The organism is Rhizobium sp. NLR8a (genome assembly GCF_019685235.1).
GTDB lineage: Bacteria > Pseudomonadota > Alphaproteobacteria > Rhizobiales > Rhizobiaceae > Rhizobium.
Map to the genome: position 1 here is coordinate 110,751 of NZ_JABDWI010000003.1, position 109,963 is coordinate 220,713.

Annotated in this window: 114 protein-coding genes, 9 pseudogenes and 1 riboswitch (2 of these 124 only partly in view); of the genes and pseudogenes, 66 read left to right on the forward strand and 57 right to left on the reverse strand. The window is 61.5% G+C overall.

The features are described 5' to 3' along the window. Positions 1-2,960: the 3' portion of an excinuclease ABC subunit UvrB gene (gene uvrB, locus HJC04_RS06280; protein ID WP_221145337.1), read on the forward strand. The gene continues 52 nt to the left of window position 1, outside the view; 2,960 of the gene's 3,012 nt are visible here — the last part of the coding sequence; the start codon falls outside the window, past its left edge; its stop codon occupies positions 2,958-2,960. Between the two features lie 308 nt (positions 2,961-3,268). On the opposite strand, the gene HJC04_RS06285 is transcribed toward uvrB, so the two are convergent. After that, complete coding sequence (locus tag HJC04_RS06285; protein ID WP_221145339.1) at positions 3,269-3,961, reverse strand: hypothetical protein; 693 nt, start codon at positions 3,959-3,961, stop codon at positions 3,269-3,271. 395 nt (positions 3,962-4,356) lie between these two features. Here HJC04_RS06285 and HJC04_RS06295 point away from each other — a divergent pair, with 395 nt between their 5' ends. The 4 genes from HJC04_RS06295 (at position 4,357) to dusA (ending at position 7,395) form a co-directional block, all read left to right on the forward strand. Then, on the forward strand, positions 4,357-4,743 hold the full coding sequence (locus HJC04_RS06295; RefSeq protein WP_221145341.1) for a GNAT family N-acetyltransferase: 387 nt from the start codon (positions 4,357-4,359) through the stop codon (positions 4,741-4,743). A 118-nt stretch (positions 4,744-4,861) separates the two neighbouring features. Further along, a complete protein-coding gene (locus tag HJC04_RS06300) occupies positions 4,862-5,329 on the forward strand; it encodes a DUF3828 domain-containing protein (protein ID WP_221145342.1) in 468 nt (155 codons plus the stop codon). A gap of 667 nt (positions 5,330-5,996) precedes the next feature. Next, positions 5,997-6,209, forward strand: a complete 213-nt coding sequence (locus HJC04_RS06305) for a cold-shock protein (protein ID WP_003540801.1) — start codon at positions 5,997-5,999, stop codon at positions 6,207-6,209. 184 nt (positions 6,210-6,393) lie between these two features. Further along, positions 6,394-7,395 carry a tRNA dihydrouridine(20/20a) synthase DusA gene (gene dusA / locus HJC04_RS06310; RefSeq protein ID WP_221145343.1) on the forward strand — a complete coding sequence of 334 codons (1,002 nt, stop codon included), beginning with the start codon at positions 6,394-6,396 and terminating at the stop codon, positions 7,393-7,395. A 135-nt stretch (positions 7,396-7,530) separates the two neighbouring features. Here the strand turns inward: dusA and HJC04_RS06315 are convergent, their stop codons facing one another. Beyond that, on the reverse strand, positions 7,531-8,487 hold the full coding sequence (locus HJC04_RS06315; RefSeq protein WP_221145344.1) for a S1C family serine protease: 957 nt from the start codon (positions 8,485-8,487) through the stop codon (positions 7,531-7,533). A gap of 544 nt (positions 8,488-9,031) precedes the next feature. On the opposite strand from HJC04_RS06315, the gene HJC04_RS06320 reads away from it, so the two are divergent. The 3 genes from HJC04_RS06320 (at position 9,032) to HJC04_RS06325 (ending at position 10,554) form a co-directional block, all read left to right on the forward strand. Further along, positions 9,032-9,868, forward strand: a complete 837-nt coding sequence (locus HJC04_RS06320) for an alpha/beta fold hydrolase (RefSeq protein WP_221145345.1) — start codon at positions 9,032-9,034, stop codon at positions 9,866-9,868. A gap of 47 nt (positions 9,869-9,915) precedes the next feature. Then, a complete protein-coding gene (locus tag HJC04_RS32210) occupies positions 9,916-10,149 on the forward strand; it encodes a hypothetical protein (protein ID WP_405047651.1) in 234 nt (77 codons plus the stop codon). Between the two features lie 189 nt (positions 10,150-10,338). Beyond that, positions 10,339-10,554 carry a hypothetical protein gene (locus tag HJC04_RS06325; protein WP_210630913.1) on the forward strand — a complete coding sequence of 72 codons (216 nt, stop codon included), beginning with the start codon at positions 10,339-10,341 and terminating at the stop codon, positions 10,552-10,554. 143 nt (positions 10,555-10,697) lie between these two features. Here HJC04_RS06325 and HJC04_RS06330 read toward each other — a convergent pair whose 3' ends face one another. Continuing rightward, positions 10,698-11,675, reverse strand: coding sequence for a hypothetical protein (locus HJC04_RS06330; RefSeq protein WP_221145346.1), 978 nt, complete (start codon positions 11,673-11,675; stop codon positions 10,698-10,700). A 386-nt stretch (positions 11,676-12,061) separates the two neighbouring features. Here HJC04_RS06330 and HJC04_RS06335 point away from each other — a divergent pair, with 386 nt between their 5' ends. Further along, positions 12,062-12,550, forward strand: coding sequence for a BA14K family protein (locus HJC04_RS06335; protein WP_210631606.1), 489 nt, complete (start codon positions 12,062-12,064; stop codon positions 12,548-12,550). Positions 12,551-12,689: 139 nt separating this feature from the next. Further along, positions 12,690-12,977: pseudogene (locus tag HJC04_RS06340) on the forward strand (GNAT family N-acetyltransferase); the annotation flags it as partial. A 13-nt stretch (positions 12,978-12,990) separates the two neighbouring features. Here the strand turns inward: HJC04_RS06340 and HJC04_RS06345 are convergent. After that, positions 12,991-13,512, reverse strand: a complete 522-nt coding sequence (locus tag HJC04_RS06345; RefSeq protein WP_210630910.1) for a helix-turn-helix domain-containing protein — start codon at positions 13,510-13,512, stop codon at positions 12,991-12,993. An 89-nt stretch (positions 13,513-13,601) separates the two neighbouring features. On the opposite strand from HJC04_RS06345, the gene HJC04_RS06350 reads away from it, so the two are divergent. Continuing rightward, positions 13,602-14,243, forward strand: a complete 642-nt coding sequence (locus tag HJC04_RS06350) for a dihydrofolate reductase family protein (protein ID WP_210630909.1) — start codon at positions 13,602-13,604, stop codon at positions 14,241-14,243. A gap of 116 nt (positions 14,244-14,359) precedes the next feature. Here HJC04_RS06350 and HJC04_RS06355 read toward each other — a convergent pair whose 3' ends face one another. The 3 genes from HJC04_RS06355 to HJC04_RS06365 form a co-directional block, all read right to left on the reverse strand. Next, positions 14,360-14,626, reverse strand: coding sequence for a hypothetical protein (locus tag HJC04_RS06355; protein ID WP_210631605.1), 267 nt, complete (start codon positions 14,624-14,626; stop codon positions 14,360-14,362). Positions 14,627-14,735: 109 nt separating this feature from the next. Beyond that, positions 14,736-16,181: an adenylate/guanylate cyclase domain-containing protein gene (locus HJC04_RS06360; RefSeq protein ID WP_221145348.1), complete on the reverse strand. Its 1,446-nt coding sequence runs from the start codon at positions 16,179-16,181 to the stop codon at positions 14,736-14,738. Between the two features lie 515 nt (positions 16,182-16,696). Further along, entirely contained in the window at positions 16,697-17,335 is a 639-nt protein-coding gene (locus HJC04_RS06365; protein ID WP_221145349.1) for a TetR family transcriptional regulator, read from the reverse strand. A 91-nt stretch (positions 17,336-17,426) separates the two neighbouring features. Between HJC04_RS06365 and HJC04_RS06370 the strand changes: the two genes are divergently transcribed. Further along, complete coding sequence (locus tag HJC04_RS06370) at positions 17,427-18,080, forward strand: O-methyltransferase (RefSeq protein ID WP_210630907.1); 654 nt, start codon at positions 17,427-17,429, stop codon at positions 18,078-18,080. 130 nt (positions 18,081-18,210) lie between these two features. Here the strand turns inward: HJC04_RS06370 and HJC04_RS06375 are convergent, their stop codons facing one another. Further along, complete coding sequence (locus HJC04_RS06375) at positions 18,211-19,086, reverse strand: bifunctional helix-turn-helix transcriptional regulator/GNAT family N-acetyltransferase (RefSeq protein WP_210630906.1); 876 nt, start codon at positions 19,084-19,086, stop codon at positions 18,211-18,213. Between the two features lie 178 nt (positions 19,087-19,264). Between HJC04_RS06375 and HJC04_RS06380 the strand changes: the two genes are divergently transcribed. From HJC04_RS06380 to HJC04_RS32070, 6 genes and pseudogenes are all read left to right on the forward strand, one after another. Further along, positions 19,265-20,053 carry a hypothetical protein gene (locus HJC04_RS06380; RefSeq protein ID WP_221145662.1) on the forward strand — a complete coding sequence of 263 codons (789 nt, stop codon included), beginning with the start codon at positions 19,265-19,267 and terminating at the stop codon, positions 20,051-20,053. A 173-nt stretch (positions 20,054-20,226) separates the two neighbouring features. Further along, a complete protein-coding gene (locus HJC04_RS06385) occupies positions 20,227-21,225 on the forward strand; it encodes a DUF808 domain-containing protein (RefSeq protein WP_221145350.1) in 999 nt (332 codons plus the stop codon). 512 nt (positions 21,226-21,737) lie between these two features. After that, complete coding sequence (locus HJC04_RS06390; RefSeq protein WP_210630903.1) at positions 21,738-21,911, forward strand: hypothetical protein; 174 nt, start codon at positions 21,738-21,740, stop codon at positions 21,909-21,911. Between the two features lie 367 nt (positions 21,912-22,278). After that, positions 22,279-22,499: pseudogene (locus HJC04_RS31620) on the forward strand (4-hydroxybenzoate octaprenyltransferase); the annotation flags it as partial. A 22-nt stretch (positions 22,500-22,521) separates the two neighbouring features. After that, a complete protein-coding gene (locus HJC04_RS06395) occupies positions 22,522-23,298 on the forward strand; it encodes a phosphodiester glycosidase family protein (protein WP_210630902.1) in 777 nt (258 codons plus the stop codon). A 6-nt stretch (positions 23,299-23,304) separates the two neighbouring features. Beyond that, a pseudogene (locus HJC04_RS32070) lies at positions 23,305-23,388 on the forward strand (GFA family protein); the annotation flags it as partial. Positions 23,389-23,427: 39 nt separating this feature from the next. On the opposite strand, the gene HJC04_RS06400 reads toward HJC04_RS32070, so the two are convergent. After that, on the reverse strand, positions 23,428-23,901 hold the full coding sequence (locus HJC04_RS06400) for a VOC family protein (RefSeq protein WP_210630901.1): 474 nt from the start codon (positions 23,899-23,901) through the stop codon (positions 23,428-23,430). 306 nt (positions 23,902-24,207) lie between these two features. Here HJC04_RS06400 and HJC04_RS06405 point away from each other — a divergent pair, with 306 nt between their 5' ends. Both HJC04_RS06405 and dapB read left to right on the forward strand, forming a co-directional pair. Further along, complete coding sequence (locus tag HJC04_RS06405; protein WP_210630900.1) at positions 24,208-24,423, forward strand: hypothetical protein; 216 nt, start codon at positions 24,208-24,210, stop codon at positions 24,421-24,423. 144 nt (positions 24,424-24,567) lie between these two features. After that, positions 24,568-25,371 carry a 4-hydroxy-tetrahydrodipicolinate reductase gene (dapB, locus tag HJC04_RS06410; protein ID WP_210630899.1) on the forward strand — a complete coding sequence of 268 codons (804 nt, stop codon included), beginning with the start codon at positions 24,568-24,570 and terminating at the stop codon, positions 25,369-25,371. Between the two features lie 140 nt (positions 25,372-25,511). On the opposite strand, the gene HJC04_RS06415 is transcribed toward dapB, so the two are convergent. The 3 genes from HJC04_RS06415 to HJC04_RS06420 all read right to left on the reverse strand — a co-directional run bounded on the left by HJC04_RS06415 (position 25,512) and on the right by HJC04_RS06420 (position 27,666). Then, the gene (locus HJC04_RS06415) at positions 25,512-26,021 is read right to left on the reverse strand and encodes a GNAT family N-acetyltransferase (RefSeq protein WP_221123861.1); all 510 of its coding nucleotides are present in this window, start codon (positions 26,019-26,021) and stop codon (positions 25,512-25,514) included. Positions 26,022-26,330: 309 nt separating this feature from the next. Beyond that, positions 26,331-26,660 carry a hypothetical protein gene (locus tag HJC04_RS31625; protein ID WP_311044461.1) on the reverse strand — a complete coding sequence of 110 codons (330 nt, stop codon included), beginning with the start codon at positions 26,658-26,660 and terminating at the stop codon, positions 26,331-26,333. Between the two features lie 184 nt (positions 26,661-26,844). Then, positions 26,845-27,666, reverse strand: coding sequence for an AraC family transcriptional regulator (locus tag HJC04_RS06420; RefSeq protein WP_221122696.1), 822 nt, complete (start codon positions 27,664-27,666; stop codon positions 26,845-26,847). A gap of 93 nt (positions 27,667-27,759) precedes the next feature. Here HJC04_RS06420 and HJC04_RS06425 point away from each other — a divergent pair, with 93 nt between their 5' ends. The 3 genes from HJC04_RS06425 (at position 27,760) to HJC04_RS06435 (ending at position 31,008) form a co-directional block, all read left to right on the forward strand. Then, entirely contained in the window at positions 27,760-28,674 is a 915-nt protein-coding gene (locus HJC04_RS06425) for a phytanoyl-CoA dioxygenase family protein (RefSeq protein WP_221145352.1), read from the forward strand. A 165-nt stretch (positions 28,675-28,839) separates the two neighbouring features. Further along, positions 28,840-30,243: a pyridoxal-dependent decarboxylase gene (locus HJC04_RS06430; protein ID WP_210630896.1), complete on the forward strand. Its 1,404-nt coding sequence runs from the start codon at positions 28,840-28,842 to the stop codon at positions 30,241-30,243. A 276-nt stretch (positions 30,244-30,519) separates the two neighbouring features. Continuing rightward, positions 30,520-31,008 (forward strand): hypothetical protein, encoded by a 489-nt coding sequence (locus tag HJC04_RS06435; protein WP_221145354.1) that lies wholly within the window; start codon positions 30,520-30,522, stop codon positions 31,006-31,008. Positions 31,009-31,244: 236 nt separating this feature from the next. Here the strand turns inward: HJC04_RS06435 and HJC04_RS06440 are convergent, their stop codons facing one another. Continuing rightward, positions 31,245-31,667, reverse strand: coding sequence for a TIGR02594 family protein (locus HJC04_RS06440; RefSeq protein ID WP_210630895.1), 423 nt, complete (start codon positions 31,665-31,667; stop codon positions 31,245-31,247). Positions 31,668-31,800: 133 nt separating this feature from the next. On the opposite strand from HJC04_RS06440, the gene HJC04_RS06445 reads away from it, so the two are divergent. Further along, positions 31,801-31,974 carry a hypothetical protein gene (locus tag HJC04_RS06445; protein WP_221122693.1) on the forward strand — a complete coding sequence of 58 codons (174 nt, stop codon included), beginning with the start codon at positions 31,801-31,803 and terminating at the stop codon, positions 31,972-31,974. A gap of 326 nt (positions 31,975-32,300) precedes the next feature. On the opposite strand, the pseudogene HJC04_RS06450 reads toward HJC04_RS06445, so the two are convergent. Next, positions 32,301-33,883: pseudogene (locus tag HJC04_RS06450) on the reverse strand (Na+/H+ antiporter). Between the two features lie 213 nt (positions 33,884-34,096). On the opposite strand from HJC04_RS06450, the gene HJC04_RS06455 reads away from it, so the two are divergent. The 3 genes and pseudogenes from HJC04_RS06455 (at position 34,097) to HJC04_RS31630 (ending at position 37,290) form a co-directional block, all read left to right on the forward strand. Next, positions 34,097-35,998, forward strand: a complete 1,902-nt coding sequence (locus tag HJC04_RS06455; protein ID WP_221145356.1) for a potassium transporter Kup — start codon at positions 34,097-34,099, stop codon at positions 35,996-35,998. Positions 35,999-36,120: 122 nt separating this feature from the next. Then, positions 36,121-36,896, forward strand: a pseudogene (locus HJC04_RS06460) (protocatechuate 3,4-dioxygenase). A 114-nt stretch (positions 36,897-37,010) separates the two neighbouring features. Then, positions 37,011-37,290, forward strand: a pseudogene (locus HJC04_RS31630) (nodulation protein). 51 nt (positions 37,291-37,341) lie between these two features. Here the strand turns inward: HJC04_RS31630 and HJC04_RS06465 are convergent. The 18 genes and pseudogenes from HJC04_RS06465 to HJC04_RS06550 all read right to left on the reverse strand — a co-directional run. Then, entirely contained in the window at positions 37,342-38,811 is a 1,470-nt protein-coding gene (locus HJC04_RS06465; RefSeq protein ID WP_221145358.1) for a right-handed parallel beta-helix repeat-containing protein, read from the reverse strand. Positions 38,812-39,197: 386 nt separating this feature from the next. Next, the gene (locus HJC04_RS06470; protein WP_221145360.1) at positions 39,198-40,688 is read right to left on the reverse strand and encodes a right-handed parallel beta-helix repeat-containing protein; all 1,491 of its coding nucleotides are present in this window, start codon (positions 40,686-40,688) and stop codon (positions 39,198-39,200) included. A 384-nt stretch (positions 40,689-41,072) separates the two neighbouring features. Continuing rightward, entirely contained in the window at positions 41,073-42,293 is a 1,221-nt protein-coding gene (locus tag HJC04_RS06475; RefSeq protein ID WP_221145362.1) for an ABC transporter permease, read from the reverse strand. 4 nt (positions 42,294-42,297) lie between these two features. Further along, positions 42,298-43,437: an ABC transporter permease gene (locus tag HJC04_RS06480; protein ID WP_221145371.1), complete on the reverse strand. Its 1,140-nt coding sequence runs from the start codon at positions 43,435-43,437 to the stop codon at positions 42,298-42,300. Beyond that, positions 43,434-44,138 (reverse strand): ABC transporter ATP-binding protein, encoded by a 705-nt coding sequence (locus tag HJC04_RS06485; RefSeq protein WP_210630887.1) that lies wholly within the window; start codon positions 44,136-44,138, stop codon positions 43,434-43,436. Before HJC04_RS06485 ends, HJC04_RS06480 begins: the two co-directional genes overlap by 4 nt. Before the next feature lie 56 nt (positions 44,139-44,194). Further along, positions 44,195-45,373: an efflux RND transporter periplasmic adaptor subunit gene (locus tag HJC04_RS06490; RefSeq protein ID WP_259668812.1), complete on the reverse strand. Its 1,179-nt coding sequence runs from the start codon at positions 45,371-45,373 to the stop codon at positions 44,195-44,197. 366 nt (positions 45,374-45,739) lie between these two features. Then, positions 45,740-46,747 (reverse strand): AraC family transcriptional regulator, encoded by a 1,008-nt coding sequence (locus HJC04_RS06495; RefSeq protein ID WP_221122688.1) that lies wholly within the window; start codon positions 46,745-46,747, stop codon positions 45,740-45,742. Positions 46,748-46,890: 143 nt separating this feature from the next. After that, the gene (locus tag HJC04_RS06500; protein ID WP_221145373.1) at positions 46,891-47,472 is read right to left on the reverse strand and encodes a dienelactone hydrolase family protein; all 582 of its coding nucleotides are present in this window, start codon (positions 47,470-47,472) and stop codon (positions 46,891-46,893) included. A 110-nt stretch (positions 47,473-47,582) separates the two neighbouring features. Beyond that, positions 47,583-47,948: a cytochrome C oxidase subunit IV family protein gene (locus HJC04_RS06505; protein ID WP_210630884.1), complete on the reverse strand. Its 366-nt coding sequence runs from the start codon at positions 47,946-47,948 to the stop codon at positions 47,583-47,585. Between the two features lie 24 nt (positions 47,949-47,972). Beyond that, positions 47,973-48,692, reverse strand: a complete 720-nt coding sequence (locus HJC04_RS06510; RefSeq protein ID WP_210630883.1) for a heme-copper oxidase subunit III family protein — start codon at positions 48,690-48,692, stop codon at positions 47,973-47,975. 23 nt (positions 48,693-48,715) lie between these two features. Beyond that, positions 48,716-49,429, reverse strand: coding sequence for a cytochrome c oxidase subunit 3 (locus tag HJC04_RS06515; protein ID WP_210630882.1), 714 nt, complete (start codon positions 49,427-49,429; stop codon positions 48,716-48,718). After that, positions 49,426-51,204: a cytochrome c oxidase subunit I gene (ctaD, locus tag HJC04_RS06520; RefSeq protein WP_210630881.1), complete on the reverse strand. Its 1,779-nt coding sequence runs from the start codon at positions 51,202-51,204 to the stop codon at positions 49,426-49,428. Before ctaD ends, HJC04_RS06515 begins: the two co-directional genes overlap by 4 nt. A gap of 51 nt (positions 51,205-51,255) precedes the next feature. Further along, positions 51,256-52,074: a cytochrome c oxidase subunit II gene (locus HJC04_RS06525; RefSeq protein WP_221145375.1), complete on the reverse strand. Its 819-nt coding sequence runs from the start codon at positions 52,072-52,074 to the stop codon at positions 51,256-51,258. Positions 52,075-52,217: 143 nt separating this feature from the next. Next, positions 52,218-52,607: a cytochrome c family protein gene (locus tag HJC04_RS06530; protein WP_221153477.1), complete on the reverse strand. Its 390-nt coding sequence runs from the start codon at positions 52,605-52,607 to the stop codon at positions 52,218-52,220. Between the two features lie 232 nt (positions 52,608-52,839). Further along, complete coding sequence (locus HJC04_RS06535) at positions 52,840-53,763, reverse strand: MYG1 family protein (RefSeq protein WP_221145378.1); 924 nt, start codon at positions 53,761-53,763, stop codon at positions 52,840-52,842. A gap of 155 nt (positions 53,764-53,918) precedes the next feature. Then, positions 53,919-54,482 carry a hypothetical protein gene (locus HJC04_RS06540; protein ID WP_221145381.1) on the reverse strand — a complete coding sequence of 188 codons (564 nt, stop codon included), beginning with the start codon at positions 54,480-54,482 and terminating at the stop codon, positions 53,919-53,921. Between the two features lie 105 nt (positions 54,483-54,587). Next, a complete protein-coding gene (blh, locus tag HJC04_RS06545) occupies positions 54,588-55,868 on the reverse strand; it encodes a bifunctional sulfur transferase/dioxygenase Blh (protein ID WP_210630876.1) in 1,281 nt (426 codons plus the stop codon). Between the two features lie 114 nt (positions 55,869-55,982). Then, positions 55,983-56,099, reverse strand: a pseudogene (locus HJC04_RS06550) (peroxiredoxin); the annotation flags it as partial. Between the two features lie 33 nt (positions 56,100-56,132). Between HJC04_RS06550 and HJC04_RS06555 the strand changes: the two are divergent. Continuing rightward, positions 56,133-56,567 (forward strand): 2'-5' RNA ligase family protein, encoded by a 435-nt coding sequence (locus tag HJC04_RS06555; RefSeq protein ID WP_221145383.1) that lies wholly within the window; start codon positions 56,133-56,135, stop codon positions 56,565-56,567. A gap of 161 nt (positions 56,568-56,728) precedes the next feature. Here the strand turns inward: HJC04_RS06555 and HJC04_RS31635 are convergent, their stop codons facing one another. Beyond that, positions 56,729-57,124, reverse strand: a complete 396-nt coding sequence (locus HJC04_RS31635) for a hypothetical protein (protein ID WP_247241721.1) — start codon at positions 57,122-57,124, stop codon at positions 56,729-56,731. Positions 57,125-57,442: 318 nt separating this feature from the next. Here HJC04_RS31635 and ftsZ point away from each other — a divergent pair, with 318 nt between their 5' ends. Further along, positions 57,443-58,465 (forward strand): cell division protein FtsZ, encoded by a 1,023-nt coding sequence (ftsZ, locus tag HJC04_RS06565; RefSeq protein WP_210630874.1) that lies wholly within the window; start codon positions 57,443-57,445, stop codon positions 58,463-58,465. Between the two features lie 188 nt (positions 58,466-58,653). After that, positions 58,654-59,067 carry a hypothetical protein gene (locus HJC04_RS06570; protein ID WP_259668814.1) on the forward strand — a complete coding sequence of 138 codons (414 nt, stop codon included), beginning with the start codon at positions 58,654-58,656 and terminating at the stop codon, positions 59,065-59,067. Between the two features lie 27 nt (positions 59,068-59,094). Here the strand turns inward: HJC04_RS06570 and HJC04_RS06575 are convergent, their stop codons facing one another. Continuing rightward, positions 59,095-59,919, reverse strand: a complete 825-nt coding sequence (locus tag HJC04_RS06575; RefSeq protein ID WP_210630873.1) for a helix-turn-helix transcriptional regulator — start codon at positions 59,917-59,919, stop codon at positions 59,095-59,097. Positions 59,920-60,009: 90 nt separating this feature from the next. Here HJC04_RS06575 and HJC04_RS06580 point away from each other — a divergent pair, with 90 nt between their 5' ends. Further along, the gene (locus tag HJC04_RS06580; protein ID WP_221122686.1) at positions 60,010-60,900 is read left to right on the forward strand and encodes an SDR family oxidoreductase; all 891 of its coding nucleotides are present in this window, start codon (positions 60,010-60,012) and stop codon (positions 60,898-60,900) included. Between the two features lie 281 nt (positions 60,901-61,181). On the opposite strand, the gene HJC04_RS06585 is transcribed toward HJC04_RS06580, so the two are convergent. Beyond that, entirely contained in the window at positions 61,182-61,391 is a 210-nt protein-coding gene (locus HJC04_RS06585; RefSeq protein ID WP_221122685.1) for a hypothetical protein, read from the reverse strand. Position 61,392: 1 nt separating this feature from the next. Further along, positions 61,393-61,593, reverse strand: a complete 201-nt coding sequence (locus HJC04_RS06590; protein ID WP_064803441.1) for a hypothetical protein — start codon at positions 61,591-61,593, stop codon at positions 61,393-61,395. On the opposite strand from HJC04_RS06590, the gene HJC04_RS06595 reads away from it, so the two are divergent. The 3 genes and pseudogenes from HJC04_RS06595 to HJC04_RS06605 all read left to right on the forward strand — a co-directional run. Next, positions 61,586-61,930: a hypothetical protein gene (locus HJC04_RS06595; RefSeq protein WP_221145387.1), complete on the forward strand. Its 345-nt coding sequence runs from the start codon at positions 61,586-61,588 to the stop codon at positions 61,928-61,930. The genes HJC04_RS06590 and HJC04_RS06595 overlap by 8 nt on opposite strands. A gap of 123 nt (positions 61,931-62,053) precedes the next feature. Continuing rightward, positions 62,054-62,227 carry a hypothetical protein gene (locus tag HJC04_RS06600; RefSeq protein ID WP_097593426.1) on the forward strand — a complete coding sequence of 58 codons (174 nt, stop codon included), beginning with the start codon at positions 62,054-62,056 and terminating at the stop codon, positions 62,225-62,227. Between the two features lie 30 nt (positions 62,228-62,257). Next, positions 62,258-62,854 (forward strand): annotated as a pseudogene (locus HJC04_RS06605) (hypothetical protein); the annotation flags it as partial. On the opposite strand, the gene HJC04_RS06610 reads toward HJC04_RS06605, so the two are convergent. Then, the gene (locus tag HJC04_RS06610; protein WP_221145389.1) at positions 62,851-63,816 is read right to left on the reverse strand and encodes an IS481 family transposase; all 966 of its coding nucleotides are present in this window, start codon (positions 63,814-63,816) and stop codon (positions 62,851-62,853) included. The pseudogene HJC04_RS06605 and the gene HJC04_RS06610 sit on opposite strands and share 4 nt — an antisense overlap. 168 nt (positions 63,817-63,984) lie before the next feature. Here HJC04_RS06610 and HJC04_RS06615 point away from each other — a divergent pair, with 168 nt between their 5' ends. Beyond that, complete coding sequence (locus tag HJC04_RS06615; protein ID WP_210631601.1) at positions 63,985-64,308, forward strand: hypothetical protein; 324 nt, start codon at positions 63,985-63,987, stop codon at positions 64,306-64,308. Positions 64,309-64,452: 144 nt separating this feature from the next. On the opposite strand, the gene HJC04_RS06620 is transcribed toward HJC04_RS06615, so the two are convergent. The 3 genes from HJC04_RS06620 to HJC04_RS06630 all read right to left on the reverse strand — a co-directional run bounded on the left by HJC04_RS06620 (position 64,453) and on the right by HJC04_RS06630 (position 66,172). Further along, positions 64,453-64,896, reverse strand: a complete 444-nt coding sequence (locus HJC04_RS06620; protein WP_210630868.1) for an SRPBCC family protein — start codon at positions 64,894-64,896, stop codon at positions 64,453-64,455. A 112-nt stretch (positions 64,897-65,008) separates the two neighbouring features. Beyond that, complete coding sequence (locus tag HJC04_RS06625) at positions 65,009-65,422, reverse strand: GFA family protein (protein WP_210630867.1); 414 nt, start codon at positions 65,420-65,422, stop codon at positions 65,009-65,011. A gap of 57 nt (positions 65,423-65,479) precedes the next feature. Beyond that, positions 65,480-66,172, reverse strand: coding sequence for a type 1 glutamine amidotransferase domain-containing protein (locus HJC04_RS06630; RefSeq protein WP_210630866.1), 693 nt, complete (start codon positions 66,170-66,172; stop codon positions 65,480-65,482). 268 nt (positions 66,173-66,440) lie between these two features. On the opposite strand from HJC04_RS06630, the gene HJC04_RS06635 reads away from it, so the two are divergent. From HJC04_RS06635 to HJC04_RS06695, 13 genes are all read left to right on the forward strand, one after another. Beyond that, complete coding sequence (locus HJC04_RS06635) at positions 66,441-67,442, forward strand: LacI family DNA-binding transcriptional regulator (RefSeq protein WP_210630865.1); 1,002 nt, start codon at positions 66,441-66,443, stop codon at positions 67,440-67,442. Between the two features lie 169 nt (positions 67,443-67,611). Beyond that, a complete protein-coding gene (locus HJC04_RS06640; RefSeq protein ID WP_221145391.1) occupies positions 67,612-68,646 on the forward strand; it encodes a sterol desaturase family protein in 1,035 nt (344 codons plus the stop codon). Further along, a complete protein-coding gene (locus HJC04_RS06645; protein WP_210630863.1) occupies positions 68,643-68,954 on the forward strand; it encodes a MocE family 2Fe-2S type ferredoxin in 312 nt (103 codons plus the stop codon). Before HJC04_RS06640 ends, HJC04_RS06645 begins: the two co-directional genes overlap by 4 nt. Positions 68,955-69,055: 101 nt before the next feature. Further along, a complete protein-coding gene (locus HJC04_RS06650) occupies positions 69,056-70,261 on the forward strand; it encodes an NAD(P)/FAD-dependent oxidoreductase (RefSeq protein WP_221122683.1) in 1,206 nt (401 codons plus the stop codon). Further along, a complete protein-coding gene (locus tag HJC04_RS06655; RefSeq protein WP_259668823.1) occupies positions 70,261-71,091 on the forward strand; it encodes a sugar phosphate isomerase/epimerase in 831 nt (276 codons plus the stop codon). The genes HJC04_RS06650 and HJC04_RS06655 overlap by 1 nt, the downstream gene beginning before the upstream one ends. A gap of 239 nt (positions 71,092-71,330) precedes the next feature. Next, on the forward strand, positions 71,331-72,974 hold the full coding sequence (locus HJC04_RS06660) for a bifunctional diguanylate cyclase/phosphodiesterase (RefSeq protein ID WP_210630860.1): 1,644 nt from the start codon (positions 71,331-71,333) through the stop codon (positions 72,972-72,974). Positions 72,975-73,046: 72 nt separating this feature from the next. Then, complete coding sequence (locus HJC04_RS06665; protein WP_210630859.1) at positions 73,047-73,556, forward strand: hypothetical protein; 510 nt, start codon at positions 73,047-73,049, stop codon at positions 73,554-73,556. Next, the gene (locus HJC04_RS06670) at positions 73,553-74,725 is read left to right on the forward strand and encodes a class I SAM-dependent methyltransferase (protein ID WP_210630858.1); all 1,173 of its coding nucleotides are present in this window, start codon (positions 73,553-73,555) and stop codon (positions 74,723-74,725) included. Before HJC04_RS06665 ends, HJC04_RS06670 begins: the two co-directional genes overlap by 4 nt. After that, positions 74,722-77,082 (forward strand): SpoIIE family protein phosphatase, encoded by a 2,361-nt coding sequence (locus HJC04_RS06675; protein ID WP_221122682.1) that lies wholly within the window; start codon positions 74,722-74,724, stop codon positions 77,080-77,082. Before HJC04_RS06670 ends, HJC04_RS06675 begins: the two co-directional genes overlap by 4 nt. A gap of 3 nt (positions 77,083-77,085) precedes the next feature. Further along, the gene (locus tag HJC04_RS06680; protein WP_210630856.1) at positions 77,086-77,646 is read left to right on the forward strand and encodes a slr1658 superfamily regulator; all 561 of its coding nucleotides are present in this window, start codon (positions 77,086-77,088) and stop codon (positions 77,644-77,646) included. Between the two features lie 7 nt (positions 77,647-77,653). Beyond that, entirely contained in the window at positions 77,654-77,992 is a 339-nt protein-coding gene (locus tag HJC04_RS06685) for a slr1659 superfamily regulator (RefSeq protein ID WP_210630855.1), read from the forward strand. 423 nt (positions 77,993-78,415) lie between these two features. After that, positions 78,416-79,354, forward strand: a complete 939-nt coding sequence (locus HJC04_RS06690) for a sialate O-acetylesterase (protein WP_210630854.1) — start codon at positions 78,416-78,418, stop codon at positions 79,352-79,354. 174 nt (positions 79,355-79,528) lie between these two features. Continuing rightward, positions 79,529-80,173, forward strand: coding sequence for a hypothetical protein (locus HJC04_RS06695; protein ID WP_210630853.1), 645 nt, complete (start codon positions 79,529-79,531; stop codon positions 80,171-80,173). Positions 80,174-80,503: 330 nt separating this feature from the next. Here HJC04_RS06695 and HJC04_RS06700 read toward each other — a convergent pair whose 3' ends face one another. Then, a complete protein-coding gene (locus HJC04_RS06700; RefSeq protein WP_221145395.1) occupies positions 80,504-81,472 on the reverse strand; it encodes a DMT family transporter in 969 nt (322 codons plus the stop codon). Positions 81,473-81,790: 318 nt separating this feature from the next. On the opposite strand from HJC04_RS06700, the gene HJC04_RS06705 reads away from it, so the two are divergent. Further along, positions 81,791-82,705, forward strand: coding sequence for a LysR family transcriptional regulator (locus HJC04_RS06705; protein ID WP_221145398.1), 915 nt, complete (start codon positions 81,791-81,793; stop codon positions 82,703-82,705). 95 nt (positions 82,706-82,800) lie between these two features. Here the strand turns inward: HJC04_RS06705 and HJC04_RS06710 are convergent, their stop codons facing one another. Next, positions 82,801-83,022, reverse strand: a complete 222-nt coding sequence (locus HJC04_RS06710) for a DUF2798 domain-containing protein (protein WP_210630850.1) — start codon at positions 83,020-83,022, stop codon at positions 82,801-82,803. 406 nt (positions 83,023-83,428) lie between these two features. On the opposite strand from HJC04_RS06710, the gene HJC04_RS06715 reads away from it, so the two are divergent. Both HJC04_RS06715 and HJC04_RS06720 read left to right on the forward strand, forming a co-directional pair. Next, entirely contained in the window at positions 83,429-83,839 is a 411-nt protein-coding gene (locus HJC04_RS06715) for an organic hydroperoxide resistance protein (protein ID WP_221145400.1), read from the forward strand. Between the two features lie 75 nt (positions 83,840-83,914). Next, a complete protein-coding gene (locus HJC04_RS06720) occupies positions 83,915-84,364 on the forward strand; it encodes a DUF6130 family protein (RefSeq protein WP_221145402.1) in 450 nt (149 codons plus the stop codon). Here the strand turns inward: HJC04_RS06720 and HJC04_RS31640 are convergent. Next, positions 84,364-84,474, reverse strand: a pseudogene (locus tag HJC04_RS31640) (dihydrofolate reductase); the annotation flags it as partial. The gene HJC04_RS06720 and the pseudogene HJC04_RS31640 overlap by 1 nt on opposite strands. Before the next feature lie 49 nt (positions 84,475-84,523). Here HJC04_RS31640 and HJC04_RS06725 point away from each other — a divergent pair. The 3 genes from HJC04_RS06725 to HJC04_RS06735 all read left to right on the forward strand — a co-directional run bounded on the left by HJC04_RS06725 (position 84,524) and on the right by HJC04_RS06735 (position 86,295). After that, on the forward strand, positions 84,524-85,126 hold the full coding sequence (locus HJC04_RS06725; RefSeq protein ID WP_210630847.1) for a hypothetical protein: 603 nt from the start codon (positions 84,524-84,526) through the stop codon (positions 85,124-85,126). A gap of 361 nt (positions 85,127-85,487) precedes the next feature. Further along, positions 85,488-85,754, forward strand: coding sequence for a DUF2277 domain-containing protein (locus tag HJC04_RS06730; protein ID WP_221122703.1), 267 nt, complete (start codon positions 85,488-85,490; stop codon positions 85,752-85,754). 154 nt (positions 85,755-85,908) lie between these two features. After that, positions 85,909-86,295, forward strand: coding sequence for a cupin domain-containing protein (locus HJC04_RS06735; protein WP_210630846.1), 387 nt, complete (start codon positions 85,909-85,911; stop codon positions 86,293-86,295). Between the two features lie 72 nt (positions 86,296-86,367). Here HJC04_RS06735 and HJC04_RS06740 read toward each other — a convergent pair whose 3' ends face one another. Beyond that, the gene (locus tag HJC04_RS06740; RefSeq protein WP_210631599.1) at positions 86,368-86,814 is read right to left on the reverse strand and encodes a DUF4168 domain-containing protein; all 447 of its coding nucleotides are present in this window, start codon (positions 86,812-86,814) and stop codon (positions 86,368-86,370) included. Here HJC04_RS06740 and HJC04_RS06745 point away from each other — a divergent pair. Continuing rightward, the gene (locus tag HJC04_RS06745; RefSeq protein ID WP_221102478.1) at positions 86,807-86,959 is read left to right on the forward strand and encodes a hypothetical protein; all 153 of its coding nucleotides are present in this window, start codon (positions 86,807-86,809) and stop codon (positions 86,957-86,959) included. The genes HJC04_RS06740 and HJC04_RS06745 overlap by 8 nt on opposite strands. Before the next feature lie 29 nt (positions 86,960-86,988). Here the strand turns inward: HJC04_RS06745 and HJC04_RS06750 are convergent, their stop codons facing one another. Continuing rightward, complete coding sequence (locus HJC04_RS06750; RefSeq protein ID WP_221145664.1) at positions 86,989-87,852, reverse strand: DMT family transporter; 864 nt, start codon at positions 87,850-87,852, stop codon at positions 86,989-86,991. A 181-nt stretch (positions 87,853-88,033) separates the two neighbouring features. Here HJC04_RS06750 and HJC04_RS06755 point away from each other — a divergent pair, with 181 nt between their 5' ends. Next, a complete protein-coding gene (locus tag HJC04_RS06755; protein WP_210630845.1) occupies positions 88,034-89,455 on the forward strand; it encodes a PLP-dependent aminotransferase family protein in 1,422 nt (473 codons plus the stop codon). 131 nt (positions 89,456-89,586) lie between these two features. On the opposite strand, the gene HJC04_RS06760 is transcribed toward HJC04_RS06755, so the two are convergent. From HJC04_RS06760 to HJC04_RS06775, 4 genes are all read right to left on the reverse strand, one after another. Then, positions 89,587-89,988: a PleD family two-component system response regulator gene (locus tag HJC04_RS06760; protein WP_210630844.1), complete on the reverse strand. Its 402-nt coding sequence runs from the start codon at positions 89,986-89,988 to the stop codon at positions 89,587-89,589. A gap of 10 nt (positions 89,989-89,998) precedes the next feature. Further along, on the reverse strand, positions 89,999-91,741 hold the full coding sequence (locus tag HJC04_RS06765; protein ID WP_221145665.1) for an ATP-binding protein: 1,743 nt from the start codon (positions 91,739-91,741) through the stop codon (positions 89,999-90,001). A gap of 167 nt (positions 91,742-91,908) precedes the next feature. Further along, positions 91,909-92,538, reverse strand: coding sequence for a PQQ-binding-like beta-propeller repeat protein (locus tag HJC04_RS06770; protein ID WP_210630843.1), 630 nt, complete (start codon positions 92,536-92,538; stop codon positions 91,909-91,911). Positions 92,539-92,565: 27 nt separating this feature from the next. Beyond that, on the reverse strand, positions 92,566-93,786 hold the full coding sequence (locus HJC04_RS06775; protein WP_221145413.1) for a helix-turn-helix domain-containing protein: 1,221 nt from the start codon (positions 93,784-93,786) through the stop codon (positions 92,566-92,568). Positions 93,787-93,901: 115 nt separating this feature from the next. On the opposite strand from HJC04_RS06775, the gene HJC04_RS06780 reads away from it, so the two are divergent. From HJC04_RS06780 to HJC04_RS06795, 4 genes are all read left to right on the forward strand, one after another. Next, positions 93,902-94,699, forward strand: coding sequence for a DUF899 family protein (locus HJC04_RS06780; RefSeq protein ID WP_221145415.1), 798 nt, complete (start codon positions 93,902-93,904; stop codon positions 94,697-94,699). 5 nt (positions 94,700-94,704) lie between these two features. After that, positions 94,705-95,040, forward strand: coding sequence for a hypothetical protein (locus HJC04_RS06785; protein WP_221145416.1), 336 nt, complete (start codon positions 94,705-94,707; stop codon positions 95,038-95,040). 145 nt (positions 95,041-95,185) lie between these two features. Beyond that, complete coding sequence (locus HJC04_RS06790) at positions 95,186-96,208, forward strand: LLM class flavin-dependent oxidoreductase (protein WP_210630839.1); 1,023 nt, start codon at positions 95,186-95,188, stop codon at positions 96,206-96,208. A 177-nt stretch (positions 96,209-96,385) separates the two neighbouring features. Then, positions 96,386-97,291, forward strand: a complete 906-nt coding sequence (locus tag HJC04_RS06795) for a LysR family transcriptional regulator (RefSeq protein WP_221145417.1) — start codon at positions 96,386-96,388, stop codon at positions 97,289-97,291. Between the two features lie 14 nt (positions 97,292-97,305). On the opposite strand, the gene HJC04_RS06800 is transcribed toward HJC04_RS06795, so the two are convergent. The 3 genes from HJC04_RS06800 to HJC04_RS06810 form a co-directional block, all read right to left on the reverse strand. Further along, positions 97,306-98,538 (reverse strand): MFS transporter, encoded by a 1,233-nt coding sequence (locus HJC04_RS06800; RefSeq protein WP_221145418.1) that lies wholly within the window; start codon positions 98,536-98,538, stop codon positions 97,306-97,308. Further along, positions 98,535-99,185, reverse strand: coding sequence for a helix-turn-helix transcriptional regulator (locus HJC04_RS06805; RefSeq protein ID WP_221145419.1), 651 nt, complete (start codon positions 99,183-99,185; stop codon positions 98,535-98,537). Before HJC04_RS06805 ends, HJC04_RS06800 begins: the two co-directional genes overlap by 4 nt. 186 nt (positions 99,186-99,371) lie before the next feature. Beyond that, positions 99,372-100,469, reverse strand: a complete 1,098-nt coding sequence (locus HJC04_RS06810) for an adenylate/guanylate cyclase domain-containing protein (protein WP_221145420.1) — start codon at positions 100,467-100,469, stop codon at positions 99,372-99,374. Positions 100,470-100,925: 456 nt separating this feature from the next. Here HJC04_RS06810 and HJC04_RS06815 point away from each other — a divergent pair, with 456 nt between their 5' ends. Beyond that, complete coding sequence (locus HJC04_RS06815) at positions 100,926-101,150, forward strand: hypothetical protein (protein WP_210630834.1); 225 nt, start codon at positions 100,926-100,928, stop codon at positions 101,148-101,150. 80 nt (positions 101,151-101,230) lie between these two features. Here the strand turns inward: HJC04_RS06815 and HJC04_RS06820 are convergent, their stop codons facing one another. Continuing rightward, positions 101,231-101,539 carry a GCG_CRPN prefix-to-repeats domain-containing protein gene (locus HJC04_RS06820; protein WP_221145421.1) on the reverse strand — a complete coding sequence of 103 codons (309 nt, stop codon included), beginning with the start codon at positions 101,537-101,539 and terminating at the stop codon, positions 101,231-101,233. A gap of 173 nt (positions 101,540-101,712) precedes the next feature. Further along, positions 101,713-102,159 carry an SRPBCC domain-containing protein gene (locus HJC04_RS06825; protein ID WP_210630832.1) on the reverse strand — a complete coding sequence of 149 codons (447 nt, stop codon included), beginning with the start codon at positions 102,157-102,159 and terminating at the stop codon, positions 101,713-101,715. A 463-nt stretch (positions 102,160-102,622) separates the two neighbouring features. Then, positions 102,623-102,765, forward strand: a riboswitch (FMN riboswitch). A gap of 79 nt (positions 102,766-102,844) precedes the next feature. Between HJC04_RS06825 and HJC04_RS06830 the strand changes: the two genes are divergently transcribed. Further along, complete coding sequence (locus HJC04_RS06830; RefSeq protein ID WP_210630831.1) at positions 102,845-103,279, forward strand: 6,7-dimethyl-8-ribityllumazine synthase; 435 nt, start codon at positions 102,845-102,847, stop codon at positions 103,277-103,279. A 300-nt stretch (positions 103,280-103,579) separates the two neighbouring features. Next, a complete protein-coding gene (locus HJC04_RS06835; RefSeq protein ID WP_210630830.1) occupies positions 103,580-104,269 on the forward strand; it encodes a VOC family protein in 690 nt (229 codons plus the stop codon). A 132-nt stretch (positions 104,270-104,401) separates the two neighbouring features. Here HJC04_RS06835 and HJC04_RS06840 read toward each other — a convergent pair whose 3' ends face one another. Beyond that, positions 104,402-105,178 (reverse strand): DUF1194 domain-containing protein, encoded by a 777-nt coding sequence (locus tag HJC04_RS06840; protein ID WP_221145422.1) that lies wholly within the window; start codon positions 105,176-105,178, stop codon positions 104,402-104,404. Positions 105,179-105,397: 219 nt separating this feature from the next. Next, positions 105,398-106,300, reverse strand: coding sequence for a LysR family transcriptional regulator (locus tag HJC04_RS06845; RefSeq protein WP_210630828.1), 903 nt, complete (start codon positions 106,298-106,300; stop codon positions 105,398-105,400). A gap of 186 nt (positions 106,301-106,486) precedes the next feature. Between HJC04_RS06845 and HJC04_RS06850 the strand changes: the two genes are divergently transcribed. Together HJC04_RS06850 and HJC04_RS06855 are read left to right on the forward strand one after the other, a co-directional pair. Further along, positions 106,487-107,212, forward strand: a complete 726-nt coding sequence (locus tag HJC04_RS06850; RefSeq protein ID WP_221145423.1) for an SDR family NAD(P)-dependent oxidoreductase — start codon at positions 106,487-106,489, stop codon at positions 107,210-107,212. Beyond that, the gene (locus HJC04_RS06855) at positions 107,206-107,694 is read left to right on the forward strand and encodes a RidA family protein (protein ID WP_221145424.1); all 489 of its coding nucleotides are present in this window, start codon (positions 107,206-107,208) and stop codon (positions 107,692-107,694) included. The genes HJC04_RS06850 and HJC04_RS06855 overlap by 7 nt, the downstream gene beginning before the upstream one ends. A 54-nt stretch (positions 107,695-107,748) precedes the next feature. Here the strand turns inward: HJC04_RS06855 and HJC04_RS06860 are convergent, their stop codons facing one another. Further along, positions 107,749-108,288, reverse strand: a complete 540-nt coding sequence (locus HJC04_RS06860; protein ID WP_210631596.1) for a Pycsar system effector family protein — start codon at positions 108,286-108,288, stop codon at positions 107,749-107,751. 130 nt (positions 108,289-108,418) lie between these two features. On the opposite strand from HJC04_RS06860, the gene HJC04_RS06865 reads away from it, so the two are divergent. Continuing rightward, positions 108,419-109,963, forward strand: partial view of a FecR domain-containing protein gene (locus HJC04_RS06865; protein WP_311044460.1) — the 5' end (the start) only. It continues 2,172 nt past the right edge of the window; 1,545 of the gene's 3,717 nt are visible here — the first part of the coding sequence; its start codon is at positions 108,419-108,421; its stop codon lies off the right edge, out of view.

The following is a 109,963-nucleotide window of genomic DNA, read 5'->3' on the forward strand; positions in this document are numbered from 1 at the left end:
CGCAGTCGTCCTTCGAGGGAGCCCCTCTCTCCGGCTCCGTCGCCGATTGGGTGAAACAGCTGGAGGCGGACGCCGAAGCGTCCGGCGTCGAAAGCCAGCGCGAAATCGCCTCGAAAGCCGGCAAGCACCGCAAGAAGGTGGAGAATGAGGCGCGCAAGCATTCGGAAGCCGTCAGCGTCAACAAGAACGCGACGGTGAGCAAGACTGCGCGCGGCGTCTCGATCGGTGGTTCCTCCGATCCGAAGACCCGCGCCGCCGCCGGCCTGAACCCGGTGGCGGGTCTCGACATTTCGCTCGAGGATGCCGGCAGCATCTCGCCTGGCGGCGTCACCGCCACTGTCGAGGCGCTGTCTAAGCTGATCGAGAGCGGCAATCCGCTGCACAAGAACGGCAAGATCTGGACGCCGCACCGCCCTGCCCGCCCGGACAAATCCGAGGGCGGCATCACCATCCGCATGGACTCCGAATACAGGCCGGCCGGCGACCAGCCGACGGCAATCCGCGATCTCGTCGAAGGCCTGCAGAGCGGCGAGCGTAGCCAGGTGCTGCTCGGCGTCACCGGCTCGGGCAAGACCTTCACCATGGCCAAGGTGATCGAGGAGACACAGCGCCCGGCTGTCATCCTGGCGCCGAACAAGACGCTGGCCGCCCAGCTCTATTCCGAGTTCAAGAACTTCTTCCCCGACAATGCGGTGGAATATTTCGTTTCCTACTACGATTATTACCAGCCGGAAGCCTATGTGCCGCGCTCCGACACCTATATCGAGAAGGAAAGCTCGATCAACGAGCAGATCGATCGCATGCGCCACTCGGCGACGCGCTCGCTGCTCGAACGCGACGACTGCATCATTGTCGCCTCGGTCTCCTGCATTTATGGTATTGGTTCGGTCGAGACCTATACCGCGATGACCTTCCAGATGAATGTCGGCGATCGGCTGGACCAGCGCCAGCTGCTGGCCGATCTCGTCGCCCAGCAATACAAGCGTCGCGACATGGATTTCACCCGCGGCAGTTTTCGCGTGCGCGGTGACACCATTGAGATCTTCCCCGCCCACTTGGAAGACGCGGCCTGGCGCATAAGCATGTTCGGCGACGAGATCGACGCCATCACCGAGTTCGACCCGCTGACCGGCCAGAAGACCGGCGACCTGAAATCGGTGAAGATCTACGCCAATTCGCACTATGTCACGCCGCGCCCGACGCTGAACGGCGCCATCAAGGCGATAAAGGAGGAACTGCGGCTGCGCCTCGCCGAGCTTGAAAAGGCCGGCCGCCTGCTGGAGGCCCAGCGCCTGGAGCAGCGCACCCGCTACGATATCGAGATGCTGGAAGCCACCGGCTCCTGCCAGGGCATCGAGAACTATTCGCGCTACCTCACCGGTCGCGATCCCGGCGATCCACCGCCGACGCTGTTCGAATACATCCCCGACAATGCCATCGTCTTCATCGACGAAAGCCATGTCACCGTGCCGCAGATCGGCGGCATGTATCGCGGCGACTTCCGCCGCAAGGCGACGCTGGCCGAATACGGCTTCCGCCTGCCTTCCTGCATGGACAACCGGCCGCTGCGCTTCGAGGAATGGGACGCCATGCGCCCCGACACGATCGCCGTTTCGGCCACCCCCGGCGCCTGGGAGATGGAACAGTCCGGCGGCGTCTTCGCCGAACAGGTCATCCGCCCCACAGGCCTGATCGATCCGCCGGTCGAGGTCCGCTCGGCGCGCACCCAGGTCGACGACGTGCTCGGCGAAATTCGCGAGACCGCGGCCAAGGGCTACCGCACGCTCTGCACCGTGCTGACCAAGCGGATGGCCGAGGACCTGACCGAATATCTGCACGAGCAGGGCGTGCGCGTGCGCTACATGCACTCCGACATCGACACGCTGGAGCGTATCGAGATCATCCGCGATCTCCGCCTCGGCGCTTTCGACGTGCTGGTCGGCATCAACCTTTTGCGCGAAGGCCTCGACATCCCCGAATGCGGCTTCGTCGCCATCCTCGACGCCGACAAGGAAGGCTTCCTGCGCTCCGAGACCTCGCTGATTCAGACCATTGGTCGTGCGGCGCGTAACGTCGACGGCAAGGTCATCCTCTATGCCGACAACGTCACCGGCTCCATGCAGCGCGCCATGGATGAAACCGCCCGCCGCCGCGAAAAGCAGATGGCCTATAACCTCGAAAACGGCATCACGCCGGAATCGGTCAAGGCGAAGATCTCCGACATCCTCGACAGCGTCTACGAACGCGACCATGTCCGCGCCGACATCTCGGGCGTCTCGGGCAAGGGCTTCGCCGACGGCGGCAACCTCGTCGGCAACAACCTCCAGGCCCATCTCAACGCGCTCGAAAAGAGCATGCGCGACGCCGCCGCCGACCTCGACTTCGAAAAAGCCGCCCGGCTCCGCGACGAAATCAAACGCCTCAAGGCCGTGGAACTCGCCGCGATGGACGACCCGATGGCGAGGGAAGAAGCCCGCAACCAGGAAGGCGGCAAAAGGAACGGAAAAGCCAACCGCGAGTCCCTTCTCCCCACCGGGGAGAAGGTGCCCGGCAGGGCGGATGAGGGGGCCACACCCTCCTACTTCTCCAAACCCACGCTCGACGACATGGGCCCCGGCACCGACACGGCCACCCCGCTGTTCCGCAAGCCCGACCTCGCCGAAATGGGCCGCCACGTCGCCACCCCCGCCGGCGATGGCAAGAGCCTCTTCCGCCGCAACACCCTCGACGAAATGACCGTCGGCCGCACGGAAAAACCGGTGACCGGCCATGTGCCTGACAAGCCCGACGTCGCCAAGGGCACGAAGCGGTTTTCACCGTTGCCGGAAGGTCAGCCGGAACGCGACGACAGTGTCAGGCCGGTAGTGCGCGGCCGGGTCGGCGCTGGGAGCTATGAGGAGCCAGGCGAGCAGAAGCGCAAGGGGCGCACGAAGGGGAAGACTGGGCGGCCAGGGCGGTAATGAATCCGACTCTTTTGGTGCAGTAAAGTACCGAGCCGGTCTCGAGCCCGCAAAACAAAGCCTTGCCTGAATGAGCATCGGCCTACAGCAATGGAATGATACGGAAAAATTCTCATCCTTATCGCGACGAATTTTTTTAACGGGGAACTTTCCCCCGGCGCTCCAAATAACGCGCTCGGGTATCGCATTACTCGAGGAAATATCTCTCTGATGCAAGACTATTGGGATGACGGAGGAGCAGTAGTCGCCCCTCGCCCGACCTGGAGAGAGCCAACTAGTCTACCCAAGTACCGCCTCCACCCTCACCTCTACACAATTCTCGCCTCCCCCTTCGCCAAGGCAAAATAAATCCGCTCTACCCGGCAGGCCGCACTCCTGGCGCTCGCCTCGTACCCCGCAGCCGGCCAGCCGTGGCGCGGGCTGCCGTCGGCTGATATCAGCCAGTACCAGCGCTCGTCGGAGCCGGTGAAATCGATCTTGAAGATCCGCCCCATGCAGGTTTCGCCGTCAAAGCCGATGAAATCGTCGCCCGGCTTTTCCTTCCAGGCGTGGCGCCATTTGCCCCTCGGTCTCTCGCCGCTGACGATCACCTCCCAGTCCTTCCAGCCGTTATAATTCGATCGCGCCGTCAGAGAGCCGTCATAGTGCTTCTGGTCGAACGTCATGCAGCCTTCCAGGAAAACAGCGACGGACTCGCAGACGGTTCTCCACCCATCGTCGTCGCGGGATGTCAGCCTGTAGGCGAGATCATCGGGCAGATTGCCCAGTGCCAGGGCGATGGCGAAGACCACGCCTTCCCTGGTCGCCGGTCGGCCGTTCGCCTTGATATCGAGATAGGTGCAGAGGAATTCGGCTACCTCGTCTGCGATCGCATCGATGACACCAGGCTGCCGGCGCTTGCCGATCTCATAGCCGCCGAAATCCCGGATCCGGCGCTGCGTCTGCCTGCGAAGGGCGTTGTTGAGGAATGACCGTAACAGCGTTCCGGCATCGTCTGGCATGCGTTGTCCTTCTCCTCGTGTCTTGCCGCATGGTTTCGTGAATGGCTCCCGCCCGAGCCGGTGAAATCAAAGCAATTCCGGACGCAAAACCGCCACGGCCTTTGCCTGACTTGCCCTAGATCAACGTCGGCTCCGGATCGTCCTCGACTTCCTCGATGATCTCGAGCCCGTCATTCCTGGGCGAGCCGGGGCATCGGCCGATCTTCCACATCGTCATCAGCTCGGTCGGGAAAGATCTCAGATGTTCTTATTATGTTCCGGAACAGTATCCGGTCAACAAAGCGTCAGTTGTGCGCGCTGGAATACGCTTCGCGTCCGGCAGATCGGTTGCGAAGCGGGCGAAATTGTCGGATAACAGCCCCGGCAACTGAAGCCATGAGCGAACGGGAGCAGCCATGCCAGACCTGCGCATCGACCCTTTTCCCCCGCCCGCCGAACTCACCAGCCTCTGGTCCGCAGCCTGGAACACGCCGGAAGCACCTGACTTCTCCCGCATCCTGCCTCGCAGCCTCGCTCACATTGGCGCCTATCACGATGACAGGCTCGTCGGCTTCGTCAATGTCGCCTGGGATGGCGGCATTCATGCCTTTATCCTCGATACCTGCGTTCACCCGGGCATGCGCCGGCAAGGCATTGCGACGCGGCTGGTCAAAGAAGCGACGACGATTGCCCGTGAGCGAGGCGCCGAATGGCTGCACGTCGATTTCGAACCGCACCTCACCTCCTTCTATCGCAACTGCGAATTCAGGCCGACAGAGGCAGGCCTCATCAAGCTGGCCTGACATGCCGCCCTCCTTCGGTCTGCAAGGCCGGCTGTCACGTCGCGGCATCTCAGAAAATGCCGCTCCACCTCAACGCTCGTTTCGGCTATGATTCTCTGCTCATCGGAGGAGAGCCTGCATGCGTCTGCCAACCGTCATCCTCGCCCTCGCCATCTCGGCGTTCGCGGCCCTGCCCGCCTTGGCGGAGACCTACAAGACGCCGAAGGCGCTGCTCAAGGCGCTTTACAGCTACGACACCGACAAGAGCGACGCCGAGGCGCCCTCGCCCTATTCGATCTTCTTTTCCGACCATCTGAACAAGCTTCTCCAGGCCGATCTCGACAACACGCCCGAGGGCGATGTCGGCGCGGTCGATTTCGATCCCGTCATTGCAGGCCAGGATGGCGAGGCAAGCAATGTCAGGATCGGGCAGCCGATCCTGTTGGACGACAAGGCCGAGGTGGAGGTGCAGTTCGACAACGGCAAGGAGGTAACGCTTTTCTACAGCCTGGTGCGCGAGCATGGCGGCTGGAAGGTCGATGACATCGCCGATCAGCAGGGCGACAATCCCTGGAGCCTGAGCGCATTGCTGGGGGATGCGCAGTAAAACCGCAGGCGTCAAAAGAGAGCCCTCATGGTGAGGGCCGTCTCCAACCACGAGGGCGGACGTGCAACTCCTTACCTGTATTCCACAAAGCCCCTATGCTGAATCGAACGCAATGGCGCCGGTGGCCGCCCCCGTCCTTCGAGGCTTCGCCCTGCGGGCTACGCACGTCAGGATGAGGGCCGGAGCAAAGACGGCGCCAAGAACACCGGAGGCAGGCTCTGCGATCCTCTTCACCTGAGGCCTGCCGCTCCGACCGCCGCTCCGCAAAATCCATAGCCGGCCACCGAAGCGACCCTCATCCCGTTTCGGGACGAAATCCCGATATGGCACAGGCGTGCAAGGATCTGCTAACTTTTCGTCAAGTAACTGAATCTTCGGCATTTCCTGTCACGAGAAAGGACATGCCACAATAATGGCGCTTGCATTTTGACCGAAATGATGGCACCAATCCACCTACTCGGGCATTTGCATGCCGGTGACTGGACTGATGTGGTACTCTTCCGTTACGGAAGGGGCGCGGGAATACCCGCCTGCGTAGACGTTCTTTCCCCGTACGTGACTTCTCCGACTGACCCTTCGTCCCAATCGATCGGGGCGAAAGCTAAAGCCGTCCGCTTCCTCTCGGGGGCGCGGATACTAGACAGACTAAGGGAAAAGGACTATCCCAATGGCCACCAAAGGCACCGTAAAATTCTTCAACCAGGACAAGGGTTTTGGTTTCATCACGCCGGACGGCGGCGCAAAGGACGTTTTCGTCCACATCTCTGCGCTGCAGGCTTCTGGCATCCAGTCGCTGCGCGAAGGCCAGCAGGTCACCTTCGACACCGAGCCGGACCGCATGGGCAAAGGCCCGAAGGCTGTTAACATCTCGGCTTCGTAAGCTAGATTATCGCTTCGGCGGCAGGAACGGCGCTCTGAAAAGGGCGCCGTTTTTGTTTGCCACGCTTGGATTTGTCGATCGCAAGGCCAGGTGCTATATGCGCCCTTAATGATGATCTCGCCCGAGCGGCGATGCAGGGTGCCAACATTGAGGCGCCGCGGCTACAAGGAACAATGGATCGTCGATGACTGAGAAGAGGCCGATATTTGCGGTCGCCCCGATGATCGACTGGACGGATCGGCATTGCCGCTATTTCCACCGCCAGATCAGCCGGCAGGCGCTGCTCTATACCGAGATGGTGGTGGCCGACGCCATCATCCATGGCCCGCGCGAGCGGTTGCTCGGCCATGACGCCGCCGAGCATCCGCTGGCGCTGCAGCTTGGCGGCTCGGATCCGCTCAAACTCGCCGAGGCGGTGAAAATCGCCGAACCCTATGGCTATGACGAGATCAACCTCAATGTCGGCTGCCCTTCCGACCGCGTGCAATCGGGCACCTTCGGCGCCTGCCTGATGCTGACGCCGGAGACGGTGGCCGAATGCGTCGCGGCGATGAAGGCGGTCGCCACCGCGCCGGTGACGGTGAAATGCCGGATCGGCGTCGACGAGCAGGCGCCGGAAGAGGCGCTGCCGGAACTCATCACGCGCGTTCTCGATGCCGGCGCCGACGCGATCTGGATCCATGCCCGCAAGGCCTGGCTGAAGGGCCTGAGTCCTAAGGAGAATCGCGAGATCCCGCCGCTCGACTACGAGATCGTCTACCGGATGAAACAGCGCTGGCCCGATGTGTTCATCGGCATCAACGGCGGCATCCGCACGCTCGACGAGGCCGCCGAGCATCTCGCCCATGTTGACGGCGTCATGCTCGGCCGGGCGGCCTACCAGAACGCGACGATCCTCGCCGACGTCGACCGGCGCTTCTTCGGCGCGCCGGCGGCCGAGCCCGACTGGCAGGCGCTGTGCGACCGGATGATGGCTTATGCCGAGCGCCATATCGCCGGCGGCGGCCGGCTGCAGCAGGTGGCCCGCCACATGGTCGGCCTCTTCACCGGCCTGCCCGGGGCACGGCGCTACCGCCAGATCCTCTCTACCGACGCGGCAAAAAGCGGTGCCGGACCGGAGGTCTTGGCGGCGGCTTTCGCGGCAGTGGACTTTTCCGGCATGGAGACGGAGGCGGTCAGCGCCTGACGTGACGGAACAGTGTCTCTCTTTCACCGGCAAGTCATGGCTGGCGCCTGGAGCGCGCCTTCTCAACGAGCCAGTCGCGGTCGCGCGCTCATTTGGTAAGCTGCGGCTGCCGGCAACGTTCCGTGGCAACAGTCATCATGACCGCGGCATTGGCAGCAATGTCTTCTTCTCAATCCGGCCGGCTACCGAGAAAACCAAAATCTCCGTCTCCCTGCCGATCCTGCTGCCATCCATCAACCTGACGATATCGTCGACGCCGCCGACCGGGCTGCTGTCGATGGCGAGGATGTAATCGCCCTCTTGCAGCCCGCCCTTTGCCGCCGGCCCCTCCGGTTCGACCCTGCGGACGCGGACGGATGTCGTTTGAACCATACCCGCCGCGAGTGCGACCCGTCGCGGCAGCACGATCGTGTCGCCTGCTATGCCGATAAAGGCGCGCCTGACCTGGCCATAGCGAAGAAGCTCCGACACCACGAAATTGGCCGTGTTCGATGCGACGGCAAAGGCGATGCTCTGTGCACCCTGGATGACGGCGGTATTGACGCCGATAACCTCGCCGCCGGAAGACACCAGCGGCCCGCCGGAATTGCCGGGATTGAGCGCGGCATCGGTCTGAATGACATCCTCCATCAGCCGGCCGCTGGCCGCCCGCATCGACCGACCGAGCGCCGAGACGATACCGGCAGTGACGGTCCATTCGAAGCCCAGCGGATTGCCGATCGCGATCGCGATATGGCCCCTGCGCAGACGCTGGGAATCGCCGAGTCTCGCCCAGGCGCCGGTGCTGGCATTGGCCCGAATAAGCGCGATATCGGTATCGATATCCCGACCGAGCACCCGGCCTTCGGTGACGAATCCGTCAGGCGTCGTGATGCGAACCACCTTGGCGTCGTCGACGACATGGCTGTTGGTAATGATCAGTCCGTCGGGCGATACGGCAAAGCCCGACCCATGTCCCTGCCGGCCTCCCACCCGCTCGATCCGGCTGACCGCCGGGCCGACCACGTCGACTGCTCCTGCGATCGACTGCGAATAGGCATCGATCAGCGCCCCGTCTTTCTGGGGCACTATATCCTTATCCATGTAACCCATGTGTTGATCCTCAGGCGGCAGACTTCCCGCCGCCGGCAAAGCAATCGCGGATGCGATCGTCGCCATGACGTTGTTGTGAGGGATTAGATGGTTGGGCGTCGATCCCTGTTCAAGTGAGCGTCAGCGCGCTTCATCCGGCACAAGGTAATGGTGGGCGGAACACACCTACCCGAACGTATAGATTGAACGAACCGGAATAACGTGGCTCATTGCGGACATTGCCCGTTAGCTCGGCCGCCTATACTGCGCTGCCGAGCTACCGTGATCAAAGAATGTCGCGGCGCGAAAGCAGTCGGGTAAGGACCGCCCTATTGCGTCGCCGTCACCGGTTAACAGGGCTCTGAGGGTTCTGGCAACTGATCATGCAAACTTCTGTCATATCAATAGAGTAAAACGAGGCATTCAATAAGAACATCATCATATTGTCGCTTCCATCCCCCAGCGCGACTTTCTTATCCTGTCATTGGCGTCACGGCGCTCGTGGCGCTGCCAATCCCGCCTGCAGCAGCCTGTTTAGTCAGATCCAACCACAAGGAGCCATGAGATGAGCACAGTTACAACGAAGGACGGCGTCAAGATTTTCTACAAGGATTGGGGGCCGAAGAGCGCCCAGCCGATCATGTTCCATCACGGCTGGCCGCTGTGCTCCGACGACTGGGACGCGCAGATGCTCTTCTTCCTCGACAAGGGTTACCGCGTCATCGCCCATGATCGGCGTGGCCACGGCCGCTCCACCCAGGTGGCCGACGGCCACGATATGGATCATTACGCTGCCGATGCCGCAGCCGTCGTCGATCATCTCGATCTCAGGAATACCGTCCATGTCGGCCATTCCACCGGCGGCGGCGAAGCGACCCACTATGTCGCCCGCCACGGCCAGCCACAGGGCCGAGTCGCCAAGCTCGTCATTATCGGCGCCGTTCCGCCGATCATGGTAAAAACCGATGCCAATCCCGGCGGCCTGCCGATCGAAGTCTTCGACGACCTGCGCAGACAGCTCGCTGCTAACCGCGCCCAATTCTATCATGACCTTCCCGCCGGCCCGTTCTACAGCTTCAATCGGCCGGGGGCGAAAGTGTCGGAACCGGTCATCAACAATTGGTGGCGCCAGGGCATGATCGGCGGCGCCAAGGCGCATTACGACGGTATCAAGGCCTTCTCGGAAACCGACTTCACCGAAGACCTGAAGATCATCACGGTTCCGACCCTCGTCATGCATGGCGACGACGACCAGATCGTGCCGATCGCCGACTCCGCGTTGCTTTCGTCGAAACTTCTGCAGAATGCGACGCTGAAGGTCTACGAGAAATTCCCGCACGGCATGTGCGCGACCCATGCCGATATCATTAATCCCGACATCCTCGCCTTCATCAAAGGCTGATCCGACGTGTCGCCGGGCGCTGGGAAGGCGTCCGCCGGCCGCGCTGCATTTCGGCAAAACGGTTTTATCATGAAACCGTTTTCGTCGATTTGCGTTTAGCCGCCATGACAAGAGAACGTGAACCCTCATCAAAGGCTTACCGTCAGGATCGTTTCGAAAATACCGAGCGAGCCGCAAAGGAAACCATCGAGGCGGAGCAGCGGGCTCGCCGGGAAAAGACCAAACGCCTGAAAGAGTTGCGCCTGTCGCAGCAGGGCGGTAAGGATCCCGCGGCCAAATAGAGATCTTCTCCCCGCCTATTCCATCAGGTCGAGGCGCCGATTGATTTCAACTTGATCCCTTGGCGTCGCGCCTGCCGTGGCTGCCATATTGTTCTGATTTCGGACGTTCGCCCATCTTGCAGAGCAAAGGCTGCGAAATTATCTTTTTGCACAATAGCGATTCACGGCATCCCAAAAGGGCTGATTGCGATGTCAGACAAGCTTTTCAGCACGCGTGACGAACCACTCGCCTCCGCAGATCTGGATATTTGCAGGCGTGTGCATGAAGCCCTGTGTAGCGGGCTCGATATTGACAGATCAGGCGGGGACGCCGATCGTCTCGGAGCTCTGATCATCGAGCTTTATCGGCAGGGTGTGCATGATGAAGACCAGCTTCGACTGCTTGCTGGTGGGAAGCGCGTCTGACCGCGCGCGTCAGTTTCCTCGCGAAACCTCTGCCCATGATCCCCGCTTCAGACGCACAAAGGGCGCGCTAACACTCTGAATCTATGTATCGGCTCGAAAATCTATTCCGATTTCGAGCCGATACGCTAGCCATTTCCGGTGATTTAGAGGCCGGTCGCCTCGGTACTCGTTGCTGTGGCCGAGGTTTCGGTTGAATCGACAGCCGGCGCCGACTCGGTCGTTCCCGATAATTCTTCCGTGCTGCCCGTCTCGGCTTCCGGCGTTTCTGCGGTCGCGCTAGGATCTGTCGTCTCGCTCCCCTCGGCGGTTTCGCCAGTCGGAGTCTCGGTTGCCGGAGTCTCCGTCGGGGTCTCCGCCACCGGTTCTTCCGCGACCGGCGCCGCAGCCGCCAACGCGTCTCTCATCTGATCGATCGTGCCGACAGCCGTGCCGATGCCGAGCGTCTCCTTGGCCCAGGCCAAAGCTTCGGGGCTGAGCGTGCCCGTCTTGGTCGCCGAAGCCAGTGCTGCCGTCAGAGCGGCGTCGCCGAGAACAGGATCGTCCGCGGGCGGCGCAACGCCATTAGCCAATTCATATTGCGCATAGGCGGTAGCATAGGCCGAAATCGCTGCCATCTTGGGGTCTGCGGTATTCATCAGCGCGTGGTAATTGCGCTTCAGCGAATTCAGTCCCGCGAGTTCCGCCGTGGGCTTCTTCGCGGGCCGAGTCGCAGGCGCTGCGGCGATAGTCGTCTTCTTGGCCGCGCCTTTCGTGCTGACGGTCTGCTTGGTCGTTTTCGTCTTGCCGGCTTGGACCGACTTGCCCGAAGTTTTCGCACTGCGGCTGCCGGTCGTCTTACCGCTGGAGCTGGCGCTATCCTTTCCGCCGCCGCTCTTGCTGCTGCCGCCACTGTGGCTGCCGCTGCTTCCACCGCCGCCGCCATGGCTGCCGCCGCCACCACCGCTGCCGCCGTTACCACCACCGCCACCACCCCCGCCGTGACCACCACCGCCACCGCCGTTGCCGCCACCGCCACCACCTTTTGCGAAGGCGGGCGATGTATCGGTAAAGACGATGTTGAGAGGCGCAAGCGCAAGGCTGGTGGATAGACAGAGAAGGCCGATGATTCTGGAAAGCTGCATGGTAGTCTTTCTGACATTAAGGTGACGCGTTACATGTCAGGTATTGAAGCAGCAGCTCCATAAGAACCAGTTTAAGATCTCCTTGCAATTTGAACTTCCTGCGAATTCCGGTCGTCCTGGCCGAGAGTGGGAGGCTTATCCCTTAGCAGATCCCATTTCCCCGCCCACGCCTCGACGCCTGGAAGACCTGATGCGTCCGCTCAAATGAGATAATCTCCGTTGCGCGCTTTCAGAGAGGCGCGGCCCTACCACCGTAACGATCGCAATAGCACAGCCGCCCAGTCTCATTGCGTTAGCGGATACGCACATAGGTCGCTGTTCAGAATTCCCAAATGAAACTTATTTTCTCAATCCGCGTTGTCCTTCCATGTGTCCTGGTGAGTGAGATGAAAAGATTGGCCATCATTGCTCTGTCGATAGGGACGGCATTCTCCGGAATGCCGGCATCCGCAGGCCCAAACTTCGTGCCGAGTCCGGTACAACAGGCGGCGCAGCCGGCACAGGCAACTACCGATGCTCGAATTATGACTGTCGGTTGCAGCAGGTTCTCGATCGTCTGTTCACACTACGGCGAGCGCCCCAGATATTATGGCGACCGACGTTACTACCGTGGTCGTCACGCCTATCGTGACGACCGCTACGGCTGGGACCACCGTTATCACCGCCACTGGCACCACCACGACAACACCGGCGCCATCATCGGCGGCCTGGCGGCAGGCGCCCTCATCGGCGGCATAATCGCCTCGCAGTCCGGCGCCTACAGTTCACGTGGTTACAGCTCGCATGCTGAATATTGCTACGCCCGCTATCGGTCGTACCGCGCCTCGGACAACACCTACCAGCCTAACTACGGCCCACGCCGCCAGTGCCAGTAAATTCAGTCAGCCGGTACTGAGAGAAGGCCCCGCCCGTTGATGCGGTGCTTTCTGCTGCCACGGAAACGCTTCGCATCAGCGCTCTGTCGTGCTTGTTTCCCGAAGATCTTTCCGAACGGCTGCATCTGCAAGGTGATCTATGACATCAGCAGACGCCATGACGCCGCCCGCCAGCCGCGTCGTCCTGCTTGCGCCCGAACTGGATAACCTCACGGGCTTCGAAGCCGCGCTCGCCGCCGGCTGGTCTTCAGATCCCCGTCGTGCCAGCGATCAAGCCTATATCCGCGGCGAACTCCAGCGGCGGCGCCAGGACCGACCAAAATTCCTCGACGATCTCAATGTCGGCGGCAAACCGCGCATTGTGTCGGGACCGCTGCTGACAGTCCTTCTCTTCTGGATCTGGGACGGCGAATTCTACGGCAACATGCCCTTCGCCTAAATCACGCCACCTCAGCCGCCATCTTCTCCCGCACCTCCAGAAACGCCGCCGTCAATCGCGTCAACACCGGCGAGGTCACTGTCCCGTTCGCCCCGCCGATCGGATCAACGATGTGGATCTGCCGGAGATCCTCCATGAATTCGTCCCAGAGCGGCTGACCGCCCTCTTCCAGCAACTCGGCGCGGATGCTGAGATCCTCGCTCACCGGCAGGTGACGCCTGCCCCAGGCGCCGATCATGGCGAAGAGGGGAACGAGCTGGATCGCCGGCTCCGTCAGGCTGTAGATTGCTTTCTGGCTGTGGCTCGGATCGTCCCGCTTGCTGATGAAGCCGAGCGAGAGCAGCCGCTTCAGCCGCGCCGCCAGGATATTGGAGGCGATCCCCTCCTCCGAATGATTGAGCAGATCGCGGAAATGCCGGCGGTTGCCGAACATGATGTCGCGGATGATAATCAGACTCCATCGGTCGCCCAGCACCTCCATCGTCAGGTTGATCGGACAGCCGGACCGCAATTCTATATCCACGAAGCATCTCCTGCAGAAACCAGTTGCATTATAGGATCACTTGTGCGAGATAACAACTAGTTTCAATTCGCAATCAGATGGAGGAAAGCATGTCCAAGGTGCGCGTCGCGGGTTTTTCCGTTTCCGTGGATGGCTTCGGCGCCGGGCCGGAGCAGGGCCTGAATGATCCGCTCGGAAAGCGCGGGCCGGAAATGTTTCAATGGTTCTTCCACACGCGCACCTTCCGCGCGATGATGGGTAAGGACGACGGTTCTTCCGGCATCGACGAGGATTATGCGTCCCGCGCCATGGCCAATTTCGGCGCCTTCATTCTCGGGCGCAACATGTTCGGCCCGATCCGCGGCGAATGGCCCGATGATGCCTGGAAAGGCTGGTGGGGGCCGAACCCGCCCTATCATGCGCCGACCTATATCCTCACCCATTATGCACGCGAACCGCTCGTCATGGAGGGCGGCACCACCTTCCACTTCGTCACCGGCGGCATTCATGAGGCGCTCGACCAGGCGAAGGCGGCGGCCGGCGATAAAGATGTGAAGATCGGCGGCGGAGTGGCGACCGTCCGCCAATATCTGCAGGCGGGTCTGATCGACGAACTGCATTTCGCTGTGTCGCCCGTCGTGCTCGGCAAGGGCGAAGCAATGTTTGCAGGCATCGATCTTCCTGCGCTGGGCTTCCGCGTCACCGAGCATGTCGCCAGCGAAAAAGCCACGCATCTCGTGCTGGCGAAATAACCGAGCCGCCGGTTCAGTCCGGCGATCTCTCCGGCGCGAGCGCCGCCGGAAACACATTCATCCCGCCGCCTGGACGAGGCGGCGGTCCAAGGCCATCTCGTCCGGTGTCATCAGCGTCACATTTTGCCCATGCTTTTCATGGCGTTTTTCATGTGCATCTTGCAGTCGTCCATCTTGTTGGCCGTCATGGAATCCTTGGCCATCATCATCTCCTTGGAGGCCATTTCCTTCTTTTCCTTCATGGCCGGATCGGTCATGGCGTCCATGTCGGACGCCATTTTCATCATCGACGCCTCGTCGCATTTCATCATCGCATCCTGTGCAAGGACAGGCAATGCGGATGCGGCGGCGACAACGATGGCTGCAGCTGTGCGTTTCAACATCGTATTCTCCTCCTTCTGGGCAGCATTGCCCGTTGCAAATGGTGAATGCATGTGCCCAAGAAGGTGCCGCGGCGCGGGATGAAGTCATGCATAAATCAAGGACGTGAGATTAGCCCGGCATCACCCGGTAGACGCATGCCATCCCCTCCACGCCCCGAAGCGGAGCCTCGAAGGCGACCGCCCTGTGTCCGGAGAGCAGCCGGCTGACGTCAGGCGCCGAAAACAGGGCTTCGGATAGACAGATCTCGCCGGCCTCGGCCAATGATTGCACCCGTGCCGCGACATTGACGGTCTGCCCGAAATAATCGAGGTTGTCGTTCAAGGTCACGGCGATCGACGGACCGCAATGGGCCCCGATCTTCAGGATGATGCTGGGATCGCCATGCTCGCCGTTGAAGCGCTCGATTTCTTCAAGCATATGCAGAGCAGCCGAGATGGCGTCGCTCGGGCGGGAGAAGGCCGCCATCACCGCGTCTCCGATCGTCTTGACGATTGCGCCCGAATGCTCCTGCACCGTGGCGCCGAGCAGGGCGAAATGTTCACGCACCAGTGCATAGGCATTGAGATCGCCGAGCCGCTCGTACATCGCGGTCGAACCCTTGAGATCGGTGAACAGAAGCGTCACCTGGCGGATGCCGAGGCCCTCCCTTTCATCAACGCATTCGGAGCGAAACAGCCGCCGAAAGGTCTGGCGCGCAAGCAGCATCCCGCCCGACATGTAAGGATCGAAATCGAGAACAGGCTTGGTGGTCTGCGCCAGAATCTCGGTCGGCCAGTTGATGAGAAGCAGCGAGCCGCGCACGGCAGCCGAGTTCTCGACTTCGACGATGACCGGACCGGGCCGAACCGCTGAGGACGAGCGGCAAAAATGCCGACCGTCGTACCCAATCCTGAGGAGTGCCGGCGCCGTAACGGGCTCGCCTGCAACCGGCAGCGCAAAGCTCGCCTGGGTCTCAACATTGATGCCGGCAAGCGCACCTGGGCCGAGTTCAGCCCTGATCGTCGTGACTGAACCCGGCGCCAGGAAGGAAAGGCCGCGCACCAGCCCTTTCAGGACGTCGAGAAAGCGGACCTGCTGACCGGGCAGTCGCGCATCGCTGAGAAACCGTGCCTTCCAGTGAAAATCCTCGACCGAGAGCGAGCCGGGATCGTGAAAAGACAGCCGGCGCAGTTGCGGCGACACTGTGAAGGTGACCTCGATGAAATCGTCGAGGTCGGTTTCGCCGGAGACGTCGCACAGGCCGCAGACATAGTGCGTCTTCAGCGTTCTCAAGGCGCCGAAACTGTCGAGCACCATTCCGGATTGGGGACACACGACGTCCCAGCGCATCTCGAACAAACCGCTGCGCGTCGCATGGAGAAAGAGATCGATGCTTTCCGCCTCCGAAATGGCGCCGTCGTGCGCGAAAGCCAGCGGGTTGATGCGGTAGAGGGACAGATCGTCACCGCTGCGGATCAGGCTTTCGAATTTGGCGATGCCCCGCGGACTCCAGGACCGGGCCTGCCGGATCTCGGTCATCTTGCTCTCGAGGAGCCGTTCCTGAACGTCAGTCATCTGACGCCTCGCAAAGTTCGGCCGGTCCATGCGACCGGGATCGCCGCGATTATAACAGACGCTCGTCCGGGCGGATCAAACGGAGCCTGGCCAAGCAGAAGTCTTACGGATTAGCCCGGTAAGGCGACGCCAGGGTTTCAGAAGCTTTTCCCGCTCGACATCGCCCAATCTCGGCATTCGCTGTCTGCGACATCCTACCTGCGTCAGCGGACCAGAACGCTCGGCAGTCCTGTTCTCGACTTGTCGTCAACCAAGCGTGTCCAAATAGCTGTGGCATTGCTGCAGAATGAGCGTAGAGAAAGGACGCCGCGCCATCACCGTTGCCATCGATCTCGTTCAGATGGACATCGCCCAGGACGGGCTTTTTGTCGAACTGTCGAAGCAGTTGGACCATCAGTAGAAAGCAGAAATCGGTCCATCAGGGCTGCCCCCTGCGCCGTGGTAGGGTTGCGATAATCCGTGGGCGGCTCGCAGAAAGCCTCTCATTTGCCGTGATGCGGTCCTTTGTTAGGAGTTCACAGTGTCCCGGATTCGAGCTTTTCGAGGTAGGCTGCGAACATCTCGGCCATGGCTTCGGCGTAGGTTTCGATCTCGCTCAAGCTTCGGGGAGCCTCCGAGAACTGCTTGCCCACCGTGGCGAGCGTCGTGACGATCAGGTCACCGGCAAGTGCCCGGCTTGCCTCCGAGACCGATGGCAGCACCTCCTCCATGAACAGCCCGATGATGCGGTCTCCCGACGCCCTCGCCGCCTGCGCCTCCGGCGCATCGCGATAGAGCGGCGCTGCGTCGTGAAGCGCCACTCGCATCGCCGCCTCCTCACACTCGGAGCGAAGAAAGGCGTGAACGAGGCTGCGCAGCCGTTCGAACGGCGGTCGTTGTGCATCGGCAAGAATATCGGCGAGCATGCCGTTCGTCTGCCGCCATTCGTCGCTCTGCAGCCGGAAGAGGATTGCCGCCTTGTTGGGGAAATATTGGTAGAGCGAACCGATACTGACGCCCGCCCTCTCCGCTACCCTCGCCGTGGTGAAGCGATGGGCTCCCTCACGCGCCAAAACCTGAGCAGCAGCATCGAGGATCGCCGCCACGAGCTCCGTCGAGCGGGCCTGCTTAGGCTGCTTTCGTGAAGAAATCCGGGTACTTGGCCGGTCGCTCATGGCGGCGCTCCGCAATGCGATTGGAAAACGCGAGGGAATATTCGTATTTTTCACCCAGCGCAAGAACCTCATCATTCCAAGGAGCCCTCCAATGACGACACTCACCACCGCGCCGCTCGCGCCTCTCCTCCACCGCCTGTTCGAAGAAGCCGCTGCGGCGACGAGCCCCGCCATATCCGAGCTTTCCAGCGAGGAGAGGATGCGCCTGATCAGCAGCAAGACGGAATATCTCGACCTTTACGGGCGCCTGAGGGATCTCTGGCTTCCTGTCTCGCGCGAGGCCGGCACGCTGCTCTACATGCTGGCGCGCAGCTGCCGTGCTCAAACGATCATCGAGTTCGGCACATCCTTCGGCATCTCGACCCTCCACCTTGCTGCAGCACTGCGCGACAATGGCGGCGGCCGGCTGATCACCAGCGAGTTCGAACCGTCGAAACTGAGGCGGGCGCGCGAAAACTTGACGGCTGGCGGCCTCATCGACCTTGTCGAAACCCGTGAGGGAGATGCCCTCCACACCCTCGGCACCGATCTTCCTGATACCATCGACCTCCTGTTTCTCGACGGCGCCAAGGGCCTTTATCGTGACATCCTGGAGCTGGTAGAAGACCGACTTCGACCGGGTGCCCTCATCGTCGCTGACAATGCCGACCTCAGTCCCGAATATCTCGCCCGCGTTCGCTCCGCCGCCGCTGGCTATCTGTCCGTCCCGTTCGAAGAGGACATCGAGCTGTCGATGCGCGTCTGAGGATATTCGCAACTGGCTCCGCGCCCTCACCCTTGGATGTCCCGCAACGCCATCAACGGTGAGGCCGCGCCGCCGCGCACAAGCGTCGCACAGCACCAACGCAGCCATCTCAGGACAAAGCTGGTCCCGCTCAAAGACTTTTTTCGAAGAACGTATCCGGATATGGATCGTCATTGAACCGCTCGATCTCGGTCCAGCCGGTACCGCGATAGAGCTGCTGTGCCTCGGCAAGAACGCTGTTGGTATCCAGACGCAGGAGCCGGATGGACAACTCGCGGGCGATCGTCTCGGCAGCCGACATAAGCCGTTTTGCCATCCCGAGGCCACGCGCGGAAGGGGCGACCCAGAGCCTCTTGATCTCCGCCACCTTGCCGCCATTGCCCTTCAACCCGACACAACCGATCGGCAGGCCGTCGGACATCGCGACCAGGAACGCGCCGCGCGGGCGGATCATGTCCTTGGCGTCAGGATCGCGGGAAAGCGAGACGTCGAAACCCTTGTCGAAACGGCGTGCGAGTTCGCCGTAATATTCGTTCAGGCAATAGCGGGCATCGTCGTGCCGAGGATCTTTCTCCTCCAGCACGATCTGGTCGCGTCCAAGCGAGCAGGCGACCATATCCATGGCGCGCAGGAGTTCGTCCGGGCGGCGATGACGCGCCAGAAACGCTTCGGCCTGGGCATTGGAAAGTGCTTCATAAGCCTGAAACTCGCACTCGCCGGTGCTGGTCAACCTGGTGATGCGGCGACGGGCATCGCGATCGTTCGGGATGGTCTCGATCAGCCCCTCCTCCTCCAGCCCGCGCAGCAGACGGCTCATCAGGCCCGAGTCAAGACCGAGATAATCGCGGATTGCCGCAACATCCGATTGGCCACGACCGATCGAATTGAGGACGCGAGCAGCACCGAGCGGACGACCGCGTCCAAGGAAAGACGTATCCAGAGCGCCGACTTCGGAGGTGACGGCGCGGTTGAAGCGACGGACGCGGGCGACAGGATCGCAAGCCATATTATCTGACTTAAGTCAGATAAATTCCGCTGTCAATTCCGGCTGCCAAAATGGACCCGAAGTGCTCGAAGTGTCAGCCGGGTGCGCCGACCGTCTTGCGCATCCTCACTCCCTCACCTATGGCAATGCAACTTCCCCTCCACAGGGCTGCCCCGTGCTCCGCTTTATCCTCCACGCTATGATCGTCATCATTCTGACGCTGCTCACCCAGATCGGCGGCCTCGCCTATTTGATAACGCTTGCCGTCGCACGCGCCTTGCGCCTGCGCCGATTTGCGGCAAACCTCGCGCTCTTTCTGCTTCTCTACGCCGGCGCCACCTTCGTCGCGCACCTCACCGCACCCACATTCGGCCGGGTTCCGCTTTCCTGCTTCGCCGGCACCGCCGATCCGCTGGTCATCCGCGCGCCGATCTACTGCGCGCTCAACCGCAACTACGTGACACCTGAACTGCGCGATCTGGCAGGGGCACTCGCCGCCCACATGGATAAGCAGTTTCCCGGTACCGTTACCGTCGCGCTGGATGCGAACTTTCCCTTCGTCAACGGTTTTCCGCTGCTGCCGCATCTCTCTCATGCCGACGGCAAGAAGCTCGATTTCGCCTATTATTACAAAGATGCCGACGGCGCCTTCCTGAACGGCACCACACGCTCCCCGATCGGCTATTTTGCCTTCGAGGAGCCTGCCCCGGGCGACGAACTGCCCTGCGCGGGTCGCCACGACTGGCTTACCACGCGTTGGGATTTTGATACCCTGCAGCCTCTCTTCCCTGTCTACGGGATCGAGGAGCAGCGCACCGCGGCAGCGATCGCCTGGCTGACGACGGAAGGCGTCGCACGCTTTGGCCTGCAGAAGATCTTCATCGAGCCGCATCTGAAGAATGCGCTTGGCATCACCGATGCCCATGTCCGCTTCCAGGGCTGCCGAGCCGCGCGTCATGATGACCATATGCATATCCAGATTGAATGAGCGGTTCGCTTGCACACGGCAGGAAATCCCATCTACGCCATGTACTCCGTCCCGCCGGGGTGATGCCTGACCTTTTGATCAGGCACCACCAACCATCGGAAGAGGCGCCCTTCCCGGCTGTCGCCCGATTGGATATTCTTGCCAGCCATTGTCCCTGAATGAGAGGTTTGCTTGTGAGTGTCGGCCTGATTGCCCTCCTTGATGATGTCGCAGTGCTTGCAAAGGCGGCCGCCGCTTCTCTGGACGACGTAGTCGCCCAGGCGGGCAGAGCCGGCGCCAAAGCCGCCGGCGTCGTGATCGACGACGCAGCCGTCACGCCGCGTTACGTGACCGGCCTCTCGGCGGCACGCGAACTGCCGATCATCGCAAAAATCGCCATTGGTTCTCTCAAGAACAAACTGGTGTTCCTCCTGCCGGCCGCACTCGTCCTCAGCCTTCTCATGCCGCAGGCAGTGACGCCGCTGCTCATGCTCGGTGGGCTCTACCTTTGCTACGAAGGCGCCGAAAAGGTCTACGAACTCGTCGTGCCGCACGCGGCCCATGCCCACGAGAACGCCCTCGAGACGATCAGCGTCGACCCCAGAACCTTCGAGGACGAAAAGGTCGCGAGCGCCATCAGAACCGATTTCATCCTCTCGGCCGAGATCATGGCGATCACCCTCGGCTCGCTGTCGGAGTCGGGTCTGGCGATGCAGGCGCTGGTCCTCGCGCTGGTCGGCTCTCTGATCACGGCCGCTGTTTACGGCGTCGTCGCCTTGATCGTGAAGGCGGACGACTTCGGCCTCTGGCTTGCCCAGCGCTCTTCCCGCTCGCGGACAGGCGCGTTCCCGCACTTGCTCGGGCGCGGCCTTGTGCGGGGCATGCCCTATCTTCTCAAGGTACTGGGTCTCATCGGGACGGCGGCGATGATCTGGGTCGGCGGCGGCATCATTGTGCACGGCGCCGAAGGCTTTGGCTTTGCCTGGCTGAGCCATCTGCTCCACGATGCCGGAGAAGGCGCCGCGCATGCAATGCCGGCCGTTGGCGGCGTGGTTTCCTGGCTGGTCCAAGCTGTCGGCTCAGGTCTCGTCGGCATCCTCCTCGGCCTTGCAGCCATCCCGGCCGTCGGCTACGTCGTTGCGCCTGCATGGCGGTGGTGCGCAGCACGCCTGCGCAGGATGAGGACCGCGTAAGCGAGTGACAGCAGATGTTGCTTGCGACATCACGCGTTGTGCAGAAGGCGCCATGATGGCTCGCAAATCTTCCTTGGCGCGAACCAGCCCTGCGGCGCGGCGCAACCAGATGCTTCGAAGTGCCGGCACCATCAACCAGTGTCCCTTTCATCGTAAGCATGCTGCGCCGCAAAGATTGCGTCCATGTTCTGCTCCGCCCAGTGAGCGGGTGCCGAAACCGCCGCCATCCTCTCCGAAGCGATCAGCAAGCCTGTCGCCTTGCTGCGCCCCGTCAGTTCCATCATTTCAGCGTTTCGGCTCTGCTTCCGGGGGGAGCCGTACTCCGGGATTCTCGCTCACGCCCAGGACAGCTAAGGTTCCCATGGAAAGGCTATGCCATTTCAAACGATTTTAAAAATCGCCGACGCAGGGCTAATCGATTTTAATTTTGTGATTAAAACTTTCTTGTTGCGACGCAAAAGAATCTAACCATTACTTCTGCCGATGCTCGGTCTGTTCGTTGGAGAACTCGCATGACGATGACATTTCCGCTAACCGAAAAGCGCAATGCCGATGCGTTGCTGAAACACTTGACGTTGCACAAACTCAGCTATCCCGGAAACTGCGTCGTGTCGCTCAAGACGTACGTCGCATACGTCACGTCGTCTCACACGACAGCACTCGGGACCGCCCGCACCGCCTGGTAGGAATGTCTCGGAATTTCGGGATGTCTGTGCCCTTCGCTTATGCTCAAGGCGCCCGTCGAATACTCTTCACCCTTATCTGCCCGATAGGCGCCTCTCCCCGCCGGAGAGAAAAGGAGTAAGCCGCGCAGCTTTCGTTCTCGCAACGGAGGTCTCACGGAGGGGCGAGACGTTGCCGTACTTGCAAAAATTCCTATTCTGGTCGCCGCCGATGCGATGAAAAGCTGAGGCATTCCAGAGTTTGCGATAGGAATTTCAGGCCACAACATGACGACTCTCGGCCGCCCGGATCTCGGCGACATCCCACCATGGCGACTGGGGGGATCGCCGGTTACCGGCCGCGTGGCGGCCATACACGCGGCTGGCGCAGATTGGCCTGTTCTATGCTCTGGCGGTTGGGGCGTGGTCGCTCGGGGGCTGGCTGTTGGAGATGCCGCCGCCATCTGCGGTCGGGATGCTGGTGATCGCCCATTTTTTCTGGCAGACGCGGCGGTTAGACCTTGCCCGCCCGGATCTGAATTTCGCCTGTTCCTCGCCAATATCCTGACCGGCGTGCTGCTCGCCGGCACCGCGTTGGCGGGCACATGGTGAGCGGTTCGAGGACGAAATACGAATGATCGATCTCAAACAAGGCGTGCTCGCCGCGGCCATGATGCTGGCAGCAACGATGGCGTCCGGACATCAGGCGTATGCCGAGCCATGCGAACCGGAAACCTTCGAAGCGGCAAAATATGTCGTCTGCACGCTGGAAGGAGGAAAGGCCGACCTGCGCCTGTTCTGGAAGGGCGCCGATGGCGCGCCATACCGCACTTTTTCGAGCCTTGCCGAAGCCCTTCGCACCGAGGGGAAAACGCTGGTACTGGCCGTCAATGCCGGAATGTACCGAGCCGATTTTTCGCCGATGGGGCTGTACGTCGAAAACGCCACGGAATTGAAACCCGCCAATACCACAGAGACGGGAGGCGCCCCCGGTCAGGTCCCGAATTTCTACAAGAAACCGAGCGGCGTGTTCTTTCTCGGTGAAGCAGGCGCCGGCATACTTCCGACCGATGAATTTCTGACGCGTGCCCTAAAAGTGCGGTTCGCCACGCAGTCCGGCCCGATGCTCGTCATCGCGGGAAAGCTGAATCCGATCTTCATCTTCGCATCGACAGATCGAACCCGCCGGAGCGGGGTCGGCGTGTGCGCGGACGGCGTGGTTCGCTTCGCAATCAGTGAAGACAGGGTCAATTTCCACGATTTCGCACGGCTCTTCCGGGACCGGCTGCAATGCGCCGACGCCTTGTTCCTCGATGGCGGACGAGGTGTTGGGCTTTACTATCCGGCATTGGGCCGCAACGACTGGTCCTGGCACGGCGGCTACGGCCCCATTTTCGGACTTGTGGAATAAGCTGATCTCCCCATCGATCATTTCGACGGGCTGGACACATTCAAAGACCTTCCCTCCGACGGGCGCTGCGTACGCGATCTCTGGTTCTGACAGGCTGGCACCTGTCGGCCTCGGGCAGGCAATGGCGCCTCAACCGCGCCGAGCCGCCTCGATCGCCGCGACATCGATCTTTCTCATCGTCATCATCGCGTCAAAAGCACGCTTTGCCTGATCACCGCCCGCCGAGAGCGCTTCTGAGAGGACGCGGGGGGTGATCTGCCAGGACAGACCCCATTTGTCCTTGCACCAGCCACACTCGCTTTCCTGGCCGCCATTACCGACGATGGCGTTCCAGTAGCGATCGGTTTCTTCCTGATCCTCCGTGGCGATTTGAAACGAGAAGGCTTCACTGTGTTTGAATGCAGGGCCGCCGTTCAGACCGATGCAAGGAATACCCGCGACGGTGAATTCAACAACCAAAACGTCTCCCTGTTTGCCGTCAGGATAATCTCCTGGCGCCCGAGTGACAGCACCCACCGCGCTGTCGGGAAAAGTCGCAGCATAAAAGCGGGCGGCATCCTCGGCGTCTTTGTTGTACCATAGGCAGATCGTGTTTTTTGCCATTATGCGGTCCTTCCCTCTTGGTTTGCAATTCCTGTTCAAATAAGAGGGAAACCGCCTTTCTCCAGCCCATACAGCTTATTTCGGCGAGGGCCTTGTTCGGCTTGATCCACGCACCCGGCGAAGGCGATCGCCGCGCAGGCGATACGCGCAGATCGCGGATGCGTATCGATGCCTGGCTTGACGGCGGCTCCGGCGCCACGACATCCATAAAGATCTGGAACCATCGCTTGCTGTGTCCGGCCGCAAAGCGTGTCAGACTGTGCTGGCTGCGCATCGTCTGCGCGCCGATTGAAAGGTACGAAGCCAATGCACAAGTTCACCGTTACCCTCACCCGCGAGATCGACGCCGATACCGCCGAGGAGGCAGCCTTGCTCCTGTATCAGGAACTTTCGAAGGGACCGGTCCCTGACCGCTACTCGGTCACCGACGAGAAGAAGGCGACCACGGAGATAAATCTCGACCGGAACAAGGCTGATGAATTCGCCAGCATCGATCACACGGCCGATCCCGGCAACTGGTAAGGCCAGGCGTTCACAGGGACGGTGGCAACAAATCCCCTGCTTTGCGCCGGGAGCGCAAGTGCGGTAGGTGCAGAATGCCGTTCCGGCGCGAATGCCGGATGCAAGCGGCCGCTCCATCGGAAATATGCCAGTCAAGGAAAACAAGTGAGCTCACCTGTCAAAATAGCCGTCGCCGGCGCGAACGGCCGCATGGGTCGCACCATACTGCCGTTGCTCGCGGCCGATCCGGCTTTTGCGGTCATCGGCGGTATCGGCCGTCCCGGCTCCGCCGGTGAAGGGCTGATCGACCGTGCGGCCGCAATCGCAGCCGCCGACGTGATCCTGGATTTCACGACGGGAAATGCCGCCGCCGAACTCGCCGGCCTCTGCGCCTCGTCAGGCGGGCCGGCCCTGGTGATCGGAGCGACAGGTTTCGAGCCGAATGAGATCCAACGGATCGCAGCCGCCGCCCGAACGATTCCGATCCTGCGCTCCGGCAACTTCTCCATTGGCGTCAACATGCTGGTCGGCCTCGTCGCCCAGGCTGCGCGCGCTCTTCCCGCGCATGGCTGGGACATCGAAATCCTCGAAGCCCACCACAACAGAAAGATCGATGCACCATCCGGTACGGCGCTGATGCTCGGCGAAGCAGCCGCTGAGGGCCGCGGCGTTTCCCTCGCATCCGTCGAGCGGCGTGGGCGTGACGGCGTCACCGGCCAGCGACCGCCCGGCGAGATCGGCTTTGCCGTCGTGCGCGCCGGCGGGCTCGTCGGAGAACACAGCGTCCTGTTCGCCGCCGCCGATGAAGTCGTGACGCTGTCGCATTCGGCTCTCGATCGCGGCATGTTCGCCCGCGGCGCGCTTGCCGCCGCCCGCTGGATCGCAGGGCGCGCACCCGGCGAATATGGCATGCGGGATGTGCTGGGCCTGACGGCAGAAGGCGCGAATAGACCGAGTGAAGAGGCTTGAGCACCTTCTTGAATCAAAATCTACACCGACACACTCTCCATCAGGATTTTCATCACGGCAACCTCCGATTCAGGCGGCATCCTGCAACCCCAATCCTGCTGGAGGTCAAGAGGCCGGATGGCCCGCCGCGCGGCCCCGGCCTAACCACCCACCAGCCGCCGCGCCATCATCACGTCGTCGATCTCTCTGCCATCCTCCAGCACGCCGCCGGGGATACGGCCGATCTCGGCAAAACCTTGCCGCTGGTAGAACCGCATCGCCGCCGAGTTTTCGGCGCTGACGAAGAGTTCCAATTGACGGATGCCGATATCGCGCGCGTGATCGGAAATCGTCTCCAGCAGTTTGACGGCAAGGCCCGTTCCGCGAAGCTTGGCGCAGACATAGACCATGACGATCGTGGCGCGGTGGGCCATCTTGCTCGGCCGCTGCCGAAACAGGCCCATGATGCCGACGGGTTCGCCTTCCTGAAAGGCGATGAAAACCGGTTCGCTCAGCCGATCGCGCCACTCCTGCTGAGACAGGATTTCCCAGTCTTCGTAGCGGCTGGCAAAGGAAGACGGATCGGCGCGAAGCGCTTCCAGGCGGATACGCCGAAAAGCCTCCACCTCGTCTCCACCTATGAGCCTGATCGTCACGCCGCCTGCATCCATCGCCACCTCCCGGAATATCGGAGATATGTCATCGCAGCCGGCTGCATTGGATGCAATCGGGAAAGCGGCGGGTTCGGCTTCTGTTGTCCCGTCGCGGCACGCCAAGGCTCGAGAGAACCTCGTCATGAGGGAGGTTGGAGGGCACCGCACCAACGAGGCTGGGAGAACCGGGCGCGAACGCTGCTCCCAATTCCCTCATCCCTGTCCTCGGGTCAGGCCCGAGGACAGGGATGAGAGAGGGGAAGTGGCGTCCGTCAAAGGTGCCCAAAGGACAAGCGTCCCCATGCAACAAACCTAACGACAGCACCATCACTGCGCCGGAGTTCCCACCCTGCCACCCTTGCGAACAGTCGGCTCGTCGGTTGGGCGGAGATCCCATTGATCGGTGCGGACCGATGGTCCTTGGGTTGGTTGCTGGCCGCTCGCCCCCGGTGCCGGTTCGCGGGTCGACCGCACGACCAGATCATCCGGTTCGAAGGCCGTCTGATCCCCAGGCCTCTCCATCTGAAACGATGCAATCTGATGGATGACGACGAGAAGAACTATCCCGACCGCCGAGCACACGAGCGCATAGAGAATGAAATATTTCAGTGCACATCCCTCGCTGATCGACAGAGCGGCCTTGACAGCAGCGCGAATGATATTTCGCACATCATTGATGGATACTTAGAGAGAAGGCAATAGATTTTAGCAATTCCTGGAAAATTTCAAAAATAGACAGCATGAAATAGAACTTTATTGGAGAAAATCGCGCAATGCCTCACGCATTGCTTGATTTCTTCAGCATCCCGGCCAAAGGCGAGGAACCTATGGCTGCAACAGCTCAACCCCGCTTGAACCGCATCCGGAATTCACGGGGGCTGCAGCCCTCGCGCTCTCGAAAGACGCGAGAAAAATAGAACGGGTCTTCGATGCCGACCATGGCTGCGACGGTTTCGATCTTCTCGTCTGACGTGGCGAGCAGTTGCTTGGCCTGGTCCATACGCGCCCGAAGCTGGAAGTCCTTGGGCGGCATGCCCGTTTCGGCGATAAATTTCCGCCGCAGCGTCGCGGGAGATATGCCATGCTCGGCGGCAAACGAGGCAAGGTCGAGCGGCTGCAGCGCCCTGCCCCGCAACGTCTCGACGAGATCGCCAGTCGCGCCCTCGCCTTTGCGACCTGCCGCAGCGCTCGCCTGCCGCGCAGCGGTGATGACGATGCGATGGAGCGCCAATGCCGCCGAGGCCTGTCCGAGATGGCTGTCGTCGATGAGATCAGCATGCAACTGCGCGAAGAGCCGCACCACCTCCTCGATATGGCGCAGAGTCACGAGGGGATGGCGCTCGTCAACCAGCCGCATCCGCACGAAATCGCGCGTGAACGAACCTTCAAACAGCGCCCAGCGCTCATCCCATCCGCCTTCGTCAGGCCCATAGGAGTGCGGGCGGTTCGGAAACAGCCAGAAGAGCGCCGGCCCCTCCACGGGCTGGCGCCCGCCTGCAGCGGTTTCGAGAAACCCCTGCCCGCGCTCCACCAGCACGGCTGCAAAACTCGGCAGCTTCCTGTCCTTGACGGCATGGCGCGCATGTTGCCTGCCGCTGCCGGCCACGGCAAGCCCGCCGGCGGCGGCAAGGGGAGATCGATAGATGGCCTCGGCTTGTGTCATGAGCGAAAAATCCAGCTGCAGCTTTCCTCCATGGCGGCCAGCCCACGCAGCCCGCAGGCTGAAGGCAGGTAAGTCAAAGCGGGGGTGAATGAAATGTCAATTGTCGCGAATGCCGCCGAGATGCAAACGCCCCTCGCCGCCCATGGTAAAACGATCCCCGCTGCAAGGCTCGGCGCACTCGCGCCGACCGATCCCGGAATTGGCACCGAGGCTATCCGCCACCGCTATGAGGAGCATGGTTATGTCTGGCTGAAAGGCCTCCTGCCGCGCGCCGAAGTGATTGATTTCCGTCGTTGGGTCTTCACCCACCTCGCCGAAGCCGGCCTGTTGGCGCCGGGCTATGATCTTGCCCTCGGCGTCGCTGCCGTCGGGGACGTCGACTGGAACCTTGCCAACCGCCGCCTGATGTCGATCGTCCGCTCGGCTGCCTATGAAGGCTTCTGTGCCCAGCCGCGGCTCGCGCACTTCATGGACATCTTTCTCCAGGGCATCTCCTATCTCCATAAACGCAAGCTGATGCGCTATGTCCAACCCGGCACGGCGGTGGCCACGCCCGCCCATTACGACCTCGTCTACCTCCGCGGCGGCACCAGCCGGCTCGTCACCGCCTGGATCCCGATCGGCGACACTCCTGCCGAAATGGGCGGCCTCGTCTATCTCGAAGGCTCGCATGCGCTCGGCCGCGGGATGGAGGCCGAATTCCAGGCAAAGAGCGGTGATCTCTCGCCGGAAGAGCGGATCAGCGCCTATAACAGCCACATGGCCGAGGGCGGCTGGATCTCCAAGGATCTGCCCGACATGGCCCATCGCTTTAACACCCGCTGGCTCGCCGCCGATTACGAGGCTGGCGACGTCGTGCTGCACTCCCCCTACATGATTCACGCCGCCACCACCAACGAGGACCGCGCCCGGCGGCTCCGCCTCTCTACCGATATCCGCTACCAGAATGTCGACGACGAAATCGACGTCCGCTGGAACAACCATTGGAGCCTGGGGGATATGCTGTAAGGCTTTGCTCCGCGCCGCAATGCTTCAGCCGAAGCCAAACCCGCCTGGGATCGATCCTTTGCGAACCAAGACAGCCACTGCGATATCGGCTAGACTTGCCGGCACCGACAGCTTGCTTGGAGGCGGTCCCCAGGAGCGGCGGGCGTCGGTGCAGGGGGAACCCGCATGTCGGCAATCGCATCTTTGTTTCAGGAAGCAGCCCGGCTTGCAGCCGGCTTTCGTGAGCGCGCGCCGGCACGCCATGTGCCCCGGCACGATTACGCCGCCTCGCTCGCCGCCTTCGACGAGCCGCTGCCGGCCGCTGGCGCCGAGATGGGCGATGTCATCAGACAGCTCGCAGCGGACGCCGAGCCCGGCCTGCACTTCACCACCGGCCCGCGCTTCTTTGGCTGGGTCATCGGCGGCTCTCATCCGGTCGGCGTCGCGGCCGATTTCCTCACCAGCGCCTGGGGCCAGAATGCCGGAAACCACGTCGCCGCCCCGGCCGCGGCCGCCGTCGAAACCATCGCGGCGAGATGGCTTCTCGACATCCTGAAGCTGCCGGCCGAAAGCTCCGTCGGCTTCGTCACGGGAGCCACGGTCGCCAACTTCACCTGCCTTGCCGCCGCCCGCGGCGAGGTGCTGCGCAAGGCCGGCTGGGATGCGGATGCCAAAGGCCTGTTCGGCGCGCCCGAGATCACCGTGCTGATCGGCGACGACGCCCACACGACGGTCTTCTCGGCGCTTCAATTCCTCGGTCTCGGCCATGACCGCGTGCTGCGTCTGCCGACCGACCCGATGGGACGGATCGATCCGGCCGCACTCGGCGACGCGCTTGCCCCGGTCAGCGGCCCCTGCATCGCCATTCTCCAGGCCGGGCAGATCAATACAGGCGGCTTCGACGAGTTCATCCGCTTGATCCCGGCCCTTCGGGAAAAAGGCGCCTGGGTGCATGTCGACGGCGCCTTCGGCCTGTGGGCGCAGGCTTCGGAGAAATTCAGCCATCTCAGCCGTGGCGTCGAGACGGCCGACAGCTGGGCAACCGACGGCCACAAATGGCTGCAGACGCCCTATGACTGCGGCTATGCCATCGTGCGCCACGAACTCGCCCACCGCCGCGCCATGACGATCGCCGCAAGCTACCTGCCGCTCGCCGCCGAGGGCGAGCGCGATCCTTCCCATTACGTGCCGGAGCTTTCCCGGCGCGCCCGCGGCTTCGCCACCTGGGCGATGCTGAAACATCTCGGCCGCGATGGCATCGCCGCCCTCGTCGACCAATGTTGCGCGTCCGCCCGCCTGCTGGCCGAGCACCTCCAGCGCGAACCAGGCATCACCATCTTGAACGAGATCACGCTGAACCAGCTCATCCTCCGCTTCGCCGCCGACCGCCCGGACGATGAAAGCGACGCCATCACCCGCAAGACCATCGCAAAGATCCGCGACGACGCCACCCTCTTTGCCGGCGGCGCCAAATGGCGCGGCCACGACGTCCTGCGCCTCTCCGTCACCAATTTCCAGACGACCGCGGACGAAGCCCGGCTGGCCGCCGACAGCATCATCGCTGCCTTCCGGAGCGTCAGCTGCGGCTGACGCCAGTGCTAATTAACATTGCGTCAGAGTCGCCATTGCATATTGCGTGCGCTGCCAAGTGCCCAGCCACCCGCCCCCCTCCTTCGAGGCTCCGGCCTCTGGCCTGCGCACCGCAACAACACGGGACGAGGGCGTCCACGCGCCGGCGCTGCCGAAGTTCCGCACACCGTAGCGGATCGGCTATTGACTCATCTCCGAGCAAAGCTACCGTCCTCTGTGCAGGACTAAGGATTCAGCCAGCACCCCTCCCTCGCCACATGTTCTCAACGGCCTCCCATGTCTCAATATCTCCCTGCGATTGCCGCTCTTCTCGCTCTGGTGCCGGCCGCCTCCCATGCCAGCGAGGCACGTGGCAAATCCACGCCTCCTCCGGCGAAGGACTGCGCTGAGGTCAGCGGAACTGCTCTGTCGGGAACAGCCGAGGGCTCGGCCTATGCGGCAGCCGAGCTCAAATGCGGCGCAAAGCTGTCGCTGGTGCTTCAACGCCAGACCGGCAGGAATGGAACCCTTCCCGTCTGGACCGTGATCGACCAGGTGACGATCTCAAAGCCGTCGCCCCGCCACGAGCTTCTGCAGCCGGCCTATTGCTCATCCAGCCGGTTTCCCGACGTCGCCGTCTTTGCGCTCGGCAGGATGGTGGAGCAACCGGATGGCTCCTATCGATCCGAGAATGTGGTCAAAGCCTGGCGGTTCGACGTCAAGCGCGAAAGGCTGGCGGCCATTCCCGCCGACGACGTGATATGTGTGTTGGACGGGGTTGATTGACGGTCTGTGTGGTGAGTCCGATGATAAGCCGCCCCTCATCGTTCGAGGCTCAAGCCTCCGCACCTCAGGACGGGGGCTGACCGTCGGGCCAAGCGCCGCCGAGGCTGACAACGAACCAAGGCCGCCCTCTCTCCGCCCTCCTCCTGAGGCGCCCCCGCAGGGGCCTCGAAGGACGAGGCCCGCCACCACGAAGCTATTGGATTTACTGGAACTAGCAGAAAGGCATAATTCCGGCTTCATCGCCGAACGGCGACGACCGAGCTGGCGCGGTAGCGCGACAGCTGGACCCGGTTGGATTGATTGCCTCCAAAGAGGTAGACGTATTGGCGTCGCTGATCGAAATGATCGAACAGGCTGACATGGAACCGCCTGCCGCTTCGGATGACAACGACGTCTCCCCGCTTCGCCGAGCGGAAGAAGACCGGCTTGCCAAAGCTTTTCCAGGATACCGCCATGTTGGGATTGGCCGGAGGCTGGCGAGACGATCGTTTGGCGACGAAGGCGAGGAAAGCTCCGCACCACGATGTTCTCCGGGGATTGATGCCGAGAAAAGAAATGGAGCGTTCATGCATGCGATCGTATTTCGAAGCCGTGACCAGCATGTCGGCCTCACACGGTACGGCAAAAACCGTGAGGGCTATGACGAGAATAATTCTCATTGCTTCTCACCATTGTCTGGATAATTTGGAACATCCGAAATGTGGCGAAGAAAAAATCGCAGGCGGAAACGTATGTTCAAATAATGGCAGCAATTAGAATCAATTTAGCCGCGTATTTCCACGAAAATACCCAATGATCAACGAGGAAGAGGGCGAACGACATGGCTTGAAAGCAGACAGTCCGACGATCGGAAATGCGCTGATTGCACACCAGAAGAAGGAGAGTGTCGCGATGAAAGCCGCCTTCGCCCCTAATGAGCCGGCCAGCCCCCACCAAGGCCCGATCATCATACCTACCGCAGCCTAACACCATTGCATAGCTCGGCTTGGCCACTCAACGAGATATATTCCCAGCGGCGCGACGAATACTTGGACCCAAAGGGCAATACATTCTCCTCGCGCTAAGCTCCCACCTGACTGCGCCAACCGGATCGGACTGCCTCGGCCCCTTGCTGACGAACAACCGATCCGGCGGGCAATGACGGTCGCGCGAGCTCCGTGCGACGTGCCGAGCAGCGTTGAACCGCGAGTACCAAGCAGCCTTGTTTGAGGATATCGACGCGGAAAGAGGGCTGTGAGAGCTTGCCGACGAGGTTTGAAAGATGGATTGTCGATTCCGGTTGGGCTGCGAAATCAGGCCTTGGCCGAGATCGCACTCAGTTCCTCGAGATCGAGATCCCGCTCCAGCTCGCGTAACGTTTCGTCATCGATATCGCCGGCGCGGTGGAGTCGGATGAGTTCCCGGCGTCCCGTTGCAACAGCCTCGAGAACGACATCGAAGTGAGCGTGGAGAACCGGCACGTAGTGCTCCGTTCTCGCGGCGTAGTCGACGATCGCTGTGGCCCTTCGCTGGTATCGCTCCAGCAATTGAGGATGGATGAGAGTCCCCTCTGCATCATACGCCAGGTTTTGTACCGTCCCGAGCTGCGCCTGCGCCATGGCGGCTTCGGCCTCACTCATGGTAAGGCGCGCCCGTTCCAACTCGGGGCCCGCCAGCCGCGCCCAAGCAATCACCCGCCCCAACGTCGTGCCCTGCACAAGTACGGTTCCGAGAATAACGGCGAACGACGTTACGAGGATGAGGTCGCGGCCCGGGAAATCTTCGGGCAGGCTGAGTGCCAAGGCGAGCGTCACCACCCACGTATGCCCGCCCAACTGAGGACGGCGGCGCCGCCGGCGCCCAGCGGTCGGGCGCGTTCGAAGCCGAGGACAGCACAGAACCGGATGACGAAATCGGAGGCGAAAACCCAGGCAAAACGCGCGATCACCAGCGCAAAGAGGATCGCGAGCATCGGCAGACCCATGGTCGCGAGCACGGTGGCGAAGCCGCCGCCGCGTTCGACCACGTCCCGAAGAGACAGCCCGATCAATGTGAAAACAGAAGCTTCCATCAGGAAGATCATCACGGTCCAGAAGGACGTGCCGCGCATCCGCGTTGCGGCTGAAAAGACGGTGTGCTGGTGCCAGGATGCGATCAACCCTGTGGTCACGGTGGCGATGACGCCGGAAACATGCAGCAACTCGCCGAGCAGATAGGAAATCCAGGCGAGCAGCACGGTGGCGGCGATGATGAGATACTCGTCGCCGAGACGCCGGACAAGTTTGACCCATGTCGTTCCGATAACGAAACCGACGACGGCGCCGCCAAGCGCCAGCACAAAGAAGTTGCCGGCCGCTTCCATCACGCTGAAAGTTCCTGTTGCGGCGGCGGCAACGGCAAAACGGAAGAGAACCAGACCGCTCGCGTCGTTGAGCAAACTCTCGCCTTCCAACAGAATTTGAAGTCGCCGCGGCAGCCTGACATGCTCCAGCACCGCGCGGGCTGACACTGCGTCCGGCGGCGAAACGATCGCGCCGAAGGCCGCGCAGGCAGCCCAGGGAAGTGCTGGAAAAAGAAGATGCGCAGTCACGGCCACGACCGCGCAGGTGAACAACACGGCACCGACGGCTAGGGAGGCGATGCCGATCATGTGGCGCCGTAGGCGCGCCAGGGGGATCGACCAGGCGCCGTCCATCAGGAGCGGCGGCAGAAAGATGACGAGCACCAACTCGGGATCGACGGTGATTGCCGGCAGCCCCGGCACGAAGGCAAGCAACGCACCACCGGCCAGCAGTGCGACGGATGGCGGCAGTGCGAGCCTATGGGCGGCATATTGCAGCGCGATGATCGCAAGGAACATCCCGATGACAAGCTCGAACAATTGAGTTGGTTCCATCTGCCCTGCCCCCGGCTTGGAAACTGACGTCGAATGCCTACAACATAATCTCTCGGATCGAAATCTACCCATCCCGCGCTTGTCACGGTTTTCCATATCAGCCAACAATTGCGCTTGGCCGTCACGAAAAGTTTGCATCGGTACGAATTTACTTGCCCTTCTTCAATGCGGCATATGTTTCTGCATGCAGGCAAGCGGCGTGAGCGGGGAAACATGACTTCAACACATGCAGACAAAACCGGTGATGCCGTCAGCCGAACCGGCTTTGTCGGATTGGTCGTTGGCGCCGTCGGCGTCGTCTATGGTGATATCGGCACCAGCCCGCTTTACGCCTTTCGCGAGGCGCTCAGACCGTTCACGGCCGATGGCGTTCACGAGTTCGAGGTAATTGGTCTCATTTCGCTGATGGTCTGGACGCTAACCGTGATCGTGACCTTCAAATATGTTCTGTTCCTTCTCAGGGCGGACAATGACGGCGAAGGTGGCACCCTCTCGCTTCTTGCCCTCCTGATGAAAAAGATGGGACGAAACGTGCCCGTGCTGTTCTTCGCGGGCCTGATCGGAGCAGCCCTCTTCATCGGCGATGCGATGATCACGCCTGCCCTCTCGGTCATGTCAGCGCTCGAAGGCCTGAAGCTGGTCACGCCGACCTTTGCCGAGTATGTTCCGCCACTGTCGGCAGCAATCATGATCGCTCTGTTTGCCGCGCAGTCGCGCGGAACCGCCGCTGTTTCAATGTTTTTCGGGCCGATAACGGTATTGTGGTTCCTTACCATGGCGGCAGGCGGCGTCATCCATATCGGCGACGACTGGAGAATTCTCGCCGCGATCAATCCCATCAACGCAGTCTCGTTCCTCGCCCATGCCGGCACCGTCGGCCTCATTGTGCTCGGCGCCGTTTTTCTGACGGTGACGGGTGCCGAAGCGCTGTATGCCGATCTCGGGCATTTCGGGCGGCGGCCGATTCACACGGCGTGGTTCGTGCTCGTCTTTCCGGCATTACTGCTGAATTATCTCGGCCAGGGCGCTCTCGTCCTCAGCCAACCTGCTGCGATCGCCGATCCGTTCTTTCTGATGTATCCCGACTGGGCCTTGCTGCCGGTGGTTCTCCTGGCGACACTCGCTACAATCATCGCGAGCCAGGCCGTGATCACCGGCGCATTTTCGTTGGCCCGCCAGGCGGTTCACCTCGGCTTTCTGCCAAGGCTGCGGATCAAGTTCACCTCGGAGACCAACACCGGCCAGATTTACGTGCCGAGCGTCAATCTTCTCCTGCTGATCGGCGTGCTGATGCTGATTTTTTCCTTCGGCGACTCGGAATCCCTGGCGACGGCCTACGGCATCTCGGTGACTGGGGCCATGGTGATCACAACCATGCTGGCCTTCCAGTTTCTCCGCGCCGTCTGGGGTTATTCTCTCGTGCTCGCCGCCGGCGTGCTGCTGCCGCTCTTGGTCATCGAAGTCGTTTTCCTGGCGGCCAATCTGCTGAAGATCTACGATGGTGGTTGGGTTCCTGTCGCCCTGGCACTGGTGATTATGATGCTGATGTGGACATGGACACGCGGGCAGGCCTATCTGAAGCGGCTGCGCGCGAACAACGAGATCCCGCTCGATTCCTTCATCCGCTCGATCGAGCGAAAGTCCGATCATTCGCCGGTTACGGTTCCGGGAACGGCGGTCTTCCTGACGAGCCTCCCCGACAGGACGCCGAATGTCCTGCTCCACAATCTCAAGCATAACCACGTGCTTCACGAGCAGAACGTCATCCTGACGGTCTGGACCGAGGATGAACCTTACGTTCCCGACAGCAGGCGCACCAAAATCAGCCAGCTGTCGCCGCGTTTCGTGCGTCTCGATATCACCTTCGGCTTCATGGACGAGCCCGATGTCACCAGGGCGCTGGCTCTCTGCCGGGAGGGAGGCTTCAAGTTCGAGATCATGAAAACGTCCTTCTATCTCGGTCGCCGCAACCTCGTCAGGACGCCGAACACCGGCCTGCCCGGCTGGCAGGAACGCATATTCATGGCTCTGGAAGGCTTTGCCATCGACCCCTCCGACTATTTCAACCTGCCGTCCAACCGCGTCGTCGAGCTTGGCGAACAGGTTGCCATATAAAGTCTGATGGCCTCGCCCTGCTTCGCGGCGGCAGCCTCGTCACCGTCGATCATTGCCGGGATTTAATTGGAAGTCCCGGCCTATCCCCCTTACACGCCAAGTCCCGAGACAAAGGAGAGCATATGAAGAGGCGGACTCTTGTACTTGGCGGCGCCGCGATTGCCGCATCGTCGGTCGTTGCTGCGGCAATCTGGCCGCGGCGACATGTCGTGGCGGCAGCCAGGACATTCGCCTGGAAGGGCACCGATTTCCTGAGTGGCGGCACCAAGTCTGTCGCCTTGGAAAAGCTGCCCGCGCCGCTCTTCCGCACTCGCCCGATTGCCTCGTGACCATCGCCCAGACCCTTGGTCCCTGCCATGTCAACGACGTCCCGGCCCGCCAGGACATCTCGGAAGGAGAAGCCGGACTACCGTTGCGGCTGGCCCTCCGCATCGTCCATGCAGCCGATTGCCTGCCGGTCGAAAACGCCGATATCGAAATCTGGCATACCGATCACCGTGGTATCTATTCCGGCCGAGAGGCTGCGAAGATGTGTACGCTTGGTGATGCCGAGGCGATAAGCGGGCTCGCCTTTCGCGGTCGCCAGCTGACTGACATGACCGGCCAGGCAAGTTTTCTGACCGCCTATCCGGGATGGTATAGTGGCCGCACGCAGCATGTTCATTGCCGCATCCTCGTGGATGGCAAGGAGCTTCTCGTCAGCCAGGTCTATTTCGACGATGCCTTGAGCGACATCATCTATGGTGAGCATCCCGATTATCGTGGACGCCCCCGCCGCGATACGCGCAACGACGACAACGGCCTCGTTCCGCAGGATGCCACCGATCACATCTTCGATTTTGAAAAGCTGGGTGGCGGCGTGCTTTCCGCCACGATTACGATCGGCCTCTCTTCCTGAGCCGATAGCAGCGGAGCGACGGGTGAGCCCTTTCCACACGCATCATTAAACCAACGGCAGCATTTCTGCGTATTTCCCCTCGACGGCAGAACACAGACCGCGAGGGATGGTGGCATCGTCAGAGAAGGAAGCATCGCCCATATAGCCAAGCATACCACCGGGAGGGGCTGGCGAGATTGATGCTGAGGCTGCCTGCCACGCGGGCGACGATCAGAGCCGCCGCAGCGGGCCAACCCCATCTCTATGAGCTGTGCGGCGCCTATGGCGAAGCCTGCTCCGTCCTCGACAGCATGCGCAAGGATTGTCGGCCGATTCTGCGATCGTCGCTGAATACGAGATCATCTGCGCGGAAATAGAAGCCGACGTCTTGCGAACGCTGCTCGGCGACCTCTGATGGTCCCTGCCGCCACGGCTTCTCGCCGTAGCGGCGTGCGTCCGGCTATCCTCAGTGCAGCACGCCGTGATGAAGGATAGCGGCGATCACCGGGTCCGCTTCTGAATGATGCAACGGCTGAGGCGTGATCTCATGGTGCGAAATTTCGCTGCCGTTTTCCGGGCCAGCAAGATCAGCGGCTTCGATGGTGACGCCGTGATCGCCGTTGCCGAGTGTCAACCCGTGCTTTTCGACAGCCGCCTTGCCGAAGTGACGAAGCAGCAGGGTTTCATCCGATACACCGTTTTCCCAGATGGGATTGTCGTGATGGGCGCCGACCTTATCCGCAGCAATCTTGTCGGCAGCAAGTTTCAGGTCATTGTGGGATGTGACCCCGGTGTCCGATACGAGGCTGACGCTCGCATCCGCGGCGGCGAGGCTGTCGGCGCTTGCAAGCGTGGTAGGACCTTCTTCGATGATCGTGTTATCGCTGACGGGAAACGTGCCTGCGGCGATGATCGAGGGGGAGATGCTATATGGCGTGACATCACTCGCGATGAAATTGTCATGGAAGGATCCGGATGCCGGCCGGTCGACCTTCAATGCTGCCTGGGTCAGGTCATCGAAGAGATTGCCGTAAATATCGATGCCCTCGCGAACATAGGTCGTCGTGCCGGCGGAGCTGACCGACACGCCCCAGACGCCGTCATGGATATAGTTGCCTGATATATCGTAGTTGCGCGTATCGCCCGTATCGCCAAGACCGATGGCGTAAGACCAGCTGTAGCCGCCATAGCCGGATATATCGTTGTCATGGATAGCAATATCCGTGCCGGCCTGCGCGCTGATCCCGAAGCTGCCGCCAAGGATGGTGTTCCCCTCGATCACCGCGTCCACAGGCCGGATGAGCGTCAGTACTCCCTTCGGCGTCACCGCACCGGTCTGATCGAGATAATTGCCGGTGATGACGATGTTGCTGCTGTCGTTTAGCTGGACGGCATCCGCCGCAGTGCCGTGGGCGTTCGTGACGGTGTTGTTGAGGAGAGTGACCCCGTTGATCTTCTCAATCCAAATGCCGTCGCCGTTGACGTCATTGATCGTACTGTTTTCGATGGTGATGTTGGAGCCGGTCCGGAAGGTGATGGACCCGGATTTCGACAATCCGGTGTGATCGACCTCGACATTACGAACGGTCCAATTTGAGACATAACCACCATAGATGGCTGCGCCGCCGGTGTCTGAGATCTTGATATTCTCGATGACGATGTTCGACGTATAGAGACTGTGAATGGCATCATTGGGGCTGTGAATGACAGGCGCGTCGCCGACCCCATAGCTGCCGATGGTGATCGGGGCATCGACGGTGCCGGAATATTTCAGGTCGAGCTGATCGTTATAGACGGTGCCGGCCGCAAGCAGCACGCTATCGCCCGGCTGCAGCTTCAGGTTTTCCACTGCCCAGAACGACGCAAAAGGCGCGTCTGCACTGGTTCCGGCATTGGCGTTGGAGCCCGTCGCTGAATCCACATAATAGATTGTCATATCGCCTTGTTCTCGCATTGTCGCGCAACCGTCTGGCTCAGCTGCAACGAGTGGATCGGATGCGGTAGGGACTGAAGGCCATATCAACACGGCCTTCGATTGCCGTTACGGCGTCGACAGGGACTGGCCTGCCTTGCTCCGGAGAGGCGCCTTGCGGAGGCTGCGCCTGGGAGAATACAACCTTCGAGAAAATAATCTAGAGAACAGCGACTAAAAGGTGAATGAACGGTAACCTGCCGTGCTGTCACGGAGGTAGGGGCGAGGTTACCGCGTGGATCAGCCCTCATTCGAACCGCCGCCCTCGTCCTTCGAGGCCTTAGGGCACCTTGAGATCAGGTGCGAAGCGTCGAAGGACGAGGAACGGGCGATCAGCCCGCCACCTTACATCAGCTCAGCAAACCATCCAGATGGACGAAGACGGTCAGCGTATCCCCGTCGCTGTGATGCGAGGTCCCGTCATTGATCCCGTAGCTGAAGGATTCGCTGACGTGTCCGCCGTGGTCGGGGAGCTTCGTCTCATCAAGCGTATAGGCATAATTGCCCTCCCGGTCCACGTGGATGACGCCGTATTCACCGGTCAGCGTCAGACCGTGCTTGCCGACGCTTTGGTCACCGAAGCGGCGGAGCGCCAGGGTCCCGTTGTCCGAGCTGTCGTTTTTGAGGAGATTACCGTGATGGGCATCGCCGGTATCGGTGATGATCTTCAAATTGTCATGGACGGCGACGACCGCCGGATCCACGTTCGCATCCGTCATTGCGGCGGACCTGGCATCAGAACTCGCCAGCACCGTCTCGACACTGGTGACCGTATGGTTGTTGCTGACGGAAAAGGTGTGCGCGTCGGCGATGGCTGGCGATATGCTGGTCGCCTCTACGCCGCTCTCGATCGTATTGTTGTAAAAGGAGCCGGACGCTGGCCTGTCGACCTTCAGCGCCGCCTGCGTGAGGTCGTCGAAGACATTGTCATGGACTTTGATATTCGTGCGGACATAGCTGGCGCTGTCGGCGGGATCGGTAATGACCACGCCCCATGCGCCGTCATGGATGTGATTTCCCGATATATCATAATCCCGCGTGTTGCCCTGATCACCGAGACCGATGGCGAAGGACCAGTCGTAACCGTGAAATCCCGATATATCATTGTCGTGGATGGCGACGTTCTTGCCCGCTTGCGCGCTGATGCCGAAGCCGCCGCCGCTCAGAGTATTGTCCTCAACCACCGCGTTCACCGGTCTGATGAGCACGATGACGCCTTTCGGGCTATCTGCATGCGTCTGGTCGAGATGATTGCCCCGGATCACGATGTTGCTGCTGTCGTTCACCTGGACGGCATCGGCCGTGGCACCGTGGCTGTTCGTCACGGTATTGTTGAGAAGCTTGACGCCCTCGACTTTTTCGATCCAGAAGCCGTCGCCCTTCCCGGCCGAGATCTTGCTGTTCTCGACCGTGATGTCCCTGCTATTGCGGAAATTCACGGAACCTACTTCGCGCGACAATCCCGCCTTGTCGACTTCGACATGGCGAACCGTCCAGTTCGAAACGCTGCCGCCAGAGATGGCCGAACCACCGCTATTTGTTATTTTAAGGTTCTCGATAACAATGTTCGACGCATAAAGGCTATGAATGCCGTCACCGCCGCTATGGATGACGGGTGCCGCCCCCGTTCCGTAACTGCCGATTTTGATCGGCGCGCTCTCGCTGCCTGAATATTTGATATCAAACTGTTCGTTGAATACGCTCCCTTTGGCAAGGAGCACGCTGTCGCCTGGTTTCAGCGCTAAGGATTCCACTTTGGACAAAGTCGCAAAAGCCGAGTTCTGGTTCGTCCCACCGTTACGGTCGGAGCCAGTTGCTGAGTTCACATAGTAGATTGTCATATCGCCAATGTTGCCCTGTTCGTCGGATCGCTATGTCGCCACTGAGACCTGCCGGGATCGGCCAATCGCCTGCGGCGGGGGCAACCGTCCACGGCAAGAAGGCGAGAAGATGTTGTCATTGCGGCAGCGGACCGGTTTACGGGCTCTACTCCACAGGCAATGGCGCCGGGTCTGATAAGGCGCTGAAAAGCTGCAACTAGAGTCGAGAAAACAGCGACTTGAAGGCGAATAAATCAAGGAACGGGGGCGGGAGGTATACTCCTTCAGGCTGCACCGTAGTGATTCTGCTCTCGCTTACGCTCAAGCCAAAGCGCCACGCATGCCGATTAGCCCAATGGTGAGAACGCCCGAGGGGCCGTCTCGAATCAGGTGTGGGTGATCATCTCAGCGCCATTCCCCCCTCGCCTGCAAAGCCGAAGTCAGCGGCAGCCGGGCGGCGGCGATCGCCGGCAGGGCGCCGCCGAGGATGCCGATGGCAAGGCCCAGCAGGCCGGCGGTGAAGACCACGTCCAGCGTGACGTCGAGCTGAAAGGCCATCCTGGTATTGTTGGCGCCCATCGTGCTTGCCTGCCAACCGTCGAAACCGAGCTTGGAGGCGAAGACACCGAGGCCGGCGCCGGCCACCGACAGGAGCACCGCCTCCACCCAGGTAGCGGCGAAGGCCGGCAGGCGGGCAAAGCCGAGGAGGCGTAGCGTCGCGGTTTCGACGCTGCGGTCGGAAACCGAACTCATCATCGTATTCAAGGCGCCCGCCGCCGCACCAATCGCCATCAGTAGCGCGATCGGCCAGCCGAACAGGCGGATCAGGCTTTCGGTGCGCTCGGCCTGGCCGGCGTAAAGATCAGCCTCGGAAACCGCCATGAGCGGCATGCCGGGCAAAGCCGGCAGGCGGTCACGCAACGCCGCCAGTGCTCTTGCGGGATCGCCTCCGCCGTCGAGCCGCACACGCAGGCTCTGCACCTGCCCCTGTCGGTCGAAAGCCGATTGCACCGCCTCCAGATCCGCCCAGATCTCCGATTCAAAGGCGCTGCCGCCCGAAGTGAAATGCCCGATGATCCTCCAATCGAGTGCGCCCAGCCGGATCGTCTCGCCGACCGCGAACCCGGGAAAGGCGTCGGCGACGCGGGCGCCGACGACGATCTCGCGCGCTCCTGGCGAAAACAGCCGCCCCCGCGAAAGCCGCGCGCGTTCACGCAGACCCGGGCCTGCCGGATCCATGCCTCTAAGCGACAGCGTCTGCTCGACGCCTTCGCCTTGTCTCACATCGACGGGAACGACGGTTTCACGCGACAATGCCAGCCCGCCTGCGCCGTCGCGGGCGATCCCGGTGTCGGCGCTCATGGCCGCAAGACTGCGGATCGCCTCGGCCGGCACCTCGGAACCAGTCTCCTGGTTGGTGCCGCCGCCGAGAATAACGGCGATATCAGGCGAGCCGGCGCTGGCGAGGACGGCCTCGAAGCCACGCGCCATCGCCAGGAAACCTGAGAGCACCGCCACGACAAGGGCGACCGATAGCACCATCGACAACGAGATCCACAGCCGTCGCGGCAGGCTGCCAAGGTTGACTCTGATCATAAGAAAGGTCTGCTTGAGCGTTGATGGCATTGGGTTATCTCGTTCTGAAGGCGTTGGCGATGGGCAGGCGCACGGCGGTCACGGCAGGCAACAGCCCGGTCAGCAGGCCGAGCCCCGCTATGATGGCGAGAGATTTCGCAAGCACGCTCGCGCCGAAGACGAGGCCGAACTCCGGTCCGATGGAAAGCGTCGCAAGCTTGGCGAGAACAAGTCCGCCCGCGCCGCCGACAAGAAAAATAAACAACGTCTCGCCAAGAATGAGCGCGAGGATCCGCGGACTGGAAAAGCCGAGCACCTTCAAGACGCCGATCTCGAAACGCCGCTCCCTCACCGCAAAGAGCATAGTGTTGACCGCGATCATCAGGATGGTGACGAAGGCCGCACCCACGACGAGGCTGACGATCAGGCCGATGTCAGCGAATTGCCGGAGAAACGCTTCAAGAAACTGCTTTTCCGACTGCGTCCTCGTCTGCGCCGCCGAATTGGCGAATAGAGCATCGATCCGCGCCGCCAGCACACTTGGCGACACCCCCGGGCGCGGACGTACCACGAAGGCGTCAACCGTATCCTTGTTGCGCGCACGAGCGGCATTGAGGGCGTCGTAGCGGGCGAGCATGAAATAGGTATCGGTTCTGGCATCCGCACCCTCAAAAATACCGGCGATCGTGAAGCTCCAATTGCGGTTGCCGTCAGCCCTGGCAAGCTGCCCGGTAAAGCCGATGCGCTGGCCGATCGACCAGCCCTCGGCTTCCGCCAGTGCCCTCCCGACCAGCACCCGATCACCGGCCTCTTCCAATGCCGCGATCAGCTCCGGCGTCAGTTTGAGCTCGTCGCCGTTGGCCGCGGCGATCGCCTGTGGATCGACGGCGCTGACGGCAACCACATTCTTTTCGACCTCGACGAAGCCCCGCATGCGTGCGGTATAGGCAACCGCGGCGACATCGACGTCAGCCGCGATCCGGTTGAGGTAAGCAAGCGGCAGCGGCAGCCCGCGGCTGGACTTGTTGAAGACGCCGAGCAGATTATCGCTGGCGCCGGCCGCGCCTTGGCTGCCGCTGACGAAGCTCGCCGTAAGCCCGTAGATCAGGAAGGCGATGCCGACTGAAAACATCAGCAAAATGGAGCGCAGCCGCTTGCGCCAGGCATTGCGCCGCATGAGCTGGAGGAACGTCATCGGCCCGCCCTTTCCTCGCTGACGAATTCGCCCTTGTTGAGACGCAGCGTGCGCCGGGCAAAGGAAGCGGCCTCGGGATCATGCGTGACCATGATGATGGTCTTCTGAAGCTCGCGATTGAGAAAACTCAGCATCTCCAGGATATCATCGGCGGATTTGCGATCCAGATCGCCGGTCGGCTCATCGCAAAGAATGAGATCGGGATCGGTGACGATGGCGCGGGCAATGCCAACGCGCTGCTGCTGCCCGCCCGACATGCTCGACGGAAACTGCCGCTGCCGGCCCGCAAGCCCGACGAGATCCATGGCCGTATCGACGCGAGCCCGCCGCTCCTTGCGGCCGAGCGGCTTCAACAGTAGCGGCAACTCGATATTCTCCGCCGCATTCAGCATTGGCAGCAGATTGTAAAACTGGAAGACGATGCCCATGGCATGTGCCCGCCAGACCGCCCTTGCCCCTTCGCCCATCTGCTCGAGATGGCTGCGGCCGACCCTGATTTCGCCGGCATCCGGGCTGTCGATACCACCGAGCATGTTGAGCAATGTCGATTTCCCGGAACCAGACGGTCCCATGACCGCGACGAAATCGCCGCGCGGAATGGAGAGATCGAGTCCCGAAAAAATCGAAATCGTCTCCGCACCGATTCGGAAGGACTTCCTGACGCCAGCAAGGGCGATATAAGGTTCTGTGGTGTAGGTCATGGTTCTGCTCCTTTGTGGTTGACTGCTTATGGGCTCGAATGTTCGCGGCCGACCGATCAGCCCTCATCCTGAGGACCCCCGTGAGGAGCCTCGAAGGACGAGGACGGGTGATGAGCCTCCTCGCCCACCACCAGCCGGACGCGCGCCGCCATTGCAGGCCGCATGCCCGGTGGCGGCGAAGAGGGCGACAGGCGCAAGGTCACAGTGCCCTTTTCCTTGGAAATGACCGGCGCAACTTTCGCCACTTCGACCGCGAACGGTTTATCGGGGAAGCCGTCGAGCACCGCCTCGCCTTTGAGACCCGGTCGCAGCAGCGCCATATTGGCCTCGGCCACATCGGCATCGATGACCAGGCTTGCCGTATCGGTGATGGCAAGCAGGCTTTCGTTCTCCCGCACGCTATCTTCGCGCGACAGCACCGTGTCGCCGGCATGCGCATCAAGCCGCGTCACGGTGCCGGAAATCGGCGCCCGCACGGTCAGCGCCTCCATCTGCTCGCGCGCCCTGTCGATATCGAGCTTCGCCTTGTCGAGATTCTGTCTTGCCTGTGCCACGGCATTCCCGGCCGTAGCGAAGGCGGTGCGCGCTGCCTCCAGCGCCTCGGCCGACATGGCGTCACGCTGAACCAACCGCTCTGCACGATCCAGCGAAGACCGCGCCTGGACGAGCGCAATATTCCTCGCGTCCAGCGCCAGTTCCGCCATCCGCCCTGCTATATAAGCGCCCCGGAGGGCGAAGCGTGCGCCCGCATCATCAAGCCGCACGAGCACCTGGCCGGCCGCTACCCGATAGCCCGCCTCGACCTCGACGGCGACGATTCGCCCCTCATATTTGGAAAAAACGGTGGCGATGTCGGGCGCCACGACATAACCGGAGCCTGTGATCTCACGGCTTGGCGCGCCCGCACCCCGGTTCGGTGCGGCGGTGCCCGGAGTTGGCGTGGCTTCGTCAACCGCCGCATTCTCAGCCGCGACTGGCAACGCCGCCCCACCAGCCGATACACCTGCGTCATCATCCATAAATCTTGCAAGCGCGGTCTCGATCCGCTCCAGCGCATTCGGCCGATAAAGAAGACACGCCGCCAGCGACACTGCCCCCGCAAGGGCCAGCCTCGTCGGGAACCCCCGCCGCCGGACTCGGCGCTCCGGCGGCTGCGTCTCGAAGGCCGCGCGCTCGATCGACAGCGATCTGATCCTGGCGGCAAGGTTTCGTTCATGTTCCGATGTTGTGTTCATGCCGACAGAATGGCTGCCGGCGAAAAAACCGCGACCTCGAACATGTTTCAGGCATGCCTCGATCGTGATTGTGTACGCGGTGTCGGGAAAGAGAGGCGACGTGGCCGCCCTCGTTCTTCGAAGCCCCTATGGGGCACCAGGATGAGGTTGGAGAGAGGGCGGCGCTTGGCTTGCCAGAGGCAGAGCGTGGCTTACAACCTCAGCAACACAGCACACTGGTCCGCCTCTCCCCATGCGGCATAAAGACCAGCCCTCATCTTAAGATGCGTCGACCATAGGCCGGAACCTCGAAGGACGGGCATGTGGCTGAGTGCACACGTTGCGCGAATTATTGATAGCACACTGGTGGCGGGGTGGCTCCGCACCTCACCCCCTCTGCTGCCGCCAAGCCACCGGCGTCATATTGGTCACGCGCCTGAACTCCCGATTGAAGTTCGACTTCGTCTGGAAGCCGACCTCGAACATCACCTCGGTCACCGATTTTTTGGTGGCGGACAGCAGGCGGCAGGCCTCGCCGATCCTGTAGTCGTTGACATATTGCGAGACGTTCTTGTCCATCGCCCGGTTGATCGCCGCCGAGATCTGGCGGGTCGGGATGCCGGCCTTGCGGGCGAGCCGGTCGAGGTTGAGATTGGCGTCGCGATAGAGCTTCTTCGCTTCCATCAGCGCGTCGACCGCTGCAATCGTCTCCTTGTCTTCGCTGGCATCGGGCCTGGGCGCGGCCTCCGCCGGCTCGGAGGGGACAGAGCTGCGGCTGGCGGCCGCCGCTGCAATGCCGAGGATGACGAGGCCGACGAGATTTCCGGTGCTGATCAGCGCCAGTGCCCGCTCACCATGCGCCGAGGTCAAATCGAGAAAGACGAGAGTATCGACGGCGGCCGAGAGACACAGTGCGCCGGCCGCGAAGATGATGGCCCGATAGGCCGGCGCGGCGCCTTCGAAGGGCGCGAGCCGCAGCGCGTCCGCCCCCGGGCGCATCAAAAGCAGGATCGCCAGGGCATAACCGATGAAGACGAGCACCAGCGCCATGTCGATCGCGTCCCGCCAGAAGGCCACCAGCAGCAGGATGAGGATAGCGGGCACGGCATGCAGCCCGATCCGCGCCGCAAGCGGCCGCCGGCTCGTCCTCACCAGCCGGGAAACCCCGGCATAGGCAAGCGGCGGCACCATCGCCGCCATCACCGGCGCAACCAGCCCCACCGCCTGCACGCCATAACCCCAACGCAGGCCGGAAAGCACCGATTGCAGCGCCGAGAGCAGGATCAGCGCCAGGAAGGGCAGGTTCGGCGCCGCCTCCTCGTCGCGCCTGAGGACGGCGACGAACAGGATGAGCAGCAGGAGGGCAGCGACGAAGGGAAGAGGAATGAAGATCATGGGGCTCTAAGATCGGAATGGCGAACGGCGCCATCATCGCCGAGTCCGCCGCCCGGCGCGACCTCCATCATGTTTTAGGACACGTTTATCTGGGATTTTTTGGATTGGTGGCCGCGGGTTAGAGCGAGCCGTGAACGACGGAATCAGACACGCCCCAGAAACTCAAGCACACGGGCAGTGAGGAGCGCGGTCGCATCGGCGTCATATGACGGAAGCGAGCTGTCGGCGAAGTAGTGCTGGTCGCCGGGATAGAGAAAAAGCTCCGCGTCCGCGACCTTCGCCACGATCTCGCGGGCGGCATCGATATCGCCCTCGCCGACGAAAATCGGATCTTTGTCCATGCCGTGGATCTGGACCGGGACCTCGTCTGGCCAGGGTCCGAAGGCCCACTCGCCGCTGATCGGCAGGCAGGAATGGAAAAGCAGTGCCCCGCGGGCGCCGGGCCGCGTTTGTGCCAGTTTCTGCGCTGGCAGCACGCCAAATGAGAAGCCGGCATAGACCAGTTCGGGAGGCAGTTCGGCGGCGAGCCGGACACCGTGTTCCCTGATGGTGTCGAATCCGATCTCGCCGATATGGGCGAGCCCCTCCTCGATGCTATGGAACGTGCGTCCATCGAAAAGATCAGGCGTGTGGACGATGTGGCCCGCCGCCCTGATGGCGTCCGCGAAGGCACGCACTCCAGGGGTCAGCCCTTGTACGTGATGAAACAGCAAGATCTCAGCCATAAGGCGCCTCCCGTCGCGGTGTTTGGCCCGCTCGATGACAAGGTTCAAAGGAGTTCAGACTGGCCCGCGGCAGTTATCTCCGGCGTCGCGCTCGGCCCCGATGACGGTATTTAAGGGGCTGCGCCGAAAAAGGCGAGCCGCGTAAAGATCGTGTATTGCGATTCCGATACCATCAGTGCCACGAAGACCAGCACCAGCACCGGCGGCATCAGGATGGCGTAGACGAGCGCCAGCCGCTCCCAGGCCATATGCATGAAGACCGCAACGATCAGCCCGGCCTTCAGCATCATGAACAGAAGGATCAGCGTCCATCGGAGATAGCCCTGAATGCCGAAATAATCGACCAGGTAGGAAAAGGCGCTGAGAACGAAGAGCAGGCCCCAGACGAAGAGATAGAGCCGGATCGGATGCTGCTGTCCCGTGTGTGCTTGTGCATGCACCGTTTGGCTTTGGGCATGCGCCGTTGTCTCGCTCATGACGACCTCACCATAGATAGAGCCCTACCACAGATAAAAAAACGCGAAGATGAAGACCCAGACCAGGTCGACGAAATGCCAATAGAGGCCCATGATTTCGACTGCTTCATAGCGCCCTCGCCGGCTGGTGAAAAAACCACGCCGCTCTATGTCAAAATCGCCCCGCCACACCTTCCGGGCGATTATGAGCAGGAAGATCACGCCGATCGTGACATGGGTGCCGTGAAAGCCCGTGATCATGAAGAAGGTCGATCCGAATTGCGCCGCTCCCCATGGGTTCTCCCAAGGGCGCACGCCTTCGGTGATCAGTTTCGTCCATTCGAAAGCCTGCATGCCGACGAAGGTTGCGCCAAGAAGTGCCGTCAGCAGCATCAGTATCGCCGTCACGCGGCGGTTGCGGCGATAGCCGAAATTGACCGCCATCGCCATGGTGCCGCTGCTGGAGATCAGCACGAAGGTCATGATCGCGATCAGGATCAGCGGCACATCCTGGCCGCCGATATGAAGCGCGAAGACCTCGCTCGGATTGGGCCAGGCGACGGGCGTCGACATGCGGGCGGTCATATAGGCGATCAGGAAACAGCCGAAGACGAAGGTGTCACTAAGCAGAAAGATCCACATCATCGCCTTGCCCCAGGAGGCGGTCTTGAAGGCGCGCTGATCCGAGCTGAAATCGGCCGCGACGCCGCGCAGGCCCGCCGGCCTGAGGCCTTGCTCGCCATGTGTCTGGATAATCTGCATCATGTCCAAACCTCCTGGTTCGGCTCCTAATTGATCAATGTGCGGCAGAGATCGACGAAATCGTTGGCCCAGCCGGCAAAGAGCGCGAAGAGCGCGAGCCAGACGGCCAGCATGAAATGCGAATAGATGGCCGAGAGATCGACGCTGAGCCGCAGCCTCTCCGGCTGCACTTCGGCTGAACATGCCCTGACCGTCGTGTGGGCGAGCACGGCAAGGCCGCCGAGAATATGCAGGCCGTGCAGGCCGGTCAGCATATAGAAGAAGCTATTGGCGGGATTGTCGGCCAGCACGTAGCCGGTCGCCGTCAGCTCCCGCCATGCCTGGATCTGCCCGGCGAGAAAGAAGACGGCAAGCGCAAATGCGGCGACGAGCGCCGGCCGCAGGCTTTCCATGCGGCCATGCTGCGCTTCGCGTTTGGCCCATTGCAGCGCCGCGCTGCTCAGCGCAAGGGCTGCGGTATTTACCCAGAGCAGGCGCGGAACCGGCATCCCCCACCAGTCGGCCGAGGCCGCACGCATGAAATAGGCGCTGACGGCAAGGCTGAAGAGCGCGCCGACGACGCCCAGGAACACGAAGAGGCCGATCTTGACTGCCGGTACCGGCGACCGTTCGGCGCCGTCATGCGCCGGCAGCTCCACCGACCCGGTTTCGAGCCAGGGCTTCGAGGCCAACCTCTGGCCGGAGAGCCACCAGATGATGATGGCGGCGACAGCGGCGAGGAAGATCAGCATGACGTTCATGCCGGAATCTCCCGCGTGGCGCCGCCCGTTGCAGGCACGTTCTGCGGAATGAAATCCTCGGCCGCGCCAGGCACGCTGTAATCATAGGCCCAACGGTAGACGACGGGCAGGTCTCTGCCCCAATTGCCGTGCGCGGGCGGCGTCTCAGGCGTCTGCCATTCGAGCGTCGTCGCCCGCCATGGATTGCCGCCCGCCTCCCTGCCCCGGAAAAGGCTCCAGGCGAGATTGAACAGGAAGACCATCTGTCCGGCGCCGACGACGAGCGCCATGACGGTGATGAAGATATTCAGCGTATGGGCCGAAGGTGGAACGAAGGCCGTTTCTCCCATCTCGAAATAACGGCGCGGCACGCCGAGCAGGCCGAGATAATGCATCGGAAAGAAGATCGCATAGGTGCCGAGGAAGGTGATCCAGAAGTGGATGTGGCCGAGTGTCTCGTCCAGCATGCGTCCCGTCACCTTCGGATACCAGTGATAGATCGCCCCGAAAATGACGAGGATAGGCGCGACCCCCATGACCATGTGGAAATGGGCAACGACGAACATGGTATCGGACAGCGGCACGTCGACGACGACGTTGCCCAGGAAGAGGCCGGTGAGCCCGCCATTGACGAAGGTGACGATGAAGGCCAGTGCGAAGAGCATCGGCAGCGTCAGGTGGATATCGCCGCGCCAGAGCGTCAGCACCCAGTTGTAGACCTTGATCGCCGTCGGGATGGCGATGATCAGCGTCGTGGTGGCGAAGAAGAAGCCGAAGGCCGGGTGCATGCCGCTGACATACATGTGATGCGCCCAGACGACGAAGCTCAAGCCCCCGATGATGACGATCGCCCAGACCATCATGCGGTAGCCGAAGATGTTCTTGCGCGCATGCGTGCTGATGAGATCCGAAACGATGCCGAAGGCCGGAAGTGCGACGATATAGACCTCTGGATGCCCGAAGAACCAGAAGAGGTGCTGGAACAGGATCGGGCTGCCGCCGCCATGTTTCAGCTGCTCGCCCATTTCGACGATGGCGGGCATGAAGAAGCTGGTGCCGAGAAGGCGATCGAACAGCATCATGACGCAGGCGACGAAGAGCGCGGGAAAGGCAAGCAGCGCCATCACCGTCGCGGTGAATATGCCCCAGACGGTGAGCGGCATCCGCATCAGCGTCATGCCCCGTGCGCGGCCCTGCAGCACGGTCACCACATAGTTCAGGCCGCCCATGGTGAAACCGATGATAAAGACGATCAGCGAGATGAGCATGAGCAGGATGCCCCAGTCCTTACCGCCCGGCGTGCCCGATAGAACGGATTGCGGCGGATAGAGCGTCCAGCCCGCGCCTGTCGGGCCGCCGGGGGCGAAAAAGCCGGCGGCCAGGATCAGCACCGCGATGAGATAGATCCAGTAGCTCAGCATGTTCGCGTAAGGAAACACCATGTCGCGCGCGCCGACCATCAGCGGGATGAGGTAGTTGCCGAAGCCGCCGAGAAAGAGCGCGGTGAGCAGATAGATCACCATGATCATGCCGTGCATGGTGATGAACTGGTAATAGTGATCGGCATCGATGAAGGCGAAATAGCCGGGAAAGGCGAGCTGGATCCGCATTAGCCAGGAGAGCACCAGTGCCACCAGGCCGATCGAGATGGCAGTCAGCGAATATTGCACGGCAATGATCTTGGCATCCTGGCTGAACACATATTTCGTCCACCAGCTGTGCGGATGATAAAGCTCGACATCCTCGACTTCCGCGGGCGGGATGACACCTGCGCTGCCGGACGGAATCTCGACCATGATATCTCCTCCTATACCCGGCTGGTTGATCAAACCGGCCGTCGTCCCGGTTCAGTTCGCCGGCGGCGGCTCTCCCGATGACGCCGTAAGCTGGGTGAATGTCTGCTGCTGCCCCAGCCAGGTCTGATAGTCTGCCTCGCTGTCGACGATGACGGTGCCGCGCATCTGTGGATGACCGACGCCGCAGAGTTCAGCGCAGAGAATCTCGAACGTGCCTGTGCGCGTCGGTGTCAGCCAGAAATAGGTGACCATACCGGGGATCATGTCCATCTTCGCGCGGAATTCCGGCACGTAGAAATCATGAAGCACATCGACGGAGCGCAGCAGGATATGCACCGGCTTACCGATCGGCAGATGAAGCTCGCCGCCTTCGACGATGATGTCGTCGAGGCCGTTCGCATCGTTCTTGTCGAGGCCGAGCGGATTGTCGGAAGTGACGTCACGCGTCTCGGCACGGCCGAGCTTTCCGTCCGCGCCCGGCAGGCGGAAGCTCCACAGCCACTGCTGGCTGACGACTTCGACCGATGCGGCATCGGCAGGCACTGTGATGAACTGGTTCCAGACGATCAGGCCGGGCGCCAGCATTGCCGCAACGCCAACCGCCGTTCCCGAGGCCAGAACCAATTCCAGCTTGCGATTTTCGGGCTCATAATGCGCCCGGTTGCCCGGTCTGTGGTGGAAGCGGAAGACGCAATAGGCCATGAAGGAAATCACCGCCACGAAGACGATGCCGGTGATCCAGAAGGTGATGACGAGCGTGTTGTCGATATAACTCCAGTTGGACGCAATCGGCGTCCACCACCACGGGCTCAGCACATGGAACAGCACGGAGCCAACAACAACCAGGACGAGAACCAGTACAACAGCCATTTCCGCCCCTCCTGGGCCGACCGACCGTGAAACCGCACTCCACAAATGTCGAGTTTATTATCGCACAAATAGAAAATGTCGGCAATTACGGCGATTTAGGCATGCGCCGCCGCCGGCAACCCGTCATTTGGAAGTATTCCCCATCATTGGGAATATTGTTTGAGATAGGCGATAAGATTGGTGATCTCCTGGTCATCCTTCACCCCTGCAAAGGCCATTTTGGTGCCCTTCACCTTGGCTTTCGGATTGTGCAGATAGTCACGCAACGTAGTCTCGTCCCAGACGAGACCACCTTCGCCGGCCGCCTTCATTCCCGCAGAATAAGCAAAATCAGGATGCGTTCCGGCCTTTCGGCCGAACAGCTTGTTCAGTGACGGACCCACCTTGTTCGTATCGGACTCGACGATATGACAGGTCGCGCATTTTTTGAAAACGGTGGCGCCGGCCGTCGCGTCCCCCTCCTGCGCTCCAGCGTTGGGAGGGGAAAGGGCAATGACGGATGCGGCGATCAGCAGAATAACACGGTAATCCACGGCAAACCTCATCCTCCTCAAGGTCGCCAGCCACTCTCACCCTCGGCCATCATTCGCGCGGGGGTGGTGGTTGCTAGGGGTTAAAGTTAGTCCATCGCGGATGCAAGTCAATCGCTTCCACGATTGCTGGCACTTGGGCACAATCCGATACCCTGTGGCCCGACGCGAATGCCGGTCCAAAATCCGGTCAGCACGCGATGATCTGCTGGAGAATGGCGCCGCGCCATCCGACTTATGCTCCGATCGAAAGCGCCTCTTGTACGGCCAATTCGGCCATGGCAAGCGCCGCCTCTCGGGTCTTGGCGGCAGCGATGAAGCGGCCGTTATGGCAGAAGCTCGCTCCCTCGATGCCGCAGACCGCCTCCAGCTCACCATTGGTAAGGCCGGCCCAGCTTGCCGGCAGATCGGCCCGGAGCTCGAACCCGTCGTCGGCGCGGCGAATGCCGGTCACGCACCAATCCTTTTCGCGCGGGTGGACGACGAACAGCAGCTGGTCGGCGCCGGCCTTGACGATGGCTGGGCGGAAGGGCATCCCTCTCGGCAATTCCAGAATGCGCCCCTGCGCCGAAGCCCCGATCGCCCGATACACGATCGCCTCGGCCCGCAGTTTTGCGGCCCTCTGGGCGATCCCGGCATCGATGAAACGGCGTGCAATGGCCAGCGCCGCATGGAAGGCACGATCGTCAGCCTCAGGTTCCACCTCATCGAACACCGGTTTCAGGGTCTCGAGCAGCGCCGGCAGCGTCAGGCCCGCCAAAGGACCCGAAGGGCTGAGCGCGCCATTGTCGGTCAGGTCGATCGGCAGCACGAAACCAATGTCGAAAGCGGCGTGGAGGGCTTCGACATAATGATCGGGAAGACCGGAGGCTGCGAGATATTCGCGGCCATAATGCTTCCAGATCAGGCCGAACGAGCTGTAGGGCTGGCCATCGTCGCGCAGCGGCGCGCCGCGCTGATGATGATCGAATATGCCCGCGGCAGGATCATAGGCTCCGCCGACATCATAGATGATCCGGTCCGGGGCTGGCGTAATCCATTCCGGCGCCCGGCTGCGGATCAGACGCGCCTGCGGGAAAAGCCGCGTCAGGATGACGCTCGACAGCAGTTCGTCGGCATGGAAACCACCGGAATGGGTAACGAGGAAATCGGGGCTCATGGAAGCTATGCGCCTTGTGGTTTGGCGGAGGATCCGCTTGCGGGTCTGAACGAGATAGCCGTTGGCGGCCGCTATCTCAACCCGCCTTCACACATTCTGCGCAGCGTCGGAAGGCCACCGGGCAGCTTTGAAACGACATGCGTGAAGGCAAAGGCCTAAGGCAGCGCCGGTCCCGGCTGTGCTGCAACAAGCGCGCGGCCGGCCGCTGCACCGGCATGCAGGCAGATCAGTCCGATCACAGCGAGAGAATTGATCAAAAGAACCTCGGCGACGACCGCTGCCGAAAACGCGCCATCGCCGGCCGGAAGCACTACCGTCGCGGCAAAGAGCACAGCTTCATACGCGACGAACCCGGCGATAAAGGCGCCGGCCATGGTGGCGGCAGGGCCGGCCTTGAGGCGAAGCACGCCGAGTGATGCCGCGAGCGATGCAAATGCGGCGATACCGATCGTCAGCCCCCAAGCAAAACTGTCGAAGGTCTGGGGATAGCCGAGTATGAGATATCCGACCGTCTGGTTGGCAAGCCAGGCGAGCAGCACCGCCATTATCGCCATCTTCCGGGGAAGAACGACAGCCGAGACTGTCGCCAGGGCAACGAAAGGCGTGACGCAGGCGAAAAGCAGGCTGAGAGCGACACTGACGCCGGCAATGACCGTGACCCAGGCGACGGCGAAACCGGCAGCTGCCGGGCGCAAAGGAAGCTGATTTCGTTCGAGCATTTCGAAACTCCGTTCGACCAGGCGCATACATTCTGGGAAATCATAGGCCAGTCCGGGAAAAAGGCCAGCGAGTTCATGACGGCAGTCGGCACCTCGCCGCCTCCATCATAGGGCATCCAGCGGGATCTTCAGATACCGGCGGCCATTCTCCTCTGGTTCCGGCAGCCGACCGCCGCGAATGTTGACCTGCAGCGCATGCAGCATCAGCTTCGGCTTGGGCAGCGTACGGTCGCGCACCTGACGCAGCGCCACGAAACCGGCCTCGTCCATGCCTGCAATATGCGGATTGGCGCGCTTTTGGGCTGCGACCGTGCTTTCCCAGCGCGGGTGACGACCGCCCGGCTGGTAATCATGGCCGGAAAAGAGGCGGGTCTCCTCCGGCAGCGACAGGATCGCCTGGATCGAGTGCCAGAGAGCGGCCGCACTGCCGCCCGGAAAATCCGCGCGCGCAGTCCCTGAATCCGGCGTGAACATCGTATCGTGCACAAAGGCGGCGTCGCCGATCACATAGGTCACCGATGCCAGCGTATGGCCGGGCGAAAACATCACGCGGGCCGTAAGGCCGCCGATTTCAAACGTGTCGCCATCGGCAAACAGCCGGTCCCACTGCGAGCCGTTGGTCGCTAGCGCCGGCCAGTTATAGATCTCTTTCCAAAGCCTCTGCACATCGGTGATATGGACGCCGATCGCCGTCTGCGCGCCGGTCTTTTCCTTGAGATAATGGGCGGCGGAGAAGTGATCGGCATGCGGATGTGTGTCGAGTATCCACTCGACCGTCATCCCCTCGCTCTCGATATAGGCAAGGATGGCGTCGGCGCTCACCGTTCCCGTCGCGCCCGACATCTCGTCGAAGTCGAATACCGGATCGATGATCGCACAGCGTTTCGTCACCCGATCTGACGCGACATATTGCACGCTGCAGGTGCGGGGCTCGAAAAAGGCCTTCACCTGAAGCCGCTGGCTTGCCGCTTTTTCGAGCCAGCGGCGCGCGCCGGCAAGATCGAAACCGAGGCCTTCGCCGAAGGTCTGGACGTCCTCCGGCTTCATCCGCCCGTCGAGCACCTCGCCCAGCACATAGAGTGTCAATGCCCGCGTGCCGCTCTTGCAATGAGCGAAGACCGGTCCCTTCGCCTCAGTCATCGCCGCTTGAAAGGCGCGGATATCGCCCTCGGTAATCTCTTTGCCGTTCACCGGCACGAAACTGTAGGAAAGCCCGGCGGCGGCAGCGGAAATCTTTTCTGCTGCATTGCCTGGCTGGCCCGGCTCCTCGCCATCGGGTCTGGCGTTGATAATGGCGGCGAACCCCTCCTTGGCGAAATCGACAAAACCGGCTGGATCGGGCTGCCCCGCCACCGATATCCGCTCATTGACCCTCACGGGCATCATCGAAGCCTCCGCGCCGCCCTGACCACGCAGTATCGCACGTATAACCGTACAATCTCACAAGTATATTGCCGAGCGCAAGAATAGAGGCGCCTGTTCTCGCGCTCGCCCAGCTGGTCAAAACGACAGCGTCGCCGCCCCTTGCTTGATCTCCGCATGCATGGCGCTGGCGCCGACGATGACGACGCCGTCGAGGAGATCGTCCTGCGCGTAACCGCGCGAGGTGACGCAGGGGATGAGGCCGCGGCATTCGAAGAGACGGCTTCGATGCGGGCTTTGAACTATCCGCCTCATATCACCCTCGCCGTTTATCAGGAGATTGCAGTCGACCGAATGGCCGAGGCAGCCGAGCGTGTTTTCCGCATCCACCCTGCCGTTACGTTAAGTTTTTCAGAGATTAGTTACTTCGAAAACGAATTCCTCGTCTTATGGGCGCGGCCGAACGACGACGAACTGCTCATCCGGCTACATGCGGCCCTTCACCAGGAGGTCGATCCATTCCACTGTCGCGAGCACTATCGGCCCGGCAACTGGGTGCCGCATTGCACGATCGCCACCAAAATCCCGAAGGCAAAATCGCAGCCAGCGATCAACTGGGCAAATCGGAACCGGGTGCAATTGTCGGTGCCCTTCGATGCCGCGGACTGTGTGCGATTTCCGCCCGTGCAGGTCTTGAGCGAAGTTAGGCTGGCGTCGCGATGATCGCAGACATCGCCTGCCTGCCAGCAAAAAACCCCGCCAATCATTGACGGGGTTGCTCATGCTGAAAATCGGTCGGCATTAAGTCCTGGGAGGAATCAATGATTGCCTTCTGCCAATCGAAGCTGGCGCGAGCCTTGCGTGACAAGCGCGGCTGTGTGAAGTCAATCCTGACCCTGCAGGCGATCCATAACCTGGAGCAAGAGATCGGCGCATACCTTCGTCGGTTCGTCCTCGGCGCATTTCAGGTCGATCCGTGTATTTCCATCCTCGATCTGAAAACGGGCTGCCTTGGACGGCGGCGGCAGGCGATGACCGTGGTAACCACGGAAGCCCATGTCGCCTCTCGAACCATGCCACCGGTAGTCGGGGCGGTCTCGGGACTGCTCATCCGGCCCGCGACGCATTACCCTCTCATCATCAGGCGCAGGCGGGGGTGGCGATGCGGGCTCGTTCGCTGCGGGTGGCTCGCTGGCGGGTGGTGGGGCGGGCGGTTGTTGGGCAAACGCGGCGGCGGCCGACGCTGCAAGGGCAAGACCGGATAGTAAGAGTCTTTGCATGGTATGTTCCTTTCAGAGAAGACGCATGCCTGTAAACACCGCGGCGCGGCTTTAGTTCACGCCCCGTTGGCGCTTGTAATCGAAATCAGCAGCGCGGCCGGGACGTTTCACCTGCGAACACGCCCGGCTGCGAGAGGAAGCGTCATGCGCTTGCCCGCCGCTTCGGATTTGCCGATGCAGAGCTGCCGAGAACTTCGTGTCGCTCAAGTCGACACGGCTTCTTTCGCCTCGCCTCTGCCTTGTTGGGCGACTATGCTCAACGCCGATTCGCTGTCCGCGACGAGGGCGTGCGGAAACGAGATACCAAAGGAGAAGACGATGACGGACGCCAAGAGCGGCATTACCGGGCTGCGGCCGCAAATCACCGTGGTTGGCGTCGGCGGCGGCGGTGGCAATGCGATCAACAATATGATCGCGGAAAAGCTGGCGGGCGTCGAATTCGTCGCCGCAAACACCGATGCCCAGGTTCTCGCCACATCCAAGGCATCGCGCCGCATTCAGCTCGGCGCGAATGTGACGGAGGGCCTCGGCGCCGGTTCCCTGCCGGAAATCGGACATGCGGCGGCAGAAGAGTCGCTCGACGAGATCATGGATCACCTGGCAGGATCGCACATGTGTTTCGTCACCGCCGGCATGGGCGGAGGAACGGGCACTGGCGCAGCCCCGGTCATCGCGCGCGCCGCACGTGCGGCCGGCATCCTGACCGTTGGTGTCGTCACCAAGCCGTTTACCTTCGAGGGCAATCGCCGCATGCGGACGGCGGAAGCTGGCATCGAGGCGCTTCGTCAGGCGGCCGATACCGTGATCGTCATTCCCAATCAAAACCTCTTCCGCATCGCCGATGCGAAAACTACCTTCGCCGATGCCTTCATGACGGCCGACCGCGTGCTCTTTGCCGGCGTCGGCTGCATCACCGATCTCATCGTCAAGGAAGGTCTGATCAACCTCGATTTCGCCGACGTGAAGTCGGTCATGCAGGGCATGGGCCGTGCGATGATGGGCACCGGCGAAGCCGCCGGCGAAAGCCGGGCAATGAAGGCGGCGGAAGCGGCAATCGCCAACCCGCTTCTGGACGATATCTCGATGAAGGGCGCCAAGGGCGTGCTGATCTCGATCTCCGGCGGCTCGGATATGACCCTGTTCGAGGTGGATGAAGCGGCAAGCCGCATTCGCGACGAAGTGCAGGACGATGCCGATATCGTCGTCGGCGCGATTTTCGACCGCAGCCTCGACGGCAAATTCCGCGTCTCGGTGGTGGCGACTGGCCTGGAAGGAAACTCTCTGTCCGCGTCCCCTTCTCATGCGCCGGCCGAGCCCATTCAGACGCGCACGCTGCAGTAAGCGGTGACAGATATACCGGCCGGATTGTCAGACATCGGCCGGATAAACATCACTCCCCAAACGCAAGAATAATGCGGCGGCGCATGCTTCGAGGCTCCGCCCTTCAGGCTGCGCGCCTCAGCATGAGGGTGGTCGGGAATGCCGCATCGAAGCTCATCAGAGCCTCCGCAGAGATCGACGGAGAAAATTTGAAAAACCTATTTATATTCGCCGCATTATCCCTGATGACGGGTCTCCTTTCGAACTGCACGACAAGCTCGGAGGGCTTCCGACAGCAGTCCCTATCTTTCCCAGTGCGTAGCGGCGTCAGAACCCTGGTGGCCAAGAACTGGCATATCGACGACGACTGCCGCCATATTGACTATCCCGCCATGGATGTTGTCGAAAAACCCAAACACGGGCGCCTTGAAATCGTCCACGAACCCCTCTTCCCCAAGCTCGAGGGAAAAACCTCAAAGTGCCAGACGGTCAAGGTCAACGGCATCGTCGGGTATTATACCGCTAAAAAGGGCTACACCGGTAGCGACCGGCTCGTCATCCGCTCCCCACATGAAGAGAAGAAGACCGAAGAAAGTGTGCTGAGCGTGAAGGTAGTCAACTGAAGGGATCTGCCGCCAGCGCCGGCTGCCTCACCCGACCAATGCCCTGATCTTCGCAACATCCTGCGCCGTCGCCGGATTGTACACCACCATGCTGAGATCCGGCCGGCCATCCACCTGAAACGCCGAATATTCGAAGGAGAGCAGCCCGAGCACTGGGTGCTTGATGTGTTTGGCGCCCTCGCCGTGGGTGCGTACATCGTGGTCGCGCCACATGGCCCGGAATTCCGGGCTCTTGCGACAGAGCTCGTCGACGAGCGGCTCCACCTCGGCGGCAGCACCGGCGCGCGCCGCATCCACCCGAAAAGCGGCGACGACGAAGCGGGCGACACTTTCCCAGTCATATTGGGCCGCGCGCACCCGCGGATCGAGGAAGATGAAGCGCAGCACGTTGCGCTCTTCCGGCGCCAGCGCGCCATAATCGGTAAGCAGCACGGTCGCCGCGCGGTTCCAGGCGACGACATCCCAGATCGCGGTGCGGATCAGCGCTGGGCACGGGTCGAGCGCGTCGAGCACGCCCTGCAGCCGCGGCGTGACACCCTCTTGCCTGCGGTAGCGCACTTCTGGCGGGCGGCCGAGGCCGATCAGGAAGAGGTGCTCGCGCTCGACATCGGTTAGCATCAGCGCCCGTGAGATCCGGTCAAGCACGTCGGCGGACGGCGCGCCGCCGCGGCCCTGCTCCAACCAAGTGTACCAGGTCGGACTGATATTGGCGCGGCTCGCCACCTCCTCGCGGCGCAGGCCGGGCGTGCGGCGGCGCTCGCCGGCAAAGCCGAGGGCGGCGGGATCGAGCCTGGCGCGGCGATCTTTGAGGTAAGCGCCCAGCCGATTTTCGGAGCTGATGAATTCGTTCATCCAGTTAGCTCTTATACCATGATAATATCACTACTTTACCATGATAGCAGCCTACTCGATATCTGTCCCGTCACATCAGGAGATATCGACATGCGTGTATTCGTCACTGGAGCGACCGGCTGGGTCGGCTCGGCCGTCGTCAGCGAATTGATCGGCGCCGGCCACCACGTGCTTGGACTTGCCCGTTCGGACAAGGGGGCGGCGGAACTGGCAGCCGCCGGCGCCGACGTTCAGCGCGGCATGCTGGAGGATCTGGAAGGCCTCAGACGCGGCGCAGCCGAGGCCGACGGTGTCATCCACACCGGCTTCAACCACGATTTCTCCAAATTCGCTGAAAACTGCGCCGTCGACCGGCGCGCCATCGAGGCGCTCGGCGAAGCCCTCAGCGGCTCGGAGCGCCCGCTGCTCGTCACCGCCGGCCTCGGACATGCGCCGGGCCGCATCGGCACCGAGAAGGACCCGCCGATGCCGACGACGCAGACCTATCCCCGCGCCTCCGAAATCACCGCAGTATCGCTTGTCGCCCGGGGCGTGCGCGCCTCCACCGTCCGGCTGCCGCCGTCGGTACATGGTCACGGCGATCACGGCTTCGTGCCGATTCTCATAGAGACGGCCCGGCAGACGGGCGTCTCCGCCTACATAGGCGATGGGGGCAACCGCTGGCCAGCCGTCCACCGGCGCGATGCCGCCCGGGTCTACCGCCTGGCGCTGGAACGCGGCGCCGTGGGGGGCCCCTTTCTGGCAGTAGCAGAAGAGGGCATACCATTCCGGGAGATTGCCGAACTCATCGGCCGCCACCTCGGCGTGCCGGCCGTCTCGCTATCACGGGAAGAGGCGGCGGAGCATTTCGGCTGGTTCGCAATGTTCGCCGGCTTCGACGTGCCGACCTCCAGCGCTCACACCCGCGCCCTCCTCGGCTGGCAGCCGAGGGAGCCTGGCCTGCTTGCGGATATCGACCACCCGGCCTATTTCGGCAGGTAGCTTCAACCTGAGGGGGAGATACCGCGCCAACTGCCCACGAGAGCCATCCTGAGGTGACCCGGGTGCGCTGACAGAGAATGGATGCAAGAAACGATGTTGGAGCGCGTACTTCGAGGCTCCGGCCTTCGGCCTACGCACCTCAGGATAACGAGCATTGGGAACGCCGCGTCGGTAGGAGGCGCTGGGGGATGCACGTCAGGTGAGAGAGTGCGCCGCCCAAGAGAGCCTCATCCTGAGACGCCCCGCAGGGTTTCGAAGGACGAGGCGGGCGCACCACCATCTCAGCGCATCCGCCCCTCGTTCATCTCGGTGGGATCGTAATTGATGTCCCAGTCCTTCTCGGGCTTCTTCTTGCCGGGCGGGCGCTTATTCACCGTGGCGTCCTCGGAGCCGGTGATTACGGTCGGCTTGGCGCTCACCACACCGCTGGCTTTGCGGTCGGCCCGGGATTTGGCGAACTGGCCGGCTGCGTCTTTTTCGGGATTGGCCATGTCATTCGCCTTTCTGCTTCATCGCGTCGGAAATGTCGTTCATTTCCGGATCGCGATTGTTTTCGCCATTGGCGTCGCGATTTTTGTCCGGATCGTCCTTGGCTTTGAGATAGCCGCGCGGTCTATTGCCCTTCGGCCCTTCCCAGCGGGGGGACTGGTCGGTCGTGCCGGGGGCGCCGTCCTTGGGGGTCGTCATGCCCATCGTCGTTTCTCCTTGGTTGAGTAGGGAAAACCGGAAAGATCGCGAGGTGTTCCGGCAGCACCGTCCAGTTCTTCGTCGCCGCATTGGCCGGTCGGGTGAAGATCATAAAGATGACGATGTTGACCACGATCAGCACGGCGGCAGAGATCGACAGCGTCATGGCCGGTCCATCGGCTCTGAGGGCCGCGGCATTGCCGATATTCGCGAGAAAAGCGAGCGGCAGCATGAGGCCGACGATCCACCATCCGGCACAGGCCCGCTGAGCGACATAATAATCCGCCTTCCCCATCCCGATCTTGTTTGGGAGCGAGAGAAGGTGGGCGGCAGGCGCCAATGATGACGGCAAGGAATCTCATGTCTGAGGAACCAGCGGCCGGACGAAGGGTTCCCGGAAAATATGGAACTGTGTCGGCCCCCATCGGTTGGTGAAAGGTCGTGAACCTCGAAAAAGGAGCCGAACATGAGCAAGACCAACGTTCGTGAACTTCAGAAACGCGCCGAACAGCAAGTCAAGAACACCAGCGCCGGCGGCCACCTCGGCGGCACCTATTTCGGCCAGCAACCAGACGGAAAAACAGCGTCGGACACCACCAACGACAGCGCCAAGGCAAGGCCGAACGATGGGAGCAATTGAGACGGGGCGCCTTTCCTTCGCGTTTGCAGTGGGCGCGGCGACCCGGCCTATGAGGCGGCCGCAACCGCGCGGCGCGTCTTCTGGCAGACCCGCGGCGGCATGCGGGAGGGCTTCGCTGCCGAACGCGAAACGGCCAACGTCCATAACCAGACGAAATGGTTCGGTCCGCACCGCCGCGTCCTCGCCGTCGATGCGCCGGAAAAGCTCATCCTCGCTACCGACGGCCTCTCCACTCCCTGGGCGGGCATTTCCGAGCCTGAGAATGGTGTCGAATGCGAGCTCTTCATGGAATTCGATCCTGCGACGCTGAATTGAACCGGAACGGCAAACTGGGCAAATCTCCTGATCAGTCTCGGCGATCTCGTCGCCGACGGCCACCGCGTTGCCCGGGACGTCGAAAAGCACGGCGCCATCCTCTTCTGCCGGCTGACGGAGGATTACGCGCCGCTGACCCGCATCATCCTGAGCTGCGACACCAGCCGCATCGACGGCTTGCCCTTCGGCTCCGTGCCGCTGATCCGCGCGACGCCGGTCGCCGAAGCTGAGATCGAAGGCCGCAACCCCGACGAGGACTGGGGAGCGACGGCGGCGCGCCAAGCGCTGGCGAAGCGCGGGATCAGGCTTTAGATGTGGAGCCTCAACAGGTTGTCCTGGGTAAGAGCGAGTCTGCTGATTGGTGGTTTTGAATTTAGGCTTCCGTGAGGCCTGTGCCAATTGTAGCGATGGAGCCATCTCGGCAGTTCGGCGGCGCGCATGTCCGAGTTGGGATAGGCGACGGCGTAGGCCCACTCTCTGAGGGCGGTCTGGATGAAGCGTTCGGCCTTTCCGTTGGTTTTAGGCGTGTATGGTCTGGTGCGGACGTGCCTGAGGCCGTTGTCGCAACAGGCTTGGGCGAATGGCTTTGATGTGTAGCAGGGACCATTGTCGGTCATGACGCGCTCGACCGCGATGCCGAGGCTGGCATAATAGGCCAATGCCACCTTCAGGAAAGCCACGGCGCGCTCTTTCGTCTCGTCCGGCAATATCTGCGAGAAAGCGATGCGAGAGGCATCGTCGATGGCCACATGAACGCATTCCCAACCGGCGCCCCAACCCTTGCCCCTGCGCGAACTCTGCCGAGTGCGATCGCCGGTGATGCGGTGGCCGACCTCATGAAACCGGCCAAGCTTCTTGATGTCGATATGAATCATCTCGCCGGGAGCCTGACGTTCGTAACGACGCACAGGCTCGGCCGGCTCGATATCCTTGAGGCGGGAGAGGCCTGCGCGCTTGAGAACCCGGCTCACCGTCGCTGCAGATACACCGGTTTCGATCGCGATGTGCTTGCCGGTCAGGCGCTGGCGAAGCGTAATGATGCGCTCCGCCAGCGCCTGACCGGTCTGCCGGGGCATGGTATGAGGTCGGGAGGAACGATCGAGCATCGCCTCTCGACCACCGGCCTTGAAACGCTCGACCCAGCGGGCGACGATCTTGGCCGAGACACCATAAGCCTGTGCTGCCTGAGCCTGGCTCAGATGCCCCTCGATAACAGCAAGCGCCATTTCTTCCCGGCGCAATGGCGTCAGTCGGGCATTCTTATGAATGTTCATTCGCGGCGATCCTTCCGACTCGAGGTCTGGTAGCTCCAGTCTCCTCGATCCACTTCGAATGGACAACCTCCCGAAAGCTCACATTAGAGCCGATCATTTCATCGACATGTCATGAAACTTCTCGCTCCGGATCGGCTTTCTACAAGGAAGCCAAACAAGGAGCTCCAAATGTCCGGCAAAGCCAAAAATAATGGTAAGACCGCCATCGTTTCAGTTCAGAACCCGTTAGCAGGCGAACAAGCCGCCACTGCGTCCGTGCTCGAAGACATGCAGAAAGCAAGCCTGGAGACCCGTCAGCCGGAGCCGCGGGTGGCGTTGTTCTCCTGGGAGATCGATCCGCCGGAACTGGCCAAACTGATCTCCGAGGTGGTGACCCTGCCGATGGTCCTGTGGTCGACGGGTATATCCCTGACCTATTCCCTCTGGCTGTCTTCGCTGCTTCCCGCACGCGAGACGATCGGCTCAATCAAGCAAAGCGCGGATTACGGTTAGCAACTTCGGCCGATTGCGGCCGACCACCCCCACAGTCTCTGCAACTTCCACCTTCCGCCCCCGCTCCATAGAATATTTGCGGAATGACGGGCGGAGAGGCGGCAAGCGGCGGCGCGGCTCTTCAAGTCTCGAGCAGCAATTGCATTATTCGTTGATGTCAGGCTCGATGACCCGGGCAAGATTGCGTAACGACTCCTGCCAGCCGAGATAGCAGGCTTCGGGCGGGATGACGTCGGGCACGCCGGCCTGGGTGATGTCCACTTCGGTGCCGACCGAGACTTTCTTAAGCGTTACGGTGACCTCCATCTCGCCCGGCAGGTTCGGGTCGTCGAACTTGTCCGTATAACGAACGCGTTCGCCCGGGACGAGTTCAAGAAATTCACCGCCAAAGGCGTGGCTATTGCCGGTCGTGAAATTGCGGAACGACATTCTGAAGGTGCCGCCGACCGCCGGTTCCAGGTGATGCACGGTGCAGAGGAACCCGTTCGGCGGAAGCCATTTGGCGAGCGCATCGGCCTCGACGAAGGCGCGATAGACCTTCTCCGGGCTGGTGGCGAAAACGCGGTGCAGGCGTATGGTGCTTGGCATGGTCGTGATCCTTTGGGTGGACGGAATGAACGAGCTAAGGACGGATAAACCATCGCCCATCCGACACGGGTTCGATCTTTTCTTCAAAAAATCATGCCCGGTCGCGCGGCCATCAGCTCGGCATGCCTTCGAACTGCGGAAGGTGGAGGGGCGTTGCCCAAGCCAGCCGGCGTTTGGTGAACATCTCGACGCCGGGCTGTATCAGTTCGGGCCGATCCAGGCTGCCAAGGGTGACGAAGACGAGGCCGGGAAAACTTTCGAGATTGCTGCTGAACAACCGCGCGCCGCATTCGGGGCAGAAGTTACGGTCGAGGCCCCTGCCGGAATCGGCGACGTAATGAAACGCTTTCGGACTGCCGACGGTCAGGGCGAAATCGTCCTGCGGCACGGCAAAGAAAGTGGCGGCCTCGCCGCCTGAGGCTTTCTTGCAATCCAGGCAATGGCAGTCTGCAACGAAGGTCGGATCTGTATCGAAGCCGAACTGTATCGCGCCGCAGGCACATTTCCCCGTATATTTCCTGCTCATACCAGGCCCTTTCATCCGATGTTGCAGATGGGCGGGCGCGCCCCCGCCTCCCGCGTTTCAGGCTGCAGCCTGCTCGCCCAGCGCATTGAGCAGCAGCCGTGCGGCCTGCTTCGACGAGGCCGGGTTCTGTCCGGTGATCAGCAGCCCGTCCTGGACGACATGCACGGCCCAGTCCTCAGTCGCCGAAAACTTCGCCCCCTGCTCCCTCAGCACGTCTTCGAGCAGATAGGGCACGACCTCGACGAGGTGCACGGCGGCCTCCTCGGAATTGGTAAAGCCGGTCACCGTGCGCCCCTTCGCGATCGGCCCGCCGTCCGGCGCCGTTACATTGGTCAGGATTCCCGGTGCGTGACAGACGAGCGCCAGCGGCTTTCCCGCCGCAAGCATCTCCTCGATCAGCGTGTGCGCATTGCGGTCGTTCGTCAGGTCCCAAAGCGGGCCATGGCCCCCGGGGAAGAACACAGTGTCATAATCGGCCTGATCGATGTCGGACAGCCTCAACGTGTTGGCAAGCGCAGCCGTCGCGGTCGGGTCCTTTTCAAATCGCCTCGTGTCGTCCGTCTGAAACGCCGGCTCATTGCTCTTCGGATCGAGCGGAGGCTGGCCCCCTTTCGGCGACGCGAGCACGACCTCCGCCCCGGCGTCACGGAAGACGAAGTAAGGGGCCGCGAGCTCCTCAAGCCAGAAGCCCGTTTTCTTGCCGGTATTTCCCAGCTGATCATGTGATGTGAGAACCATGAGAATTTTCATTGCTCAGCTCCTTCGATCCGGCCGGCGGACAAAGCTCCCCGCGTCCGGTTTAACGGTGATGACTGCCTGCAATCTCATGCTGAATGAGAGAAAGCATAGATCGGCTGCACCCGCGACACAAGCCTTCCGCCATCGGCCAGCGCTGCCGGCGCTCGGATAGCGTGCCACGCAAAAGCGTGCCTGTGCGTTTCGGGGCCTGGGTGTATGAAGAAGGACAAATCGCCCATAGGATCGGCCGCACTGCATTGGCATCCGAAGGATCTGGAAAGTGATCAAGCCGAATTATCGGGATATTGCCCGCCACGCGGGCGTTGGAACGGCCACGGTCGAGCGGGTCCTGAACGGACGCGGGGGCGTTCGGCCGGAACTGGTCGAGAAGGTCATATCCGCCGCGCGGCACCTGGACTATCCGCGCAAGCTTCCCGACACCCATCGCGGCCTGCTCAGGATAGAAGTGCTGATGGTTCGCCCGGAAACGAGCTTCTATCGTCGCCTTTCCCACGCCTTCGAAAGGATTGCTGCGACCCTTGATCCGTTGGTGGTTGTGCACCGCAGTTTCACCGACGAGATGAATCCGGAGGCGATTGCGCGGCGCATCCTCTCCACCGACCTTTCACGTGCCGGCTTGATCCTTGCCGTGCCGAGCAGCCCCTTGATCAGCGCCGCGGTGGAAAAGGTAAATTCGCAAGGCCTGCCGGTAGTCCACGTCGTCACCCGCGCTTCCGAGCGCGTCGGCGAGTTCGTCGGCATCGACAATACTGCCGCGGGCCGGACGGCTGCGCTCTATATCAGCCGAATGGCCCTTCGAACCGGCCCTGTCGTTGCGATCTGCCATCCCATCTATCAGGTGCACCGCGACCGGATTCGCGGCTTTTCGGATTATTTTCGCGACCATCCCGGCGCCTCCAATTTCGAATGGCTGGGCTTCGGCGGCGATGAAGAGCGCGCCAGCGCCGATCTCTTGTGGTCGGCTCTGGAGATGTATCCCGGCCTTGCCGGCCTCTACAATGCCGGCGGCGCCAATTCCGCCCTGATCGAAGTGCTGCGCCGCCATCCGAGCGGCGGCAACGTGTTCTTCGTCGGACATGAATTGACGGACTATACCCGCGCGGCCCTGAAGGACGGCATCATGGATGTCGTGCTGGATCAGGCGCCGGAAGCCCAAGCGCGGCGGGCGCTCGACCACATCCTGCGCCGTATTGGCTTGACCGATATCGAGCCGGACCGGACCCCGATCCGCTTCATCACCATCACTAAGGAAGGACTTTGATCTAATTAGATCAAAGAAGGCTTCGGTGTTCGTAACGCCCCCTGCTACTTTCGCGTCAGGAGAAGATCCGGCGCGCAAGAAGCCGAAGCGGATCAAGGCGCACGGGGCGCTCTCCTTTACCAAAAAAGAGTGCGGGCACGGAGACATCAGGCGCCCGGAGGAGATGCCAATGGATGATCTGAACTTCGGCAAGCGTAACAAGCGCGGCGACTGGGCGCCGAACCACCCGGTCGAAACCGCGCCGCTTTTCGTCTTCCCCCCGCAACTGACGGCAATCCTGAAATGGCTGCCGCACTACTTCCTTCCCTGGAACCTGATTTTTGCGGCGTCTGCGCTCGCCTATTGGGCCTGGATCATTCCCCCGGTCGCCACGATGCAGACGCTGAGCTTCGGCTGGATAGCGTGGCTATTCGCCGTGAATGCGATCTGCGTATTCCTGTTCTATGGAGCCTTTGAACTGCATCTTTATGTTCTGAAGCGCCAGGAAAACCGCTTCAAGTACAATGGCAAGTTCCCCGCCGACCAGAAAAACAATGCTTTCTGGTTCCAAAGCCAGAACCTTGACAATATTCTGCGCACTTTCCTTTCGGGCGTCGTGATCTGGACCGCCATCGAGGTCGGCATGCTCTGGGCCTATGCCAACGGCTATGCGCCGTGGCTCGGCCTTGCCGAAAACCCCTGGACGCTGGCGCTCGTCGCGCTCGTCGTTCCGATCATTCACGAGTTCCACTTCTTCTGCATTCACCGGCTCATCCACACGCCCTTTCTCTATAAGTGGGTGCATTCGGTCCACCACAATTCCGTCAACCCCTCCCCCTGGTCGTCGCTGTCGATGCACCCAGTCGAGCATCTGCTCTATTTCGGAACGGCGTTTTACCACCTGATCCTGCCCTCCAACCCGGTCATCATGCTCTATCAACTGCACTATGCCGGCTTCGGGGCAATTCCCGGCCATGTCGGCTTTGACAAGGTCGAGGTCGGCAAGGACAGGCTGATCGATAGCCACGCCTATGCGCATTACCTCCACCACAAATATTTCGAGGTGAACTACGGCGATGCCCTGATCCCGCTCGATAAGTGGTTCGGCACCTGGCACGACGGCTCGCCCGAAGGCGAAGTGCAGATGCAGGAACGCTACCGCAGGCGCAAGGAAAGGCTCGCAGCCCGCAAGGCTCGCCTGGAAGCCGAAGGAGCCGCCGAATGACCTGGGTTTCAGCTGGCAGACTTGACGACATCGAACAGGAAGGCGCCATCCGTTTCGACCATGGCGGACGCACCTACGCGATCTACCGTGGCCCGGATGACAGCGTCTACTGCACCGCCGGGCTCTGCACCCACGAGGCGATTCACCTCGCCGACGGACTGGTCTTGGATTTCGAGGTGGAATGTCCGAAGCATTCCGGCGCCTTCGACTACCGCACGGGTGAAGCGCTGAGGCTGCCGGCTTGCGAGAATCTGAAGACCTATCCGGCGGAGGTGGTCGACGGAGAGGTGCGCGTGGCCCTCGGTTAAGTGGCCAAAGAACATGGCGGAATACGCCAAGAAGAACTGAACCTCGCCGGCCGGCGTCTCCTCGTCACGAGCGCCGGCTGCTCTTGCTGTCGGAGAATGCTATGAACGGTATGGTCATCATTGGTGCGGGCGAGTCCGGAACCCGGGCGGCCTTCGCCCTGCGCGAGGCGGGTTATTGCGGAGCAGTCACGCTGGTCGGAGCCGAGCCTCATCTGCCCTATGAACGGCCACCTCTGTCGAAAATCGTCGACGACACGGTGCAGATGAAGCTGATCTGCGCGAAAGAAGCGCTTGAGGCGGCCGGCATCACCTATCTCAAGGGCTGCTCGGTCTCCAAGCTGGATCCCGTCGCCGCAACCGTAAGCTTGAGCCATGGTCAGCTATTGGGTTACGAAAAACTGCTGCTGACCACCGGCGCACGGCCGAGGCGGCTTGCCTGTGCCGGCGCAGAACGCGCGCTCGACTTTCGCACCCACGCCGACGCCGAAGCGATCTTCTCCAAGGTTGCGCCCGGCCGGCGCGTCGCGATCATCGGCGCAGGTCTGATCGGGATGGAACTCGCATCGGTCCTTCGTGCAAAGGACGTTGCGGTCGATGTGATCGAGGCCGCGCCGAAACCTTTGGGCCGCGCCGTCCCTGCCCGTTTTGCCGACAAGCTGCATGCCCGGCATGCCGCCGAAGGCGTGCGCTTCCACTTTGATCGGAGCGTTGCGGAAATCGGTAACGATAGTGTCGTCTTGAGCGATGGCACCATCCTGTCCGCTGACCTCGTCGTCAGCGCCATCGGGGTCCAGCCTGAAATGACCTTGGCGGAAGCATCGGGACTGGCCACGGGCAACGGAATTCTGACGGACGCATGCCTTCGCACCAGCGCGCCGAACATATTTGCCGCGGGCGATTGCGCGGCGGTGGCTCAAGCTGGCGGAGGACACATCCGCTTTGAAAGCTGGCGGAATGCCAGAATGCAGGCCGAGACCGCAGCACGGAACATGGTCGGCGCCGCCGAGACTTTTGCCGCCATTCCCTGGTTTTGGTCCGACCAGTACGATCTCGGCCTCCAGGTGGCGGGGCAGCCGCTGCCCGGGCATCAGAGCGTCCGGCGATCGGCAGCGGAGGGAGAGCTCGAATTCTATCTCGATGACGGGCGATTGGTAGCCGCCGCGGGTCTCGGCATCGGCAACGGCCTGGCCAAGCATATCAAACTTGCCGAAATGCTGATCGCCGCTTGTATCAGTCCCGAACCTGCGGCATTGGCCGACCCGGGCGTGAACCTCAAGACCCTTCTGAAAAGCGCGCGGGCCGCGTGATGCAGAAGCTCCTGATCTTCCAGTCGCTCTGGGCCATGGAGCGCCGGCACACGGACGGGTTCGAGCCCAGCCTCGACGACAATATCGCTGCGATCTGCGAGGCGGGCTTCGACGGCATCAGTGCGCACTATACAAACCGCGGCGATGTCATCCGCCTCAACCAGGCCATCCGAGGCACCGGCTTGAAGATCGAGGCAGTCTGCTTCCCCCGCTGCGTCGGGGATTTGCGTCTGCCGCTGGAACTTGCCGCGGCCTTTCCGGTCAGCCACATCAATCTGCAGCCCGATATCCGCCCCCGCCGGATCGAGGATTGCCTGCCGATTCTCGATGGCTGGATGCGGCTCGCCGAAGATGCGGGTATCCCGGTATTCATCGAAACCCATCGCGACAGGATGACGACGGACCTGTTCTTCACGCTCGATCTGCTCGATCGACGCCCCGATCTGCCGTTGCTGGCCGATCTTTCGCATTTCCTGGTCGGGCGCGAATTCGCCTTTCCGGTCGATGAGGAAAATCACGCGCATGTCAGGCGCATCCTGCAGAATGCCCATGCATTTCACGGCCGCGTCGCTTCACGCGAACAGGTGCAGATCGAAATTTCCTTCCCGCATCACCGGCCGTGGGTTGATCTCTTCCTGCAGTGGTGGGACTACGGCTTTCGCCATTGGCGATCACGTGCAGCCGATGATGCCGAGCTGGTCTTTACCTGCGAATTAGGGCCCAAGCCCTATGCCATCACCGGCAGAGACGGCAACGACTCGACGGACAGATGGGCCGAATCACTGGCGCTGCGCCAGATGGTGCGCGAACTGTGGACTGCCATTGCCTGAACCGCCGGAACAATCGCGCGGCAAGTCGTTCTTTCGTCAGCCCCCAGGCACCGCTTCCAAGGCGGCGGCAAACAACCGGTCAGAACACTGCAGATGCGTCCACAGCCCGTGAACGCGTTGGCGGAGGTTGGGGATTGTTAATCAGAATTGCCTAATGTATTTCTTAACGTGCACAAGTTGTGCGGTAGTTAAGTTGCTATAATATCTGGTAGGGCATTCAATCAGGGAGAGCCTCCGACATGCGGAAAATTCCTGCTGCCAGCTTGGCCCTCGAAAAACCGGAGACAATCGATTCGGGGGGCCTGGTCGACCGGCTTTTGTTCTTTGATCGCGATTTCAATCCCGTTGAAAATTTGCTTGGCAATGCGCTGCCCGCTTCCGTCAAACCAGCCGCCTCCTTCTGGGAGCATTTTCCGGAGCTGGACAAATCGGCAGTCATGCTCGCTTTCCGTTCACTGGGTGACAGCGCCCAGCCTTTGCGAATAACAGACGCACTCGGCGGATCACATGACCTGACGATCTATCGGATCGGTGATCTGTTTGCCGTGGTCCGATCCGAGGAGCAGGTTGACGACGAACGCGCAACCCTTTTGCATCTCGCCACCCACGATCCATTGACTGGACTGCCGAACCGGCGCCAATTCAGCGAGGACCTGACCGCGCTGTTGCAGGAGATCGCAGGCACGAGCGAAACTCTATCATTGATGCAACTCGACCTTGACGACTTCAAACCCGTCAACGACACGCTCGGGCATGCCGCGGGCGACAAGCTTCTTCAATCGGCTGCAAAGCGTATTCAAGCCTGCCTCTCCAGCGATGACAGAGCCTATCGACTGGCCGGCGACGAATTCACGGTGATTTCCGTCGGCGGGGGACATCCCGCCAAAGCCCATCGCCTGGCCGAAGATCTGGTTGCTGCGTTCAAAAAGCCCTTCGCGATAGACGGCATTGCGGTCTTTGTCGGCACCAGCATCGGCATATCCACCGCTCCGCCGGACGGCACGAGTCCGGAACAGCTGATGAAGGCTTCCGACCTCGCACTCTACGCCGCCAAGAAAGAAGGGCGTGGTCGGGCTAAAGCCTATGACCCAACAATGCTCGAATTGCTGGAGCAGCGGGAACTGCTGCGCCGCAGCCTGCGCACGGCGCTCGACCAACAGCAGTTCTATGTCGAATACCAGCCCATCGCCGAGCACGGCTGCATTGTCGGTTTCGAAGCATTGCTGCGGTGGCACCACCCTCTGCTTGGAAAAATACCACCGGCGGCATTCATTCCGATGGCCGAGGCGGATGGAATGATGCCAGAGATAGGCGCGTGGGTTTTGGGGCAGGCATGCCGCGAGGCGAAGAAGTGGCCTGATAACTACATAGTCGCCGTCAATTTGTCGGTGGCTGAATTCTTGACAAGCGGTCTCACCGACCGGATTTCCCAGACGCTGGACTTGGTCGGACTTCAGCCCGAGCGTCTGGAGCTCGAAATAACCGAAAGCGTGCTGCTCGAGCGGACCGTCAACAACATCGACACTCTGAATACCCTTAACGTGTTGGGCCTGCGGATTTCACTGGATGATTTCGGCACGGAATATTCTTCCCTGAGCTATCTCAAGACATTCCCTTTCGACACGATCAAAATCGACAAGTACTTTATTACCGATCTCGAAACCGATGTGAAAAGCCAGGCAATCGTCCGCTGTGTCGTGAACCTCGCACATGACCTCGACATGCAGGTGACGGCCGAGGGGGTTGAGACGCCCGGTCAGGCGGAATGGTTGCGCAGCGTGGGCTGCGACAGGCTTCAGGGCTATTTGGTGAGCAGGCCACTTCCGGTCGAGGCCATTGAGGAATTCATTACCCGGGCAGAAGGATCCAAAAAGCAAGCTTGACCACGCGCCGATTTTCGCCGTGCATTTAGACCACGCAGATCTGACGCTCCAGACGGACGATTGGAGGGTATATTGGAAGAGGAAGCATCCCGCTTCGACGATCCGGCATTTTCGCCGATGGTATCGCTTGAGATGAATATCGCGATGTTCAAATCTCAATGGCAATTTTGCGATGAGATAGCGGAATATATCTCCGACATTCTCGGCCAGGGCCACAGTGATCCCGCTCGCTACTCCAACTTTCTTTCGGTCGCGGCGAACGAGCTCATCGAATTTGCCTTCCGCGCGACGGACAAGCGGGGAAGGATAAGTTTCAGCCTCTATCGCAGCGCGACATTCAATCGGCTGAGAATTACGTTTCCTTACGAGGAAGAAGTTGCCCACAAGCACACAAAGCCAAGATCATCAGGGAAAACACAGCCCCTCGACAGCGGGTCCGGTCACTTGGTCGCAAGGTCTGACAGAACGGCTTTGCTCAACAGTTTGACAACAATATTCGGCGCCGCGATCCGCATCGAGAAAGATGATGTCGATGGGATCGAAATCGTTGCGGATTTCCCCTCGGCCGAGGACTTCCAATGAACCTTCTTCCCCTGCCCTTCACAGTACGGTCTGATCCGACAAATCAGGAGCTCGTGCTGTCTGGCAAAATGCGGCCGGAAAGCGCCGCCGAGATTGGCGAAGCTCTCGAGCTGGTGCGGCAGAGTTTGGAAAGATATAGCGGCATCGTTTATCTCAACGTCAAACGCCTCACCCACATCAACATGACAGCCTTCGCCGCTCTGGCCGATGTCCTGGCAGCAGGCTGCCGAGCTCGGCCGGAACGGGAGATCAAGATTATTACGTCGAGCGTGATGGCATGGTCTGCCTCGCTCTTCGAGATGCTGGCAGCATCGCAGCCAAACCTGTCGGTCGAGGTCTATGATTCGGCATTCTATCCGGGGCAAAGCTTCGTCGAGGACGAGAGCTTCATTCCCATTCTGCGCACGCAGACGAAGATGACATGGAGGCACGAACGCGAACTCTTGCCGCGCCACGGTCTGCGCAGCAGTCTCGCCATGGCCGATATCTGCTGCGGCATTGGTGATTTCGCAGCTCTGGTTCAACGGGAATTCAAGCCGACGCGCCTTGTCGCACTAGACCACTCGGTGCGCAGTCTCGATTATGCCCGCAAGGTCGCTGCCGAGTTCGGCCTGGAAGGCATCGAGTACACCTATGGCGATGCGTCTCAGATGCTGCTTCGAGACAATCAATTCGATTTCGTAACCTGCCGGCACTCGCTGCAGATTTTCGACCGCCCCGAAATGCTCTTGCGTGAGCTTTATCGCATCTGCAAGCCCGGCGGCCGTGTCTACATCACCAACGAAAAGAACTCGCATTGTCTGGGTGAGCCGCATGCCGACTCGATCAGATGGACCTACGAGGAAGTGGCGAAATTGTTCAGGCACTTCGACATGGATGTCGAGATGGGGCCGAAAAGCCGCCACCTCCTGCTCAACGCCGGATTCGATAACATCCAGGTCGACTGCTTCATGGTCACGAACCTTGACGGCGATCCCCAGGACTTCGCAGACATCATCGAGGCCTGGGAAAATGTCTATGCCGGTGAGATGGCCGTCCGCCGCGGCGACTCGCCGGATTTCATTCGCAGATTCCGGCAAGGATTCAAGGATCACGTCTTTGCCGCTCTTCACCCCAAAGGTTATGCCGGCTGGCCGATCTGGGCAGCCTCTGGTCGAAAGCCGCTGTGATGGATGGAGGATTATCGAAAAGAACGGTAGGACTGGCCTCGTTTCGGGCGAAATTCATCCTGGTCGTCGGTGGAGCCGTTCTCTTCGACTTGCTGGTCAGCGGTGGCCTGGCGCTTTGGAATGTTCAGAGGCTGTCGCGTGACGCGACACTCGAAGTCGGCCAGGGTCTCGAAGCCGCCAGCCAGGAATATATACGCACCTATGCCGATTCGACCGCAGCCCAGGTGAACCTGCTCCTGCGCCAGGTTCACAACGACGTCGACACTTTGGCAGGCGTGCTGCAGGCGCAGATCGACAACCCCGCCCGCAATACCGATGTCGGCGCGGCAATCGCCCGCACATCGCCGGACAGCGTCAGTCTATCTTACGACGAGAAGGGGAAATGGTCGCAGAACGCGCCCGGCTCCGCTTCGGTCGTCAGCGTCTGGGGTTACCTGCTCGGACAGGACCATCAGCCGAAATCCGAAATCAGGCGCGATATAGAGACAAGCGCGGTTCTCGATCTCGTTGCGCCGAGCCTGCTGCAGCACGGCGCGTCAAAGCTGCAGATGTATTACATCGGACCGAGGGAACGACCGATCTTCAGGACAGCGCCCTACACCGACCAGGCTCAGACCTTCGACCGCCTTTATCCCGGGCACAACGAGGCTGATTTCTGGAACTTCTTTTTTCCCGGGCTTTACGAGTCCTGGCAAGGCTGGGCCAGGGACATGAAGACGCGACCGGTCGCGGACGACATCACGCAAACGGCTCCCTATACCGATGCCATTACCGGGAAGCTGATCGTCAGTTTCTTTCATCCGCTTTGGACCGCCGATCGGAAGGATGTCGCCGGGACGGCCGGCGCCGATATCACGCTCGACCAGCTCGCCCAGACGGTTGAAAACGTGAAGGTGGCCCAGTCCGGCTTCGGATTTCTGGCAATGTCCGACGGAAACGTGGTCGCGATCAACAGCACCGGCGAAGAGACGCTCGGTCTGCGTTCCGCGAGCGATGCGAGCGGAACCGGCGTGACCGGGCTGGAACGTTCCTTGAAAGGAAGCTCCCAGCCTGCGATAGCGAAACTGGCTCTCGACCGGGAACAGGGCATTCAACATCTGCTGCTGCAGCGGGACGGCAACCAGGTTCCCTATATTGTCATCGTCAAGAAACTGCCCGCGACCAACCTGTGGTCCAGCGGCCCGGTTCGGCAGGAGGCAATGCTGCTTGGGGTAGTTGTTCCGGAACGGGAAATCGACGCCTCCCTCTATGCCGCCCAGGCCAAGATTTCCGAGGCCACCAACCGCATCGTGATCTACCAGATCCTGGCGATCTTGATGTCGTTGCTCATCGTGACGATCGCGGTGTTTGCGGCTTCGAAACGCATAACGAGCGGGATCAGCGCACTTGCCGGCGCCGCCAAGCGGATTCAGGCGCAGGACTATTCAGTCAGAGTGGCAATAACAAGCAAGGACGAGGTCGGCGCGGCCGGTGAGGCTTTCAATCGGATGGCCGAGCAGATCAGCTATCACACCGAAAATCTCGAGCAACTCGTCGAAGAACGAACCGCCCAGATCGAAGATCAGAAGGAAGAGATTTCGACGCTGAATGCGCAGCTCGAGCGGGAAAATCGTCGTCTGGGAACGGAGCTCGCCGTCGCCGAGAGAATCCAGCTGATGGTTCTGCCGCTGCAACAGGAGCTTGAGGAATTTCAGGACATCGAGATCGCAGCCTATATGAGACCTGCGGAAGAAGTCGGCGGCGATTATTACGACGTCTTGAAGAACGGAAAACGGTTGAAGATCGGCATCGGCGACGTCACCGGCCACGGGCTCGAAAGCGGCGTGTTGATGCTGATGGTCCAGTCCGTCGCCCGCGCTCTTCAGGAAGCGGGGAACTCCGACGCCGTCAAATTTCTGGCGAATCTAAACAGTGCCCTATTCAAAAACATAGTCAGGACCAGAATAGACAAACATCTCACCCTGGCCTTTCTCGATTATGACGGCAAGGAGATGATCTTGTCGGGACAGCACGAGGAAGTCGTCATCGTGCGGGCGAACGGTGAGATCCAACGCATCGACACCATGGATCTCGGTATACCGATCGGATTGGAAGCCGATATTTCCACCTTTATCAAAACACGTGAAATAGCATTCGAGAAGGGCGACCTCATACTCCTGCACACCGACGGCGTGACAGAAGCCGCAAACGATGCGGGAGAGCTGTTCGGCATCGAACGTCTCTGCAGGGAAGCACTTCGCTTGAAAGGTCAGAGTGCTGAGAAAGTCGTTTCTGAAATTGTTGCAACGCTGATGCTCTTCATCGGATCGCAGAAAATCTACGACGACATCACGCTTCTCGCGGTACGGCATAGGTGAGACATGGCGCCCAAAATATATGGCATCGAATCTCTGGCGGACATCAGCCTGGGTTCTGGCGCTCGCCTGACATTGAGCGATGGGCCGCTTCAGCTTAGATGGAAGCATTCGGGAATGACTTCGGACTTCCTAGCGAAGATCATGGCGCTGCCCTATTCCCGGTCGAGGAAAGATTATCTGCAGGCGCATCATGATATTGGATACCTCAGCAACGAGCTGATCGAAAATGCAGTCAAATTCCGACAGCCTGGCGAGATCCTCATCGAAGCCGGCATAATCGAAGGAAGCTTTCTGCTCAGGGTGAAGAATGCCATCGACAGCGCGACGTCGTCGCGCTTCCAGCAGCTCCTGCATCGCCTTCAATCGAAGGAACCCGGCGTACTCCTTCTTGAGCAAATCGAAACCAACGCCATATCGCCGGAAAGCGGTTCCGGTTTGGGCCTGCTCACCCTTTTGAGCGATTACGATGCGAGAATGGCATGGACATTCGAAGAGAATAAGGACGAGCATATCATACTGACGACGACTGCAGCTGTGGCGATGCCGCCCTCCTCCAATCTGTGAGCGAAGAATGGAAATCAGCGACGAAAACTTCCGCGTATGGGCGGAAAAAAACGAGGTGTATTTCGACGGCGTCTTCCGCCTGGCAGGCCCGGACGCCTATGCGCCGATCTATTCAATGATAACAGGCCTTCTCCATGAAGGGCACAAACAGGTGACGTTCAACCTGACGGGCCTCGAATTTCTGAATTCCTCGGGCATCAACCTCCTGGCGAAGCTCACCATCGAAGCCAGAAAGATGGGCGACCTCCTGCTTATCGTCAAAGGCACCAATCAACATCCGTGGCAGGCAAAATCCCTCCCGAATCTGAAGAAGCTGCACCCGCTGCTCGACTTGCGCCTGGCGTGATCGACCTTGAGCCGAGGACGACGGAGATTGGGGTTGGCGTCTCGCCAAACTCGGCAGGCCCGCATGCCGCATCTCGGATGACGACCGGTGCTCCGCTCCACGTTTGACCTCACCGCGCCAATCTGTGACCACCCTCCCATGGCCGAGCAAAGGGAACTTGCTCCATGGAATTCATGCCGCATAGCACGATCTTTCACCCATCCGGATGATTGCAATCACTGGTCCGAACTATAGTCTAGGGCAGGTTTTCGGCAACTCCATCGAAATAGTCATCGATTGGGGCTCGATCTTCGCGACGAACTCTTTTTGAAGAGCATGCCCGAGCAAGCAGATGCGGCTGGTGTAAAGGAACCGTCATGGCTGGAGCAGCCTTGGTCGGTCCGTAGGCTCCATGTCGTCGGATGATCTTTAAAGGGTAACGACATGCGCAAAACAATGGCCATCGGCCTGGTTGCCGTGATCGCCATCTATGTTCTCGGCGGCATGAGCGCGAGACATGAGATCTTTCCCTGGCCACAACTTTCCGCGCTGAAGAAAACGATTGCCGGAGAGAAGGCGGCGGCTTCAAGCCGTTATACTTTCGACGACAAGGAACGACTCATCGCAGATGAATCAAAAACCGCTGTGACCTGCCCGACTCAAACTGATCGGACTGCCGTCCTACTCATTCTTGGCCAATCGAACGCGGCCAACTACGGTGGACAACGGCACCGGTCGGATTATGGCGCTCGCGTTGTAAACGCCTTTGACAAACGGTGCTTCATCGCTGCGTCGCCACTTCTTGGATCGACCAATACCAAGGGGGAGTACTGGACGCTTCTTGGGAACAAATTGATCGGGTCGGGACAAAATGACAGCGTCATTCTCGCACCACTCGCATATTCCGGATCGGAGGTCGCTCGATGGGCGACAGGCGGTGACCTCAATCCTGTGCTGATCGATACAATGAAACAGCTTCAGGATTCCGGTTATAGAATAACGAGCGTCCTCTGGGTGCAAGGAGAGGCGGACCTCGTTCTGGGCACCACTTCGGAGGCCTATCAGAAACATTTCATGTCGATGGTTGACACATTGCGTCAGCACGGCGTCGAAGCCCCCGTTTACATTTCGATCGCATCGAAATGCCTCGAACCGAGCAACGGCGGCTTCAAGGAACATATTCCAGACAATCCTATTGTACGGGCGCAACTGGCCTTGTCAAAAAGCGGCCACGGTATCCGAGAGGGCGCGAATTCTGACGCCTTGCTCGATGGAGACGACCGCTACGACGATTGCCATATCGGGGGCTCAGGCGCGGAGAAAGTGTCGCAGGCCTGGCTGAACCTTTTGCGTGGCGAGAGCCACCTGGAAAGCTCGCGATAATCTTCCCTGAACCGTTTGCGCGCCTTGGCGAGCTTGGATGTTTCCTTAGGACCATAGCCGGGGCCTTTCGCCGGACCTCAGTCCGATGTGCAGCGCGCGATAGCAATCTATCCTTCAAGTCAGATCTCGACGTGCAGTTGCACGCCATCTGGTGGTCTCATTCGGAGGAAAACGATGCGGAAAGCAACCTTAGCGTCCCTGGCCGTGCTTTCGCTGACGCTTGCAGCAAGCCCGGTAACGATTGCGGGGCTCGACATGAGCGCGCTGGCGAAGGACGGCGGAAACGGCGGCGGCAATGGTGGTGGCAATGGTGGTGGCAACGGCGGCGGTAATGGCGGCGGCCACGGAAACGGTGGCGGCCACGACAGCGGTTCAAACCATGGCAACTCCAACTCGTCAGCCGTGAGAGGCAAATCGTCAGAGGCATCGGGCAAGTCCAAATCGGGCAAGTCAGATACCGCAGCCACCAACAAGAAGGAGAAGAACCTTTCAGCACAGCTTGCGGGCCTGAATTCCTTGAAACGGAATTACAGGGCGCTGATGAACACATCGGACCCGCGCATGGCCGCCATCTCGGCCTACGCCGTGGCTTATGCCCAGTATGAAATCGACAACGGCATCGAGCCCGCGGCCGACGATCCCCTGCTGGGCGATCAGGCGCTGGAGGACGCTTTGGCTTCCGCAACGAAAACCGGTCAGGTCAGCCCGGCGGTCCTGGATCAAGCCAAGACCATTCTCGGGGTTGGCGATGCCGACGGCAAGATTGATCAAATCCGCACCTCGCTGGAAAACGCCGCGTCGGCGGCGCCAGACGAATAGCCACATGGCGAGATGTGAGAGGTGCGAAGCCGACTCTGGTAAGCTTCGCACCGAACTACGAGAGCATTTCCGTTTCTGTTTGCGTCCGGAAATGCTCTATTTTTTTGCCAATTTTCCGGCGGCCCAAGCCTTCCTTATCAGTCATTCCGCGTCTGCCGCCAGATCTGCGAAGACATGGTTCGCATAGTCAGAGATGGACCCCACCCCTGCACTTCCGCCGATATGATCCTGCGCCACACAAGTTCAGCATCTTACTGTTCGCCAGCCCACCCGGATAGCGGGCCCGAGCGCCGGACGACCTAGACCATCACTTGTCTTGCGTGCGGCATGTCACTCTTGCGCAAGCAATGTCCTTCCTGATGTACACCGAAATTCATAGAAAATTCGCACGGATAGAACAACGCCCGCGATGAGGACGACAATCCCAGCGCTTTCGATCGGGGTCGGCCAACGAGCATGTACGACAAGTCCACCGATCACACCGAAGGCCGTTTCCGAGACGATCAATTGCGCAGCCAAGGCAACCGGCAGGCTCCGCGACGCAATGTTCCAGGCCCAGACGCCGCCTACGGTTGCCAACAGCGCGAAAGAAGCGCCCCAAACATACAAGCTGCCGGCGGCACTCCAACCGAATCCCAGCGTTGGAAGCCGGAAGAGGTCCAGCGCGGCGCCGAAGGGGTAGAAGGCCAGCATCAGGATGCCACCTCCCACCAATATCAACGCAGCCCACACACCGGAGGGCATTTCCGGCCGGGCCGCCAGTGCAGCCTGATTGGCAAGAGCGAACCAGACCCAAAGTCCCACGGCGGCCAGCGCCAGTGGCACGCCAACCCAAAATGATCGCACCGAATTCAATCCTTCGGTCGTAAGTGCCGTGCCGTTGACGAGAGCAAGGCCGGCCAGCACCAGCGCCAGAGGCATCATGAGAGATCGCCATGGCAATGATCCCTGACGCTTGTTACCAACGACCATCAATACGATCGGCACCAGGCCGAGAAAGGCAGGAGCGATGACCGGACCGGCAAAGACGGCCGCGCCCGTCACAGTCAGGAAGTAGCCGACATATCCGATGAAAGCGAGCCAGATTGCATTCAGCCAGTTGCGAGGTGTCAGGTGGCGCAGGACACCCTTCTCGGAAAACAGGATGTAAAGTCCGACCAGCGCCGAGACACCATGACGGACGAGGGCGAAATCAAAGGTGGAATAGTCGCCGATGATCAAGGGCACGATGAAGTTGAGCGAAAAGGCAAAAGCCGCAAAGAGAGCGGCCGACACGCCAACATAGAAGATTCTGTCCATGACGATTACTCCTTCTGAAGTTGCGTCACCGAGCCGTTGATCTCCGTGACACCGACGGTGTCTATCGGCAGTCAGCGAAACCCTTGATCGGATGGGAGAAATGTACTGGCCGGGAGCCCTGGCCGGCAGCCGGTGAAATTGAGAACCACCTTCTCAATGCTCATCCACCGGATCGTGAAGCGGTTCCGCATCGGCGAGACCGTTTGAACGACAAGAGGCTACCCGGGTGATGATGAGGGGTGCGCCCGCGGCCATTGCTGTTCATCAGAACCGATTTCCCATATCCTCAAGATCGAGGCTTTCACTCGTCGGGGTGTTATGGATCGGCTTGATGCAATGCGGGTTCTGCTTGCAGTGGTTGACGCCGGCAGCTTGTCGGCGGGCAGCCGGAAGCTGAACGCGCCGCTGCCGAGCGTCAGCCGCAAGGTTGCCGATCTGGAGCGATATCTCGGCGCAAACCTCATCATCCGGACAAGCCGCAACCTGCAGCTCACCGATGCCGGTCGCGACTATGTCGATGCGGCGCGCAGGATCATTGCCGATCTCGAGGAGGTCGAACGCAGGGCCTCAGGCGAATATCAGACGCCGCGGGGACTGCTGACCATCACGATGCCGATCGAGTTTGGCCACCGCTACGTTCTGCCGATCGCGCTCGATTTCATGAACAAGCATCCCGAAGTGACCTTGAACCTTCTGTCCCTCGACCGCTCTGTTCATCTGGTCAACGAACAGGTCGACGTCGCGATCCGACTTGGCGAGTTGGCCGACAGTTCGCTCTATGCGGTCAAGGCCGGCGAGTTCCGCCTGTTGACCTGCGCAAGCCCGGCCTACCTGGAGCGGCATGGCACGCCCCAGCATCCGACCGAGCTCACCGATCACGACGGCATCATGTTCAACGACAGGTCCTTCTTCTGGAATTTCGAGATCGAGGGGAAGCCGGTCGAGGCGACGCCACGGAGCCGGATCGAGGTGAACACCGCGGCCAACTGCGTCGCCGCCGCGTGCAATGGAGCCGGGATCGCCCGCCTCTTCGACTATCAAGTTCCCGAGGAGCTGTCTTCGGGAATGCTCGTGCAGATCTTGAAGGACTATGACGGCGGGCCCAAGCCGATCCACATCGTTTATTCCCGACAGGGCCTGCTTGCCCTCAAGCTGCGCGCCTTCATCGACTGGATTCTGCCGCGGCTTCGCGCGGCCTGCAGCAGATATGGCGATGCGCCGTCACCGGAATGAAGTGCGCACTTCCCCGACCGTCCGCGCCCGATCCTGGAGGTGCCGATAATCGCCAAGCATGGTCATTGTCATGGCGGTCGCTGAGACTCAATTCGTCAGCGAACGATGCGGTCCACCTGCGCCTGAAGGTGTGGGCCAATCAGCAGGATGGCCGGAATGACGATGAGATAGGCGATGCTCCACGAGCGCAGCCACGTCAGCACGAATTCCTCGGAAAAACCCAGATTGAGCGCGAGCAGTGTGAAAGAGATGATCCCTGTCGTTACGATGCCCATCGACAGGGCGAAGGCGACCTTGCGTTTGAAAAGCGTGTTCATGTCCGTCTCCTGGCTGGATGAGAGATCAAGACCGCCTCGGCAGGTCTCAATCCCGGTTAGCACTTCGAAGATCGCGCAATGCCGGCACCGGCGGTAGCGGGGAAACCTGAGAGGCAGCCTCTTGAGTTCGGCAAGTTCCGAACGACGGCGAACCCTCGGCGGTTGGAAGCGATATGCCTCCCGCAACGCGCTGCTTTCGACATCCTCCACAGCGCTGCGGCTTGGCAACCTGGTGCAGGACTGAGCGAAAACGAGAGGCTTGCTCTCACGCCTGCTCGCTACCGGGCAAGTCTTGCCGAGCTCATATTCCCGTCATCGCCGCCCGGAACCCTGCTGGGCCGTGGCGGCGCCTGAGACACCAGCAGTGTGCTGTCCCACCGGCTGAAATCGAACAAGGAGCATCCAAATGTCGAAAGTCATCTACACCGGCACCACCAACACCACCGGCGGACGCGACGGCGCATCCCGCACTTCCGACGGTCGCCTCGATGTGAAACTCTCCCCGCCCGGTTCCTCGGCTCCAGGCACCAATCCCGAACAGCTCTTCGCCGCCGCCTGGTCCGCCTGTTTCCTCGGTGCGATCGGAAGAGCGGCTGCCGAACGCCAGCTTCGCATCCCCGCCGATGCTGCCGTCAATGCCGAGATCGACCTCGTCTCGAACGATGACGGCGGCTATGTCCTGCAGGCGCGACTGAACGCGACGCTGCCGGGCATCGAGACTGACATCGCCAAGTCCCTGGTCGAGCGCGCTCACCAGCTCTGCCCCTACTCCAAGGCCACACGCGGCAACATCGCCGTCGAACTCAACGCCGCCTGATCGGCCTCAACTCAGCGTCGCTCCGGTGTCCCGACGATGTCGGTCACGACAGGCGCGTCTACAAAGGATTATGTCATGACCACGGTCGCAAGAGCCCTCGCAACAGCAGCCTTCCTGCTCACCGGCACATCCCTCCACGCGCAGGCGCCGCATCAGGCGGCGACGCAGTTCCTTCCGATCAAGAACGAAGCCGCACCCAAGCTCTTCGTGGATCAGCCCCTTCCAGAACCGCTGGCCACCAGAGGCGTGGCCATCATTCCCTATAGAACCGAGAACTTCCGCATCCTGCCCATTTTCGGCGCCAGCGCGACCGATGTCTCGCCTCGGGCCGGACACCTTCATGTCAGCATCGACGACCTGCCATGGCGGTGGGCCGATGCGGGCGGCACCGGCGCCATCGTCCTGACCGGCCTGCCGCCGGGCGAACACAAGGTGCTCATCGAACTTGCCACTCCAGTGCACGAAGTGCTGGGCGGAAAGCCTGTGAAATTTACCGTACCGCCGGTCGGCGGCGCGCAACATTAGGGCTCGCCCTGCCCCACCACGGCCGGGTGCAAGTAGATCCGATACTCGTCGATCAGACCAAGTTCGGTCAGGATGTGGACGAACTCCGGGCCAGCGACGTCGATCTCCCCAATTTCACCCAAGCACGGTGGTAGCGGACTTGGATGAGCGGAATCTGGGATGTCGATCTTGCTAAGAAGTTTGTCGTTACTGGTTGGAATAACATTGGCGGTGCCAGCCTTTGGCGATTGCTTAACCGCCAGTGAGACCAAACAGGGCGTGCTGCTGACCAGAGAAGCGCCTTTCTATTCCGTATTCTACAAGCCCGACGGCCCGGGTCTCACCGAACAGCGGCTGATGGAGCGCGACGGCTCACTGCAGCCGGTGTCGGCCGTATATGTGCACCCCTTGCTCGTCGAAAAGAGAGTGAGTGCCAGCGGCACGCATGAGCTGAAATACGCGAACGCGATTGCGTTGGACGATCTACCACAGAAGAAGGCCTGGCAATCCGGCACCACGCTTTTCATCAATGGCAAAAAAACTGATTCGGGCACGACTTTTATACGGTTCGACGGCTTGGGAGAGGAAACAATTGCATCTTGTTCCTACAAAGTTTGGGCCATTAACAGCCGTCTGAAACTGACGGAATTGCCTCCGATCATTTTCGAACAATACTATTCCCCCGAGCTTCATCTCGTTCTTCGTTCGGTGAGGCTGAGCCCCTCCAACCAACCGTTGAGCGAGGTTCGATTTGATCGGTTCCAAATCGGCTGGGGCAACTAGAGATATCGTGTCCCCTCTATCTTCCCAGAAAGCCCGCTGGGCGCACTCTCCCTGCCTATCACTCCGTCGTCGCGAGTCGATGGCGACTGGCGGCTGTGCCCTTTCCCTATCCGGCAGTTTGGTCGAATTGTCCTCACTCCGAACATCTCGTCATCGACGGAGAGTTTCGATGCGGAGGCCCGGAGCCTCCTCCCACTCCATCACAAGTGGCGGCACTCAAGCGGCGTCCGGTCGTGGATCCCTGAACTCGTTCAGATCGGCGCGCCATCTCCCACGCCTCGTTGCAATTCGCGCTCACGCGACTACCTTTCGTGCGAGGCCACTTTCCCCAGTGGCAAAGAGAACATCACGCGAGCAAGCCATGTGCCGAAACATAAAACCACTGTTCAACTTCGATCCGCCTGCAACGGACAAAGAGATTCATGATGCCGCGCTCCAGTTCGTGCGCAAGCTCAGCGGAGCGACCAAGCCGTCGAAGCGCAATGAGGCCGCGTTCGAACGCGCGGTCAGTTCGATCGCAGCTTGCGCCCGTGAATTGCTCGATTCGTTGGAGACGTCTCAGCCGCCTCGCGATCGCGAGGAAGTAGCGGCGAAGGCGCGTGCGAAATCCGCGATGCGGTTCGCGTAAAAAAGGGTCCCGTTCTTACGGGAAGCCTCAGCCGGGCTGCGGATACATTCGCTTACAAAAATGCCGGTTTCCCGACACATGCCCGGTTCAATCATCGACTGAAATGGCGATGCGGCCGATTCGCTGCAATGGTCAATTCAGGAAGGATGACACGATGAAAATGATCCAGGCGATACCGCTCGCCCTTCTCCTTGGCGGCGCGGCGATAGCGCATGCGGAACAGCCGCTGCAGCGCACCGACCTCGTCAGAAGCGATATCGATGTACCCGGCCACGAGGCCGTTCAGGTGCGCGTCGATTTCGCCCCCGGCGTTCTCGCGCCGAAGCATGCGCATCCGGGCGAAGAAATCGCCTTCGTTATCGAGGGCACGCTGGAATATCGGCTCGACGGGCAGGAGCCGGTAACGCTGAAGGCCGGCCAATCGCTGTTCATTCCCTCCGGCGTCGTGCATTCGGCCAGAAACGTCGGCAGCGGCAAGGCTTCGGAGCTGGCGACCTACATCGTCCGTAAGGGCGAAGCGCTGGTCGTGCCCGCCAACTGAGGCCGCGTCAGGATTGGGGCGGGCGCGGGAAGCACTCGCCGCGTGGACCCGCGCCTTGGCTCCAGTTTAAGCCTATTGCTGCGGCTGCGCCGGCGGCGGGGTGCCGATCTTGTCCAGAACCTTCTTAGCGAGCGCCGGGTCGCTCTGCGCTGCCGTCAGGATCGACGAATATTCCTCGACGGAGATGTCGTTGGAGGCCTGGACGGTGTCGACCATCTGCTTCTTGGCTTCTTCCTGCAGCTTTTGCTTCGCAGCTTGGTCCTTGGTCGCGTCGATCTTGGCCGAATATTCCTGCCTGACCTTGTCGACCTGCACGTAGGCAACGGCAAAGGCCTCGAGTTTCTGATCACTGACAGGGGCAGCCGCACCGGTACCACCCTGTCCTTGCATCGGCGCCTGCCCCTGTGCCGGCGGCTGCTGTTGCGCCTGGGCAAGCTCGGTCGCGGATGCCGGGCTGAGAGCAAGCAGACTGAACACCGCGGCTGTCATCGTTGCGAGGGATGTGTAACGAGTGATCATTTTCATTCCTTTTCCGGTGATTTGGACGGCAGCAAAGACCGCCTCGGTCGATCGCTCAGCCGCTGGAAAGGCTGGCGAGGTCACGACGATGAAGCCCGGAAAAGGGCTCGGTGCGGCGGTAAAGGGGCCATTTTCTGACGATTGAGCGGCAGCTTTGTGGCCCCAGCTCAACTATTACCGCGCGAACCTGCGCGCCCCCATTACGCAGAAAATGACAGCCACCGTCACCGCGAGCATCGCCCAGGTGACCGGTTCGTGCAGCAGCGTGGCGGCGAGCGCCAGGCCGAAGAAGGGCTGGAGCAGTTGCAGTTGGCCGACGGCGGCGATGCCGCCTTGCGAGAGGCCGCGATACCAGAAGATGAAACCGATCAGCATCGAGAACAGCGAGACATAGGCAAGGCCGATGAGCGCCGGCGTTCCAATGTCGGCGAAACTTTCCGGCCGGTAGACGAACGCGACTGCAATCATGATTGGCAGCGAAAGGACCAGCGCCCAGGAAATCACCTGCCAGCCGCCGAGCGTGCGCGACAGCCGGCCGCCCTCGGCATAACCGAGGCCGCAGGCGACGATTGCCGCGAGCATCAGCAGGTCGCCGACCGGCGAGGCCGTCAGACCTTGCGTCAGGGCAAAGCCCGCCACCAGCGCGCTGCCGAGGATGGAGAACAGCCAGAAGGCCGGCTTCGGCCGTTCGCCGCCGCGGATGACGCCGAAGGTCGCCGTTGCCAGCGGCAGCAGACCGACGAAGACGATCGAATGGGCTGACGTCACATGCTGCAGCGCCAGCGCCGTCAGCAGTGGAAAGCCCGCCACGACGCCAAGCGCGACCACGGCAAGCGGGATGATATCGCGCCCGGCCGGCCGCTTCTCACGAAAGACGATCAGCAGGCAGAGCGCCAGCACCCCGGCGATCGCCGCGCGCGCAACAGTCAGGAAGACCGGATCGAACTGCGCCACCGCCACGCGCGTCGCCGGCAGCGAGCCGCTGAAGATCACCACACCAATCAAACCATTGACCCATCCTGCCGTCATGCGCTCCATCATGCGTTCCCTTCCCAGATGCATGTCGTCGAAACCCTGCGGCCTTGAGAGAACGGCATGCATAAACAATAACCTGAGGCGCGTTAGCTGAATCGAATTCACAAGAACGGGCCGTCCAGCCTTATCCGCCAAAACCGATAGCCACGACAGTGACGGTCTGATACGGTTTCGCAAAACTGTTATGGTTCAAAAGGCAGTACGGATGAACGAAAAGATAGCGGGACGCACCCGCGTCGAGATGGTGATGGCGACGATCCGGCAGCGCATCGCCGGGCGCAGCCTGACGCCGGGGGCAAGGCTGCCTTCGGTGCGGAGCCTGGCGTCCAGCATGAAGCTCTCGACTTCGACCGTCGTCGACGCCTATGAGCGCCTGGCCGCCGAGGGCGCGATCATCTCACGGCCGGGTTCCGGCTTCTATGTCGCCAACCAGGCGGCCCCCTTCGCACTGGCCGAGGCCGGGCCGAAACTCGACCGCGCCGTCGATCCCTTGTGGATTTCGCGGCAATCGCTGGAGTCCGATGAAGCCGATCTCAAACCCGGCTGTGGCTGGCTGCCGTCCTCCTGGCTGCCTGGCGAGGGCATGCGCCGGGCGCTCCGAACGCTTGCGCGCGCCGAGGGGCCGGCCCTTGCCGATTACGGCTCGCCGCTCGGCCTGCGGCCGCTGCGCCAGCTGATTTCGCGGCGCATGGGCGAGCGCGGCATCGAGGCTTCGCCGGCTCAGATCCTGCTCGCCGAGTCCAGCACGCAGGCGATCGACTTGCTCTGCCGTTTCCTGCTCGAACCCGGCGACACGGTGCTGGTCGACGATCCCTGCTACTTCAACTTCCACGCATTGCTGCGCGCCCACCGGGCGAAGATCGTCGGTGTGCCCTACACATCGTCAGGCCCCGATGTCGAACTCTTCGCGCAGACGCTCGCCGAACATCGGCCGCGGCTCTACATCACCAACTCGGCCATCCACAATCCGACCGGCGCGACACTCTCCCCCGTCACAGCCCACCGGGTCCTGAAACTCGCCGACCAGTTCGATCTCACCATCATCGAGGACGATATCTTCGCAGATTTCGAATATTCGGTCGCGCCTCGCCTCGCCGCCTTTGACGGGCTCGAGCGCGTCATCCATATCGGCAGCTTTTCGAAGACGCTTTCGGCCTCTGCCCGCTGCGGCTTCATCGTCGCCAGGCCCGAATGGATCGAGGGCCTCACCGACCTCAAGATCGCCACCTCCTTCGGCGGCGCCCGGATGACGGCCGAGCTGGTGCTCAAGGTCTTGAGCGACGGCGGTTACCGCAAACACATGGAAATGCTCAGGCAGCGGCTGGCGCGCGCCATGACCGAGGTCACCGCTCGTCTGAAGGGCTTCGGGATAAAACCCTGGCTGGAGCCCCAGGCCGGCATGTTCCTCTGGTGCCGCCTGCCCGATGACATCGACGCAGCTGATGTGGCGCGAGCGGCGTTGGAAAAGCGGATCGTGCTGGCGCCGGGCAATGCGTTCAGCCTGTCGCAATCGGCGACGAATTTCATGCGCTTCAATGTGTCGCAGACGCTGGATGAGAGAGTATTTGCGGTATTGGGGGATGTGTTGGGAAAGGCCGCGCGATAAAGCTACAGCACATCCCTCGGAAAAACCGCGAAGACATCAGAGCGACCGAAAGGTCATGCGTGAGACACCCCCTCTGGCCTGCCGGTAGAATCAGCCAACGATTTCGGACGCGCTGGTCTCACCCCACCCAATCAAAACGACCGATTGAGCGCCTTATCGTTCTCCAGCCGCGTCACGCAGCCCTCCAGCTTGGCGAGCAGCAGGTCGAAGTCGAGCGGCTTCGTCAGATAATCCGCAGCACCGGCCCGCAGGCCGGCGAGCGTGTTTTCCCGGTCTGTCAGCGCCGTCAGCATGATGAAGGGAATGTTGGAGAGCTCCGGGTGATTGATCTGGATTTCCGCCAGAAGCTGATGCCCATCCATAACAGGCATGGAAATGTCGCTGATGACGATATCAGGCCATTTCGACAGGATCATTTCCAGGCCCTCTGCGCCGTTCGAGGCCTGGAGCGTCCTGTAGCCGGCTTCGCTCAACTCTTCGACGAGGAGATTCCGGATCTCGACTTCGTCTTCTATGCACAGGACTGTAACCATAAGCTCTTCCTTAAGCTGCGACTTGTTGATCCGACAATAGAAACTCTATTGGCAGAGAGATGGTGAATGTTGTGCCTTTGCCAAGCTCACTCGTCACCTCGACGGTGCCGCCGTGCAGCTCGATGACCTGCTTGACGACGTTCAGGCCAATGCCGGTTCCGGCAATACCCGTCGCGCTGCGGGCGCGATAATAAGGTTGAAACAGTTTCGGCAGATCATCCGCATCCATGCCGATGCCGCTATCGGCAACGGCGATTTCCACCATTTTCTCTTCAACCCGAGCGTGAACATAAATGTCAGGCTGATCGGGCGAATATTTGACGGCGTTCGACATCAGATTGATGAAGACCTGTTCCATCGCGCTTCGATCGAAGGTCAATACGTCAGGTATGAGTTCGAGATCGAGATGGAAGACATGCGAAGGGCTGAGTTCGCGCTGCCGATCACAGCAGGCGACGAGCAAGGCTTTCAGATCACCTTCGCTCCTCTTCAGTATGATCTGTCCGGTTTCGAGCCGGCCGCTCGCAAGGATGCTCTCCATGAGATCGACCATGCGCACCACCGCGCTGCGGATCACTCCGGCTTTTTCGTGAACATACTCGCCGCTGACGTTGGTCGTCGAGCGGCAGAGCCGCTGGGCGGCCGCATCGATGATGGCAAGCGGCGTTCGAAATTCGTGCGAGGCCATAGCAACGAACTGGCGCTGCAGCGCATTCACCTGGCGTTCGTGCACCAGCAGGCGGTCCAGCTCCTGCCTTTGTCTTTCGATTTTGGCTGTTCGGTCCGCCACCATCTCTTCCAGATGGTGGCGGTGGTGGGTGAGTTCGGCCTGGCTGTCCAGCAGGGTCAGCGAGGTGCGACGCAGTCCTCGTCCGAGCCAGAACACCGCGGCGATCAACAGAGCCAGACAGCCGAGCCCTGCCGGCGCGATCTGCTGGAGCAGCATGAAGCCCGGGCGGATCGGCTGCCACACGAGATAGCCGATCACCCCGCCGTCATAGGACGAGACAGGCACTTGCGCCCGCTCGTCGTCTCCCTTCGAAAGGGAAAAATGCAATCCTTCGAGCCGCGCATAATGGGCAATGCTTTCAGCCGCTTTTCCGTCGATGAACTTGACCGAGACGGCGATGAACTCCTGACCCGCTTCGATCTGCATCCTTGTCGAACTCGGCATAACAGGGCGCGCGCTTGTTATCGCCGGTCTGTTGCCGATCATGATCGTGCGTACCCTGGCCAGCTGGCCAAGCGGTTCGCCACCGCTTCTTTTGCGCTCGACGAGAGCCGCCCGCGTCTCGCCGGCCAGCGCCGTCATTTCCTCGCTGTCGTCGCTGCCGAGGCGCGGCGGCATGGTGTCCGTTCCGTCGCGGAACGCAAACAGCAGGCGATTGGTATTGTCGAAGATGTAGGTTCTATCGTGTCCGAAATATTGGCTCGTCCAGCGGCCGACATTGTCAAGCAACCATTCATGGTTCCGCTGCTTGGAATAAAGAAAGGCGTCGTCCCATTTCGTGACGCTTTCCTGTTCCCGGGGAAGCGCCTTGAACTGCTCATCCAATCCTTGTCGCACAAAGTCGGCCTGGCGGCGCAAGTAGAGATCATCGACGTTCACGGCGGCAATCCATGCGAATCCGCACAGCAATACGGCCGCCGCACAGGTGAGCGCCACCAGGACGAGCGTGATGTGCGATGTGAGCCTGACCTTCAATACTTGCAACCTTTTGATGGCGCCCCTTCCCCCGAAATTGACACGCAAAAGTTGACGGACGGTGAATTGCTCCCCGCAGGTATTTGCGTGGCCGGAGCCGCCGGCACCCACGAGAGCCTAAGCCTGAGGTGCCCCGCAAGGGGCGCCGAAGGGCGAGGCGGGTGCGCTGACGCCGGCTTCTTGCAATGAGCAGCCCCACCCTGGCGGCGCAGCCCTCACGGCCGGCGCACAGCGCGGATCTTGCCGCTATTGCCTCCGCCACAGAAGAAGCAGCCGCCGCCGTCGGATTCGAGGCCGGAGACGCCAGTGCCTTCGGGCATGTCGAGCCGCTCCAGCACCTCGCCGGACTCGGGGTCGATGCGCCTGACATCGCTGTCGTCGCCCTCCCAGGTGCCGTGCCAGAGCTGGCCGTCGACCCAGGTGACGCCTGTCACGACGCGGTTGGATTCGATCGTGCGCAGGATCTTGCCGGTCTCAGGATCGATCTGATGGATCCTGCGGCCGCGATGCTGGCCGACCCAGAGCGTGCCCTCGGCCCAGGCAAGGCCGGAATCGCCGCCATTGCCGGGGGCCGGGATGGTGGAAAGAATCTGGCCGGTCTTCGGGTCGATCTTGTGAATGACGTCCTCGGCAATCTGATAGAGGAACTCGCCGTCGAAAGCCGTGCCGGCGTGAGAGGCGACTTCGATCGACCGCACCACTTCGCCGCTGTCGGGATCGAGTGCGTTCAGCCTGTCGCCCGAGGCGAACCAGACATGCCGGCCGTCGAAGGTGACGCCGTGAACGCGCTCCGCACCCGGAAAGGGTCCATATTCACGCAGAATGGTCGCAGCCGATGTCTTCATGTCTTCCTCCTTGTCGGTTGACCCATACTAGTCGCTCGGCAGCGGTCCCGGGAGTAACAAGATCGTCGGGAAAGAGGAGAGCGGCGGGCTCATCCAGCGGCGCGCCCGCCCGCGTCCGATCGCTTGCACCTTCTCCTCGCCGGCGAGCGCATCCAGCGCCCGCTGCACGGTGCGCGGACTGGTGCCGAGCGCGATTGCCAACGCCGAACTCGACCACGCTTCGCCATCGGCGAGCAAGGCGAGCACCGCCGCATGCGGCCCTTCGACGAGCGGGGCAAGCACTGCAACCTCAGCGGCGCCGGCAGGGGAAAGGGTAAAACCGCGCTCGGTAGCCGAGACTTCCGCCAGCCCGGCTAATTCCGTCCGCAGCCGGCCGATCTCGACGCGCAGCCGGGCGCGATGCGATTCATCGGCATGCTTGCCGCGGAAGGCGCGTGCGATCAGCGCCCCGCGCGACACATCCGCCGGCCAGGCTTCGGCAAGCGCACGAGCGAGGGCGAAAAGCACCGGCCGGCTCGCCAGCGGCACCACCGCACTGCCCGCGCGCACGACATGGCGGCAGGCATCGACGACGAGCGTGCCATTTGAAAAGAGCGCCTCCACCTCGGCAAGCAGCAGCGGCCGTTCATGCCCACGCGAAACCAGGCGCGCCGCCGGCAGATCGAGCACATGTCCAGCGGTCTCGACCTCCGCCGTGAGCACGGGCATGTCGGCCCGCCGCGCCGCAAGCCTTGCCCGTTCGAGCGCCGCGCGCGCCGGCTGCGTCCGCAAGCGCCGGACCGCGATCCCAGCCGCGACAAGCTCATGGGCGGCCAGCAAGGCCGGCGGCAGCGGCGTCGGGTCGAGCGCGGCCAGCGCCTGCTCGGCCTCGTCGAGCCGGCCGATCAGCACCATCAGGCGAATGGCGATATTGCCGGCATGGGCGGCGTTGACCCGGTCGCCATGCGCTTCCAGAACCTTGCGCGCCCCCTCCAGCACCTTCGGCGGCCAGGTGAGATCGCGCGATACGAGCGCGATCTCGGCCTCGGCGACGACACAGCGGGCGCGGGCCACCGCCTCCCGCGGTCCGAATGCGCGCGCAGCGCTCTTCAGCAGCGCCTTGGCGCGGATGAGGTCACCGAGCTGCGCCATGGCGATGCCGCGCAGCGCCAGCGCAGGCGCATCGTCGCGCAGCGCCACCCGTTTCAGCGCGCCAAGCGTATCGCCCGATGCCAGCGCCTGCGCCGCGGCCGTAATCAGCGAGTCCATTCAAATCCCGTCACACTTGTCACTCCCGGCATTTGTCCCTCCCGCCGTAATCTTCTTTCAACGGCAGGCAAGCGCGCCGGATGCTACGACGAGAGACAGGCAAAGGAGAAGACCCATGACGGCAATGCTGAACGCAACTCGCGAGCAATGGCTGGCGGCGAGACTTGATCTGCTCGAGGAGGAAAAGGAATTGACCCGGCGAAGCGATGCGCTGGCGGCCAAACGCCAGCAATTGCCCAGTGTGAGGATCGGCAAGGACTACCACTTCGACACCGAAGGCGGCGGTGCTTCGCTGAAGGATCTCTTCGGCGGGCGTTCGCAGCTCCTGATCTATCATTTCATGTTCGGGCCGGATTACAGCGCCGGATGCCCCTCCTGCTCCTCGATCGCCGACGGCTTCAACGGTTTCTTCGTCCACCTGGAAAATCACGACGTCGCCTTCTGGGCGGTCTCGCGCGCGCCGCTTGCAAAGCTTGAGGCCTTCAAGCGGCGCATGGACTGGAGCTTTCCCTGGGCCTCGTCAGCCGGCAGCGATTTCAACGCCGATTTCAGCGTCTGGTTCAGCCCGGAGCAGCAGCGTCTCGGCGAGATCGAATACAACTACCGTCGCGAACCGCCCGCCCCCGAACCGCCGGCGGGCAAGACCGTGCCGGACTGGCAGTCGCGCGGCAGCGACGAACCCATCGTCCAGATCGCGTCCATGACCGGCACCGACGTTCCCACCTACTCCCGCGACCGCCCCGGCGTCAGCGCTTTCGAACTCATCGATGGCGGCGTCTACCACAGCTATTCCAGTTATGCGCGCGGACTCGACGGGCTCTGGGGCGTGTACCAATGGCTGGACCGCGCGCCGAAGGGCCGCAACGAAACCGGCATCTGGTGGCGCCACCACGACCGCTACGGCAAGGAGTGACAACAATGGCGCTCTTCGCTCACGCCTCAAAACGGGCTGACGACGTCAGCCCCTCCCTCGGCACCGCGAGTTGGCTGTCGATCGCCGCCGCTGACGGACCCGCCGACGAGCCGGTCAAGCCCGCTCTCGCCGCCGCCGATTTTCTGTCTCTCGCCGCCGCCCCAACATTTGCGATCATGGCGCTGCTGACGGCAGTAACCGGCAGCGCCGACACGATCTGCACGACTACATCGGATGCCTTCCCGATCGGCGGGATGGTGCCGATGTACCTGCTGATGAGCGCCTTTCACCTGGCTCCCTGGCTGGGGCTTGCCAGCAGGCTGGGGCTGGGGTGCACATGACGGTTCGGCGCCTCTGACATTGCTTCGCGTCCCGCTTGAGCAAACGCCTCCGGGAAAGCGCGCCGTTCTCTCTGGTTGTGATTGTCTTACGCACCGAAACTATGCCATGACCGATCCACTATGACGCAACGGATAAAGGTGCGACATGAAGAAGATCGGTTTTCTCTCGTTCGGGCACTGGACGCCCTCGCTTCAATCGCAGACGCGCTCGGCGGGCGATGCGCTGCTGCAGTCGATCGACCTTGCCGTGGCGGCCGAGGAGCTCGGCGCCGATGGTGCCTATTTCCGCGTGCACCATTTCGCCAGGCAGCTCGCAGCGCCTTTTCCGCTGCTGGCGGCCGTCGGCGCCAGGACCAACCGGATCGAAATCGGCACGGCCGTGATCGACATGCGCTACGAGAACCCGCTCTATATGGCCGAGGATGCCGGTGCTGCCGATCTCATCGCCGGGGGGCGGCTGCAACTCGGCATCAGCCGGGGCTCGCCCGAACAGGTGATCGACGGCTGGCGCCATTTCGGCTATGCGCCGCCGGAAGGTCAGAGCGAGGCCGACATGGCCAGGCATCATGCCGAAGTCTTCCTTGAGGTGCTGCGCGGCGAAGGCTTCGCCAAACCGAACCCGCGGCCGATGTTTCCGAATCCACCCGGCCTCCTGCGTCTCGAGCCGCATTCGGAAGGCCTGCGCGAGCGTATCTGGTGGGGGGCGAGCTCCAACGCCACCGCCGTCTGGGCCGCCAAGCTCGGCATGAACCTGCAGAGCTCAACACTGAAGGACGACGAAACCGGCGAGCCGTTCCACGTCCAGCAGGCCGACCAGATCCGCGCCTATCGTGAAGCCTGGAAGGCGGCCGGCCATACACGCGAACCGCGCGTTTCGGTCAGCCGCAGCATCTTCGCGCTCGTCGACGAACGTGACCGCGCCTATTTCGGCTTTGGCGGCGACGAAGGCGACAAGATCGGCTTCATCGACGAGAAGACCCGGGCAATCTTCGGCCGCAGCTACGCCGCCGAACCTGACGTGCTCATCAAGCAGCTTGCGGAAGACGAGGCGATTGCCGAGGCCGACACGCTGCTGCTCACCGTGCCAAACCAGCTCGGCGTCGCTTACAACGCCCACGTCATCGAAGCGATCCTCACCCACGTCGCTCCGGCGCTCGGCTGGCGCTGACAGCGAGGCTTGCGCGAGCCTTCAATAGAAGCGGTGGTGATGAGAAACGGCAGCTGTCGTCGGCCGCCATCGATGCACCCGGGACCTAACTGGCGCGGTCGACGTTGATGATGCGAGCCTTGAATCTGTCACATCGCGACCGACTTAAGGCTGCAGTCAAATCGCTCGAGTTGCCTAATGCCGCGCACGAACCTGAACGATATCCTGATCTTCATGGCCGTCGTCGATGCCGGAAGCTTTATCGCCGGCGGCCAGGCCATGGGCCTCTCCCGTTCGGCAGCGGGAAAGGCCGTCACCCGCCTGGAAGAGCGGCTCGGCGCGCGCCTGCTCAACCGGACAACGAGAACACTGAGCCTGACCGACGAAGGACGACTGTTCTACGAGCACGGGCTGCAGATCCTGGCATCGGTCGACGAGGCGGAGGCGAGCATTGCGGGGCAAAGCGGCACGCCGCGAGGCGTTCTCAGGCTTGCCGTTCCCGGTCTCTTCGGACGGCTCGTCGTCCTTCCCTTGCTCGAAAAATATCTTCGCACCTGGCCCGACATGCAGGTCGAAGTGAACTTCACCGATCGCCCGGCCGACAACGTCGAAGATGGCTTCGATCTGGCGATCGGGATTGGCGCGACGCCATCGGCGGCCGACAGCCGGTTGATCGCGCGCGTGATCTCCAGTGACAAGGCGCGGCTCTGTGCCTCGCCCTCCTACCTCTCCGAACGCGGCATGCCTCGCGATATAGGGGATCTGGCGGCCCATGACTGCCTGTTCTTCACCAGCCGCGGCCAAAGGCAGGGCTGGCGCTTTCGCAGTGGTGGCGGCTGGATCAAGGCGCAGGGGCGCAGCCGCCTGAGGCTCGACAACGGTGAAGCCGTTCGTGACGCCTGCATGGCCGGCCTCGGAATCGCCCTTCTTCCGCACTTCGTTGTCGCCGCCGAGTTGACCGCCGGTCGTCTCCGGCAGGTCCTGTCTGACCTCGAAACCGACGACACGAAGATCGTGGCGCTCTATCCCGACAAAGGCATGCTGGAGCCGCGAGTGCGCTGCTTCATCGATCTGTTGTTCGAGGAAATCGGAGGGCAAGGCTAGGGCCTGCGCGGGGCTCATGCCACGGCCTTGTCAAAACCGCGAAAGCTCTTGAGCGCCAGCGGAAAGAGGGTCGCAGCGAGGTAAGCGAGGCCGCAAAGGAGCAACGCCGCGCCAAGCCCGATCGTGCTGATCAGCGCGCCACCGACGAGGCCGCCGAAGGGGATGAGGGCAAAGCAGAGAGCGGTATTCATCGCCGTGACGCGGCCGGTCAGCGGTTTGGGGATGCGCTCGAAGATCACCGCCGACAGGATAGGGTTGAGGAAACCGGAGGCAAAGCCTGCGATTGCGAGCGTCGCAAAGACGGAGCCGAGCGGCGCATCCACCGCGAGCACCAGAAAGCGTGGACATCCGGTCAGGAGGAAAGCCACGGTATAGACGATCAGACGCGGCATGCGCTCGCCAATAACAGCGGCAATCGCCGCCCCCGCGACGGAAGCGCCGCAGAAGGCGGCGAACATCGCTCCGAGCAGCTCCGGCCCATGACCGGCGTTCTTCGTCCAGACGGGCAGCAGCACGGCGTTATAGGCTTGATCGAGCAGATTGGTGATCGCCACCATGGTGACAATACTGACGAGCACGGCATCGCTGCGCAGAAAGCGCCAGCCTCCCCGGAGATCGTCGAGATAGGATGAAGCTGGCCGCGCGTCGGACGCGGCGAGGATCGCAGGAGTGCGGCGGATGCCCGGTATGCCAGTCGCAATGATTACGGTGGCCGCGGCAAAGGTGGCGGCGTTGACGATGAGCGCCTGCCCCGGGCCGATCAGCCCGATCAGCAAGCCGGCGCCGGCCGCGCCCATCGTCGAGGCCAGCCGCTCGATGGCGCTGGAGACGCCGGTCACCCGTTCGAGCGGCACATCGGCGAGAGCGGCGATATCGGGAACCATCGCCTGCTTGGCGGCGTCGGAGGGACCACGCAGCACACCCATGGCAAAGACAAGAGGCAGCAGCATCGGCACCGTCAACACGCCGAAGAGATCGAGAAGCGGAACGAGACCCACCACAGCCATGGAAGCGGCGTCGCAGATGATGGCGATGCGCTTGGCGCCGACCCGGTCGATCAGCGGCCCGCCGAGCGCTTTGGCGAGCACGTAAGGCAGCATCTCCATCATCGCCGTCAACCCGGTCAGCACCGGGCTGCCGGTGGCGCTCAGCACCAGCCAGGGAACGGCGACAGTCGAAAGCCGGGTGCCGGACAGCGATAGCGTCTCGGCGGCGGCGAGCGCGAGAAACGGCTTGCCCCTTCTCACGGCTCGTTATCCCGCTCGCGGTGCGGAACACGGCCTGGATAGGGGAAGGCGTGCAACATGACATAGAAGGGAACGATGTCAGGATTGCGAGACGCCGCCTCCCCCAACGGCGGGGCCTCCCGCATCGCTTCGAGAATGATATCGCTCAGCCGTTTCGTCAGGGCTTCGGCCTTTTCAGCGGTCATCGGGATGATGATGTCGTCGGCGGCCGTCGCCTTGCGCCATTTGGCCGGCAGCTCCGCATATTCCTCAAGCGCCTGCTGCATCTGGTCAACCTGCAGCGAGAGCGCCGCCTGATTGAAGGCGACATCGAGATCGAGCGCCTCCCCCTGCGTCTCGCTTGCGGGCACCGAGGTCAGCTCATGGCGCGCGCGCCACCAACGGTCGCGTCGTGAGCCATGCGGCGCCTCCTCGATGAAGCCATATTGGGCAAGCTGGCGCAGATGATAGCTGGTCGCGCCGCTGTTCAGGCCGAGCCGCGCGGCGAGCTGCGTCGCCGTGGCGGGGCCGTCGATCCTCAGCATGCCGAGCATGCGCAGGCGGACGGGGTGCGCCAGCGCCTTCAGTGCGGTGGGTTCGGGCACGACCCGGCTGACGGTCCGGGAGATGGCGGCATCTGGGGAGGGTCGGGGATTGTACTCATTCATGACCCAAGGATACAATCGCAAACATATCTTTGCAAATATTTCTTTGCAGACCTTTTCCGAAGGAGATTCGAAAACGATCTTCAGCGATGGCCAGGCTTGATCACACGCCTACGAGAATGATTCTTCTGCGCGGTTTGTGGGAAAACATGCCATGGCAGGTGAAGGCGGACAGCCCGATCTCAGGGTTCAAACCCCAGCCAAAGTGAAGATGGCGCAGGGCTCGGCGATGCCGCGCAGGGCATGCTCGCCGAGCGGCGTCAGCGCGGCCTCGGTATTCGCCGCCACGGCACCTGAGATCAGAACGCCGTGGCCGAGCGGCTTGCAGAGCCCTTCCAGCCGGCTGACCAGATTGACCGCCGGGCCGATGGCGGTGAAGTCAAGCCGGTCGGCGGCGCCGATATTGCCCCAGAGGATTTCGCCGAAATGCAGGGCGGCGCCGAAGGGCAGCGGCGCCAGCCCCTCAGCCTCGCGCATCCGATCGAGATGGATCATGCCGGCGCGGCTGGCGGCGACGGCCCGAAGCGCCGCCTCGCAGGCTTCTCGATCAGCCCGGGCCTCGTCACCGGAAGCGGCGGTGACGGGAAAGATCGCCAGCACGCCGTCGCCGATGAATTTCAGCACCTCGCCGCCGAAGGCGTGCACGGCGCCGGCGACGCGGTCGAAATAGGCGTCGAGCGCTGATATCATCGCCTGCGGCTCCGTCACCTGGGAAAGTGCGGTGAAATCCCGCAAATCGGCGCAGAGAAGAGCGGCGCGAATGGTTTCGCCGGTGCCGCGGGCAAGTGCACCGGACTGAACCCGAGCCGCACTGCGCCGGCCGAGATAGGCTTCAAGCAGTGCCGCCCGCGCCTCCCGCGCCGCAAGGGCCGCAAGCGGCGCGGCGGCAAAACGCGCGATCTCCTGCAGCCGCGCGGCTTCATCAGGAGAAAATTCGTCCGCCCCCGTCCTCCTGCCGACGCCCGCCCAGCCGAGCACAGCGCCGTCCCGCGAAGCTCCAATGCTCTCCTCCCAAACCGGCCCAAGCCCGGCCAGCCATTCGCGCCCGGCATCGCTTTGAGGTGCGGCGGCAAAACCCAACGCCTCGATGACGGCTCCGGTTTCGGCTCGCCACAGCCAGGTACGGCGCGCGATGATCGGATGCGGCACCGAAAGTGTCAGCGCGCCGCCGGAAAGCGCCAAGCCATCGGCCAGCAGCCGGCGCCCGAGCTCGGCCAGAAACCGTTCGGGACCGGGCGAAGCCGCAGCCTCGTCAATCAGCCAGGCAAGAGAGGAAGGCAGATCCATGGGTTAACATTGGCATTGCAACAGGACGTGGGCAACCCCGAGACGTCAGCCCACGGACACTCCCGCGGCCTCTGAGGTGGTCTCCGGTATCCGCCTGTTGGCAACCAAAACCCCCGACGTCATCCTCGTCCTTGTGCCGAGGATCTGCGACGATCCAATTATGCATCTGAAAATAAACGGTTTTCGTTCAAACAACTGCCCTGGTCAGATACTCGGCACAAGGCCGGGCATGACGGAGGAGACTTTGTCGGCAACTGAGGACACCTCAGGTGTCCGGGGGATTTCCTTTCGGCACTTGCGCCAGCCGGGTCCCTCCGCACCCCTGTCAACCCCACCGTCCAACAACTCTGTGGAAAACCATTCACCACGGTGGAAAACAACCCAATAAACACTTTTAAATTGCGCGACATAGATTCGATTATGTGCCAGCCTGTCATTAGCGATTGAGGGGTTGCGATGGGCACGACATACTGGCCGAAAGACCCGCTTGACGGGAATGACATGACGCTGCTGACGTCGATCCTTCGACGCTGGTGCGAGCGCTATGGGATCGACTTTACAGCCGAGGAAAGCAAGCGGAAGGCGAAGGAACTCGTGGAATGGTTCGAGTTCGGCGTCAAGGATCCGGCCGAGCTTGAAGAGCTGATCGACGGAAAGCACTGGCTCGTCAGCCGCATTTGAGCGCATTCGTTATTTCAACGGATAAAGGCCGGGCGAAACATCGCACCGGCCCTCGTTTGTCTGCCTCTGTCAAAGGCTTTTTAGTAGTCATCCCGCCAGCGGCGTTCGCGGTCCCAGCGCCGCTCATAGCCCCAGCGCGGGCTATCCCAATCGCGATGACGCCGCTCCCAGCCCCAGCGGGGCGGACCGCCATAGAAAGCTACAGGCGGCGGGCGGTGCCAGTTGCGCCGGCATTCGCCCCAGCGGGTCAGGTGCCAACCGCGACCACAGGCGTAGTCGACCTTTGTGACAGTGCTCTCAACCTTGATTGCCCCGATCGGCATCGCCTGAGCCGTGCCGATCGAGAGGCTGCCAGCGAGCAAGGCAGCCGCGATAGAAAGTGCCTTCATCGAAAACTCCATTTCATCCAGCCGCAATCACCTTAGGACCGCCAAATTGAACTGGAGATGAACTGTACGTTCATGTTTGCGGACGAAAAAGCAGCACTTTTTTGACCGCGGCAAACCGTTCTTCCCGTAGCGTCAAGCGCTTGAGGGGCGTCCCGCCGCCTGCCGAAAACCGTTCATCTCCTGCCGTAAAATGGATCTGGACCGGGGTTGCGCCCGGCGGCGACCTCGGTGAGCCGTCCGAGGTAATGCGCCCAGCCTTCCTCGTGGCCAGCGCACTGCTCCGCACTCGGCAGGCCGCTATGGGTGAGCCGCAAAAGCGTCCCGCCTCCCTGTTCGATCAGGTCGATCTCGACCAGACTCGACCCGGGCGGCACCACCTCGCTGCCGTCCCAGCCGAAGCTGTAGGCAAGCCGATGCACCGGCACCACCTCGCGAAACGAGCCGCGCGCAAAACGGGCGCCGGTGACGTTGACGAGATAGAGCCCGCCGGGCTCCGGCTCGACCTCGGCCTCCGTCCCCATCCAGCGCAGGATCTTCTCCGGATCGGTCATCAGCGCAAACACCGCCGCCGGCGGCGCTGCAAGATGCGTCTCGCGGCGCACGACGAAAGATTCTGGCATCGCTCTCTCCCATGGTTGCTGCTCTACCCCTCAGTGAGGCGGAGCAGCATGCTTTTTCGACATGGATATTCCTCAGCAGAAGCATGTAGGCGGAAGGGCGTGCTCAACAAGGGTGGTGGAGCATGTGCCCTTCGCTGACGCTCAGCGCATTCGCTCCCATCGTCGCTCACCCCCTCATCTGCCCTGACGGGCTTCTTTTCCCCGCTGGGGCGAAGGGGAAGCAAGCCTCACGGTGACCATACCTACCGCAAACATCTCAAATGGAGCGAGGCGCCCGCCGCGATTCCCCTTCTCCCCAGCGGGGAAAAGAAGCCCGGCAGGCAGATGAGGGGCGGGGAGCGAAAGCGATGAACGCCTTGAGCTGCAGCGAAAGGCAAATGGCCATATTAGAGGACACACCAACGCACCCATCCGGAAACCATCTTACCCTATTGCCAGCCCGCCGCCTTGCCCCTATTGTCCGCGCCGTTCTCAGGGCGGGGTGAAAGTCCCTACCGGCGGTATGCAGTTTCGATTGCGAGCCCGCGAGCGCCTTCCTCGGAAGGGTCAGCAGATCAGGTGAGATGCCTGAGCCGACGGTCATAGTCCGGATGAAAGAGAACGTGCGCTGCTGCTGCCCTCCGGGCTGGCGGCGGATGCTCGTGATCGCCTTGGGTGATGTGTCTGTACGCCAAAGGAGATTACCATGACACCCACCCGTTATGCCTTCGTCAAAGCCGGCTGGCACGCCGATATCGTCGACCGTGCGCTTGAAGGCTTCCAACAGCTTGTTCCCGCCGAACAGATCGACATATTCGATGTCCCCGGCGCTTTCGAAATGCCGCTTTTGTCGCGCGATCTTGCCGCGACCGGACGTTACGCCGCCGTCATCGCCGCTGCCTTCGTCGTCGACGGCGGGATCTACCGCCACGAATTCGTCGCCCAGGCCGTCGTCGACGGCCTGATGCGTGCCGGCATGGATACGGGCGTGCCGGTGCTATCCGTTTCGCTGACACCGCACCAGTATCAGGAGACGGAACACCATACCCAGATCTATCGCGCGCACTTCGTCGAGAAAGGCCGCGAGGCGGCACGCGCCGCCCTGATGATCGGCAAAACGCGCGCCGCCCTTGCGGCATAGAAGCCCGCGCGACAGGCGCAGGATCGGTCCGCTATCCCCCAACTGACGAAGTCGGCCAACCGCTCTTTCGTCATGCTCGGGTTTGTCCCGAGCATCTACATCAGGTGCAGCAGATCATCGGCCAAGGCCGAGGACGACGCCAAATAGAGGACGGGCTTGTCGACAAACTGACGGCGGGAGAAGCCCGCCGTCTTCTCCAACAGCAGAATAATTGATTCGACGCCCACCCCACGCTGTGGTCCACTCGATCCCGACATGTATCGCCATTCTTAATGCGTCCAAACCTCAAGGGAGCTGAAGATGAGCAATGCAATGCGCAGTGAAACCCCCATCGAAATTCCAGAAACACGGCCGATCGACACCAAGCTCGAAGTGGTCGTCATCCCCGTTTCCGACGTCGACCGCGCCAAACGCTTTTATGAGAACCTGGGCTGGAGGCTCGACGCCGACTTTGCCAATGATGTCGATTTCCGGGTGATTCAGTTCACCCCGCCGGGCTCCGGCTGCGCCATCATCTTCGGCAGGAACGTCACGGCCGCCGCCCCCGGCTCAGCGCAAGGGCTCTACCTGATCGTCTCCGACATCGAGGCCGCGCGGCGCGATCTCATCGCCCGCGGCGTCGAGGTGAGCGAGGTCTTCCACGACGCATCGGGCGTCTATGCCGGCACGGACGAGCCCTATCTCTTCGGCCGCCTGCGCGTCGCCGGCCGCGACCCCGAGCACCGCAGCTACCGTTCCTTCGCCTCCTTCAAGGATCCGGATGGCAACGGCTGGTTGTTTCAGGAAGTCACCACCCGCCTGCCGGGACGCATCGACGCCGATGAGACGGCCTTCTCGACATCGAGCGACCTTGCGGCGGCACTCCGCCGCGCCGCCCAAGCCCACGGCGAACACGAGAAACGCAACGGCGGCAAGCATGACGAGAACTGGCCGGACTGGTACGCCGAATACATGGTCAGCGAGCAGGCCGGCAGGCAGCTGCCGTTGTAGGTTGCGGCGACAGACGCTGGGAGTACCCGCTTCGCCTTCGAGCCCCTCAGGGCGAGGCTTCTTTCCTTTCTAGGGGTGCCATGCGGCACCCCCGTCTCTGCTCGTCCCAAGTCGCGCGCCATAGCCCGCACCTCATCGATCAAATATATCCCGCCACTGCTTCTCGCCGATCAGACAATCCGTCGTCGGCGCGTCGGCGGCGATCCTCTCCACCCCAGGCGACGGGGAAATGCCGCTGATCTCGAGCACCAGCTTTCGGCGCACGGCGATGGCGAAATCCTCGATCTTGTTGACCGGCAGCACGAAGCTGCCGGGGCCGCCGATCACGCAATCGGCATAATATTTGTCGAGCCCGCCGGGTGCATCGGAAGGACGCAGCATGATGGTCAGCCCGTTGATGATCATGCCTGATGCCACCGCCTTGTCGCGGGCGGGTGTGACAGGATCGCCGGAATTGTTGGGGCCGTCGCCGGAAATGTCGATCACCTCGCGCCTGCCGCGAAAGGGACCGGTGATGATCATGCTGGCGCCCTGATCGATGGCGGTGGAGATCGAGGTGCGCCGTTGCGTGGCGATCGGCCGGGCATCGAGCTTGTCGGCGAAAGCGATCGCATCCGCTTCCGTCTCGATCACCTGCCAGTCGATCATCGAATCCTGGACGACATAGCCAGCCCATTCGAAATAGCTGATGGCAATGCGGCCGGTGAGACCGCCCTTGACCGCATCGATGAATTCCTTATGCTTCAGCGCCTCGATATAACCGTCGCGCTGAATGCCGATCTCCTCGAAATCCATGGACCGCGAGGTGTCGACGGCAAGCACAAGCGTCACGTCGACCTCGTTTCCGCCCGCCCCAGCTGCCGGCGCGACGCCGGTAATAGCCATGAGCACAGCAAGTGTCGTCAGCATCGGCAAATCCTCGTCAGGAAGCGAAGAAACTGTAACACAGCTTGCGGAGGTGCGGGTGCTCGGACGCGCCGGCGGTTTCAATTTTCAGTGATGACAAAGCGCCAGGCGCGCCAAATTGAGGGTGTCGAAATCGTGGCGCCTGTGAGTGCTCGTTTGGCGTATTCCCGGGTCTTATGTCAGGCCTGCTATGGGACATCTGTCCCTTATGCCATCCCGCATTCAGTGGAGCGGCAACCACAATGGGCTTTTCCATGTCTTCAGCGCTTCCAGAAAGACCTGAAGGCGCAAGGGCAGGAAGCGCCGGGTGGGGTATACGGCATGTACGAAGATTTCCTCCGACGACCAGTCGGGCAGCAGGCGGATGAGCTCACCTCTCCGGATTTCGTCGTCGCAATAGGTCGAGGGCAGCAGCCCGATTCCGTGGCCGCGATAGGTAAAGGCGCTGACTGCATCAAAATCCCGGCTGGAGACCGGCCCCTTAACACGGACGTCGATCGCTCGCCGACCGCTGACCAGATGCCACTCCCCTTCGCCGTTGCGGCCGTTCAGGAGCACGCAATCATGATCCCTAAGGTCCTCCGGCTTCGAAGGAAGCGCCCGGCCTTCGAAATAGCTGGGTGCGGCGACGAGATATCGGACGCTCTTGCCGAGCCGTTGCGCGACGATGGAGGAGTCCTTCAGCTCGCCGAAACGGATGGCGAGGTCGATATTTTCGGCGATCAAATCAAGAAACAGATTGGTGACGAAAAGATCGATTTGAATATCGGGATAGATCTTCAGAAAACAGGAGACGAATTCGTAGAAGGGTTCCTGCCCGAAGATCACCGGAACGGAGATCTTCAACAATCCCTCCGGCTTTCTTTGCGTTTTCGTAAGAGCCTGCTCGGCGTCCACGAGATGAGCGAGCGGCTCGCTGCACCTATTGTAATAGGCCTGCCCCTGCGCGGTAAGACTGAGCTTACGCGTCGTGCGCTGGATGAGCGTCACACCGAGCTGTTCTTCTAACGATGTCACCTTCCGACTGACGGTTGAAACGGGCATGCCGAGGGAATGGGCCGCACGGCTGAAACTCCCGTACTGCGCCACCTTTACGAAAACAGCGATGTCGTTGAGGTCCGCCATGCCTTCACTTTTGCATCATTGCAAAAGAGAATCCAGATATTTCCATCTAATCGAGCAATAGGGTTTTCGCCATATTCACCTTGCGAAAACACACCAACCGATGGCCGGCGCTAAGGCGCCGGCCCATCTCGAGCGACCCGCCCTCGCAAGGCTCGTGTTGCCCGAACCAGATTAATGGAGTTCAACATGACCAAGCAAAAGACAGTCATCATTACCGGGGCCTCCCAGGGTATCGGAGCAGGCCTCGTCAATGCCTTCGTCGAACGCGGCTACAACGTCGTCGCCACCTCCCGCCAGGTCAGCGCGTCGGATGCTCTCACGGCTTCCGACAGGCTGGCCCTCGTCGACGGCGACATCGGCGATCCCGAGACTGCGGCCCACGTGGCCAAAACCGCGATCGACCGTTTCGGCTCGATCGACGCGCTCGTCAACAATGCCGGCATCTTCTTGGCCAAGCCGTTTGTCGATTTCACGATGACGGATTTCAGGACGTTGTCTTCGACCAATCTCGAAGGTTTCATCCATCTGACCCAACTGGCCGTCAGACAGATGCGCGCACAGAAGTCAGGCGGCAGCGTCGTCAGCATCACGACGCCATTGACCGATCATCCGATCGCCGGCTTCTCCGCTTCGGTGTCGATGATGACGAAAGGCGGCATCAACGCGATCTCCAAGAACTTGGCGATGGAATATGCGAACGAGAAAATTCGCTTCAATATCGTGGCTCCCGGTGTCGTGGACACGCCGCTGCACAAGGACAATCCGAAGGATTTCCTGAGCACGCTGTCGCCGATAGCTGGCATTTCAAATGTCGATGAGATCGTCGAAGCGGTCCTCTTCCTGATGGAAGCCCCGCGTATCACCGGGGAGGTGCTGCACGTCGACGGCGGAGCACATCTGGGCAAATGGTAAACCATCGAAAAGCGCAGGCAGCCAGCGCGGAACGGCGGCTGCAGGACCTCGGCATCACGCTTCCCCCGCCGCCGACGCCCTTCGGGGCCTATGTCGAGGCGATCCGGACAGGCAAGCTGGTCTTCTTCAGCGGCATGCTGCCGGTCATCGACCGCAAACCGCGCTATATCGGCCGCGTCGGCGGTACGCTGACGGCCGAAGACGGCAGGAAGGCAGCCGAAACGGCGACGCTCAGCGCCCTCGCCGCCGCCAGAGAGTACCTCGGCTCGCTGGACAGGGTCGTCAGGGTCGTCAAGCTCGGCGTCTATATCGCCACCGAAGGCGATTTCCGCGACCACCCGAAGGTCGCTGATGGAGCATCCGAAATGCTGCTCCAGGTCTTCGGCGAGGAAAGACTCTCCGGCCGCGTCGTCCTCGGCGTCGCCAGCCTGCCCTTAGGTGTGCCGATCGAGATCGAGTTCGTCCTCGAAGTCGAAGATTGAATGATCAGGGCGCGCCTCGGCGCGCCCCGCATCCCTGGCATCGCCGCCTCACCCTCACCCGGCAATCAAAAGCAAGACATAGGCGATCACGCTCACCATCAAGCCACGAAAGGCGAAGGTGACGCAGCGATATTTGTTGCAGGCGATGGCAGAGAGGATGTTGGCGTTTTCAAAATACTGGTCGAAGAGGTAGCGCTCGTCACGGCGAACAGCGGCCTCGAAGAACATGTCGCGATGCTTGGGCCAAGAGCCCCAGAACAGCGAGGTGGAGGCGCCGAGACGCCGCGGCAGCACGACAAGAATCGCCGACAGGATGGAGAAGACCGAGGCTGCGGCAAGCAGGCCGGAAAACAGTATGCTGCCCGGCGTGCCGCCTGTGTAGCGCCCCAGGCTGAAGACGGCCCGCACCTCGCTGGAACTCACCAGAAAGGCAAGCATGAAAGTAAAGATATAGGCGGCCTTCTGATCGGATATCTTGATCTGATCATAAAATATGTCGTTGATTTTCTTGATATGATCGAAATACTCGGTGCTGACGTCCCCGCTTGAGGGATTGCTCAGCATTACCTCAGTGGCATTTTCAAACTCGCTCACCTGAATACTCCATACCCCAAAGTGTTTCCCTGATATTACACTCCTCGGCGAAAGCAAGAACACGTGTGCAACATGCTTGACTTTTCCACTCTACGCGGACAAAGGGGAAGCGGGGTATGGGGTCGAGGACATGCGGGGTTATTCCAGTAACATCTGTCGCATCGGGATGGCGCTTGCGTTTGCCGTGCCCGGTTTCGGGCTGCCGGCGATGGCTGATCCCGTGCCGCGCGCCACGCCGGTCGCCGGCTCGGTGATCGCCCGAAAGACCGGCGAGGAAGTGCGATTCATCGACGTGTCGGACTGGCGCGTCGTTGACATCAACCAGGATCTGTTGACTGGCGACGTGCTGCGCACCAATGCCAATGGCCAGCTCGCCATCGTCTTTTCCGATCATACGCAGGTGCGACTCGGCCGCAATTCCTCCCTGCAAGTCAAGAAGATGGCCGCAAGCGGCGATACGGTGCTCAATCTCCAATCCGGCACCATCTGGGCACGCGCAGAGCGCGGCGGCCAGGGCCTGACCGTGGAAACACCGGCCGCCGCCGCCGCGATCCGCGGCACCGACTGGACGATGACTGTCGAGGGCGCCAAGACCTCGATGATCGTGCTCGAAGGCCGCGTGGCGCTCTCCAACCCGCAGGGCAGCGTCGAGGTCAGCGAGGGTGAAGGGGCAGTCGCCACCATCGGCCAGGCGCCGCACAAGATCATCAGCGTCAATCCCGACGACCGCGAGCAAATGCTCTTCTATCTGGACCTGCGCGACGGCTTCGACCTGATGCCGACCTCGCCATTGCGGGCCGACCGCATGGCGACGGAGCGCCGCCGCCTGCTGGCGCTGCCGCCGGAGCGCCGCACCACCGAAGACTGGCTGGAACTCGCCGAAGTGCAGAGCGCCTTCGACGGACGCCAGGCCGCAGCCGCAACACTAGAGAATATCCGCGGCCGCAAGCTGACGGCAGCCCAGCAGGCACGCATCGACCTGATCGACGCCACCATCGCCGGCTCTGAAAAGCGCTATGGCGATGCCGCCAAGCTCTTCCAGAAGGCCCTGCCGCATCTCGATCCGACACGCCGCAACATGGCGCAATATGGCGCCTATTTCGCCCGCTCGCTTGCCGATCCGAAGCATGCCGAACCGCCGCCGGCCAATACCACCGGCCCCTACGGCGCCATCATGCAGGCCTATACGGCCGGCTTCCTGCAAAACCCGCGCGCAGCTCTCGAGATCATCAAGAAAGCCGAACAGCGCTATCCCGACGATCCGACCCTGCCGGCGGTCCGCGCCCAGCTGGCGCAGCTCACCGACGACCGCGAACAGATGAAGGAGGCGATCGAACGCTCGCTGGCGCTCGACCCCGACCATCCGATGGCGCTCTCCGCTCGCGCGAGCTACAAGGCGGTTTATCAGAGCGACATCAACGGCGCGCTTGCCGATCTGAACCGCGCCATAGCACTTGCCCCCGGCGCATCAGGCACGCTGAATTCGCTCGGCCTGCTGGAGAGTTCGCGCGACGCCAATGGCGAAGCGGAAAAGGCCTTCAAGAAGGCGATCGAGCTCGATCCGCAGGACCCGCTGCTGCACGCGAACTTGGCAATCCTCTATCTCGACCAGGGGCGGATGAAGGAGGCCAAGCGCGAGATCGATACGGCAATCGCCCTCGATCCATCCTTCGAT

Excerpts from the sequence above, each read along its gene's own strand:
- HJC04_RS06305 (WP_003540801.1), top strand. The coding sequence starts at position 5,997 with ATGGCCACCAAAGGCACCGTAAAATTCTTCAACCAGGACAAGGGTTTT.
- HJC04_RS06810 (WP_221145420.1), bottom strand. The coding sequence starts at position 100,469 with ATGGATCTGCCTTCCTCTCTTGCCTGGCTGATTGACGAGGCTGCGGCT.
- HJC04_RS06575 (WP_210630873.1), bottom strand. The coding sequence starts at position 59,919 with ATGAACGAATTCATCAGCTCCGAAAATCGGCTGGGCGCTTACCTCAAA.
- HJC04_RS06495 (WP_221122688.1), bottom strand. The coding sequence starts at position 46,747 with ATGATCTTCATTCCTCTTCCCTTCGTCGCTGCCCTCCTGCTGCTCATC.
- HJC04_RS06390 (WP_210630903.1), top strand. The coding sequence starts at position 21,738 with ATGACGATGACATTTCCGCTAACCGAAAAGCGCAATGCCGATGCGTTG.
- HJC04_RS06725 (WP_210630847.1), top strand. The coding sequence starts at position 84,524 with ATGTCGATCTTGCTAAGAAGTTTGTCGTTACTGGTTGGAATAACATTG.
- HJC04_RS06435 (WP_221145354.1), top strand. The coding sequence starts at position 30,520 with ATGTCTCAATATCTCCCTGCGATTGCCGCTCTTCTCGCTCTGGTGCCG.
- HJC04_RS06420 (WP_221122696.1), bottom strand. The coding sequence starts at position 27,666 with ATGACACAAGCCGAGGCCATCTATCGATCTCCCCTTGCCGCCGCCGGC.
- HJC04_RS06350 (WP_210630909.1), top strand. The coding sequence starts at position 13,602 with ATGTCCAAGGTGCGCGTCGCGGGTTTTTCCGTTTCCGTGGATGGCTTC.
- HJC04_RS06690 (WP_210630854.1), top strand. The coding sequence starts at position 78,416 with ATGCGCAAAACAATGGCCATCGGCCTGGTTGCCGTGATCGCCATCTAT.
- HJC04_RS06640 (WP_221145391.1), top strand. The coding sequence starts at position 67,612 with ATGGATGATCTGAACTTCGGCAAGCGTAACAAGCGCGGCGACTGGGCG.
- HJC04_RS06645 (WP_210630863.1), top strand. The coding sequence starts at position 68,643 with ATGACCTGGGTTTCAGCTGGCAGACTTGACGACATCGAACAGGAAGGC.
- HJC04_RS06415 (WP_221123861.1), bottom strand. The coding sequence starts at position 26,021 with ATGGATGCAGGCGGCGTGACGATCAGGCTCATAGGTGGAGACGAGGTG.
- HJC04_RS06780 (WP_221145415.1), top strand. The coding sequence starts at position 93,902 with ATGACGGCAATGCTGAACGCAACTCGCGAGCAATGGCTGGCGGCGAGA.
- HJC04_RS06440 (WP_210630895.1), bottom strand. The coding sequence starts at position 31,667 with ATGAGAATTATTCTCGTCATAGCCCTCACGGTTTTTGCCGTACCGTGT.
- HJC04_RS06525 (WP_221145375.1), bottom strand. The coding sequence starts at position 52,074 with ATGGCTGTTGTACTGGTTCTCGTCCTGGTTGTTGTTGGCTCCGTGCTG.
- HJC04_RS06830 (WP_210630831.1), top strand. The coding sequence starts at position 102,845 with ATGACACCCACCCGTTATGCCTTCGTCAAAGCCGGCTGGCACGCCGAT.
- HJC04_RS06615 (WP_210631601.1), top strand. The coding sequence starts at position 63,985 with ATGTCCGGCAAAGCCAAAAATAATGGTAAGACCGCCATCGTTTCAGTT.
- HJC04_RS06335 (WP_210631606.1), top strand. The coding sequence starts at position 12,062 with ATGAAAAGATTGGCCATCATTGCTCTGTCGATAGGGACGGCATTCTCC.
- HJC04_RS31635 (WP_247241721.1), bottom strand. The coding sequence starts at position 57,124 with ATGCAAAGACTCTTACTATCCGGTCTTGCCCTTGCAGCGTCGGCCGCC.
- HJC04_RS06595 (WP_221145387.1), top strand. The coding sequence starts at position 61,586 with ATGCCCATCGTCGTTTCTCCTTGGTTGAGTAGGGAAAACCGGAAAGAT.
- HJC04_RS06820 (WP_221145421.1), bottom strand. The coding sequence starts at position 101,539 with ATGAAGGCACTTTCTATCGCGGCTGCCTTGCTCGCTGGCAGCCTCTCG.
- HJC04_RS06660 (WP_210630860.1), top strand. The coding sequence starts at position 71,331 with ATGCGGAAAATTCCTGCTGCCAGCTTGGCCCTCGAAAAACCGGAGACA.
- HJC04_RS06805 (WP_221145419.1), bottom strand. The coding sequence starts at position 99,185 with ATGAATGAGTACAATCCCCGACCCTCCCCAGATGCCGCCATCTCCCGG.
- HJC04_RS06735 (WP_210630846.1), top strand. The coding sequence starts at position 85,909 with ATGAAAATGATCCAGGCGATACCGCTCGCCCTTCTCCTTGGCGGCGCG.
- HJC04_RS06700 (WP_221145395.1), bottom strand. The coding sequence starts at position 81,472 with ATGGACAGAATCTTCTATGTTGGCGTGTCGGCCGCTCTCTTTGCGGCT.
- HJC04_RS06490 (WP_259668812.1), bottom strand. The coding sequence starts at position 45,373 with ATGAACACAACATCGGAACATGAACGAAACCTTGCCGCCAGGATCAGA.
- blh (WP_210630876.1), bottom strand. The coding sequence starts at position 55,868 with ATGATGCCCGTGAGGGTCAATGAGCGGATATCGGTGGCGGGGCAGCCC.
- HJC04_RS06515 (WP_210630882.1), bottom strand. The coding sequence starts at position 49,429 with ATGAACGTCATGCTGATCTTCCTCGCCGCTGTCGCCGCCATCATCATC.
- HJC04_RS06730 (WP_221122703.1), top strand. The coding sequence starts at position 85,488 with ATGTGCCGAAACATAAAACCACTGTTCAACTTCGATCCGCCTGCAACG.
- HJC04_RS06835 (WP_210630830.1), top strand. The coding sequence starts at position 103,580 with ATGAGCAATGCAATGCGCAGTGAAACCCCCATCGAAATTCCAGAAACA.
- HJC04_RS06850 (WP_221145423.1), top strand. The coding sequence starts at position 106,487 with ATGACCAAGCAAAAGACAGTCATCATTACCGGGGCCTCCCAGGGTATC.
- HJC04_RS06470 (WP_221145360.1), bottom strand. The coding sequence starts at position 40,688 with ATGACAATCTACTATGTGAACTCAGCAACTGGCTCCGACCGTAACGGT.
- HJC04_RS06775 (WP_221145413.1), bottom strand. The coding sequence starts at position 93,786 with ATGGACTCGCTGATTACGGCCGCGGCGCAGGCGCTGGCATCGGGCGAT.
- HJC04_RS06620 (WP_210630868.1), bottom strand. The coding sequence starts at position 64,896 with ATGCCAAGCACCATACGCCTGCACCGCGTTTTCGCCACCAGCCCGGAG.
- HJC04_RS06400 (WP_210630901.1), bottom strand. The coding sequence starts at position 23,901 with ATGGCAAAAAACACGATCTGCCTATGGTACAACAAAGACGCCGAGGAT.
- HJC04_RS06285 (WP_221145339.1), bottom strand. The coding sequence starts at position 3,961 with ATGCCAGACGATGCCGGAACGCTGTTACGGTCATTCCTCAACAACGCC.
- HJC04_RS06500 (WP_221145373.1), bottom strand. The coding sequence starts at position 47,472 with ATGGCTGAGATCTTGCTGTTTCATCACGTACAAGGGCTGACCCCTGGA.
- HJC04_RS06540 (WP_221145381.1), bottom strand. The coding sequence starts at position 54,482 with ATGCTCGAACGAAATCAGCTTCCTTTGCGCCCGGCAGCTGCCGGTTTC.
- HJC04_RS06395 (WP_210630902.1), top strand. The coding sequence starts at position 22,522 with ATGATCGATCTCAAACAAGGCGTGCTCGCCGCGGCCATGATGCTGGCA.
- HJC04_RS06380 (WP_221145662.1), top strand. The coding sequence starts at position 19,265 with ATGATCGTCATCATTCTGACGCTGCTCACCCAGATCGGCGGCCTCGCC.
- HJC04_RS06535 (WP_221145378.1), bottom strand. The coding sequence starts at position 53,763 with ATGAGCCCCGATTTCCTCGTTACCCATTCCGGTGGTTTCCATGCCGAC.
- HJC04_RS06755 (WP_210630845.1), top strand. The coding sequence starts at position 88,034 with ATGGTTCAAAAGGCAGTACGGATGAACGAAAAGATAGCGGGACGCACC.
- HJC04_RS06710 (WP_210630850.1), bottom strand. The coding sequence starts at position 83,022 with ATGAACACGCTTTTCAAACGCAAGGTCGCCTTCGCCCTGTCGATGGGC.
- HJC04_RS06480 (WP_221145371.1), bottom strand. The coding sequence starts at position 43,437 with ATGACGTTCCTCCAGCTCATGCGGCGCAATGCCTGGCGCAAGCGGCTG.
- HJC04_RS06630 (WP_210630866.1), bottom strand. The coding sequence starts at position 66,172 with ATGAAAATTCTCATGGTTCTCACATCACATGATCAGCTGGGAAATACC.
- HJC04_RS06330 (WP_221145346.1), bottom strand. The coding sequence starts at position 11,675 with ATGCAGCTTTCCAGAATCATCGGCCTTCTCTGTCTATCCACCAGCCTT.
- HJC04_RS06360 (WP_221145348.1), bottom strand. The coding sequence starts at position 16,181 with ATGACTGACGTTCAGGAACGGCTCCTCGAGAGCAAGATGACCGAGATC.
- HJC04_RS06300 (WP_221145342.1), top strand. The coding sequence starts at position 4,862 with ATGCGTCTGCCAACCGTCATCCTCGCCCTCGCCATCTCGGCGTTCGCG.
- ctaD (WP_210630881.1), bottom strand. The coding sequence starts at position 51,204 with ATGGTCGAGATTCCGTCCGGCAGCGCAGGTGTCATCCCGCCCGCGGAA.
- HJC04_RS06785 (WP_221145416.1), top strand. The coding sequence starts at position 94,705 with ATGGCGCTCTTCGCTCACGCCTCAAAACGGGCTGACGACGTCAGCCCC.
- HJC04_RS06405 (WP_210630900.1), top strand. The coding sequence starts at position 24,208 with ATGCACAAGTTCACCGTTACCCTCACCCGCGAGATCGACGCCGATACC.
- HJC04_RS06825 (WP_210630832.1), bottom strand. The coding sequence starts at position 102,159 with ATGCCAGAATCTTTCGTCGTGCGCCGCGAGACGCATCTTGCAGCGCCG.
- HJC04_RS06320 (WP_221145345.1), top strand. The coding sequence starts at position 9,032 with ATGAGCACAGTTACAACGAAGGACGGCGTCAAGATTTTCTACAAGGAT.
- HJC04_RS06580 (WP_221122686.1), top strand. The coding sequence starts at position 60,010 with ATGCGTGTATTCGTCACTGGAGCGACCGGCTGGGTCGGCTCGGCCGTC.
- HJC04_RS06695 (WP_210630853.1), top strand. The coding sequence starts at position 79,529 with ATGCGGAAAGCAACCTTAGCGTCCCTGGCCGTGCTTTCGCTGACGCTT.
- HJC04_RS06485 (WP_210630887.1), bottom strand. The coding sequence starts at position 44,138 with ATGACCTACACCACAGAACCTTATATCGCCCTTGCTGGCGTCAGGAAG.
- HJC04_RS06315 (WP_221145344.1), bottom strand. The coding sequence starts at position 8,487 with ATGGGTTACATGGATAAGGATATAGTGCCCCAGAAAGACGGGGCGCTG.
- HJC04_RS06840 (WP_221145422.1), bottom strand. The coding sequence starts at position 105,178 with ATGCTGACGACACTTGCTGTGCTCATGGCTATTACCGGCGTCGCGCCG.
- HJC04_RS06455 (WP_221145356.1), top strand. The coding sequence starts at position 34,097 with ATGACTTCAACACATGCAGACAAAACCGGTGATGCCGTCAGCCGAACC.
- HJC04_RS06475 (WP_221145362.1), bottom strand. The coding sequence starts at position 42,293 with ATGCCATCAACGCTCAAGCAGACCTTTCTTATGATCAGAGTCAACCTT.
- HJC04_RS06655 (WP_259668823.1), top strand. The coding sequence starts at position 70,261 with ATGCAGAAGCTCCTGATCTTCCAGTCGCTCTGGGCCATGGAGCGCCGG.
- HJC04_RS06370 (WP_210630907.1), top strand. The coding sequence starts at position 17,427 with ATGACGACACTCACCACCGCGCCGCTCGCGCCTCTCCTCCACCGCCTG.
- HJC04_RS06505 (WP_210630884.1), bottom strand. The coding sequence starts at position 47,948 with ATGAGCGAGACAACGGCGCATGCCCAAAGCCAAACGGTGCATGCACAA.
- HJC04_RS06670 (WP_210630858.1), top strand. The coding sequence starts at position 73,553 with ATGAACCTTCTTCCCCTGCCCTTCACAGTACGGTCTGATCCGACAAAT.
- HJC04_RS06680 (WP_210630856.1), top strand. The coding sequence starts at position 77,086 with ATGGCGCCCAAAATATATGGCATCGAATCTCTGGCGGACATCAGCCTG.
- HJC04_RS06760 (WP_210630844.1), bottom strand. The coding sequence starts at position 89,988 with ATGGTTACAGTCCTGTGCATAGAAGACGAAGTCGAGATCCGGAATCTC.
- HJC04_RS06445 (WP_221122693.1), top strand. The coding sequence starts at position 31,801 with ATGATCAACGAGGAAGAGGGCGAACGACATGGCTTGAAAGCAGACAGT.
- dusA (WP_221145343.1), top strand. The coding sequence starts at position 6,394 with ATGACTGAGAAGAGGCCGATATTTGCGGTCGCCCCGATGATCGACTGG.
- ftsZ (WP_210630874.1), top strand. The coding sequence starts at position 57,443 with ATGACGGACGCCAAGAGCGGCATTACCGGGCTGCGGCCGCAAATCACC.
- HJC04_RS06790 (WP_210630839.1), top strand. The coding sequence starts at position 95,186 with ATGAAGAAGATCGGTTTTCTCTCGTTCGGGCACTGGACGCCCTCGCTT.
- HJC04_RS06720 (WP_221145402.1), top strand. The coding sequence starts at position 83,915 with ATGACCACGGTCGCAAGAGCCCTCGCAACAGCAGCCTTCCTGCTCACC.
- HJC04_RS06295 (WP_221145341.1), top strand. The coding sequence starts at position 4,357 with ATGCCAGACCTGCGCATCGACCCTTTTCCCCCGCCCGCCGAACTCACC.
- HJC04_RS06795 (WP_221145417.1), top strand. The coding sequence starts at position 96,386 with ATGCCGCGCACGAACCTGAACGATATCCTGATCTTCATGGCCGTCGTC.
- HJC04_RS06585 (WP_221122685.1), bottom strand. The coding sequence starts at position 61,391 with ATGGCCAATCCCGAAAAAGACGCAGCCGGCCAGTTCGCCAAATCCCGG.
- HJC04_RS06510 (WP_210630883.1), bottom strand. The coding sequence starts at position 48,692 with ATGATGCAGATTATCCAGACACATGGCGAGCAAGGCCTCAGGCCGGCG.
- HJC04_RS06715 (WP_221145400.1), top strand. The coding sequence starts at position 83,429 with ATGTCGAAAGTCATCTACACCGGCACCACCAACACCACCGGCGGACGC.
- HJC04_RS06325 (WP_210630913.1), top strand. The coding sequence starts at position 10,339 with ATGTCAGACAAGCTTTTCAGCACGCGTGACGAACCACTCGCCTCCGCA.
- HJC04_RS06625 (WP_210630867.1), bottom strand. The coding sequence starts at position 65,422 with ATGAGCAGGAAATATACGGGGAAATGTGCCTGCGGCGCGATACAGTTC.
- HJC04_RS06590 (WP_064803441.1), bottom strand. The coding sequence starts at position 61,593 with ATGGGCATGACGACCCCCAAGGACGGCGCCCCCGGCACGACCGACCAG.
- HJC04_RS06375 (WP_210630906.1), bottom strand. The coding sequence starts at position 19,086 with ATGGCTTGCGATCCTGTCGCCCGCGTCCGTCGCTTCAACCGCGCCGTC.
- HJC04_RS06465 (WP_221145358.1), bottom strand. The coding sequence starts at position 38,811 with ATGACAATCTATTATGTGGATTCAGCGACGGGCTCCAACGCCAATGCC.
- HJC04_RS06650 (WP_221122683.1), top strand. The coding sequence starts at position 69,056 with ATGAACGGTATGGTCATCATTGGTGCGGGCGAGTCCGGAACCCGGGCG.
- HJC04_RS06855 (WP_221145424.1), top strand. The coding sequence starts at position 107,206 with ATGGTAAACCATCGAAAAGCGCAGGCAGCCAGCGCGGAACGGCGGCTG.
- HJC04_RS06750 (WP_221145664.1), bottom strand. The coding sequence starts at position 87,852 with ATGGAGCGCATGACGGCAGGATGGGTCAATGGTTTGATTGGTGTGGTG.
- HJC04_RS06705 (WP_221145398.1), top strand. The coding sequence starts at position 81,791 with ATGGATCGGCTTGATGCAATGCGGGTTCTGCTTGCAGTGGTTGACGCC.
- HJC04_RS06425 (WP_221145352.1), top strand. The coding sequence starts at position 27,760 with ATGTCAATTGTCGCGAATGCCGCCGAGATGCAAACGCCCCTCGCCGCC.
- HJC04_RS06430 (WP_210630896.1), top strand. The coding sequence starts at position 28,840 with ATGTCGGCAATCGCATCTTTGTTTCAGGAAGCAGCCCGGCTTGCAGCC.
- HJC04_RS06610 (WP_221145389.1), bottom strand. The coding sequence starts at position 63,816 with ATGAACATTCATAAGAATGCCCGACTGACGCCATTGCGCCGGGAAGAA.
- HJC04_RS06845 (WP_210630828.1), bottom strand. The coding sequence starts at position 106,300 with ATGGCGGACCTCAACGACATCGCTGTTTTCGTAAAGGTGGCGCAGTAC.
- HJC04_RS06815 (WP_210630834.1), top strand. The coding sequence starts at position 100,926 with ATGGGCACGACATACTGGCCGAAAGACCCGCTTGACGGGAATGACATG.
- HJC04_RS06770 (WP_210630843.1), bottom strand. The coding sequence starts at position 92,538 with ATGAAGACATCGGCTGCGACCATTCTGCGTGAATATGGACCCTTTCCG.
- HJC04_RS06355 (WP_210631605.1), bottom strand. The coding sequence starts at position 14,626 with ATGTTGAAACGCACAGCTGCAGCCATCGTTGTCGCCGCCGCATCCGCA.
- HJC04_RS06740 (WP_210631599.1), bottom strand. The coding sequence starts at position 86,814 with ATGATCACTCGTTACACATCCCTCGCAACGATGACAGCCGCGGTGTTC.
- HJC04_RS06600 (WP_097593426.1), top strand. The coding sequence starts at position 62,054 with ATGAGCAAGACCAACGTTCGTGAACTTCAGAAACGCGCCGAACAGCAA.
- HJC04_RS06555 (WP_221145383.1), top strand. The coding sequence starts at position 56,133 with ATGCGGGCTTTGAACTATCCGCCTCATATCACCCTCGCCGTTTATCAG.
- HJC04_RS06685 (WP_210630855.1), top strand. The coding sequence starts at position 77,654 with ATGGAAATCAGCGACGAAAACTTCCGCGTATGGGCGGAAAAAAACGAG.
- HJC04_RS06365 (WP_221145349.1), bottom strand. The coding sequence starts at position 17,335 with ATGAGCGACCGGCCAAGTACCCGGATTTCTTCACGAAAGCAGCCTAAG.